This is a genomic window from Burkholderia sp. Ax-1719 (genome assembly GCF_011753055.1).
Taxonomy (GTDB): Bacteria; Pseudomonadota; Gammaproteobacteria; order Burkholderiales; family Burkholderiaceae; genus Paraburkholderia.
The window spans coordinates 113793-229135 of the sequence record NZ_VWWJ01000006.1; the positions used below are offsets into that span (position 1 = coordinate 113793).

Annotated in this window: 98 protein-coding genes, 2 tRNA genes and 1 pseudogene (2 of these 101 cut by a window edge); 55 read left to right on the top strand and 46 right to left on the bottom strand. The window is 64.3% G+C overall.

The window, feature by feature from the left end; all coding sequences use genetic code 11:
- The 3 genes from phoU to phoR form a co-directional block, all read left to right on the top strand.
- Positions 1-656: the 3' portion of a phosphate signaling complex protein PhoU gene (gene phoU, locus F3J17_RS13925; RefSeq protein WP_167059141.1), read on the top strand. It extends 49 nt beyond the left edge of the window; the window shows 656 of its 705 coding nt (coding positions 50-705); its start codon lies off the left edge, out of view; it ends in the stop codon at positions 654-656.
- A gap of 124 nt (positions 657-780) precedes the next feature.
- Complete coding sequence (gene phoB / locus F3J17_RS13930; protein WP_027817258.1) at positions 781-1482, top strand: phosphate regulon transcriptional regulator PhoB; 702 nt, start codon at positions 781-783, stop codon at positions 1480-1482.
- Positions 1483-1617: 135 nt separating this feature from the next.
- The gene (phoR, locus tag F3J17_RS13935; protein ID WP_167059144.1) at positions 1618-2931 is read left to right on the top strand and encodes a phosphate regulon sensor histidine kinase PhoR; all 1314 of its coding nucleotides are present in this window, start codon (positions 1618-1620) and stop codon (positions 2929-2931) included.
- A 96-nt stretch (positions 2932-3027) separates the two neighbouring features.
- Here phoR and ppk1 read toward each other — a convergent pair whose 3' ends face one another.
- The gene (ppk1, locus tag F3J17_RS13940; RefSeq protein WP_167059147.1) at positions 3028-5091 is read right to left on the bottom strand and encodes a polyphosphate kinase 1; all 2064 of its coding nucleotides are present in this window, start codon (positions 5089-5091) and stop codon (positions 3028-3030) included.
- A gap of 280 nt (positions 5092-5371) precedes the next feature.
- Here ppk1 and ppx point away from each other — a divergent pair, with 280 nt between their 5' ends.
- Positions 5372-6919 (top strand): exopolyphosphatase, encoded by a 1548-nt coding sequence (gene ppx, locus F3J17_RS13945; protein ID WP_240160972.1) that lies wholly within the window; start codon positions 5372-5374, stop codon positions 6917-6919.
- Positions 6920-7023: 104 nt separating this feature from the next.
- Here the strand turns inward: ppx and F3J17_RS13950 are convergent, their stop codons facing one another.
- From F3J17_RS13950 to F3J17_RS13965, 4 genes are all read right to left on the bottom strand, one after another.
- The gene (locus tag F3J17_RS13950) at positions 7024-7842 is read right to left on the bottom strand and encodes a GNAT family N-acyltransferase (RefSeq protein ID WP_167059153.1); all 819 of its coding nucleotides are present in this window, start codon (positions 7840-7842) and stop codon (positions 7024-7026) included.
- Between the two features lie 234 nt (positions 7843-8076).
- Complete coding sequence (gene sixA / locus F3J17_RS13955; protein WP_167059156.1) at positions 8077-8556, bottom strand: phosphohistidine phosphatase SixA; 480 nt, start codon at positions 8554-8556, stop codon at positions 8077-8079.
- A gap of 101 nt (positions 8557-8657) precedes the next feature.
- Positions 8658-10280, bottom strand: coding sequence for an NAD(P)/FAD-dependent oxidoreductase (locus F3J17_RS13960; protein WP_167059159.1), 1623 nt, complete (start codon positions 10278-10280; stop codon positions 8658-8660).
- A 261-nt stretch (positions 10281-10541) separates the two neighbouring features.
- Positions 10542-10618: transfer RNA gene (locus F3J17_RS13965), tRNA-Pro, on the bottom strand.
- Positions 10619-10865: 247 nt separating this feature from the next.
- On the opposite strand from F3J17_RS13965, the gene imuA reads away from it, so the two are divergent.
- From imuA to F3J17_RS13980, 3 genes are read left to right on the top strand one after another with little or no spacing between them, the layout of a single operon-like run.
- Complete coding sequence (gene imuA, locus F3J17_RS13970) at positions 10866-11687, top strand: translesion DNA synthesis-associated protein ImuA (protein ID WP_167059162.1); 822 nt, start codon at positions 10866-10868, stop codon at positions 11685-11687.
- A complete protein-coding gene (locus F3J17_RS13975; RefSeq protein WP_167059164.1) occupies positions 11608-13233 on the top strand; it encodes a DNA polymerase Y family protein in 1626 nt (541 codons plus the stop codon). Before imuA ends, F3J17_RS13975 begins: the two co-directional genes overlap by 80 nt.
- 15 nt (positions 13234-13248) lie before the next feature.
- A complete protein-coding gene (locus F3J17_RS13980; RefSeq protein WP_167059167.1) occupies positions 13249-16704 on the top strand; it encodes an error-prone DNA polymerase in 3456 nt (1151 codons plus the stop codon).
- Between the two features lie 48 nt (positions 16705-16752).
- On the opposite strand, the gene F3J17_RS13985 is transcribed toward F3J17_RS13980, so the two are convergent.
- Both F3J17_RS13985 and F3J17_RS13990 read right to left on the bottom strand, forming a co-directional pair.
- Positions 16753-17679, bottom strand: a complete 927-nt coding sequence (locus F3J17_RS13985; protein ID WP_167059170.1) for an SDR family oxidoreductase — start codon at positions 17677-17679, stop codon at positions 16753-16755.
- A gap of 15 nt (positions 17680-17694) precedes the next feature.
- The gene (locus tag F3J17_RS13990) at positions 17695-17898 is read right to left on the bottom strand and encodes a cation transporter (protein WP_167059173.1); all 204 of its coding nucleotides are present in this window, start codon (positions 17896-17898) and stop codon (positions 17695-17697) included.
- A 144-nt stretch (positions 17899-18042) separates the two neighbouring features.
- Between F3J17_RS13990 and cueR the strand changes: the two genes are divergently transcribed.
- The 3 genes from cueR to F3J17_RS14005 all read left to right on the top strand — a co-directional run bounded on the left by cueR (position 18043) and on the right by F3J17_RS14005 (position 19505).
- The gene (gene cueR, locus F3J17_RS13995) at positions 18043-18459 is read left to right on the top strand and encodes a Cu(I)-responsive transcriptional regulator (protein ID WP_167059176.1); all 417 of its coding nucleotides are present in this window, start codon (positions 18043-18045) and stop codon (positions 18457-18459) included.
- Positions 18460-18771: 312 nt separating this feature from the next.
- The gene (locus tag F3J17_RS14000; RefSeq protein ID WP_167059179.1) at positions 18772-18918 is read left to right on the top strand and encodes a DUF3563 family protein; all 147 of its coding nucleotides are present in this window, start codon (positions 18772-18774) and stop codon (positions 18916-18918) included.
- Positions 18919-19205: 287 nt separating this feature from the next.
- On the top strand, positions 19206-19505 hold the full coding sequence (locus F3J17_RS14005) for a hypothetical protein (protein WP_240160973.1): 300 nt from the start codon (positions 19206-19208) through the stop codon (positions 19503-19505).
- A 6-nt stretch (positions 19506-19511) separates the two neighbouring features.
- Here the strand turns inward: F3J17_RS14005 and rlmJ are convergent, their stop codons facing one another.
- Both rlmJ and F3J17_RS14015 read right to left on the bottom strand, forming a co-directional pair.
- Positions 19512-20357 carry a 23S rRNA (adenine(2030)-N(6))-methyltransferase RlmJ gene (gene rlmJ, locus F3J17_RS14010; RefSeq protein WP_167059185.1) on the bottom strand — a complete coding sequence of 282 codons (846 nt, stop codon included), beginning with the start codon at positions 20355-20357 and terminating at the stop codon, positions 19512-19514.
- A 172-nt stretch (positions 20358-20529) separates the two neighbouring features.
- A complete protein-coding gene (locus F3J17_RS14015; RefSeq protein ID WP_167059188.1) occupies positions 20530-21501 on the bottom strand; it encodes an aldo/keto reductase in 972 nt (323 codons plus the stop codon).
- 299 nt (positions 21502-21800) lie between these two features.
- Between F3J17_RS14015 and F3J17_RS14020 the strand changes: the two genes are divergently transcribed.
- Both F3J17_RS14020 and F3J17_RS14025 read left to right on the top strand, forming a co-directional pair.
- Positions 21801-22604, top strand: a complete 804-nt coding sequence (locus F3J17_RS14020; RefSeq protein ID WP_167059191.1) for a 3-hydroxybutyrate dehydrogenase — start codon at positions 21801-21803, stop codon at positions 22602-22604.
- Between the two features lie 15 nt (positions 22605-22619).
- The gene (locus F3J17_RS14025; RefSeq protein WP_240160974.1) at positions 22620-23972 is read left to right on the top strand and encodes a patatin-like phospholipase family protein; all 1353 of its coding nucleotides are present in this window, start codon (positions 22620-22622) and stop codon (positions 23970-23972) included.
- A 92-nt stretch (positions 23973-24064) separates the two neighbouring features.
- Here F3J17_RS14025 and F3J17_RS14030 read toward each other — a convergent pair whose 3' ends face one another.
- Positions 24065-25264, bottom strand: a complete 1200-nt coding sequence (locus F3J17_RS14030; RefSeq protein WP_167059194.1) for an amino acid aminotransferase — start codon at positions 25262-25264, stop codon at positions 24065-24067.
- 365 nt (positions 25265-25629) lie between these two features.
- On the opposite strand from F3J17_RS14030, the gene uvrB reads away from it, so the two are divergent.
- From uvrB to F3J17_RS14060, 6 genes are all read left to right on the top strand, one after another.
- Positions 25630-27711, top strand: a complete 2082-nt coding sequence (uvrB, locus tag F3J17_RS14035) for an excinuclease ABC subunit UvrB (protein WP_167059197.1) — start codon at positions 25630-25632, stop codon at positions 27709-27711.
- 346 nt (positions 27712-28057) lie between these two features.
- The gene (locus tag F3J17_RS14040) at positions 28058-28606 is read left to right on the top strand and encodes an iron transporter (RefSeq protein WP_167059200.1); all 549 of its coding nucleotides are present in this window, start codon (positions 28058-28060) and stop codon (positions 28604-28606) included.
- Positions 28607-28704: 98 nt separating this feature from the next.
- The gene (locus tag F3J17_RS14045; RefSeq protein ID WP_167059203.1) at positions 28705-29037 is read left to right on the top strand and encodes a cupredoxin domain-containing protein; all 333 of its coding nucleotides are present in this window, start codon (positions 28705-28707) and stop codon (positions 29035-29037) included.
- A 41-nt stretch (positions 29038-29078) separates the two neighbouring features.
- On the top strand, positions 29079-29924 hold the full coding sequence (locus tag F3J17_RS14050) for an FTR1 family protein (RefSeq protein WP_167059206.1): 846 nt from the start codon (positions 29079-29081) through the stop codon (positions 29922-29924).
- A 26-nt stretch (positions 29925-29950) separates the two neighbouring features.
- The gene (locus tag F3J17_RS14055; RefSeq protein WP_167059717.1) at positions 29951-31345 is read left to right on the top strand and encodes a 4Fe-4S binding protein; all 1395 of its coding nucleotides are present in this window, start codon (positions 29951-29953) and stop codon (positions 31343-31345) included.
- 129 nt (positions 31346-31474) lie between these two features.
- On the top strand, positions 31475-31885 hold the full coding sequence (locus F3J17_RS14060) for a heme-binding protein (RefSeq protein ID WP_167059209.1): 411 nt from the start codon (positions 31475-31477) through the stop codon (positions 31883-31885).
- Positions 31886-32278: 393 nt separating this feature from the next.
- On the opposite strand, the gene F3J17_RS14065 is transcribed toward F3J17_RS14060, so the two are convergent.
- From F3J17_RS14065 to F3J17_RS14080, 4 genes are all read right to left on the bottom strand, one after another.
- Entirely contained in the window at positions 32279-32542 is a 264-nt protein-coding gene (locus tag F3J17_RS14065) for a hemin uptake protein HemP (RefSeq protein WP_167059212.1), read from the bottom strand.
- A gap of 194 nt (positions 32543-32736) precedes the next feature.
- A complete protein-coding gene (locus tag F3J17_RS14070; RefSeq protein WP_167059215.1) occupies positions 32737-33222 on the bottom strand; it encodes an SRPBCC family protein in 486 nt (161 codons plus the stop codon).
- A gap of 35 nt (positions 33223-33257) precedes the next feature.
- Complete coding sequence (locus F3J17_RS14075) at positions 33258-33668, bottom strand: OsmC family protein (RefSeq protein WP_167059218.1); 411 nt, start codon at positions 33666-33668, stop codon at positions 33258-33260.
- Positions 33669-33798: 130 nt separating this feature from the next.
- Positions 33799-34680, bottom strand: a complete 882-nt coding sequence (locus F3J17_RS14080; protein WP_167059220.1) for a pirin family protein — start codon at positions 34678-34680, stop codon at positions 33799-33801.
- Positions 34681-34802: 122 nt separating this feature from the next.
- Between F3J17_RS14080 and F3J17_RS14085 the strand changes: the two genes are divergently transcribed.
- Positions 34803-35831 (top strand): LysR family transcriptional regulator, encoded by a 1029-nt coding sequence (locus tag F3J17_RS14085; RefSeq protein ID WP_167059223.1) that lies wholly within the window; start codon positions 34803-34805, stop codon positions 35829-35831.
- 462 nt (positions 35832-36293) lie between these two features.
- On the opposite strand, the gene F3J17_RS14090 is transcribed toward F3J17_RS14085, so the two are convergent.
- The 9 genes from F3J17_RS14090 to F3J17_RS14130 all read right to left on the bottom strand — a co-directional run bounded on the left by F3J17_RS14090 (position 36294) and on the right by F3J17_RS14130 (position 44160).
- A complete protein-coding gene (locus F3J17_RS14090) occupies positions 36294-36713 on the bottom strand; it encodes a biopolymer transporter ExbD (protein ID WP_167059226.1) in 420 nt (139 codons plus the stop codon).
- Positions 36714-36731: 18 nt separating this feature from the next.
- Positions 36732-37475: a MotA/TolQ/ExbB proton channel family protein gene (locus tag F3J17_RS14095; RefSeq protein WP_167059229.1), complete on the bottom strand. Its 744-nt coding sequence runs from the start codon at positions 37473-37475 to the stop codon at positions 36732-36734.
- Positions 37476-37561: 86 nt separating this feature from the next.
- Complete coding sequence (locus F3J17_RS14100) at positions 37562-38293, bottom strand: energy transducer TonB (RefSeq protein WP_167059232.1); 732 nt, start codon at positions 38291-38293, stop codon at positions 37562-37564.
- Positions 38294-38555: 262 nt separating this feature from the next.
- Complete coding sequence (locus tag F3J17_RS14105) at positions 38556-38816, bottom strand: (2Fe-2S)-binding protein (RefSeq protein WP_103706062.1); 261 nt, start codon at positions 38814-38816, stop codon at positions 38556-38558.
- A gap of 272 nt (positions 38817-39088) precedes the next feature.
- Positions 39089-39934, bottom strand: a complete 846-nt coding sequence (gene murI, locus F3J17_RS14110; protein WP_167059235.1) for a glutamate racemase — start codon at positions 39932-39934, stop codon at positions 39089-39091.
- Between the two features lie 143 nt (positions 39935-40077).
- A complete protein-coding gene (gene bfr / locus F3J17_RS14115; RefSeq protein ID WP_167059238.1) occupies positions 40078-40557 on the bottom strand; it encodes a bacterioferritin in 480 nt (159 codons plus the stop codon).
- 252 nt (positions 40558-40809) lie between these two features.
- Entirely contained in the window at positions 40810-42333 is a 1524-nt protein-coding gene (locus F3J17_RS14120; RefSeq protein ID WP_167059241.1) for a fumarate hydratase, read from the bottom strand.
- 104 nt (positions 42334-42437) lie between these two features.
- On the bottom strand, positions 42438-43055 hold the full coding sequence (locus F3J17_RS14125) for a TIGR00645 family protein (RefSeq protein WP_167059244.1): 618 nt from the start codon (positions 43053-43055) through the stop codon (positions 42438-42440).
- 211 nt (positions 43056-43266) lie between these two features.
- On the bottom strand, positions 43267-44160 hold the full coding sequence (locus F3J17_RS14130) for a DMT family transporter (RefSeq protein WP_167059247.1): 894 nt from the start codon (positions 44158-44160) through the stop codon (positions 43267-43269).
- A gap of 287 nt (positions 44161-44447) precedes the next feature.
- On the opposite strand from F3J17_RS14130, the gene acs reads away from it, so the two are divergent.
- The 5 genes from acs to F3J17_RS14155 all read left to right on the top strand — a co-directional run bounded on the left by acs (position 44448) and on the right by F3J17_RS14155 (position 49773).
- Entirely contained in the window at positions 44448-46430 is a 1983-nt protein-coding gene (acs, locus tag F3J17_RS14135) for an acetate--CoA ligase (RefSeq protein ID WP_167059250.1), read from the top strand.
- 108 nt (positions 46431-46538) lie between these two features.
- Positions 46539-46904 carry a DUF4212 domain-containing protein gene (locus tag F3J17_RS14140; protein WP_167059253.1) on the top strand — a complete coding sequence of 122 codons (366 nt, stop codon included), beginning with the start codon at positions 46539-46541 and terminating at the stop codon, positions 46902-46904.
- Complete coding sequence (locus F3J17_RS14145; RefSeq protein ID WP_167059256.1) at positions 46901-48919, top strand: sodium:solute symporter family protein; 2019 nt, start codon at positions 46901-46903, stop codon at positions 48917-48919. Before F3J17_RS14140 ends, F3J17_RS14145 begins: the two co-directional genes overlap by 4 nt.
- A 127-nt stretch (positions 48920-49046) precedes the next feature.
- Positions 49047-49622, top strand: coding sequence for a YebB family permuted papain-like enzyme (locus tag F3J17_RS14150; RefSeq protein ID WP_167059259.1), 576 nt, complete (start codon positions 49047-49049; stop codon positions 49620-49622).
- A 60-nt stretch (positions 49623-49682) separates the two neighbouring features.
- Positions 49683-49773: transfer RNA gene (locus F3J17_RS14155), tRNA-Ser, on the top strand.
- Positions 49774-49872: 99 nt separating this feature from the next.
- On the opposite strand, the gene F3J17_RS36585 is transcribed toward F3J17_RS14155, so the two are convergent.
- On the bottom strand, positions 49873-52572 hold the full coding sequence (locus tag F3J17_RS36585; RefSeq protein ID WP_345891190.1) for a LuxR C-terminal-related transcriptional regulator: 2700 nt from the start codon (positions 52570-52572) through the stop codon (positions 49873-49875).
- A 334-nt stretch (positions 52573-52906) separates the two neighbouring features.
- Between F3J17_RS36585 and F3J17_RS14165 the strand changes: the two genes are divergently transcribed.
- Positions 52907-54088 (top strand): porin, encoded by a 1182-nt coding sequence (locus tag F3J17_RS14165; RefSeq protein WP_167059262.1) that lies wholly within the window; start codon positions 52907-52909, stop codon positions 54086-54088.
- A gap of 80 nt (positions 54089-54168) precedes the next feature.
- On the opposite strand, the gene F3J17_RS14170 is transcribed toward F3J17_RS14165, so the two are convergent.
- Positions 54169-54585 (bottom strand): HIT family protein, encoded by a 417-nt coding sequence (locus tag F3J17_RS14170; RefSeq protein WP_167059265.1) that lies wholly within the window; start codon positions 54583-54585, stop codon positions 54169-54171.
- Positions 54586-54822: 237 nt separating this feature from the next.
- On the opposite strand from F3J17_RS14170, the gene cfa reads away from it, so the two are divergent.
- Positions 54823-55983: a cyclopropane fatty acyl phospholipid synthase gene (cfa, locus tag F3J17_RS14175; protein WP_167059269.1), complete on the top strand. Its 1161-nt coding sequence runs from the start codon at positions 54823-54825 to the stop codon at positions 55981-55983.
- A 74-nt stretch (positions 55984-56057) separates the two neighbouring features.
- Here the strand turns inward: cfa and crcB are convergent, their stop codons facing one another.
- From crcB to F3J17_RS14200, 5 genes are all read right to left on the bottom strand, one after another.
- Positions 56058-56438: a fluoride efflux transporter CrcB gene (crcB, locus tag F3J17_RS14180; protein ID WP_167059272.1), complete on the bottom strand. Its 381-nt coding sequence runs from the start codon at positions 56436-56438 to the stop codon at positions 56058-56060.
- A gap of 130 nt (positions 56439-56568) precedes the next feature.
- Entirely contained in the window at positions 56569-57327 is a 759-nt protein-coding gene (locus F3J17_RS14185; RefSeq protein WP_167059274.1) for an SDR family oxidoreductase, read from the bottom strand.
- Between the two features lie 134 nt (positions 57328-57461).
- Positions 57462-58901 (bottom strand): phenylacetaldehyde dehydrogenase StyD, encoded by a 1440-nt coding sequence (gene styD, locus F3J17_RS14190; RefSeq protein ID WP_275692906.1) that lies wholly within the window; start codon positions 58899-58901, stop codon positions 57462-57464.
- Positions 58902-58964: 63 nt separating this feature from the next.
- Positions 58965-59924: a hypothetical protein gene (locus F3J17_RS14195; protein ID WP_167059280.1), complete on the bottom strand. Its 960-nt coding sequence runs from the start codon at positions 59922-59924 to the stop codon at positions 58965-58967.
- A 9-nt stretch (positions 59925-59933) separates the two neighbouring features.
- Positions 59934-61913: a primary-amine oxidase gene (locus F3J17_RS14200; RefSeq protein ID WP_167059283.1), complete on the bottom strand. Its 1980-nt coding sequence runs from the start codon at positions 61911-61913 to the stop codon at positions 59934-59936.
- 250 nt (positions 61914-62163) lie between these two features.
- Between F3J17_RS14200 and F3J17_RS14205 the strand changes: the two genes are divergently transcribed.
- The 9 genes and pseudogenes from F3J17_RS14205 to F3J17_RS14245 all read left to right on the top strand — a co-directional run.
- Entirely contained in the window at positions 62164-63165 is a 1002-nt protein-coding gene (locus tag F3J17_RS14205) for an AraC family transcriptional regulator (protein ID WP_167059286.1), read from the top strand.
- 297 nt (positions 63166-63462) lie between these two features.
- Complete coding sequence (locus F3J17_RS14210) at positions 63463-64923, top strand: APC family permease (protein ID WP_167059293.1); 1461 nt, start codon at positions 63463-63465, stop codon at positions 64921-64923.
- Between the two features lie 137 nt (positions 64924-65060).
- Positions 65061-66281, top strand: a complete 1221-nt coding sequence (locus F3J17_RS14215) for a porin (RefSeq protein ID WP_167059298.1) — start codon at positions 65061-65063, stop codon at positions 66279-66281.
- A gap of 176 nt (positions 66282-66457) precedes the next feature.
- Positions 66458-67201, top strand: coding sequence for a (Fe-S)-binding protein (locus F3J17_RS14220; RefSeq protein WP_167059301.1), 744 nt, complete (start codon positions 66458-66460; stop codon positions 67199-67201).
- Positions 67198-68634 carry a lactate utilization protein B gene (locus F3J17_RS14225; protein WP_167059304.1) on the top strand — a complete coding sequence of 479 codons (1437 nt, stop codon included), beginning with the start codon at positions 67198-67200 and terminating at the stop codon, positions 68632-68634. Before F3J17_RS14220 ends, F3J17_RS14225 begins: the two co-directional genes overlap by 4 nt.
- Positions 68621-69208 carry an LUD domain-containing protein gene (locus F3J17_RS14230; protein ID WP_167059307.1) on the top strand — a complete coding sequence of 196 codons (588 nt, stop codon included), beginning with the start codon at positions 68621-68623 and terminating at the stop codon, positions 69206-69208. Before F3J17_RS14225 ends, F3J17_RS14230 begins: the two co-directional genes overlap by 14 nt.
- A gap of 102 nt (positions 69209-69310) precedes the next feature.
- Positions 69311-71545 (top strand): cation:proton antiporter, encoded by a 2235-nt coding sequence (locus F3J17_RS14235; RefSeq protein WP_167059314.1) that lies wholly within the window; start codon positions 69311-69313, stop codon positions 71543-71545.
- Between the two features lie 2 nt (positions 71546-71547).
- Complete coding sequence (locus tag F3J17_RS14240) at positions 71548-72357, top strand: hypothetical protein (RefSeq protein ID WP_167059317.1); 810 nt, start codon at positions 71548-71550, stop codon at positions 72355-72357.
- Positions 72358-72396: 39 nt separating this feature from the next.
- Positions 72397-72630, top strand: a pseudogene (locus F3J17_RS14245) (hypothetical protein); the annotation flags it as partial.
- Between the two features lie 329 nt (positions 72631-72959).
- Here F3J17_RS14245 and F3J17_RS14250 read toward each other — a convergent pair.
- Entirely contained in the window at positions 72960-74447 is a 1488-nt protein-coding gene (locus F3J17_RS14250) for an NYN domain-containing protein (RefSeq protein WP_167059320.1), read from the bottom strand.
- 340 nt (positions 74448-74787) lie between these two features.
- Here F3J17_RS14250 and F3J17_RS14255 point away from each other — a divergent pair, with 340 nt between their 5' ends.
- Both F3J17_RS14255 and F3J17_RS14260 read left to right on the top strand, forming a co-directional pair.
- Positions 74788-76083, top strand: a complete 1296-nt coding sequence (locus F3J17_RS14255; RefSeq protein ID WP_167059323.1) for an alkaline phosphatase family protein — start codon at positions 74788-74790, stop codon at positions 76081-76083.
- Between the two features lie 26 nt (positions 76084-76109).
- A complete protein-coding gene (locus tag F3J17_RS14260) occupies positions 76110-77477 on the top strand; it encodes a cytochrome c peroxidase (protein WP_167059325.1) in 1368 nt (455 codons plus the stop codon).
- On the opposite strand, the gene F3J17_RS14265 is transcribed toward F3J17_RS14260, so the two are convergent.
- Positions 77478-78344, bottom strand: coding sequence for an IclR family transcriptional regulator (locus F3J17_RS14265; RefSeq protein WP_167059328.1), 867 nt, complete (start codon positions 78342-78344; stop codon positions 77478-77480).
- Between the two features lie 128 nt (positions 78345-78472).
- On the opposite strand from F3J17_RS14265, the gene F3J17_RS14270 reads away from it, so the two are divergent.
- Positions 78473-80830, top strand: a complete 2358-nt coding sequence (locus F3J17_RS14270) for a cytochrome P450/oxidoreductase (RefSeq protein WP_167059331.1) — start codon at positions 78473-78475, stop codon at positions 80828-80830.
- 115 nt (positions 80831-80945) lie between these two features.
- A complete protein-coding gene (locus F3J17_RS14275; protein WP_167059334.1) occupies positions 80946-82316 on the top strand; it encodes an MFS transporter in 1371 nt (456 codons plus the stop codon).
- On the opposite strand, the gene F3J17_RS14280 is transcribed toward F3J17_RS14275, so the two are convergent.
- The gene (locus F3J17_RS14280; protein ID WP_167059337.1) at positions 82313-83389 is read right to left on the bottom strand and encodes a zinc ribbon domain-containing protein; all 1077 of its coding nucleotides are present in this window, start codon (positions 83387-83389) and stop codon (positions 82313-82315) included. The genes F3J17_RS14275 and F3J17_RS14280 overlap by 4 nt on opposite strands.
- Before the next feature lie 183 nt (positions 83390-83572).
- Here F3J17_RS14280 and wecB point away from each other — a divergent pair, with 183 nt between their 5' ends.
- The gene (wecB, locus tag F3J17_RS14285) at positions 83573-84808 is read left to right on the top strand and encodes a UDP-N-acetylglucosamine 2-epimerase (non-hydrolyzing) (RefSeq protein ID WP_205194786.1); all 1236 of its coding nucleotides are present in this window, start codon (positions 83573-83575) and stop codon (positions 84806-84808) included.
- Positions 84809-84879: 71 nt separating this feature from the next.
- Positions 84880-85692 carry a hypothetical protein gene (locus F3J17_RS14290; protein WP_205194799.1) on the top strand — a complete coding sequence of 271 codons (813 nt, stop codon included), beginning with the start codon at positions 84880-84882 and terminating at the stop codon, positions 85690-85692.
- A gap of 12 nt (positions 85693-85704) precedes the next feature.
- Here the strand turns inward: F3J17_RS14290 and F3J17_RS14295 are convergent, their stop codons facing one another.
- Positions 85705-86331, bottom strand: a complete 627-nt coding sequence (locus F3J17_RS14295) for a LysE/ArgO family amino acid transporter (protein ID WP_167059340.1) — start codon at positions 86329-86331, stop codon at positions 85705-85707.
- 89 nt (positions 86332-86420) lie between these two features.
- Between F3J17_RS14295 and F3J17_RS14300 the strand changes: the two genes are divergently transcribed.
- Positions 86421-87332 (top strand): LysR family transcriptional regulator ArgP, encoded by a 912-nt coding sequence (locus tag F3J17_RS14300; RefSeq protein WP_167059343.1) that lies wholly within the window; start codon positions 86421-86423, stop codon positions 87330-87332.
- 825 nt (positions 87333-88157) lie between these two features.
- On the top strand, positions 88158-88631 hold the full coding sequence (locus F3J17_RS14305; protein WP_084162778.1) for a DUF3331 domain-containing protein: 474 nt from the start codon (positions 88158-88160) through the stop codon (positions 88629-88631).
- A 454-nt stretch (positions 88632-89085) separates the two neighbouring features.
- Here the strand turns inward: F3J17_RS14305 and F3J17_RS14310 are convergent, their stop codons facing one another.
- Together F3J17_RS14310 and F3J17_RS14315 are read right to left on the bottom strand one after the other, a co-directional pair.
- On the bottom strand, positions 89086-90360 hold the full coding sequence (locus tag F3J17_RS14310; RefSeq protein ID WP_167059345.1) for an MFS transporter: 1275 nt from the start codon (positions 90358-90360) through the stop codon (positions 89086-89088).
- Complete coding sequence (locus F3J17_RS14315) at positions 90357-91334, bottom strand: PRC-barrel domain-containing protein (RefSeq protein WP_167059348.1); 978 nt, start codon at positions 91332-91334, stop codon at positions 90357-90359. Before F3J17_RS14315 ends, F3J17_RS14310 begins: the two co-directional genes overlap by 4 nt.
- Before the next feature lie 526 nt (positions 91335-91860).
- Here F3J17_RS14315 and F3J17_RS14320 point away from each other — a divergent pair.
- Complete coding sequence (locus F3J17_RS14320; protein ID WP_167059351.1) at positions 91861-93282, top strand: NCS2 family permease; 1422 nt, start codon at positions 91861-91863, stop codon at positions 93280-93282.
- A 149-nt stretch (positions 93283-93431) separates the two neighbouring features.
- Here F3J17_RS14320 and F3J17_RS14325 read toward each other — a convergent pair whose 3' ends face one another.
- A complete protein-coding gene (locus F3J17_RS14325; protein ID WP_167059354.1) occupies positions 93432-93812 on the bottom strand; it encodes a hypothetical protein in 381 nt (126 codons plus the stop codon).
- A gap of 83 nt (positions 93813-93895) precedes the next feature.
- On the opposite strand from F3J17_RS14325, the gene F3J17_RS36590 reads away from it, so the two are divergent.
- The 3 genes from F3J17_RS36590 to F3J17_RS14340 all read left to right on the top strand — a co-directional run bounded on the left by F3J17_RS36590 (position 93896) and on the right by F3J17_RS14340 (position 95532).
- A complete protein-coding gene (locus tag F3J17_RS36590) occupies positions 93896-94384 on the top strand; it encodes a metalloregulator ArsR/SmtB family transcription factor (RefSeq protein WP_167059357.1) in 489 nt (162 codons plus the stop codon).
- Positions 94330-94722, top strand: a complete 393-nt coding sequence (locus tag F3J17_RS14335; protein ID WP_345891197.1) for an SRPBCC family protein — start codon at positions 94330-94332, stop codon at positions 94720-94722. The genes F3J17_RS36590 and F3J17_RS14335 overlap by 55 nt, the downstream gene beginning before the upstream one ends.
- 63 nt (positions 94723-94785) lie before the next feature.
- Positions 94786-95532, top strand: coding sequence for a thioredoxin family protein (locus F3J17_RS14340; protein ID WP_167059732.1), 747 nt, complete (start codon positions 94786-94788; stop codon positions 95530-95532).
- 76 nt (positions 95533-95608) lie between these two features.
- On the opposite strand, the gene F3J17_RS14345 is transcribed toward F3J17_RS14340, so the two are convergent.
- On the bottom strand, positions 95609-95791 hold the full coding sequence (locus tag F3J17_RS14345; protein ID WP_027821027.1) for a hypothetical protein: 183 nt from the start codon (positions 95789-95791) through the stop codon (positions 95609-95611).
- Positions 95792-95940: 149 nt separating this feature from the next.
- A complete protein-coding gene (locus tag F3J17_RS14350) occupies positions 95941-96840 on the bottom strand; it encodes an NAD-dependent epimerase/dehydratase family protein (RefSeq protein WP_167059360.1) in 900 nt (299 codons plus the stop codon).
- A gap of 105 nt (positions 96841-96945) precedes the next feature.
- Here F3J17_RS14350 and F3J17_RS14355 point away from each other — a divergent pair, with 105 nt between their 5' ends.
- The 4 genes from F3J17_RS14355 to F3J17_RS14370 all read left to right on the top strand — a co-directional run bounded on the left by F3J17_RS14355 (position 96946) and on the right by F3J17_RS14370 (position 101169).
- Positions 96946-97881 carry a LysR substrate-binding domain-containing protein gene (locus F3J17_RS14355; protein ID WP_167059362.1) on the top strand — a complete coding sequence of 312 codons (936 nt, stop codon included), beginning with the start codon at positions 96946-96948 and terminating at the stop codon, positions 97879-97881.
- A gap of 120 nt (positions 97882-98001) precedes the next feature.
- Positions 98002-99528: a histidine ammonia-lyase gene (gene hutH / locus F3J17_RS14360; protein ID WP_345891198.1), complete on the top strand. Its 1527-nt coding sequence runs from the start codon at positions 98002-98004 to the stop codon at positions 99526-99528.
- A gap of 45 nt (positions 99529-99573) precedes the next feature.
- The gene (gene hutC, locus F3J17_RS14365; RefSeq protein ID WP_167059368.1) at positions 99574-100269 is read left to right on the top strand and encodes a histidine utilization repressor; all 696 of its coding nucleotides are present in this window, start codon (positions 99574-99576) and stop codon (positions 100267-100269) included.
- Between the two features lie 234 nt (positions 100270-100503).
- Entirely contained in the window at positions 100504-101169 is a 666-nt protein-coding gene (locus tag F3J17_RS14370; RefSeq protein ID WP_167059371.1) for a hypothetical protein, read from the top strand.
- Between the two features lie 27 nt (positions 101170-101196).
- On the opposite strand, the gene F3J17_RS14375 is transcribed toward F3J17_RS14370, so the two are convergent.
- Entirely contained in the window at positions 101197-102075 is an 879-nt protein-coding gene (locus F3J17_RS14375) for a LysR substrate-binding domain-containing protein (RefSeq protein ID WP_167059374.1), read from the bottom strand.
- Between the two features lie 153 nt (positions 102076-102228).
- Here F3J17_RS14375 and F3J17_RS14380 point away from each other — a divergent pair, with 153 nt between their 5' ends.
- Together F3J17_RS14380 and F3J17_RS14385 are read left to right on the top strand one after the other, a co-directional pair.
- Positions 102229-103491 (top strand): aminotransferase class I/II-fold pyridoxal phosphate-dependent enzyme, encoded by a 1263-nt coding sequence (locus tag F3J17_RS14380; RefSeq protein ID WP_167059377.1) that lies wholly within the window; start codon positions 102229-102231, stop codon positions 103489-103491.
- A 133-nt stretch (positions 103492-103624) separates the two neighbouring features.
- Positions 103625-105499 carry a DUF3857 domain-containing protein gene (locus F3J17_RS14385; protein WP_167059735.1) on the top strand — a complete coding sequence of 625 codons (1875 nt, stop codon included), beginning with the start codon at positions 103625-103627 and terminating at the stop codon, positions 105497-105499.
- Positions 105500-105509: 10 nt separating this feature from the next.
- Here the strand turns inward: F3J17_RS14385 and F3J17_RS14390 are convergent, their stop codons facing one another.
- From F3J17_RS14390 to glgC, 5 genes are all read right to left on the bottom strand, one after another.
- A complete protein-coding gene (locus tag F3J17_RS14390; protein WP_167059380.1) occupies positions 105510-106712 on the bottom strand; it encodes a branched-chain amino acid ABC transporter substrate-binding protein in 1203 nt (400 codons plus the stop codon).
- 238 nt (positions 106713-106950) lie between these two features.
- On the bottom strand, positions 106951-107412 hold the full coding sequence (locus F3J17_RS14395) for a hypothetical protein (RefSeq protein ID WP_167059383.1): 462 nt from the start codon (positions 107410-107412) through the stop codon (positions 106951-106953).
- A gap of 190 nt (positions 107413-107602) precedes the next feature.
- A complete protein-coding gene (pdxY, locus tag F3J17_RS14400; protein WP_167059386.1) occupies positions 107603-108484 on the bottom strand; it encodes a pyridoxal kinase PdxY in 882 nt (293 codons plus the stop codon).
- A 200-nt stretch (positions 108485-108684) separates the two neighbouring features.
- Positions 108685-110163 (bottom strand): glycogen synthase GlgA, encoded by a 1479-nt coding sequence (gene glgA, locus F3J17_RS14405; RefSeq protein WP_167059389.1) that lies wholly within the window; start codon positions 110161-110163, stop codon positions 108685-108687.
- Between the two features lie 102 nt (positions 110164-110265).
- Positions 110266-111537 (bottom strand): glucose-1-phosphate adenylyltransferase, encoded by a 1272-nt coding sequence (gene glgC / locus F3J17_RS14410; RefSeq protein WP_167059392.1) that lies wholly within the window; start codon positions 111535-111537, stop codon positions 110266-110268.
- A 321-nt stretch (positions 111538-111858) separates the two neighbouring features.
- Between glgC and F3J17_RS14415 the strand changes: the two genes are divergently transcribed.
- Positions 111859-112953 (top strand): alpha/beta hydrolase, encoded by a 1095-nt coding sequence (locus tag F3J17_RS14415; RefSeq protein ID WP_167059395.1) that lies wholly within the window; start codon positions 111859-111861, stop codon positions 112951-112953.
- Between the two features lie 99 nt (positions 112954-113052).
- Here F3J17_RS14415 and F3J17_RS14420 read toward each other — a convergent pair whose 3' ends face one another.
- Positions 113053-114048 carry an LLM class flavin-dependent oxidoreductase gene (locus F3J17_RS14420; protein ID WP_167059737.1) on the bottom strand — a complete coding sequence of 332 codons (996 nt, stop codon included), beginning with the start codon at positions 114046-114048 and terminating at the stop codon, positions 113053-113055.
- A 776-nt stretch (positions 114049-114824) separates the two neighbouring features.
- Here F3J17_RS14420 and hpnI point away from each other — a divergent pair.
- Positions 114825-115343, top strand: the 5' portion of a protein-coding gene (gene hpnI, locus F3J17_RS14425; RefSeq protein ID WP_167059398.1) for a bacteriohopanetetrol glucosamine biosynthesis glycosyltransferase HpnI. 798 nt of this gene lie beyond the right edge of the window; the window shows 519 of its 1317 coding nt (coding positions 1-519); its start codon is at positions 114825-114827; the stop codon falls past the right edge of the window.

Below are 115343 nucleotides of genomic sequence, written 5' to 3' on the forward strand. Positions count from 1 at the left end.
TTTCGTCGAAGGTTCTGGAAATGGGCGGCCTCGTGGAATCGCAGATCATCACGGCGATGCAGGCCCTGAACGAGTTCGACGGCGAAGCCGCCGAGCGCGTGATCGCCGCCGAAGACCGCCTGAACACGATGGAAGTCGAGATCGACGAAGAGTGCAGCAACATCATCGCGCGCCGTCAGCCGGCTGCGCGCGACCTGCGCCTCGTGCTCGCGATTTCGAAGACCATCACGAACCTCGAACGCGCCGGCGACGAAGCTGAAAAGATCGCCAAGCGCACCAAGCGCCTGATGGAAGACGGCAACTCGCGTGCGGTCAATATCGCCGAGATCAAGGTCTCGGGCGAAATGGCCGTGTCGATCCTGCGCCGTGCGCTCGACGCGTTCGCGCGTCTGGACACGGTGGCCGCCGCGCAGATCGTGCGCGACGACAAGGCCATCGACGAGGAATTCCGCGCCTTCGTGCGCAAGCTGGTGAGCTACATGATGGAAGACCCGCGCACGATTTCGGCGGGCCTCGACTATCTGTTCATCGCCAAGGCGATCGAGCGCATCGGCGACCACGCGAAGAACATCGCCGAATTCATCATCTACATCGTCAAGGGCACCGACGTGCGACACAAGTCGCGCGACGCGCTCGAACGCGAAGCACTCAGCTAAGTGAAACGCCGGGGTGGTGGGAAAAGGCGCTTTTGAAGCGCTTTTTCTCGCCCGGTTCTGAAATCGATACCGCCCCGACATTTTCGTAATCCGTATCAACAGGTCTTAAGGTCAAGAGGTGCCGATGCCTAGCAGCATTCTCGTCATCGAAGATGAGCCCGCTATTTCCGAGCTGATCTCGGTGAACCTGCAGCACGCAGGTCATTGCCCGATCCGCGCCTACAACGCGGAGCAGGCGCAGAATCTGATCAGCGACGTGCTGCCCGATCTCATCCTGCTCGACTGGATGCTGCCGGGTAAATCGGGCGTGAATTTCGCGCGCGATCTGCGTAACAACGAGCGCACGAAGCACATTCCGATCATCATGCTGACCGCCCGCGGCGACGAGCAGGACAAGGTGCTCGGCCTCGAAATCGGCGCCGACGACTACGTCACCAAGCCGTTCTCGCCGAAGGAACTGATGGCGCGCATCAAGGCGGTGCTGCGCCGCCGCGCGCCGCAGCTCACCGAAGACGTGGTGGCGATCAACGGTCTCAAGCTCGATCCGGCTACGCACCGTGTGGCGGCTCACGCGGAAGGTTCGGAGATCAAGCTGGACCTCGGCCCGACCGAGTTCCGCCTGCTGCACTTCTTCATGACGCACCCGGAGCGCGTGCACAGCCGTACGCAACTGCTCGATCAGGTGTGGGGCGATCACGTGTTCGTGGAAGAGCGCACCGTGGACGTGCATATCAAGCGTCTGCGCGCCGCGCTCAAGCCGGCAGGGTGCGATGCTATGATCGAAACGGTGCGCGGCAGCGGTTATCGTCTCGCGAAGAGCGCCTGAGCGCGTTTGCCGTACTTGCCGCTTTTGTCTTGAGCTGATTTACCGCAGTCAAACGTCGGCGCTGTGCGAGATGCAGCGCCGGCGCTCCGAATCCGCAGCGCCCCGGTACGGACTGTCACTCTCTTCGATCGCAACATGAACATCATCTGGGCGCGCGCCCTCGTATCGATCGTGCTGCTCGCGCTCGTTTGCACGGGCGTCGGCGCGTTTGTCGGCGTCAAATTCGGGCTGGCCCTCGCCGTGGTGGCGCTGGTCGGCCAAATGGTTTTCAGCACCTTCCACAAGCAGCGTCTGTGGCGTCTGCTCGATGCGCCCGTGTACGGCGAAGTGCCGAGCGCGCCCGGCGTGTGGGGCGAAATCTACTACCGTCTGCACAAGCTCGCGAAGCGCTGGCATGCTCAGGTGCGCCAGGTCGAGCAACAGCATTCGCGTTTCATCCAGGCGATCCAGGCGTCGCCCAACGGCGTGGCCATGCTCGACGATCACGATCAGATCGAGTGGTGCAACGCCATCTCCGAAGTGCATTTCGGCCTCGATGCCAAACGCGATCTGCGTCAGCACATCACCCATCTCGTGCGTCAGCCCGATTTCGTGCGTTATCTGAATTCGCACGATTACAAGGACATGCTGATCATGCGCGGCATGGGCGCGAAGCGCCAGAACGTGCTGTCCGTGCAGGTGTTTCCGTACGGCGATAACCGCAAGCTGGTGCTCTCGCAGGACATCACCGAACTCGAACGCACGGATGCAATGCGCCGCGACTTCGTCGCCAATGTCTCGCACGAGCTGAAGACGCCGCTCACGGTGCTCTCGGGCTTCCTGGAGACCATGCGCGAGCTGCCGCTCTCGGAAGAGGAGCGCATGCGCTACTTCGATCTGATGGAGCAGCAGGCTTCGCGCATGCGCCACATCGTCACCGATCTGCTGGTGCTGGCCAAGCTCGAAGGCGAGGCGCGCCTGCCGGGCGACCAGATCATCGACATGCGTGCGGTGCTCGGCCATGTGCGCGAGGATGCGGAAAGCCTTTCGGGCGGTCATCACATCGTCTCCGCCGATTTCGACGATGGCCTGAGCGTGACGGGTTCGGAAACCGAAGTCTTGAGCGCGCTGGGCAATCTCGCGACCAATGCGGTGCGCTATACGCCCGAGGGCGGCCGCGTGCAGTTGTCGTGGCGTCTCGAAAGCGGCAATGCGGTGTTCTCGGTGACGGACAGCGGCTATGGCATTCCAGCAAGCGACATTCCGCGTCTCACGGAGCGTTTCTATCGCGTCGATCGTAGCCGTTCGCGCGATACGGGCGGCACGGGTCTGGGGCTGGCGATCGTCAAGCATGTGCTGCAACGTCACGATGCGGCGCTCGAAGTGAAGAGCGAGGAAGGGCGGGGCAGTACCTTCACGGTGCGCTTCCCGGCCGCACGCACGACGCGGCGGCAACCTACGCCAGCCTGAGTTTCACCGCATAAAAAAGCCGCTTCGTCTTGATGACTGAAGCGGCTTTTTTGCATCCAGCGCCCTTGAAAACAGGCGCTGGATAGCGAGACAACGTCAAGGGCAGAACTTCGCCAGCAGGCTCATCTGCGCATTGCGGATCGCCTTGCCCGCACGACGGCGCTTGTAGTGGCCGTCGCTCTGCATGAGCCAAGCCGCTTGGTTGTCGCCAAGGAAGCACGACAGACCTTCGGCGATCACGCGGCGCTTGAGGCGTCGATCGTGGATCGGGAACGCCACTTCGACGCGGCGGAACAGGTTGCGGTCCATCCAGTCGGCGCTCGACAGATAGACGTCTTCCTTGCCGCCCGCATAGAAGTAGTAGATGCGATGGTGTTCGAGGAAACGCCCCACGATCGAGCGCACCGTGATGTTCTCCGACAGCCCCGGCACACCCGGTTGCAGCGAACACACGCCGCGCACGATCAGATCGATCTTCACGCCCGCCTGCGACGCTTCGTACAACTCGTCGATCACCGTCGGTTCGAGCAGCGCGTTCATCTTCGCGACGATGCGCGCCTTCTTGCCTTCGCGCGCGGCCTGGGCTTCAGCGCGAATCGCTTCGACGAGCTTCGGATGCAGCGTGAACGGCGACTGCCACAGTTCGTTCAACTGCAGTTCGCCGCCGATGCCGGTGAGCTGCTGGAACACGTGGTGCACGTCCTCGCACATCTTCGGCTCGGACGTCATGAGGCCGAAGTCGGTGTAGAGGCGCGCGGTGCGCGGGTGATAGTTGCCGGTGCCCAGGTGGACATAGCGGCGCAACTGCATGCGGCCGTTCACGGGCGTGCGGCGCACGATCAGCATCATCTTGGCGTGGCACTTGTGGCCCACTACGCCATAGACCACATGCGCGCCCACCGCTTCGAGCTGCGAGGCCCAGTTGATGTTGGTTTCTTCGTCGAAACGCGCAAGCAGTTCGACCACCACCGTGACTTCCTTGCCATTGCGCGCGGCCTGCATGAGCGCGTCCATCAGCGGCGAGTCGGTGCCGGTGCGGTAGATGGTCTGCTTGATGGCGACCACGTTCGGATCGTTGGCGGCCTGCAGCAGCAGTTCCAGCACCGGCTGGAAGCTTTCGTACGGATGATGGAGCAGGACGTCGCCCTGATCGATCACGTCGAACATGCTGCTGTTCGCGGCGATGCGCTGCGGAATCGCCGGTACGTGCGGCACGAACTTCAGATCCGGACGATCGACCATCTCGGGCAACTGCATCAGACGCACGAGATTCACGGGGCCATCGACGTAATAGCAGTCCTTTTCGTCCAGACCGCTTTCGTCGAGCAGACGTCGCACCAGATGCACCGGCGTTTCCGCCGACACTTCCAGGCGCACCGCATTGCCCAGATGGCGCGCGGGCAGTTCGCCCTGCAGTGCCACGCGCAGGTTGGTGATTTCGTCTTCGTCGACGAACAGTTCGCTGTTACGCGTAATGCGGAACTGGTTGCAACTGCGCACCACGAGACTCGGGAACAGTTCGCCCACGAAGCGTTGCAGGAGCGAGCCGAGCAAGACGAAACCATGCTGGAAGCCCGACAGTTCCTGCGGCATCCGAACGAGACGCGGCAGCGCGCGCGGCGCCTGCACGATGCCCATCACGGCCTGACGTCCGAAGGCATCCTTACCTTCGAGTTCGACCACGAAGTTCAGGCTCTTGTTGAGCACGCGCGGGAACGGATGCGCGGGATCGAGCCCGATCGGCGTGAGCACGGGCAGCAGTTCGTCGAGGAAGTACTGGCGCGCCCAGTGGGTTTGCGCTTCGTTCCAGGCATCGGTGCCGTGGAAGTAGATGCCTTCCTGTTCGAGCGCCGGCAGCACGGTGTCGTGCAGCATGCGGTACTGGCGATGCACGAGACGTTGTGCGCGTTCGACCACGAGGTCGTACACGTGCTGCAGCGACATGCCGTCGGGCGAGAGCGCGCCCGGGTTGTCGCGCATCTGTTCCTGAAGCCCGGCCATGCGGACTTCGAAGAATTCGTCGAGGTTGCTACTGGTAATGCAGATGAAGCGCAAGCGCTCCAGCAAGGGAACGGATGGGTCGGCGGCCTGTGCGAGCACACGCTCGTTGAATCCCAGAATGCCCAGTTCGCGGTTAAGGAGTGGATAGCGGATGGACATTGGTATTGAAAGCGGAATTTCAGGGGATGATTCGAACGGACGCTCGGAAATTCTCACAGTAATGTGACTTTATTGTGACATTGAGTGTGTCATAAATTTTACGCTGCATTTTCACGCATCCGACACCTTGCGAAGTAAAGATGCACAGTGGGTCAAGGCGTCCTCAAAAGGCGTTCCTTGCCTTTCACTGACGATAACCTTCGCGAGGAGCGCCATGGGGAAGTCGGGTACGCTTAAAATGGCATATTTGGATAATGCGGCCGCCGCTCAGAGAGCCAGGATGGCCGCGTTCGCACGCATGGAGCCCGCACCCTCGATGGTCACCAATCCGCAACTGCTTGCCGCCGTCGATCTCGGTTCGAACAGCTTTCGTCTGATCGTCGGCCGGGTCGAGGAAACCGACGCCGGCAGCCAGATCTATCCGGTCGACGCCCTGCGCGAACCCGTGCGACTCGCCGCGGGTCTCTCGAAGGACAAGATGCTCGACCGCGCCTCGCAGGTGCGCGGCTGGGACGCGCTCAAGCGCTTCGGCGAACGTCTGCGCGACTTCCACCCGGATCACGTGCGCGCCGTCGCCACCAACACGCTGCGCGTGGCCAAGAACGCCCGCGAATTCCTTGGCGAGGCGGAAAAGGCGCTCGGCTTCCCGATCGAAGTGATCGCGGGCCGCGAAGAAGCGCGTCTGATTTATGCGGGCGCAGCACATTCGGTGCCCGCGAGCGCCGGCAAGCGCTTCGTGGTGGATATCGGCGGCGGCTCGACCGAGTTCATCATCGGTTCGCACTACACGCCGATCCGCATGGAAAGCCTCTACATCGGCTGCGTGAGTCATAGCCGCCAGTTCTTCCCGGCCGGCAACGTCGACGAATACACCATGCGTCAGGCCGAACTGGCCGCGTCGCGCGAAATCCAGATCATTTCCGCCGACTATCGCAAGACCGGCTGGGATCAGGCGATTGGCTCGTCGGGTACGGCGCGCGCGTTGGCCGAACTGGTCGAGGCGAACGGCTTCAACGATCCAGGTATCACGCATGGCATCTCGCGCGGCGGGCTCGAACGTCTGAAGCGCGCGCTCATCAAGGCCGAGAACGTCAATCGTCTGAAGCTGGTCGCGCTCAAGCCCGACCGCATTCCGGTGCTGGCGGGCGGTCTGTCGATCATGATCGCGGTGTTCGAGGAACTGGGCATCGACTACGTCGACACCACCGACGGCGCACTGCGTCTGGGCGTGCTGTACGACCTGCTGGGCCGCTCGCAGCACGAAGACATGCGTACGGTCACGGTGGAGGGCTTCATGCGCCGCTATGGCGTGGATCGCGCCCAGGCGGGCCGTATCGGCGAACTGGCCATGAACTTCTACGACCAGTTCGAGGAAGCTGACGCCGAGCGTCGCGAAGAAAACCGCATGTTCCTGGGCTGGGCGGCGTCGCTGCACGAGATCGGCTTGTCGATTTCGCATAGCGCGTATCACAAGCACTCGGCGTATATCGCCAGCAACGCCGACATGCCGGGCTTCTCGCGCACCGATCAGGCGCGTCTGGCGGCGCTGGTGCTGGGCCACGTGGGCAAGCTCGGCAAGCTTTCGCAGACGCGTGACGTGGAGTGGCCGCTGCTGTTCTGCCTGCGTCTGGCCGCGCTGCTGAGCCGCCGTCGCGCCGATGTCGGCCTGCCGAAGATCACCGTGGTGCAGGAGCACAACGGCTACGAAGTCATCCTGCCGAACGCGTGGGTGCAGAACAATCCGCTCACCGACTACAACCTCGTCCAGGAAGCGGCGGAGTGGGGCAAGATCGGCATTCCGTATCGCGTGGTGTATTCGGACGAATAAGCGGATCTGCGTTGAGCATGTGATCCAGAAACGACAATGCCCGGCCTGAGCGCCGGGCATTGTGCTTTTGAGGCCTGCGTCGATGTCCAGGCCTCCGATGCGGCTTAACGGCCCGCTGCGTCGCCCAGGAAGTGGCGCGCGTAACGTTCGTTGATGTCCGAGAGGCGGAACAGCGTGAGGAAGTCGGCGGTATTGAAATCGGGATCCCAGGCCGGTGCGCCGCAAATCTTCGCGCCCAGACGCAGATAACCCTTGATGAGCGGCGGCGGCACGGCCGGTGCGCCCGTGCGCAGTTCTTCGACCGGCAGCGGCGTGTGCGGGAAGGCGCGGTACTCGGGGTCCGTCAGCGCGTCCGCGCCCATCGAGACGTACAGGTTGGCTGCGTAGTGGCCGCCGTCGACCATTGCCACGCTTGCGCAGCCGAGCATCGTCTCGTAGCCGTTGTGCTTCATGTAGGCGCCCAGACCGCCCCACAGCGACATGATGACCGAGCCGCTGCGGTAGTCAGGGTGCACGCACGAGCGGCCCACCTCGACCATCTTCGGGCGCAGATGCGCCAGACGCGACACGTCGAATTCGCTTTCCGCGTACAGGCGGCCGATGCGCGTCGCCTGGTGCGGCGGCAGCACGCGATAGGTGCCGACGACCTTGAGCGTGTCGAGGTCGCGCACCAGCAGGTGATCGCAGTAGTTGTCGAAGACGTCGACGTCGAGGCCGGCCGGGCCCGACAGACGTGCGCCCATTTCCTCGGCGAACACGCGGTAGCGCAGACGCTGCGCCTCGCGCAGTTCTTCGTCGGTGCGAGCCCAGGTCACCTGCAACCGGTGCTGCGCGGTGACCGTCTCTTCGGCACGCGGCAGACTCCGGGTCGACTCGAAACTGCTCAAGGCGAACGGCAGGGAGGGCGTCGGCAGATCTCGCATGGGGCGTCCTGTCAAAGGTAAAGGAACTTTCCCGGCAATTTAGTAAGCCGGGGTTACGGTTCCATGAAAACGCAATGACGATTCGATGACGCGCTGTAAGCCAGCCAGGGCCAGAGCGTGGCCCTGTGCCGCCTCAGGCTTGCTGGGCGGGCGTGTGAGGGGCGAGGAGGGGGAGCGGCAGAGCGCCGCGGCAGACGCGGCGCTGGGTGTTGGCGCAATGCGACGCGGGTCGCTTCAGACGAGATCGGGCGTGATGGCGGCCATCAGGACGGCTTCGCCGTCGCCATTGCGCTCGCGGCTCTTGATCCAGTAGACGCCCGACTTCTTGACGGCCCAACTGCGGCGCACGCTGCCGTCGCTGTTCGTTTCGTTGCCCAGCAGCGTGGCCAGCACCTCGCCAAGCGTCGGCTGATGGCCGACCACCACCACGGTCGAGGCGATGCCCTCGGGCCAGCCAGCGGCCTCCAGAATGGCTTCGACGCTGGCGTTGGGGGCGATCTCGCGCACCACGCGGTATTGATCGGTGAGCGCTTCGGCCGTCTGCATGGTGCGCGCGGCGGGGCTCGCCAGGATCACGGCGTCTTCCGGCAGGCGCGTGCGCAGCCAGCGCGCCACGTTCTGGGCCTGCTTGCGCCCGCGCGTGGTGAGCTGGCGGGCGAGATCGCTCGCGGCGATCTCTTCGGCTTCGGCGTGGCGCCAGAGGATGAGGTTCATTAGCGGCTCTCCTGGGGGGATGGCGTCATTGTAGGAGGAGGGTAAGGCCGGGCAGTGTCAGGCATTCCCTCGGTCCCTGCGTTCCCCTCGTTGCGCACGGATCAGGCCGCGCCGCCCGACACCATGTCGAGCGCCACCGCCTGCGCCACCTCGATGCCGTCGATCGCCGCCGAATAAATCCCGCCCGCATAGCCCGCGCCTTCGCCCGCCGGATACAGCCCCTCGACGTTCATGCTCTGGTAGTTGTCCTTGCGGCGGATGCGCAGCGGCGACGACGTGCGCGTCTCCACGCCCGTCAGCACGGCGTCGTTCATGGCGAAGCCGGCGATCTTCTTGTCAAGTTGCGGCAGCGCCTCGCGGATCGCTTCGATCACGTAGTCGGGCAGCGCCGTGCTCAGATCGGTGGGCGTCACGCCCGGCTTGTACGATGGCACCACGGAGCCCAGCGACGTCGACGGCCGTCCGGCGATGAAGTCGCCCACCAGCTGGCCCGGCGCCTGGTAATTGCTGCCGCCGAGTTCGAACGCACGCTCCTCCCACTTGCGCTGGAACGCGATGCCCGCGAGCGGGCCGCCCGGATAATCCTCCGGCGTGATGCCGACGACGATGCCCGCGTTCGCGTTGCGTTCGGCGCGCGAGTACTGGCTCATGCCGTTGGTGACCACGCGGCCGGGTTCCGACGTCGCCGCGACCACCGTGCCGCCCGGGCACATGCAGAAGCTGTAGACCGCGCGGCCGTTGTTGGCGTGGTGCACGACCTTGTAGTCGGCCGCGCCCAGTTCCTTGTGGCCCGCGAACTTGCCGAAGCGGCTGCGATCGATCACGCCCTGCGGATGCTCGATCCGGAAGCCCAGCGAGAACGGCTTCGCTTCCATGAACACGCCGCGGTCGTGCAGCATCTGGAACGTGTCGCGCGCGCTGTGGCCCACAGCCAGCACGACGTGATCGCACGGCAGCGTCTCGCCATTCGAGAGCTGGAGCGCGCGCACCTTGCCGTTTTCGATCTCGATATCTTCGACGCGGGTTTCGAAACGCACTTCGCCGCCCAGCTCGTGGATGGTGGCGCGCATCTTTTCGACCATGCTCACCAGACGGAACGTGCCGATGTGCGGACGGCTCAGGAACAGGATGTCTTCCGGCGCGCCGGCCTTGACGAACTCGTCGAGCACCTTGCGGCCGTAGTGGTGCGGATCCTTGATCTGGCTGTAGAGCTTGCCGTCCGAGAAAGTGCCCGCGCCGCCTTCGCCGAACTGCACGTTCGATTCCGGGTTCAGCACGGATTTACGCCACAGACCGAAGGTGTCTTTGGTGCGCTCGCGCACGGCCTTGCCGCGTTCGAGAATGATCGGCTTGAAACCCATCTGCGCGAGGATCAGCCCGGCGAACAGGCCGCACGGCCCCATGCCGATCACTACCGGACGCGGGCGCGTCGAATGTTCCGGCGCCTTCGCGACGAAGCGGTAGGTCATGTCCGGCGTCGGTCCGCAGTGCGGCTTGCCGGCGATCTGCTTGAGCACCTTCGCCTCGTCCTGAACCTCGATATCGACGATATAGGTCAGCTTGATATCCGAGCGCTTGCGGGCGTCGTGCGCACGGCGAAAGACGGTGTAGCGGATGAGCGCGTCTTTCGCTACGCCGAGGTCCGCAAGGCGTCCCCGAATCGCGGCTTCAAGTTCGCTTTCGGCGTGGTCGAGGGGGAGTTTGACTTCGGATAGACGTAACATGGGTGCCAGGGTGCGGTCGCCACGGGAATCGTGGCCGATCTGTATTTTATAAGCTCGTCGGCTTTCCAAATCGAACGAAGCCGGACGACGAAAACGCGAGCGCTTGCTTGAGCGTTGCTTGAGCCGTGCTTGGCGGGAAGCAGCCGAGGGACGCTGCATTTCCGCGTTTCTCCGGGCGAGGCCCGAGGTTTCAATAGCGACCGGGCGGGAGAAAATGAAAAAGGGGCTACAGGCCAATGGCGTGTAACCCCTCGGTATTGCTGGTCGGAGCGATAGGATTCGAACCTACGACCCTCTGATCCCAAATCAGATGCGCTACCAGGCTGCGCTACGCTCCGACGAATCGTGGATTGTATCGTCCCTTCGTCCGTCTCGTCAAATGGGTTTGAATCCGCGCCATAGATTTTCACCAGACTTCGGATCTTTCCCTGAACAGTCCCTGAAAAACCTCCTTCCAGAAACCATCTCAAATACTGTATAAATATACAGGTCGACGACGCCGCGCGAGGCGTCGTCCCCACGTCCTCGTCATGCCCCATCCAGCGTCGGGCAGGGCGTCCTGTTTTCTTTTTTCAGAGCGCGATCATGGCAGCAGCACTCCAGCTAGCGGCGACACATTTGCCGCCCCGGCTGCAAAGCCGGATCTGGCAGGGTAATCAGCTCGGCGGCACGGGCATGCGCACGGTGTCGAGCGGCCATGCCGCGCTCGATGCGCTGCTGCCCGGCGCGGGCTGGCCGTCGGGCAGTCTGACCGAGCTGCTGGTGGAGCAGGGCGGCATCGGCGAGATGCGTCTGGTTGCGCCCGCGCTGCGCGCGCTCACCGCGCAGGGGCAGCATGTGCTGCTGGTCGCGCCACCGTGGCGGCCCTATGCGTGCGCACTCGAAGCGTGGGGGATCGCGCTCGATCGCCTCGTCTGGATTCGCGCGGCGGAGGACGAAGCGCCGTGGGCCGCCGAGCAGGCGCTCAAGCAGGACGGCATCGGCGCAGTGCTGCTGTGGCAGCCGAAGGCGCGCGCCGACGCGCTGCGCCGTCTGCAGGTCGCCGCACAGGATTCGCAGGCGCTGGCCTTTCTGGTGCGAGCGCCCGCGGCGCGCAGCCAGTCGTCGCCCGCGCCGCTGCGCATGGTCTGCACGCCGGTGCCGCCGCCCGAAGCGGATACGCGTCTGAATCGCCGTGAATGGATGCAGCACACCGGTGTCTGCGTCGATATTTTCAAGCGCCGCGGGCCGCCGCCCGCCCAGCCACTCGTCGTCACTTTGCCGCTGCAGGAGTCGGTGCTGCCCCAGCCGGGCGCAGCGCCGGTCATGCCGTGGCCCGGGGTCAATCATGCTGTGGATCGCCGTCACCTTGCCGTTGTTGCCGCTGGAGGCCGTCAGGCCGCCGCTTCCGTCGCCCGGGTCGTGTGAGCACGAGGCGCTGGCTGCAGGACAAAGCGACGAAAGCGCGCCCGAACGCTGCTACGCGCTCGCCGATCACGCGCGCATCGTGATCGCCGATCGCGACGCGTTTCGCCTGGGCGTGCATCCCGGCGCCACGCGCGCACATGCGCTCGCGCTGGCGCCGGGCCTCGTGCTGCTCGAACCCGATGCGACGCGCGAGACGCGCACGTTCGAGGCGCTCGCGCTCGCGCTGCTCGCCTATACGCCGCGGGTGTCGCTGGCGCAGTCCCATACGCTGTTGCTCGAAGTGGGCTCCGGCTTGCGCCTGTTCGGCGGTGTGCGCGCGCTGCTCGCCAAGGTCGCGGCCACGGTGGCCGACTGCGGCCACGCCGCGCGCATCGCCTGTGCGCCGACCGCGTGGGGCGCGTGGACGCTCGCGCAGGCGCATGCAAGCGCGGGCGCGCACACCGCGCGGCGCTTTCACGTGCTCAAGGACAGCACGCTCGCGCGTGCGCTCGACGCCTTGCCGGTTACGCTCGCGCCGTTCGCCGCGCAGCACGAGCACGCGCTCACGCAGATTGGCTGCGCGACGCTCGGCGATCTGCGGCGCTTGCCGCGTGACGGCATCGTGCGGCGTTTCGGCGATGGCGTGCTCGCGTGGCTCGCGCAGGCGCGCGGCGAGACGCCCGATCCGCGTGCGTGGTTCACCGCGCCGCCATCGTTTCATGCCGCGCTCGAATTGCAGGCGCGGGTGGAAAGCGCCGACGCGCTGCTGTTCGCCGCGCGCCGTCTGGTGATGCAGCTGGCGGGCTGGCTCGCCGTGCAGCATGGCGCGTTGAGCGGCTTCGAACTGCGGCTGGAGCACGAGCTGGCGTCGCGCCATGCGTCGCGCACGTCGAGTCTGCGGCTCACGTGGGCCGCGCCTTCGCGCGACGCCGACCATCTGCTGTGGCTGCTGCGCGAAAAGCTCAACCAGACCGAGTTGATTGCGCCCGTGATCGGCCTCGCGCTGGTCGCCGATCAGGTGAGCGAGTACGCGCCGCCCACCGACACGCTGTTCCCGTCGCCCGAGGCGTCGGATGCGTCGCTGGCGCAGCTGTTCGAGCGCATCGGCGCGCGCATCGGCGAGCAGAACGTGTTGCAGCTGTTCGTCGAGGACGATCATCGGCCCGAGCATGCGATGTCGGCGCGAACTTATCGGTCACCTGCGCGTGCGCCCGCGCGCCGCCAGGCTCAGCGCAAATCGCGCAAGTCGAACGTGCAGGCCGCAGCGCCGGACGACAGCGCGCCGGTGCAGAGCGCCTTCGATCTGCCCGAGGTGCCGCTGCCGACGCAGCCGCGTCCCGCGTGGCTGCTCGAAAAGCCGCTCAAGCTGGCCACGCGCGACGACCGGCCGGTTTATCGGCGTCCGCTCAAGACGCTCACGCGCACCGAGCGTATCGAGGCGGGCTGGTGGGACGGCGAGGGCGTCGGGCGCGACTACTACGTGGCCGCCGACGATCAAGGCCGCATGTTCTGGCTCTACCGCGAGCGCATCGGCGGCCAGTGGTATCTGCAAGGCTTGTTTGGCTGATTTTCACAACGCGTCATGTCTAATCGTGGAGCGGGCGCATCGTTGCCCGCGCAACCTTCATCGTCATCGCCATCACCGGCACAGTTGCCGGAGTATGCGGAACTGCACTGCCTGACCAATTTCACGTTCCTGCGCGGCGCGTCGCGCCCGAACGAACTGGTCGAGCAGGCGATCCAGCACGGCTACAGCGCGCTCGCCATCACCGATGAATGCTCGTTCGCGGGCGTCGTGCGCGCCTGGAGCGCGCTCAGGGATTTCGACGAGGCGCGCCGCAAGGCCCACGAAGCCGCCGCGCGCGCCACGCCCTTCGTTCCTTCGCTGCAACTGCTGATCGGCAGCGAACTGAATCTCGTCGATGAAAGCGGGGGCAGCGATGAAAGCGGCGGCGAACCGTTCTGCACGCTCGTTGCGATCGCGATGAATCGCGAGGGCTACGGCAACCTCTGCGAGCTGATCACGCTCGCGCGTTCGCGGGCGGACAAAGGCCACTACCGCCTGCATCCAGCCGACTTCACCGATCCGCAAGCCGATAGCACCCATCTGCGCCATCTGCGCGACTGCGTGCTGCTGCTGGTGCCGCAGCGCACCGCCACGCTTGCGCAGACGCTTCGTGCCGCGCACTGGCTCGCGGGCTTCGCGAGCGGACGCGCGTGGCTCGCGCTCGAACTCTGGCAGACCGGCGGCGACGATACGCAGATCGAAGTGCTGCGCCACGTTTCGCAGGAAAGCGGCTTGCCGCTCGTCGCGGCGGGCGGCGTGCTGATGCATGCGCGTTCGCGCAAGCCTTTGCAGGACACGCTGAGCGCGGTGCGCATCGGCAAGCCGCTGGCGTCGTGCGGCCGGGCGCTGGAACCGAATGCGGAACGTCATCTGCGCTCGCGCGTGCGCCTGAGCGCGCTCTATCCGCGCGATACGCTCGATGCGACGCTGGAGGTCGCGCGCCGCTGCACCTTCGACCTGGGCGAGCTGGCCTACGAATATCCCGAAGAACTGGTCCCTGCCGACGAAACGCCCGCCACCTGGCTGCGCAAACTGGTGATGCAGGGCGCGGCCGAGCGCTGGCCCGATGGCATGACGCCCAAACGCGAAAGCCAGATCGAGCAGGAACTCGGGCTGATCGCCGAACTGCAATACGAAAAGTATTTTCTGACCGTGCACGACATCGTGCGCTTCGCGCGCGAGCAGAACATTCTTTGCCAGGGACGCGGCTCGGCGGCGAATTCGGTCGTGTGTTTCTGCCTCAAAATCACCGAAATCGATCCGGTGCGCATGAACATGCTGGTCGCGCGTTTTCTGTCGCGGGCGCGCAATGAGCCGCCGGACATTGACGTCGATTTCGAGCATCAGCGTCGCGAAGAAGTCATCCAGTACATCTATCGCAAATACGGCACGCGTCGCGCCGCGCTCGCGGCCACGCTCATCACCTATCGCTCGCGCAGTGCGTTGCGCGATGTGGGCAAGGCGCTCGGGCTCGACAACACGCTGGTCGAAAAACTCTCGGGCGCGCATCAGTGGTGGGACGGTCCCGATTCGATTGCGCATCATCTGCAGGAAGCGGGGTTCTCGCCCGATTCGCCCGTCACGCAGCAACTGATCCGCCTCACGCGCGAGCTGCGCGGCTTTCCGCGCCATCTCTCGCAGCACGTGGGCGGCTTCGTGATCGCGCGCGACAAGCTCTCGCGGCTCGTGCCGATCGAGAACGCGGCCATGAAAGACCGCTACGTGATCGAGTGGGACAAGGACGATATCGACGCGCTGCGTCTGCTCAAGGTGGACGTGCTGGCGCTCGGCATGCTTTCGGCGATCCGGCGCTCGCTCGAATTCGTGGCGCTGCGGCGCGGGCTGCCGCAGTTCGGCGTGAAGGACATTCCCATCGAGGATCCGGCGGTCTACACGATGTGCAGCCACGCGGATACGGTCGGCGTATTCCAGATCGAATCGCGCGCGCAGCAGAGCATGTTGCCGCGCCTGCGCCCGCGCACCTATTACGACCTCGTGATCCAGGTGGCGATCGTGCGGCCCGGGCCGATCCAGGGTGACATGGTGCATCCGTATCTCAAGCGCCGGCATGGCGAGGAGCGCGTGGAGTACGCCAAGGACGAACTGCGGCCGGTGCTCGAACGCACGCTGGGCGTGCCGATCTTCCAGGAGCAGGTGATGCATCTGGCGATGGTCGCCGCCGACTATTCCGGCGAGGAAGCCGACAAGCTGCGCCGCGCGATGGCGGCGTGGCGGCGCGACGGCAATCTGAAGCCGTATCAGGACGATTTGACCCAACGCATGGTGCACAAGGGATATTCGAAGGAATTCGCCGACCGCATCTGCAAGCAGATCGAAGGTTTCGGCGATTACGGCTTTCCGGAAAGCCATGCGGCCAGTTTCGCGCTGCTCGTCTACACGAGTTCGTGGCTCAAGCGCTACGAGCCTGCGGCGTTTCTGGCGGGGCTCCTCAACAGTCAGCCGCTGGGCTTCTATTCGCCGTCGCAACTCGTGCAGGATGCGAAGCGCCACGGTGTGCCGGTGCGCGCGCCCGATATCGGGATCAGCGCGTGGGAATCCGTGCTGGAGGCGCGCGGCAAACCGGGCGTGCGTCTGGACGACGACACCGCGCGCGTACGCCGCACGCGGGTCGCGCATTACCGTGCGCGTCTGCAGGCCGCCGTGGCGCGTCGCGGCGTGCCGCGTCTGGGCGAGCTGATGCGCCGTCATCGATGTATCGAACGTCTGCGCGCCGCGCAGGCGCCCGAGCATTACGGCAGCGGCGGCCCGGCGGTGCGGCTGGGTTTTAGCCTCATCAAGGGCTTTTCGGAAGACGCCGCGCGGCGCGTGATCGCGGCCCGCGCGCAGGCGCCATTCGCCGATGTCGATGACCTCGCGCGCCGCGCCGCGCTCACGCGCCGCGAACTGGAAGCGCTGGCGGGAGCCAACGCGCTCGCGAGCATCGCGGGCCACCGGCGCGAGGCGTGGTGGGCCGTGACCGCGCAGCATGCGGTGCCCGCGCTACTGCGCGATGCGCCCGTGGCCGAGGCGCGCATCGACTTGCCGCGCGCGTCCGAAGGCGCGGAAATCGTCGCCGATTACGCGAGCCTGCGTCTCACGCTCAATCGCCATCCGCTCGAACTGCTGCGCGAGGGGCTGGCGAAGCAGCGTTTTCTCAGCGCGGCGCAACTGGCGCTGTGCCGCCACGGCAAGCCTGCGCGCGTGTGCGGCATCGTCACGGTGCGGCAGCGGCCCGGCACGGCCAAAGGCACCATCTTCGTGTCGCTTGAGGACGAAACCGGCTCGGTCAATGTGATCGTGCATGCGGCGCTGGTGGAGAAGCAGCGCAAGGAATTGCTGGGCGCGTCGCTGCTGGCGGTGGCGGGCGTGGTGCAGCGCGAAGGCGAGGTGGTGCATCTGGTGGCGAAGCGGCTGGAGGACCATAGCCGTTTGCTCGGACGTCTGGCGACGCAGAGCCGCGATTTTCATTAAGCGTGGGGAAGGGCGCGCGGCGTTGAGTTTGCCGCGCGCCAGAAAGCCTTATGCCTGCGGATGCTCCGCCTCGAACGCATCGAGCACGGCGCGAATGCCCCCATCGAACGGCGTGCGGCGGCCGATGCCCAACGCTTCCAGCCGTCCCGAATCGAGATGGCAGTCGCGCGGACGCGGCGTGGCGTCGGCGGGCTTGGTCTGCGCGATCAGGTTCGCGTCGATGCCGAGCGCACGCGCGATGCGCAGCGCGATCTCGTACTTGGTCATCGGCTCGTCGCCGGACCATTGCGCGAGGCCGCGCACGGCGTCACCATCGGCGCAGCGCGTGAGCAGTTCGCGGATCACGAACGCCACGTCCGGCGTGAAGGTGGGGTAGCGCGTGGCCCACGCGTCCATCACCGCGCCCACATGCCCGGTTTGCGCGGACGCGCGGATCGCAGGCACGAGGCTCGTCACCGCCGATTCCTGCCAGGCGACGATCGGCCCGTAGAGCAGCGGCAGACGCAGCACGAGGGCGTTATCGGTGGCGTCGAGCAGCGCGCGCTCGCCTTCGAGCTTGCTGTGGCCGTAGGCGTTGAGCGGATTCGGCGTGGACTCGGGCAGATAGGGCGGAGTGCTGCCGTCGAACACGTAGTCGGTGGAAATCGACAGCACCCACGCATTGCGTGCTTTTACTGCCTTCGCCGCCGCCGCGAAGTGGCGCACGGCGTCGACGTTGAGTGCGCGCGCCGCAGCGGGATCGTGCTCGCAGACATCGGGACGGCGCTCGGCGGCGGCGATCACGATGGCGTCAGGCGCTTCGCGTGCCACGAAATCACTGACCGCGCGCGCATCGCGCACATCGAGCGCAACCTGCTGCGGACCCACGCGACTGAAGGCCGTCTGCACGACCTGCCAGCCGGTTTGCGTCTGAAGCTCACGCACGAGCGCGCGACCGAGCAAGCCGGACGCGCCGATGATGGCGACCTTGAACATGGCGCGCGCCTCGCGTCAGGCGGAAGTGGCCGTGACGGTGTAGCCGGCATCGTCGATGGCGGCCTTGAGCACATCGGCGCTCTGGTTCGATTCGACGCTCACGCGGCCCGCGGCCAGATCGATCTGGACCTTCGCGGCGGCGTCCTGCTCGTGGATCGCGCGCGTGACGGCGCCGACGCAGTGCTGGCAGCTCATGCCTTCGACGTTGAACTGGATCATGGTGAATTCCTTTTGACTGAGAACGGTGGAAAAAGCGTCGCCCGATTATGCCAGCGGTGTTCCGGCTGACCGGGCGAGGCGGCTGGACCTTCCCATAGTGGGAAGGTGTAGGATCAAAAAATCGGCAAATTGCAGGAGAGCAGCATGAATATCGGCGAAGCGGCGCGCGCCTCGGGCGTGACGGCAAAAATGATCCGCTACTACGAGAGCGTGGACCTGATTGCGCCCAAGGCGCGCACGGAGGCGGGCTACCGCGTCTACGGGATGGAGGAGGTCCACGCGCTGCGCTTTATCCGACAGGCGCGGCGGCTGGGCTTTCTCGTCGACGATATCCGCCGGCTGCTGGCGCTGTGGCACGACCGCTCGCGCGCCAGCGCCGAAGTGAAGGCCATCGCGCTCGAACATGTGGCCGAGCTCGACCAGCGTATCGCCGAACTCACGCAGATGCGCGACACGCTGCGTCATCTTGCGGCGCATTGTCACGGCGACGACCGTCCGGACTGCCCAATCATCGAAGGCCTCGCCGACCCGGACACGGTTGCACACGTCGCTAATGCTTGAGGTTGCGCAATTTTTCGGCAAAAGGTGCAACCCTGTCGCGCAGGAGATCGCAACTTTTGCGTTTTCCTGCACAATGTTGGTGCGTAATTCTGCAGGATTTGCAAACTCCGCAAGAGTTGTCCTAAAAATCTGCCGATAAATCATGATGTTGCCCGATATCCGTCATGCACCATTCCAGATTGGAATGCACTGTATGCGAGCAATTCACTGGAAAAATCAGGTGCAACCGCTATAATGCGGGTTATCCCTTACGAGGGTAATCCCTGATGCAAATCCACCGGGGATACTTCCCGATCCTTGGAGAACACCATCATGTTTGCGTACTTCCTCGAAAAGCTGAGCACCTGGTTCGAAACTGCTGAACGTCGCCGCCGCGAAAACTACCTCGCCTCGTCGGCCGACATCGTGCAACTCGAACAGCGTATCCGCTCGCTCGAATCGAACGGCTACTCGCTGTAAGCAGTTTCCCGCAGTTTCCCGCAGTCACCGGCCCGCGCCACACGGCGCAAAAGGCCGCCGACTTGCCGCAAGCCCCGCATCTGGCGGGGCTTTGTTTTTTCTGCTCCGAACTTCTGCATACCTTGCAGTCTGAACCTTGCCACCACGGTAAGGTAAAGTCCTTTTTGCAATTGGCCGACAACACGTAGGTAGGCGCGATCAGCACGACCGCGCGTGTCGCGAATTCACTCCGGGGGCTTTACATGGCGTCAGACCGCTTTTTCCGACCAACGCTAGCCGCTGCCCTGATGAGCGCCGCCGTGGCGCTCGCGAGCGCAGGCGTGCACGCGGCGGGCAAGCCGTTGATTCTGGATACGGAAACGGGGATCAACGATGGGCAATCGGGCACGGTGCTGCAGACCGCGCCGCTCTCGCATCAGCCGATGGTGCAGATGCAGCAGTTGCCCACGCTTGAAGGGACGGGCGCGAACGGCTCGCAGCCGATCATCGTCGCGCCTTATGTGGAAGTGCCGGGCGGCGGCGGACGGCCACCCCGTCCGCGCTCCACGCAGCAGTATTCGCCGCAGCAGTACGTGCCGCAGCAATAAAGACGTTCAATCGCCGCGCGATTCGATCTTGAACTGCGCGCCGTCGTCGATGCCGAGCGTCTTCACGAGGAACGGCATGGTTTCCTTGAGCGACTGCGAAAGCGTGTACGGCGGGTTCAGGATGAACATGCCGCTTCCATACAGCCCGAAGCCGTCCTTGGGCGGATGGCTGACCGACAGCGAAACGTGCAGCCAGTTCTTTTCCTGCAGACGCTTGAGCTGGTCCGGGAAGCGCTGCGACTCGGGGCGCGTCACCTGCGGATACCAGACCGCATACGTGCCGGTGGCGAAACGCTCCAGACTTTCTTCCAGACATTTGATCGTGCGCGAATAGTCGCGCTTGTCCTCGAACGACGGATCGATCAGCACCAGCGCGCGGCGCGGCGGCGGGGGCAGCAGCGCCTTGATGCCGTCGAAACCATCACCCGGATAGATCATCACGCGGCGGCCCGCATCGCGAAAACGATGGCGCAGCACGTCGATCTCGGTGCTATGCAGCTCGAACAGGCGCATGCGGTCCTGCTCGCGCATCAGACGCCACGCCAGATACGGCGAGCCGGGGTAGAAGCGCAGATCGCCGTCCGGATTGAGCGCCGCCACTTCGTCGACATATTCCGTGAGCATCGCGGGCAGATCCGTGCGGCCCCACAGCTTGCCGATGCCGGTGTCGAATTCGGCGTTCTTGGTGGCGTAGCCTTCGCGCAGTGCGTAGGCGCCCGCGCCCGCGTGGGTGTCGATATACCAGTACGCCTTGTCCTTCTTGCCGAGATAGTTCAGCAATTGCACGGCGACGGCGTGCTTGAGGACATCGGCGTGATTGCCGGCGTGAAAGGCGTGACGGTAGCTCAGCATGATGGGGCCAAAGGCAAGCTCGGGCGGCAGCGATTCCGTGTGGAGTCGCGCAGACCGATGGCAGGTGAGACGGATCGGCGGCGCTTCGTGCGCCGCCGGAGAAAGGCCGCGTATTGTACAGGTGCGTACAGGTGCGGTGGCTCGTCACCACCGCAAGCCTGAGCGCAAGCGCTCAATCGTAGGCTTCGCCGACAATCGCCTCGATCTTCTCTTTCACTTCCGGCGTGATCTTTTCCGCCACGTCGCGCGCCTTCATGTTTTCGCCGATCTGTTCCACGCGCGATGCGCCGGTGATGACCGTGCTCACGTTCGGATTCTTCAGAATCCACGCCAGCGCGAGCTGCCCGACGGTGCAGTCCAGTTCCTTGGCGAAATCCGCGAGCTTGCCGACGATGGCGTTTTTATCGGCGTCCGTGACCTGTTTGCGCAGCCAGTCGTAGCCCTGCAGTTGCGCGCGGCTGTCGGCGGGCACGCCGCCGCGATACTTGCCGGTGAGCAGCCCCGAAGCGAGCGGGCTCCACGTCGTCAGGCCCAGGCCGATATCTTCGTAAAGACGTCGATACTCGTCTTCCACGCGCCGACGGTGGAACAGGTTGTACTGCGGCTGCTCCATCACGGGCTTGTGCAGATGATGGCGTTCGGCGATTTCCCACGCGGCGCGGATTTCGTCCGCGCTCCATTCCGAGGTGCCCCAGTAGAGCGCCTTGCCGCGCGTGATCATGTCGCTCATCGCCCAGACGGTTTCCTCGACCGGCGTGTTCGGGTCGGGACGATGGCAGAACACCAGATCGACGTAATCGAGCTGCAGGCGCTTGAGCGAATGGTCGATGGCGTCCAGCAGATATTTGCGGCTGAGCGTGTGGTACTGGTTGGGCGCTTCGTTCAAACCCCAGAAGAACTTGGTGGACACCACGTAGCTCACGCGCGGCCAGGCGAGTTCCTTGAGCGCCTGACCCATGATTTCTTCCGACTGGCCGCCTGCGTAGACTTCGGCGTTATCGAAGAAGTTGACGCCCGCGTCGCGCGCCGCAGCAAGCGATTCGCGCGCGAGATTGCGGTCGACCTGATTGCCGTACGTGACCCACGAACCGATGGACAGTTCGCTGACTTGCAGGCCCGAGCGGCCCAGTCGCCGATAGTTCATGAACGTCTCCTTTGCTTGATGCTGCCGATGTGCAGCCAATATCCCGCCGATAGAGCAGGCAAGTTAGCACGATCCGCGAGCGGGCGCAGAAGGCTTGCGCCGCGCTGCGGCAGGCGTGCATCGGTAGTGCGAAGGCGGCCTGCCAGCTTCACGCGCGTGTCAGGCGGCTTCATGCACAATAGCGCGGTTGATCGCGGCGCAACATTCAGCCGGATGGCATAGGTCGAATGGCTGATTTGACGGCGAATGCGCGTCGAGGTCTCATCCTGTCCACTGTGTCCATTTTCTGGAGGTGCTCGATGTCGTCTCTCTCACTGAATTCGAAGCTCGATGGCAAGGTCGCGGTTGTTACCGGTGCAGCCAGCGGCATCGGCAAGCAGATCGCGCTCACGCTCGCCCAGGCGGGCGCCGCCGTCGCCATTGCCGACCTGAACCAGAGCGGCGCTGACGCCGTGGCCGAAGAGATCAAGGCTGCGGGCGGCAAGGCCATCGGCGTCGCCATGGACGTGACGAGCGAAGAGGCCGTCAACGACGGCATCGACAAGGTCGCCGCCACCTTCGGTTCGATCGACATCCTCGTGTCGAACGCCGGCATCCAGATCGTGAATCCAATCGAAAACTATTCGTTTGCCGACTGGAAGAAAATGCAGGCGATTCACGTCGATGGCGCGTTTCTCACGACCAAGGCCGCGCTCAAGTACATGTACAAGGACGATCGCGGCGGCGTGGTGATCTACATGGGCTCGGTGCATTCGCATGAAGCGTCGCCGCTGAAGTCGGCTTATGTCACGGCCAAGCATGGTCTGCTGGGTCTTGCGCGCGTGCTGGCCAAGGAAGGCGGCAAGCACAACGTGCGCTCGCATGTGGTGTGTCCGGGCTTCGTGCGCACGCCGCTGGTGGACAAGCAGATCCCGGAACAGGCCAAGGAACTCGGCATTTCCGAAGAGGAAGTGATCAAGAAGGTCATGCTCGGCGGCACGGTGGACGGCGTGTTCACCACGGTCGAAGACGTCGCGCAGACGGTGCTGTTCCTGTCGGCGTTCCCGAGTGCGGCGCTCACGGGGCAATCGTTCGTCGTCAGCCACGGCTGGTTCATGCAGTAACGCGGAGGCCCGGTCATGGCGCAGCGCAAGAAAGGGCAGGTCGAAGGGCAGTTCCAATCGAGCGCGGTCGGCGAAGAGGCCGGCGCGCATACCGGGGCGGGTACGCAGCCGCCGCAGGCCAGCGACGAGCGGGCGCAACAAGAAGCACGGGACCAGGCACATCACGCGGCGCAAGCCCACGCGCGCACCTCGCGCTGCAGCAGCGACTCGGCGCAATGGGAAACCGTCGCGCTCACGCTGCAGGGTGGCGGCGCGCTGGGCGCGTATCAGGCGGGCGTCTACGAAGGCCTGTTCGAGGCCGGCGTGGCGCCCAACTGGATCGCGGGCATTTCGATTGGCGCGCTCAATACGGCGCTGATCGCGGGCAATGCGCCCGAGCATCGCGTGGCGCGCCTGCGCGAGTTCTGGGAGACGATCTGTCAGCCGGCCTGGAGTCCGCCGTTGCCGGCGTTTCTCGAACACGCGCTGTTCAACGCGGGCGACGCCATCCGCAAGACCTTCACGGCGTTCCAGGCGGCGGGTGCGGTAGTCGAAGGACAGAAGGGCTTTTTCACGCCGCGCTTTCCGCCGCCGCTGCCCAATGCGTCGGGGCAGCCCGGCAAGGCGAGCTATTACGACACCACGCCGCTCAAGGCCACGCTCGAACGCCTTTGCGATTTCGACCGCATCAATTCGGGCGAGGTGCGCGTCTCGCTGGGCGCGGTGAACGTGGGCACGGGCAACTTCGTGTACTTCGACAACACCACCACGAAGCTGCGTCCCGAGCATTTCATCGCCTCGGGCGCACTGCCGCCGGGTTTCGCGGCGGTGGAGATCGACGGCGAGTATTACTGGGATGGCGGCCTGATGTCGAATACGCCGCTTTATGAGGTGATCCAGACCACGCCGCGGCGCGATACGCTCGCATTCCAGGTCGATCTGTGGAGCGCGCGCGGCCCGGTGCCCGACAACATCACCGACGTCCAGGGCCGCATGAAGGACATCCAGTATTCAAGCCGCACGCGTCTGGTGACCGACATGCTGCAACGCTCGCAGCGTTTCCGGCATGTGCTGCGCGAAGTGCTGGACCGCGTGGCGCCCGAGCATCGGCAGGACAAGTGGGTGGAGCTGGCGGACGAACTGTCGTGCTCGAAGAAGTACAACGTGATCCATCTGATCTATCGGCAGAAGGAGTACGAGGGGCATTTCAAGGACTTCCAGTTCGGCACCAGCACGATGCGCGAGCACTGGGCTAGCGGTCTACAGGATATTCGCGCGACGCTGGAGCAGCCTGGCTGGCTGGAAAAGCCGGAAAACGACTCGGGCTTTGTCACGCACGATATCCATCGCGATACGCGCGGTCCCGGCAAGGGGCCGCGCCAGGCCTAAAAAAGCCTGAGCGCCAAAGCAAAAGGCGTCCGTTCTCTCGAACGGACGCCTTTTTTATCGCTACGTCGGCGCCTGGCCGACGCGGTCGATAATTACTTCAGCACGGCAGCGACAGCCGATGCGACTGCATCCAGGTTGCGCGTGTTCAGCGCAGCCACGCAGATGCGGCCCGTGCTCACGGCGTAGATGCCGAACTCTTCGCGCAGGCGGTCGACTTGCGGCGCCGTCAGGCCCGAGTACGAGAACATGCCGCGTTGCACGTTGATGAAGCTGAAGTCGCGGTCGACGCCGGCTGCGCCCAGGCGCTCGACGAGGCCCGTACGCATCGTGCGGATGCGGTTGCGCATTTCGCCGAGTTCCGCTTCCCACATGGCGCGCAGGTCGGCCGAGCCGAGCACCGCTGCGACCACCGAGCCGCCGTGCGTCGGCGGGTTAGAGTAGTTGGTGCGGATCACGCGCTTGAGCTGCGAGAGCACGCGCGACGATTCTTCCTTGCTGGCCGTGAGGATCGACAGCGCGCCGACGCGTTCGCCGTACAGCGAGAACGACTTCGAGAACGACGACGACACGAACACGTTGAGTTCCGATGCCGCGAACAGACGCACGACTTCGCCGTCTTCGGCGATGCCGTCGCCAAAGCCCTGGTAAGCGATGTCGAGGAACGGCACGAGTTCACGCGCCTTCACGACTTCGATCACCTGCTTCCACTGGTCGATCGTGAGGTCGACGCCGGTCGGGTTGTGGCAGCACGCGTGCAGCACGACGACCGTGCCCGCTGCGTAGCCGTTGAGCGCCGAGAGCATCGCCTCGAAGTTCACGCCGTTGGTTTGCGCGTCGTAGTACGGGTAGGCGACCACTTCGAAGCCTGCGCTTTCGAACAGCGCACGGTGGTTTTCCCAGCTCGGATCGCTGATCGCGACCTTGGCGGCCGGGTTCACGCGCTTGAGGAAGTCGGCGCCGATCTTCAGTGCGCCCGTGCCGCCGATGGCTTGCGCCGTGACGACGCGGCCAGCCGCGATCAGCGGCGAGTCGTCGCCGAGCAGCAGCTTTTGCACAGCGGCGTCATAGGCGGCGATGCCTTCGATGGGCAGGTAGCCACGCGGCAGACCGGCTTCCACGCGGGCCTTTTCCGCTTCGCGCACCGCGCGCAGCAGCGGAATCTTGCCTTCTTCGTTGGTGTACACGCCCACGCCGAGGTTCACCTTGGTCGCGCGTGCATCGGCGTTATAGGCTTCGTTCAGACCCAGGATCGGGTCGCGGGGGGCGAGTTCGACAGCGGAAAAGAGGGACATGATGGTTCGGCAAAAGTGAAGGGAGAAGCTCGGTGGTCCGCGCGCCGCGGGTGGTGCTGAGGACTTCTGGGTGCGCCCCGAGATGCGAGGGAGCGCGGGGCGGCCGGCCACGCAACGCGCTATTGTAACGAATCCTCAAGCTGGTTTTTCGCCGACTGCGACGCCAGCGGGGCTTTTGTCCCCAGCTTTTCGCTATATCTAAATGCAAAAAGTCCGTAGTTGGACTCTTGCAGCAACGGGCTGATCGCCCCATCTCGATAAGACGCAGCGGCCTCCCGGCCCCCCGCCGCACCGAAAGGCGCCTCGCGCCCGCCCGGTGGCGAAACGCTAGAATGTTTGTTTGCTCCGCGCACAGGATGTCATCCATGTCCGACCACACCGTCGCCGACGCGCCCGCGCTCGACGAGTCGAAGTTCGTCCACTACGACGGCTCGCCGTTCCAGCTTTACCAGCCGTATCTGCCGGCCGGCGACCAGCCGACCGCAATCGAGACGCTCGTCGAGGGCGTGGAAGACGGTTTGTCGTTCCAGACGCTGCTGGGCGTGACGGGTTCGGGCAAGACCTTCACGATGGCCAACACCATCGCGCGGCTGGGCCGCCCGGCCATCGTGTTCGCGCCGAACAAGACGCTGGCCGCGCAGCTTTACGCCGAATTCCGCGAATTCTTCCCGCGCAATGCCGTCGAGTACTTCGTTTCGTACTACGACTACTACCAGCCGGAAGCGTACGTGCCGCAGCGCGATCTGTTCATCGAGAAAGATTCGTCGATCAACGAGCACATCGAGCAGATGCGGCTGTCGGCCACCAAGAGCCTGATGGAGCGCCGCGACGTGGTGATCGTGGCGACCGTTTCGGCGATCTACGGTATCGGCAATCCGTCCGAGTATCACCAGATGATTCTGACGCTGCGTCAGGGCGACAAGCTCGGCCAGCGCGACATCATCGCGCGCCTGATTGCGATGCAGTACAACCGCAACGAGCAGGATTTCCAGCGCGGCACCTTCCGCGTGCGCGGCGACACCATCGACATTTTCCCGGCCGAGCACGCCGAAATGGCCGTGCGCGTCGAGCTGTTCGACGACGAGGTGGAAACGCTGCAACTGTTTGATCCGCTCACGGGCCGCGTGCGCCAGAAGATTCCGCGCTTCACGGTTTATCCGTCGTCGCACTATGTGACGCCGCGCGAAACGGTGCTGCGCGCAGTGGAAACCATCAAGACCGAATTGCGCGACCGGCTGGAGTTTTTCCATTCCGAAGGCAAGCTGGTGGAGGCGCAACGGCTGGAGCAGCGCACCCGCTTCGACCTGGAAATGCTCGCTGAACTGGGCTTCTGCAAGGGCATCGAGAACTATTCGCGGCACTTTTCGGGCGCGCTGCCGGGCGAGCCGCCGCCGACGCTGGTCGACTACCTGCCTAGCGACGCGATGATGTTCCTCGACGAATCGCACGTGCTGATCGGCCAGTTCAACGGCATGTATAACGGCGACCGCGCGCGTAAGGAAAATCTGGTCGATTACGGCTTCCGGCTGCCTTCGGCGCTCGATAACCGGCCGCTCAAGTTCAATGAGTTCGAGCGCAAGATGCGCCAGGTGGTGTTTGTCTCCGCCACGCCCGCCGACTACGAGAAAAAGGTGACGGGCCAGATCGCCGAGCAGGTGGTGCGCCCGACGGGTCTGGTCGACCCGACCATCGAGGTGCGCCCGGCGTCGACGCAGGTGGACGACGTGCTCGGTGAAATCAACGCGCGTGTGGAAGTGGGCGAGCGCGTGCTGGTGACGACGCTCACCAAACGCATGGCCGAACAGCTCACCGAGTTCCTCGCCGATCACGGCGTGAAGGTGCGCTATCTGCATAGCGATATCGACACGGTCGAGCGCGTGGAGATCATCCGCGATCTGCGTCTGGGCACCTTCGACGTGCTGGTGGGCATCAACCTGCTGCGCGAAGGTCTGGATATTCCCGAAGTCTCGCTGGTGGCGATTCTCGATTCGGACAAGGAAGGCTTCCTGCGCGCCGAGCGCTCGCTGATCCAGACCATCGGACGCGCCGCGCGTAACGTGAACGGCAAGGCGATCCTGTACGGCGACCGCATCACGGATTCGATGCGCCGTGCCATCGACGAAACCGAGCGCCGCCGCGCCAAGCAGATGGCCTTCAACGAGGAGCACGGCATCGTGCCGCGCGGCGTGGTCAAGCGCATCAAGGACATCATCGACGGCGTCTACAACGTCGACGATGCGCGCGCCGAACTGCGCGAGGAGCAGGAGCGCGCGCGCTTCGAGGATATGTCCGAGAAGCAGATCGCCAAGGAAATCAAGAAGCTCGAAAAGCAGATGATGGACTACGCGAAGAACCTCGAATTCGAAAAGGCCGCGCAGACGCGCGACCAGCTGGCGACGCTGCGTCAGCGCGTGTTCGGGGCCAACGTGGGCGATCATCCGGTCTGATACTCCGGCCTGATGGTCGATAGGCATCAGCGACGCAAAGCAGGGCGCGCGGTTTATCACCGTCTGCGCCCTTTTTTATTTCCAACGTTGCTGGCGCAGTCGCGCGATCTTTCTATTCAGCACGCACTGAAAAATATTCGATAGCCTGCCGTAAGCCGCTGTTAACCTGGCGCTGCTAAAACCCTGCTGCAAAGGGGTTTTCCTTTCATGTCAATTTGTTCCCCATCGGCTTCAGTGTTAAACTTCGCCATTATTGAGAATTGTTCGCATTAACATTTTCAGGTTGATGTGCTTCGATACACTCGATCATTCGGTTGTACCTCTCATAAAAAAATCAGGAGTTTCGATGCGGATCCAAACTTTCGTGCGCGGCGCTGCCGTCATCGCGGCTGCGGCTGCGGCCTTCTCGGTCCAGGCGGCTGAGTACCCGATCGGCAAGCAGCAGATCCAGGGTGGCATGGAAATCGGCGCGGTCTATCTGCAGCCGATCACCATGGAACCGGAAGGCATGATGCGCAAGGCGTCGGATTCCGACATCCACCTGGAAACGGATATCCACGCGGTCAAGAACAACCCGACCGGTTTCGCGGAAGGCGACTGGATGCCGTACCTGCAGGTGCACTACGAGCTGACCAAGCCGGGTTCGAGCTACGTGCAAAAGGGCGACCTGATGCCGATGGTCGCTAACGACGGTCCGCACTATGGCGACAACGTCAAGCTGGCAGGCCCGGGCAAGTATCACCTCAAGATGATCGTCGAGGCGCCGATGCAGATGGGCCACAACGCGTTCGGCCGTCACGTCGACAAGGAAACCGGCGTGGGCCCGTGGTTCAAGCCCATCACGCTCGAATACGATTTCCCGTTCGCGGGCATCGGCAAGAAGGGCGGCTACTAAGCCGGCTGAATAAGCGCGCTGCGCGAGCCTGAGGCCGCGCGGCGCGTGTGGTTGCACCAGACGTGCATCAAGCGAACACCAGGAAGCGGATAAGACAGATGACTGGATTGCGGAAGTTTGCGGTGCTGTTGGCGATGTCGTGTGCGGCAGCGCTCGCGCACGCCGAGGATCTGCCGACGTTCAAGCTCGAAATGACGGACGGCAAGCTCAATCCCGCGCGCATCGAAGTGCCGGCGGGCAAGCGCGTCAAGATCGAGGTGCGCAACACCGGCAAGGGCGCGGCGGAGTTCGAGAGCGTGCAGCTGCGCAAGGAAAAAGTGCTGGCGCCGGGCGCGGATTCGTTCGTGGTGATCGCGCCGCTCGATCCGGGCGAGTACAAGTTTTTCGACGATTTCCACCAGCAGGCGCAGGGCGTGATCGTCGCGAAGTAAAAAAACGCGGCCGGCGGATGCCCGGCGGCAGGAGGTGTGGAATGGGTCAGGTATTGTTCATCGTCTGGCGCGAGAGCGTGGAAGCGCTGCTCGTGGTCGGTATTCTGTATGCGTGGCTGAAGAACGGCGACGCCAACGCGCGTCGCGGTCTGCCGTATCTGTGGGCGGGCGTGGGGCTGGGCATTCTGTCGGCGTGCGCGCTGGGCGCGGCGCTGGTCGGCTTTACGGAAGTGCTGTCGGGTGACGCCCAGGACTACTTCCAGACCGCCATGGTGCTGGTGGCCTGCGTGCTGATCGTGCAGATGGTGCTGTGGATGAAGCAGCATGGCCGCACGCTCAAGCGCGAGATGGAAGAGTCGCTGGAAAAGACCACGCGCGATGCCAACTGGTGGGGCATCACGGTGCTGGTGGCGCTGGCCATCGCTCGTGAAGGCAGCGAGACGGTGATCTTCCTGTACGGCCTTGGTTTCGGCCAGTCGGGCCATGTCGATGCGAGCCAGTACGTGGCCGTGCTGCTGGGCCTGGGCCTTGCGTTCCTGACGTTCTATTTCCTGCAGCTGGGCGGCAAGGTGTTCTCGTGGCGCCTCTTTTTCCGCGTCACCGAAATCATGCTGCTGTTCCTCGGCGCGGGTCTGTTCCAGACCGGCGTGGACAAGCTGATCGACAAGGAAATCCTGCCGACCATCGTCGACCAGGTGTGGAATTCGTCGGCGATCCTCGACGATTCGAGCACCTTTGGTTCGCTGGTGGCGACGCTCACGGGTTATCGCGCCCACCCGGCGCTGATGAACCTGATCGCTTACGCGGTCTACTGGCTGGTGGTGTGGTTCCTCGCGCGCCGCGCGAGCGGACGTCACGCCGCCGTGGCGAAGAGGAAGGCAGCATGAGTTGTGCATCGGCCCAGCCGCCCGGGATGCGGCGGCAGGGCAGGCTGGCCCAGGCGGGCCAATGGATGCAACGGCACGGCGCGATCATTCGCGGCGTGCAGTGGGTCGTGGTCGCGGTCTATGCGTTCCTGATTCTGGTGCCCGCGGTCATGCCGCTGCCCGACGACACCTCGCACCTCTGGAACAACCTGACGCTCGCCGCGCAGTTCGTGTTCTGGGGCATCTGGTGGCCGTTCGTGCTGCTTTCGATGGTGATGCTCGGGCGCGTGTGGTGCGGCGTGCTCTGCCCCGAAGGCGCGCTCACCGAATTCGCCAGCAAGTTCGGGCGCGGCTGGGCGATTCCGCGCTGGATGCGCTGGGGTGGCTGGCCATTCGTGGCCTTTGGCCTCACCACCATCTACGGCCAGATGGTGAGCGTCTACCAATATCCCAAGGCGGTGTTGCTGGTGCTGGGCGGATCGACGCTCGGTGCGATGGTGATCGGTTTCCTGTACGGGCGCGAGAAACGCGTCTGGTGTAAATATCTCTGCCCCGTGAACGGGGTTTTTGCGCTTCTGGCGCGTCTCGCGCCGTTCCGTTTCAAGGTCGACGAAGACGCGTGGCGCAACTCGTACACGCATGGCGAGCACGGCGGACATCGCGTGATTCCCGTCAATTGTGCGCCGCTGGTGCCGCTGCGCAATATGAAGGGCGCCGCGCAATGCCATATGTGCGGCCGTTGCAGCGGTCACCGCGATGCGATTGCGCTGACGTGGCGCTCGCCCGCCGAAGAAGTGGTCGAACTGGGCGACAGCCAGGCCAACGGCTGGGATACCGCGCTGATTCTGTACGGACTGCTTGGCATTGCCATCGGCGCGTTCCATTGGACCGGGTCGCCGTGGTTTATCGGCATGAAGCAATGGCTGGCGGGCTGGTTGATCGACCGCGATATCACCTGGCCGCTCGACACCAATGCGCCGTGGTTCCTGCTCACGCATTATCCCGAGCAGAACGACGTGTTCTCGTGGCTCGATGGCACGATGATCGTTGGCTATATCGTCGCGACGGGGCTGGTTTACGGCACGGCGCTGTTCGCGATTCTCGCGGCGTCGACGGCCACGCTTGGGCGCTTCGAAATGCGCCGTCTGCATCACTTCGCGCAATCGCTGATTCCGCTGGCGGGCGCGGGCGTGTTCCTCGGTTTGTCGGCGACGACGCTCTCGCTGCTGCGCGCCGAACACGTGCCGCTCGACTGGGCCACGGAAGTGCGCATCGCGATTCTCGTCATCACGAATCTGTGGAGCGCGTGGCTGGCGTGGCGCGTGACGGGACGCTATAGCACGCGCTTCTGGCAGCGCGCGCTGGCGATGGTGGGCTTTGCGCTCGCGCTCGCCGTGGTGGATAGCGCGTGGTGGCTCATGTTCTGGGGCTGGACGCGCTGAGCATTTTTCCTGCGCCGCTGATATAGGCGGTATACGCCGCATTGGGGCGTCGCGGCCCAGGTGTGGGTGCTACTCTCAAGAAACCGGGTTGACGTTCGTCGCCCGGTTTTTGACTTTCTGGAGACACCCATGCGAACGCGAGCAGTACTGACCGACGAAGATGTGATCCGCGTAGCCGACGCAGCCGTCGCGCACGCCCGCGCGAAAGAATGGAACGTGACGATTGCGATCGTCGACGATGGCGGCCATCTGCTGTATCTCCGCCGCCTCGACGGCGCGCCGCCCATCAGCGCCGAGATGGCGCCCGGCAAGGCGCGCACCGCTGCGCTGGGACGTCGCGAAAGCAAGGTGTACGAAGAAGCGATCCGCCAGGGCCGCACGGCGTTCCTGAGCGCACCGCTCACGGCGATGCTCGAAGGCGGTGTGCCCATCGTCGTGAAGGGGGATGTGATCGGCGCGGTCGGCGTGTCGGGCGTGAAATCCGAGCAGGACGCGATGATCGCGCAGGCCGGCATTGCAGCGCTTGGTGGGCTCGATTAACCGCTTCGATTCACGAAAGGGTTTACGAGGAGGGGGAGGTCGCGGTTATAATCGCGCCTCGGTATCGCTGATTCACATGCGCATAGACGCGTTGAATCACATAAATGCGAACCGCCGCTGCCTTCCCCATGCAGCAAAAGCAACGACCTTGAAAAGCAAAAGCCGCGGACTGTGCCGCGGCTCTCGCCAGGACGGCTACGCTTCGCGCGCCGCTCCCGATGTTACAGGTGAGAACAAAAAAATGGCTTGGCTTGCTGTGACGGCCGGCTTGAAGCTTGAAGGATGTGTGCACGAAGGGGTCTAGATCTCGCGTGCAAGCCGTCGTTGCTGGCTACTGCCCAACGCCTCTCGATGGAGGCGGTCCCCACAATACTCGGTACTACTGCTCGAACCTCACTTGGTGAGAATCAGCTTGCCCAATCGCGTGGCGCGCAGCTGATATGTCTCGCCGTTGTGCAGGATGCTCACGTGGCTGCGGCCTTGAAGCAGGGCCGTGCTGTCCAGCGAGCGCTCGCTGCTTGCGGGCGTGCTGCTTGCCGTTTCGGTGCTGGTACGCGTGACAGCGGCGGGTGCGATGGCCTTCGGGGCTCGCGAGCCGGTCAACGCGGAGCCCGAGCGGCGCAGGCTAAGTGTTGCTGAGCGGTTGAATTCAGTCATGAACGTGACGGTCTGTCTGTGTCTCGATTCGATGAGTGAATTCTAAATGATAATTGTTCTTATTTTCAATTGCGATAAATTCATCGGAATCGGCAAGCGATAGCTTTATGCCGATTGCACGCGCATATCCCTGAAAAAACAACGCCCGGCGCGAGGCCGGGCGTGCTGGTGCGATCAACCAGGGGGAAAAAAATTCAGTGCAGCGGTGCTTCCGGCTCGCCCGGACCCTGCACGAACTGGCGGATCAGACGCACGGTGTCGATGTCCGATTCGCGATAGGCCGATTTCACGATCTCCGAGGTCTCGTGCTCCTCGCCGGAATCGGCGGTCGGCAGGGTGGTGCTGTATTCGAAGCGCAGAAATAGCTGCTGCGCGTCCGGCTCCTCGATCGTCATGGTGAGCGAGCCGCCTACATACTCGGCGGTCGCCATGATGTCGTAGCGCACGCTCTGGTTGACGTTGAGCGTGACGCGGTCGCGCACGGTGGCGTGACCGTAATGCAGTTCGCGCTCAAGCGTTGCACCTTCGCGCGTGAGGATCGTGCAGCTGTCGAGGCCGAGCACGAAAAGCTGCGGCTGTTCGGCGCGCAGCACGAGGCCCTCCCAGAGCTGCTCGCGCGTCATCGGCTGCACGAGCGGATTCGTCGGGTCGTTGATCTGGATGAGGTGTTCGAAATTCAAGGCGACGGCTTCCTGTGATGTCCGTCCACGTGCTTTCAGGCGGCGACGAGGCCCGAGCGGATGTGGATCGTGTTCGTGAGGACCTTGTGGACCGGGCAGGCATTGGCGATCTGCAGCAGACGCTCGCGCTGCTCGTCCGAAAGCGGGCCTTCGAGGGCGATCTGACGATCGATCGTGGTGCCTTCGCTGCCGGTTTGCATCGAGAGCTTCACGCGCACACCTTCCAGCGGCCACTCTTTGCGCTGCGCATACATCTTCAGCGTGATCGACGTGCAGGCGCCGAGGCTCGACAGCAGCAGCGAAAACGGCGATGGGCCGCGATCGCCGCCACCGAGCGAGGCCGGTTCGTCGGCGATCCACGTGTGAGTGCCATCGTCGAACTGGACCTGATAGTTCGTCGAGCCAATATGAGCGGTGACGTAAGGAGTAACTTCCGGTTCGGACATGCGCGCCTCGCGGACGGAACGGTTGAATGGAATCCGCCGCACACTGGACGCGAGGCCCGGTGCGCGACGTGTAAAACCTTATTGTGACAAAAAGCGGCGCAGGCTGTGGGTTAGCGTCGGCTCGCGCGCCTCAGTGCGAGATCCGCCCCATGCGTCCGGCCTGATAGTCCAGCACGGCCTGGCGGATCTCGTGTTCGGTGTTCATCACGAACGGGCCGTAGCGCACCACTGGCTCGTTGAGCGGCAGCCCGCCGATCAACAGCACTTCCACCGGTTCGGTCGCATCGGCGGGCGCGGCGATCGTCACGGTTTCGCCGTCGCCGGCAAACGCCACCATCTGCTGCGCGCCGATGGCCTCGCCCTCAGAGCCATAGCGGGCCGTACCCGCAATACCGTACGCAAACACATTCCACGCCGACGGCACCTGCTGCTCCACCCGCGCGCCGGGCGCGAGCGTGAAGTGCAGATACAGGATGGGCGTGCGCGTTTCGATGGCCGCCTTCGCGCCCAGCGATTCGCCCGCGATCACCTTGACCGTGGCGAGACCATCGGCCGAACGTCCTTGCGGAATGCCCGCGTGCGGCATCTCCTGGTAACGCGGCGCGATCATCTTGTCCGTCGCGGGCAGATTCACCCACAGCTGAAGACCGTGCATGCGGCCGCCGGTGCGCGTGAATTCGGGGTCAGGCATTTCGCTATGGATGACGCCGGCACCGGCGGTCATCCACTGCACGTCGCCGGGATTGAGCGTGCCCGAATGGCCCGCCGAATCCTTGTGGCCGAAGCGGCCCGCAAGCATGTACGTAACGGTTTCGAAGCCGCGATGCGGGTGATCGGGCGCGCCTTTGGCCGCGCCGGGCGCGTAGTCGATGGGGCCCATCTCATCGAGCAGCAGGAACGGATCGAAATCCATCAGCTGACGGGTGGGGAAGGGGCGATGGACGACGAACCCACCGCCCTCGGTAGTGCGAACGGCGGGAAAAACGTGGGCGATCGAGCGGACGGCCGGCATGGATATCACCTCGGAAAAATGGGAATTGCGCGATATGCGAAACAAACCGCTATTATAGGTAGCCGATTTGGCCTGTTTGACCGCCTGATCGCAATGGATTGTCCCATCGCTGGAACGACGACATGAAAATCGATTCGCACAACCTGAACGACCTGATGTACTTTTCGCAGGTCGTGGAACACGGCGGATTCTCGGCGGCCGAGCGCGTGCTTGGCATTTCCAAGTCGCGGCTGTCGCGCCGAGTGAGCGAGCTGGAGGCGTCGCTGGGCGTGCGCCTGCTGCAGCGCTCCACGCGCAAGCTCGCGCTCACCGAGGCAGGCGAGCTGTTCTACCAGCACTGCCGCGGGATGCTCGCGGAGGCGCAGGCTGCCGTGAACGTGGTGCAGTCGCTGCGCTCGTCGCCACGCGGCACGGTGCGCGTGAGCGTGCCGGTCACGCTCTCGCAGACCATCTTTTCGCAGATCATTCCCGAATTCATGCATCGCTACCCCGAAGTGCGGGTGGTGATGCGCGTGACCAATCGCGTGATCGACTTGTTCGAGGATTCGGTGGATATTGCGCTGCGGGTGCGTTCCGAGCCGCCGCAGAACGCCAATATCGTGGTGCGCCCGCTATGGCGCACGGAACAGATGCTGGTGGGTGCGCCCAGCCTGCTCGCGCAGAACGCGCCGCCGCTTACACCCGACGATCTGGCGCGTTTCGAGACGCTCGATACGCCCACGGGCGACGGGCGACACGTATTCCACCTGATCGCGCCGGACGGCACGCGCCATTCGCACGAACACGAGCCGCGCCTCATCAGCGCCGATCTCACCACGATCCGCGAAGCCGCGCTGCAAGGGCTGGGGATCGCCGCCATGCCGGAGATGATGTACGGCGCTGCGCTGCGCTCGGGCAAGCTCTCGCCGGTGATGCCGGGCTGGACGCTGCCGGTGCCGCAGCTTTATGCGGTATTCCTCTCGCGCCAGGGCATGGTTCCCGCCGTACGCGCATTCGTCGATTACCTCGTGGAAGTGCTGGATGCAGACAAAAACCTGCATCAGGAATGCCCGCTCAAAAGCGATATCGACGCGCTGATCGCAAAGAACGGTATCGAAGCGAAGCAGACGGCGCTGCGCACGAAAGCTGCCAGCAATATCGAAACGGCTTGAGCGCCGCAGGCTTGCGAACCTGCACGCGCGTGCGCTTGTATGAAGACTTTTTATACTTGTGCGACGTGTTTGCTTTTTGGCATTTAAGCGCGGCCGGCAATCGTTACTTTCAATGGCCGAAGTCTTGTAGCGGGGCAGCGAGAGGCATATATTGAAGTCCTCTCGCCAAGCACCGGTCTTGTGCGGGAATTGATGGCCGCTATCATAGCGAGCCTTCAGGGCCGAAAGCGCAGTCCGTGTCGACCACGGCAGTCGCATGTGCCGACGTGAACCGAGCGATTGTCGGGGAGTGTCGCCACCGCCCGAATGCGCCGCGTGCGCTCGAAAAAAGGCCTTCATCCGACGATGAAGGCCTTTTACTTTGCGCGTCGATAATTCGGCATCCGAATGAATGGCGCGCAAAAGAAAACGCGCGACACAACGTGCCGCGCGTTCCATGTGTTGCTTAAAGCAAAGCGTGTCTTACTTGTGCGCCGGATCGGTCACAAAGCCAAGCTTGGTGAGGCCGCCGCTCTGCGCAGCCGACATCACCTGCGCCACCTTCTCGTACTGAACCTTGCGGTCCGCGTTCAGGTGCAGTTCCGGCTGCGGTTCCTGCTGGGCGGCCGCCGCGATCTTCGCGGTGAGCTGCTCGTCGGTCACGGCATTGCCGTCCCACAGCACCGAACCGTCCGCTTCGATCGACACATTGATCTGCGCGGGCTTGGTGTCTTCCTTCTGGCTGCTCGCATGCGGCAGGTCGATTTTCACGGCGTGACGGATCACGGGGATCGTCACCATGAAAACGATCAGGAGAACCAACATGACGTCGACGAGCGGCGTCATGTTGATTTCATTCATGAGGCCATCGTCATCGTCGCTGGCAAAAGGGCTCATCGCCATGTTGCTTGTCTCCGCGAATTAATGGCTGCGTGCGGCGACGCGCAGGTTGCCGGCGTTACCGCCGTTGCCACCCTTGGACGTCGACGACAGACGTGCGCCCGTCACGAAGAAGGCGTGCAGGCCGTGCGCGAAGCGGTTGAGCTTCGTCACGATGGCCTTGTTGGAGCGCGTGAGCGCGTTGTAGCCGAGCACCGCCGGAATCGCCACGAACAGACCGAAGGCCGTCATGATGAGCGCTTCGCCGACCGGACCCGCGACCGCGTCGATCGAGGTCTGGCCTGATGCGCCAATCGCGAGCAGGGCGTGATAGATGCCCCACACCGTACCGAACAGGCCGACGAACGGCGCGGTCGAACCGATCGACGCGAGGATCGCGAGACCCGATTGCATCTTCGCAACCGACTCGTCCATCGTGTCCTTCAGGCAGCGCGTGACCCAGTCCGACACGTCCATGCGGTCATGCAGATGCGGTTGCGTCTGGTGATGGTGATCGGCGGCTTCCTGGCCCGAAAGCGCGAGGGCGAGGAACGGATTGTCTTCGCGCGTGCCGCTGCCGAGCTTCTTCACGCCATCGGCGAGATCGTCCGAATGCCAGAACTGCTGTTCGGCGTTCTTCGTGAGGCGCTTGAGGCGCGCCACGTTCCAGCCCTTCACGACGATCACGCACCACGACAGCACCGACATGATGAACAGTGCCAGCGCGATGCCGCGCGTCACGAAATCCCCTTGCGCCCAGACGTGGGCGATACCGTAGTTCTGCATGCTTTTTCCTTTAATTCAATTCATCAAAACAGTGTGATTCTCATTCAGACGCGCTGCGCTGGCAGCGCGACCGACAGCCGCGCGCATCAATCGTGCAGGCTGAAATCGAACGGTTGCGTGTAAGCGGCGCGCACCGGCTGGCCGTCCTCCAGGTACGGCTTGCAGGAACTGCTGCGCATGGCGTCCATCGCGGCGTCATCGAGGCGGCTGTAGCCGCTGGACTTACGCAGCTCGATGTTTTCGATCTTGCCGGTGAGGCCCACCACGAAGTGCACCATCGCCGTGCCGGTCTCGCCGCGGCGCTTCGAGAGCGTCGGGTAATCCGGTTCGACGATGCGGCAATCGAGGTGCGAGACATTCTTGGGCGCGGATAGCGCCATCACGGGCTTGGCCGGCGCGGGTGCGGCCGCTTGTGGCGGCGGTGCGGCGGGCGCGGGCGGCGAAGGATCGGCCGGTGCGGGCGTTTCGATTGCGTGCTGCGACGGCGCGGCGGCGACGGGCAGCGGCGGCGTGGGCGTCGGCTTCACCTTCGGCTGGGCCTTGGGCTTTTCGCGCTTGATGGGCACCGGCTTGGGCGGCGGCGGGGTCGGCGTGGACTGGATCGCGGCCGGCGCGGCGACTGGCTCGGGCTTGAGCAGTTCGGCCGTGATGGCTTGCGATTGGAGTGCGATGGGCTGCGCGTCGTCGTGATGCGTGAGCACGACGGCGATGAGCGCGACGTGCAGCGCAAGAACGATCGCCGTCGCGGTTACGACACGGCGATTCGTGCGTAAGGCGGGGAAGGTCAGCGCGTTGGCGGTGGTTTGAGAAGCCTGCATGTTAGCGTGGCCGCCCTGTATTCGACGGCGCAAAAGGCAGACAACGCGTCGCTACGGGCAGCTTTATGGGCGAAAGATCAACAGCGAGATGCACACGGTGGTCACAAATCCGATCAGCAATTCCATCCCGTCCTCCAGAAAAGGGTGCGAGCGGTAGCTGGCTGGTCGTGAAACTGGCTTGCTGTCGGCGATAAAGCGCTCGGTTATCTGAGCGTTGTTGCGGTGCGCGTCTCAGCAGGCTTGAGGCGCGCGCCACGGGAAATCAGGCGGCCTTGCGCTCGTAGAACGTCAGGGGTACGACGTGCGGTACGGCCACAACCGGGTGAGCGTGGTGATGCGTTACGCCACAACGGCTTGCACAAACACCGCTTTGCGCCATCACGTCGCGAACAGATTCTTCGCACTTGCCGCAGCAGGTCGCCACGCCGAGCTCGAATTGCAGCTCGTCGAAAGAGTCCATGCCCTCAGCAATCGAGGCACGGATCGTACGGTCGGAGACGGACTTGCACACACAGACAATCATGATGGAGCGCAATAGAGAGAGTTAATGCGAATTATTATCATTATGTTTGGCTCGTTTGGCAAGCACCTGGAACACATGCAGCCGGAATTTTTGTAACAAAACCGGATGCTTAGCAGGGATTTTGCTCTGGATCAGACGAACGACGGATGGGGCGCAGATCGGGGCGGGATCGCTCAGGCAGGCGGCAAGCGGCCTTCAGCAGGGGCCAGAAGGCAAAGCGATGAGAGCGGAAAGAGGGGCGGAACGATGCGCAGAAAGTGGCGCTGTTGTATTCAGGCGGCGTTGGATTCGAGTTCGCGGGTGCGGCGCGAGGGAATCTGCACGCGATCGACCGGCGCTTCGAGGTTGAGCAGCGCGGCTGCGAGCGCGCGCAGGTGCGCGCCGTCGCTGGTCGAGCAGAAACGCACGTCGGCAGGCAAGGCTTCGGTGGTCGGGGCCGACGCGCGCAGACCGTGCTGGTCGAGCACGCGTTCGAGTTGGCGCGCAATCGCCACGCTGGTATCCACGAGCGTCATGCGATCGCCGACGATGGAGCGGATCGCGGCGTCCAGAAACGGATAGTGCGTGCAGCCCAAAACCAGCGTATCCGCGCCCGCGTCGAGCATCGGCTCAACGTAGCCGCGCAGCAGCGCGACCAGTTCCGGCGAATCGATGTCGCAGCGTTCGACTGCTTCCACGAGGCCGTGGCCGGGCTGGCAGAGCACGCGCAGATCGTCGGCGTGACGTTCGACGAGCGCCTGGAAGCGCGCGCTGCGCAGCGTCACCTGGGTGGCGAGCACGCCGGCCACGCGCGACTTCGATTGCTGCGCCGCTGGTTTCACGCCCGGTTCCACGCCGACGAGCGGGATCGGCAGGCGCGTGCGCACGAACTCGATCGACTGCGCCGTGGCCGTGTTGCAGGCCACCACCAGCGCCTTCGCGCCCTGTGCCACCAGCCATTCGCCGATGGCGAGGGTGCGGTCGGCGATAAAGTCGTCGTCGCGCTGGCCATAGGGCGCATAGCGCGAGTCCGCCACGTAGACGATCCGCTCGGCCGGCAGCAGCGCGCGCACGGCGCGCAGCACCGACAGGCCGCCCAGCCCCGAATCGAAGATACCGATAGGAGCGGCGTTAGACATTGCCTGTTGGGAAGCCGGAGAGTTCACGTGAATCGGGAAAAGAGAGGAAGACGCAAACAGGGCGTCGATGTTGCGAGGGCCGCACCCACAAGCGCGGATGCGGCCCTTTGGCAGTCAGCTCAAAGCCAGCGCCAGGAACAAGCTCAGGATTCTACCGAACCCATCATGGTCTGCTGATAATTCTGGAGGCCGACCTTGCCGATCAGATCGATCTGCGTTTCGAGCCAGTCGATGTGCTCTTCGGTGTCGTCGAGAATCTTCGTGAAGATTTCGCGCGAAACGAAATCACGCACCGATTCGCAATACGCGATGGCTTCCTTGCAGGTGCCCTGGGAGATGTACTCGAGCTTCAGATCGCATTCGAGCACTTCCTGGGTTTCTTCGCCGATCAGGAGTTTGTGCAGGTCCTGCAGATTCGGCAGGCCGTCGAGCATGAAAATACGTTCGATCAGCCAGTCGGCGTGACGCATTTCGCCAATCGACTCGTCATATTCGTGCTTGCCCAGTTTTTCGAGGCCCCAATGCTTGTACATACGGGCGTGCAGGAAATACTGGTTAATCGCGGTCAGCTCGTTCTTGAGCTGCGCATTGAGATATTCGATGACTTTTTTATCGCCTTGCATAGTTTTTCCTTCCTTGTGGGGCGTGCAGGTTTTAACACTAGTTCGAAACAATAAACGCTCAATACGCAAAAGCCAAGGCGCAATCTTCGATAAATTGCGGCAATTTAGTGAATTTGCGGCGTGCTGAGAATTAGTCTCAGTACGCTTCGCGTTACTCCAAAAAAAACCGGGGCGCGAGGCCCCGGTTTTTATATCGGCGAATGAACGGCTGGCCGATTATCTCGCATCAAGATGAATCTCATCCGGCGAATATCAGGCGGTGGCGACCGGAATCTTACCGATCTTTGCCTGCCATTCCGCCGGACCCGTCTTATGCACCGAGGTGCCCGACGAATCGACCGCGACCGTCACCGGCATATCCTGAACGTCGAATTCGTAGATGGCTTCCATGCCCAGGTCTTCGAACGCCACGACCTTCGAGCCGCGGATCGCCTTCGACACGAGGTACGCCGCGCCGCCCACGGCCATCAGGTACGCCGCCTTGTGCTTCTTGATGGCGTCGATCGCGACCGGGCCGCGCTCGGCCTTGCCGACCATCGAGATCAGGCCGGTCTGCGAGAGCATCAGGTCGGTGAACTTGTCCATGCGGGTGGCGGTGGTGGGGCCTGCCGGGCCAACCACTTCGTCGCGCACCGGATCGACCGGGCCAACGTAATAGATCACGCGGTTCTTGAAGTCGACCGGCAGCTTTTCGCCCTTGGCGAGCATGTCGGCGATGCGCTTGTGCGCGGCGTCGCGGCCCGTGAGCATCTTGCCCGACAGCAGCAGCGTCTGGCCCGGCGTCCACGAAGCGACTTCTTCCGGCGTAAGCGTGTTCAGGTCGACGCGCTTGCTGGTTTCCGTGTTCGGTTCCCAGTTGACCTTCGGCCATGCGTCGAGCGACGGCGCTTCCAGCTTCGCCGGGCCCGAGCCGTCCAGCACGAAGTGTGCGTGGCGCGTGGCGGCGCAGTTCGGGATCATCGCGACGGGCTTGGAAGCCGCGTGCGTAGGCGCTGCGTGGATCTTCACGTCGAGGACCGTGGCGAGGCCGCCCAGACCCTGCGCGCCGATACCGAGCGCGTTGACCTTTTCGTGCAGTTCGACGCGCAGCTCTTCGATCCAGTCCTTCGGACCGCGCTTGATGATGTCCTGAATGTCGATGGACTCCATCAGCGATTCCTTCGCCATCAGCATCGCCTTTTCAGCGGTGCCGCCGATGCCAATGCCGAGCATGCCCGGCGGGCACCAGCCTGCGCCCATCGTCGGCACGGTCTTGAGCACCCAGTCGACGATCGAGTCGGACGGGTTGAGCATGACGAACTTCGACTTGTTTTCCGAGCCGCCGCCCTTGGCCGCGACCTGAACATCCACCTTGTCGCCCGGCACGATCTCGTAATGGATCACGGCCGGCGTGTTGTCCTTGGTGTTCTTGCGACCGCCTTCGGGCGGCGACACGATCGATGCGCGCAGGACGTTGTCCGGGTTCAGATAACCGCGGCGCACGCCTTCGTTGATCATGTCGGTGACGCCCATCGTAGCGCCGTCCCAACGCACGTCCATGCCGACCTTCACGAAGATCGTGACGATGCCGGTGTCCTGGCAGATCGGGCGGCGGCCTTCGGCGCACATGCGGCTGTTGGTGAGGATCTGCGCGATCGCGTCCTTCGCGGCCGGGCTTTCCTCCAGCTCATAGGCGCGACCCAGCGCCTCGATGTAGTCCTGCGGATGGTAGTAGCTGATGTACTGGAGCGAATCCGCAACGCTCTGGATCAGGTCTTCCTGCTTGATGACGGTCATGGCTAGCTTCTATGGGGACGGGGTGATTCGAATCGTGGAATTTTTTGTTCTGACCTGCCGCTTTAGTTGCGGCTTCGGGCGCGGCTTTTTTGCGCGGTCGTTCTTCAGTCTGTTTCTGCAACCTCGCGCACCGGCGCGGGATGGCGCGCGGCGAGATCGTGATAATGCTCGGGATGCGTATGCGTGGTGAGGCGATCGATCCACGCCATCACCAGTGCGGACAGCAGGAAGGCGATGTGAATGGCCACTTGCCAGATCACGGTGCGTTCCGAAACGGCGTCCGGATTGATGAAGGTCTTCAGCAGATGAATCGACGAAATGCTGATCAGCGCCATCGCGAGCTTGACCTTCAGCACGCCGGCGTTGACGTGATCGAGCCATTCGGGCTCGTCGGGATGGCCTTCGAGGCCCATGCGGGAAACAAAGGTTTCGTAGCCGCCGACGATCACCATGATGAGCAGATTGGAGATCATCACCACGTCGATCAGACCGAGCACGGCCAGCATGATGCTGGTTTCGTCGAGCGACATCGCGTGGGTGACGAGGTGCCAGACTTCCTTGATGAAGAGCACGCAGTAGACCGTCTGGCCGACGATCAAACCCAGGTAGAGCGGCACCTGGAGCCAGCGGCTCATGAAGATGATGCTGGGCAGCACGCCCATGCGGCGACGGTAAGGAGCGGCAGACTTCGCGGCGGACGACTTGGGGCGTGCGGCGGACATGGGCGTTTCACGTAGGGCGGAAATCGGGCGGGGTCCACGCGGCGCGGGGCGCGCCGCGCCGAGTCACAGAGGGCTCGCGCCGTTCGCGCCGCAGCTCCGCAGGGGCCGGGCGGGCGCTATTGTAACGCGTTGGCGCGACACTTCGCCGCGATGCGGGCAGCATTCTTTCAGGGTCATTACATTGGCGCGCGGGAGGCGTGCGGCTGGCGGATCACGACGCAACGGGCGGCAGGCGCTTCGTCTTGACACTTGCAAGCGCGATCCCGGCGATCACGCAGGCAAGCGCCACACCATGCGCGGGCGTGGGTCGCTCACCCAGAAACACCATGCCGTAGACCGCGGCGGCCACCGGCAGCACGGCCGTGAACACGCCCGCGATGCTGCCCGGCACATGCCGGATGCCCATCATCCACAGCACGAACGAGAACACGCTGGCCGACAGCCCGTACCACAGCACGAGACCCCAGATGCCCGCTGGCACGCTCGCGTAATCGAACGAGAACGCGCCGGATAGCCCCACGGGCAGCATCAGCAGAAAGCCGAACAGATGTGTGTACGCGCAGATTTCGAGCGGCGCGAGCGTCTGCGTCAGACGGCGCGAAAGAATCACATAGAGCGATTCGCAGCAGACCGCGCCCAGCACCATCAGATTGCCGGTGAACGAACCGGGATTGGCGGCGCTGGCATCGGCATGCGCGAGATTGATGACGGCGATGCCGACGATGGCGAGCGCAATCGACGCGAAGGCGCGCGCATCGGGGCGCTCGCGCAGAAATAGCCACGAGAACAGCGCGACCACGGCGGGAATCGTGCTGGTAATGACGCCCGCGGCGACGGCGCTGGTGCGATGCACGCCGCCGAGCATCAGCAGCGTAAACCCGAATGTACCGAAGAGCGCCTGCAGGAACAGATTGAGCCATTCCCCGCGCTTCACGCGGCGCATGCGGGCGAGTCGCAGCAGGGGCCAGAGCACCGCAAGGGCGATCACGAAGCGCAGCAGCGCGAACAGCTCGACGGGCAAAAATGCAACGATCGTTTTGCCGATGCCGACATTGCTGCCCACGAGCAGCATGGCGGCGACGAGAAAAAGTGAATGACGGTTCAAGCTGGAATCCTGGCGCTCAGATCAGTTAGCATTCTAAATGGACGTTTAAGAGGTCGCTATCGCAACACGGGCTGGGCTGTCATCGGCCGGCCTCGTAAGTAGCGGGTAAGTTGCTTTGCGTAACCTTGAGTGGATGGACTGGCGCGCGAGTCCATAGCTTCACAGAATCGTCGTCCGCGCCTGGGCTGAAGAGGGCGCGGCGGCACATAGGAGACGGCGCGCGCAGGCATCGAAGATGCGGCGCGCGTCCACGAGTTTGACGTTTCATCTTCACCAAGGGGTTGTCGATGTCTGCGATTGAATCGGTTCTTCAGGAACATCGTGTATTTGCGCCGTCCGCGCAAACGGTGGCGAACGCAACGGTGTCCGGCATGGACGCCTACAAGGCGCTCGTCGCCGAAGCCGAAAGCGATTACGAAGGTTTCTGGGCGCGCCTCGCTCGCGAAACGCTGACCTGGCAAAAGCCCTTCACCAAGGTGCTCGACGAGTCCAAAGCGCCGTTCTACACCTGGTTCGAAGACGGCGAACTCAACGCCTCGTACAACAGCCTCGACCGCCACGTCGAAGCCGGCAATGGCGAGCGCGTCGCCATCGTCTTCGAAGCCGACGACGGCAGCGTCACCAACGTCACCTACCAGGATCTGCTCTCGCGCGTCTCGCGCTTCGCCAATGCGCTCAAGAAGCGCGGCGTGAAGAAGGGCGACCGCGTGGTCATCTACATGCCGATGTCGGTGGAAGGCGTGGTGGCGATGCAGGCCTGCGCGCGCATCGGCGCGACGCATTCGGTGGTGTTCGGCGGCTTCTCGTCGAAGTCGCTCAACGAACGCATGGTGGACGTGGGCGCAGTCGCGCTCATTACCGCCGACGAGCAGATGCGCGGCGGCAAGGCGCTGCCGCTGAAGAATATCGCCGATGAAGCCATCGCCATGGGCGGCTGCGACGCAGTCAAGACCGTGTTCGTCTACAAGCGCACGGGCGGCAAGGTGGCGTGGCACGAAGGCCGCGACCTGTGGATGAACGAAGTCGCCGCAGCGGAAAGCGACACCTGCGCGCCGGAACCGGTGGGCGCGGAACATCCGCTCTTCATCCTCTATACCTCGGGATCGACGGGCAAACCGAAGGGCGTGCAGCACAGCACGGGCGGCTATCTGCTGTGGGCCGCGCAGACCATGAAGTGGACCTTCGACTACAAGCCCGACGACGTGTTCTGGTGTACCGCCGATATCGGCTGGATCACGGGTCATAGCTACATCGCCTACGGGCCGCTGACGATTGGCGCGACCCAGGTGGTGTTCGAAGGCGTGCCCACCTTTCCGAACGCGGGTCGCTTCTGGGACATGATCCAGAAGCACAAGGTCACGCTGTTCTACACCGCGCCCACGGCGATCCGCTCGCTCATCAAGGCGTCGGAAGCCGATGCGAAGGTGCATCCGAAGAGCTACGACCTCTCTTCGCTGCGCATTCTCGGCACGGTCGGCGAGCCGATCAACCCGGAAGCCTGGATCTGGTATTACGAGAACGTGGGCGGCAAGCGCTGCCCGATCGTCGATACGTGGTGGCAGACCGAAACCGGCGGCCACATGATCACGCCGCTGCCGGGCGCGACGCCGCTGGTGCCGGGTTCGTGCACGCTGCCGCTGCCGGGCATCATGGCGGCCATCGTCGACGAAACCGGCCAGGACGTGCCGAACGGGCAGGGCGGCATTCTGGTGGTCAAGCGCCCGTGGCCCGCGATGATCCGCAACGTGTGGGGCCAGCCGGAGCGCTACAAGTCGGGCTACTTCCCCGAGGAACTCGGCGGCAAGCTGTATCTGGCCGGTGACGGCAGCGTGCGCGACAAGGAAAGCGGCTACTTCACCATCATGGGCCGTATCGACGACGTGCTAAACGTCTCGGGTCACCGCCTGGGCACGATGGAAATCGAATCGGCGCTGGTGGCGAACCCGCTGGTGGCCGAAGCCGCCGTGGTGGGCCGCCCGGACGACACGACCGGCGAAGCCGTGGTGGCCTTCGTGGTGCTCAAGGCCAACCGCCCGCAAGGCGACGACGCCGTGAAGCTCGCCAATGACCTGCGCGCGTGGGTCGGCAAGGAAATCGGGCCGATCGCCAAGCCCAAGGACATCCGCTTCGGCGAGAACCTGCCGAAGACGCGTTCGGGCAAGATCATGCGCCGTCTGCTGCGCTCGCTCGCGAAGGGCGAGGCGATCACGCAGGATGTGTCGACGCTGGAGAACCCGGCGATTCTCGATCAGCTCGGCGAATCGCTTTAAGTCTTTCACTCGCGCAGGAACTCGACGCCGCGCCTCGCGCGGCGTTTTTATTTCCGCCCTCGCATTCCTCCCAATTGCCGCGCCAGCGCCTTTTTGCTACACAGGCGCATGGCCGCGCCACACACCCAACCGCCGAACAACTTCAATCCCGTGCCCGAACCGCCGCCGGTCAGCAAGGCAATGGCGCTCGCGCATCGGCGCTACTGGAGCTTTAACCTCGCGCTGATCGGCGTGCTGATGACAATCGGCTTCGCGGTCTCGTTCATCGCGCCGCTCTTCGCGCGTACGCTCGACAACGTGCGCTTCGCCGGCTTCAGCCTGCCGTTCTACATCGGCGCACAAGGGGCGATTCTGGTCTACGTGGCGCTGGTGGCCATCTATATCGTGCTGATGCAGCGCGCCGACCGCGAATTGCAGGCCGCGCGCGAAGCCGAAGACGCGATCCGCGACGCTCGCCAGGCGCCGCCGCCATGAAGCTCGCGCATCGGCTGATTCGCTCCTACGCGCTCTATACGCTCGGCTTTCTCGGCTTCGTCTACGTGATGTGGCGCATCGAACGCGTCACCGGCCCCGGCATGTGGATCGGCTACGTATTCCTGTTCGTGCCGATTGCCGTGTACGCCGTGATCGGGCTGCTCTCGCGCACTTCGGACCTCGTCGAATACTACGTGGCGGGACGGCGCGTGCCCTCGGTGTTCAACGGCATGGCGACGGCGGCGGACTGGCTTTCGGCGGCCTCGTTCATCGGCCTGGCGGGTTCGCTGTACGCCAGCGGCTACGACGGCCTGGCCTATCTGATGGGCTGGACCGGCGGCTATTGCCTCGTGGCCTTTCTGCTCGCGCCTTACGTGCGCAAGCTCGCGCGCTACACCATCGCGGATTTTCTCGGCACGCGCTTCTCCAGCAACCTCGTGCGCGCGCTGGCTGTGCTCGCGACGATCCTCTGCTCGTTCGTCTACCTCGTCGCGCAGATTCAGGGCGTGGGGCTGATCGCCGTGCGCTTTATCGGCGTGGACTTTGCGATCGGCATTTTTTGCGGGCTGGCGGGCATTCTCGTGTGCTCGTTTCTGGGCGGCATGCGCGCGGTCACCTGGACCCAGGTGGCGCAGTACATCATCCTGATCGCGGCGATCCTGATACCGGTTTCGTTGATCGCGCATCGGGATGGGCTGGGCTGGGTGCCGCAACTCGATTACGGCAAGACCATGCAGCGCGTGGAAACGCTCGAACACGACGTGCGCGACGCGAGCGCCGAAGCGAATGTGCGCGACGAATATCGCCACCGCGCGGCGCTCTGGCAATCGCGGCTGGACGCCTTGCCGCAGTCGTATGTGGAGGAGAAGACGCGCCTCGTCGATACGCTCGCGGATTTGCGCCGCCACAACGGGCCGCTGCGCGATATCGACTCGCTGGAGCGGGAAATCGCGCATTTCCCGCGCGACGCGGAGGCCGCGCGCGCGGCGTGGACCCAGCAGCGCGACGATCTGCTCGCGCGCGCCACGCCGCCCGTGCCGATGCACGAACCATTCCCCGCCGAAAGCGACGACGCGCGACGCATCCACGAGCGCAATTTCCTGTCGCTGCTGCTGTGTCTGTCGCTGGGCACGGCGAGCCTGCCGCACATCCTCACGCGCTACAACACGACGACTTCGGTGGCGTCGGCGCGGCGCTCGGTGGGCTGGACGCTGTTCTTCGTCGCGCTGTTTTATCTGACGGTGCCGGTGCTGGCGGTGCTGATCAAGTTCGAGATTCTTTCGCACCTGGTCGGCCAGCACTTCGACGACCTGCCGCATTGGGTCATGCAGTGGCGGCGCATCGAGCCTTATATGATCGGCATCAGCGACGTGAACAGCGACGGCATTGTGCACTGGGGCGATATCCAGATGCAGCCCGATATGGTGGTGCTGGCCGCGCCGGAGATTGCGGGGCTGCCTTATGTGATGTCGGGGCTGATCGCATCGGGTGCGCTTGCGGCGGCGCTGTCTACTGCGGATGGTTTGCTGCTGACGATTTCGAATGTGCTGTCGCACGACGTGTATTACCACATGGTCGATCCGAATGCGTCGAGCCAGCGGCGCGTGACGATGTCGAAGATTCTGCTGCTGGGCGTGGCTTTGTTTGCTTCCTGGGTGGCCTCGCTCAACGCGGGGAATATCCTGTTTCTGGTGGGCGCGGCGTTCTCGCTGGCGGCATCGAGTTTATTTCCGGTGCTGGTGCTGGGCGTGTTCTGGAAACGCACGACGCGGCTGGGTGCGGTGGCGGGCATGGTGGCGGGGCTGGCCGTGTGCGTCTATTACATCGTGTCGACGTATCCGTTCTTTACGCAACTCACCGGATTCGAAGGCGCGAGGTGGTGGGGAATCGAGCCGATCAGTTCGGGCGTGTTTGGCGTGCCGGCGGGGTTTCTGGTGGCGATTCTCGTGAGTCTGGTCGATCGCAAACCGGACGAATACACGGTCGCGCTGGTGGACTATATTCGGCATCCTTAGCGTTGTGCTGCGGTATCGGGAATTGATGCTTCGGGGCGTAGTTTGTTGAGCTGATTGATCGGAACGGGCTGACGCCGGTTGTGGCAGGCAAGAATGCGTTCATCGCAACCCGACTGGAGATTGCTCGATGAATGCCGCTGCGCTGATCGAAGTAGGCGACCTGATTTTTATCCGCGTCACGGCGAGGCCTTTTCTTGAAGTATCGGCGGCTACCGGGTGCTGGAGCAATCACGTTGGGATCGTGGTCGATACCTCCGGGTCCGAACCGATCGTCGCCGAAAGCACCTTTCCTTTCTCACGCTATACGACCTTGCGGCGCTTCGTGAGGCGTTCCGAGGCGGCGCGCTTTGCCGTGTGCCGGCTTGCGGGCGGTGCGATGAAGTCGCGGCACGAGGCCATCCGCCGCGCGGCGCAAAGGCGCATGGGCGTGTTCTATGACACCGGCTTCAATCTGCGATCGTCGCGGCAATTCTGTTCGAGGTTCGTGCGAGAAGTGCTGGCCGAGGCGCTGGGTGTCGAAATCGGCTGCGTACAGACCTTCGACGAGCTGTACGCGCGGCAGCCGCAAGCCGGGCTGACGTTCTGGAAGCTGTGGTTCTTCGGCCGGATTCCGTGGGCGCGGGAGACGGTTACGCCGGCAAGTTTGCTGGAGAGTTCGTTGGTTCGGCTGGTTGGGGAGGGAGGCTGTACGGCGGGGCGTTGAGGCGGGTTGGTGCGCCGATTTCCCGTTCCGCCAGAAGCCTGCTATAATTCGCGTCCCGCAGGAGAGATGGATGAGCGGTTTAAGTCGCACGCCTGGAAAGCGTGTATAGGTTAATAACCTATCCGGGGTTCGAATCCCCGTCTCTCCGCCACCGAATACATTAGAAGCCCCGCAGAAGCCCCGCACAATCACGCAGATTGGCGGGGCTTCTGGTTTTTTGGGCCATCGCCCGCGCGCTTGACTCGCGCCATCACCCAATCACCCCCAACGCCCGCCCAATCGCCACTGCCTGGGTGCGGTTCTGCGCGCCGAGTTTCGCGTTGATCTTGCGCAGATGCGCCTTCACAGTCAGCTCCGAAACGAACAGCTTCTCGGCGATCACGCGGTTGCGGTGTCCCGCGGACAGCATGCGCAGCACGTCCAGTTCGCGCGCACTGAGCGTATGGGCCGCGACGGCCGGTGCGCACGAAGCGGGCGCCTCGGCCTTCTCCAGCAATTGCGCGACAAATTCCGGCGCCACGCCCGCCGCTCGCATCGCCTGCGCGCCACGCGCCGCCCATGCGCCCACCAGCGCGAGCAGTGCGGGGTCTTCGTCGAGAAATGCCCGCACGAAGCCCTCATGACTCGCCATACGCAGCGCCTGCGCAAGTTCGTCAAGCGCCGCATGCGCAAGACCACGTCCATTCACCGCAAGGCACAGCAGGATCCGCAGTTTGAGCGCGCGCCAATAGCGTTGCTGCGCGAGCGCCGCGTCCAGCGCAGTGCGCAACCCCGCTTCCGCCTCTGCGTAGCGATGCCGCGCGATATCGAGCCGCGCGCGCACCACCACCGGACAATCGATTTCGGTGGCATGCCACGCATAGCCCGTGCGTGCCCACTCGCCATCCAGTTCGGCGACGTCCAGCGCCTGCATGGCGGCCTCAAACCGTCCCTCCAGCGTCGCAACGCGCGCGCGCTCCAGCCACGCCGCGCTGACACTGCGCCCGGACTCGATCACGCGCCCGCTCTGCTCAAGCTCGGCAAGCAGCCGCAGCCATTGATCGACATCGCCCGCGAGCCACGCTGCACGCGCACTCAGCACATGCGTGGCGATCAGCGCATCGGTGGTGCCGGCGCTGCGGGCCCGAGGCAAGGTGTTGGCCAGCAGGCGTCGCATGGCGTCGAGTTCGTTGCGTTCGTAAAGCGCAAGCGCACGCGCGGCGTCCACGCTGGTATAGCCGCCGGCGATGCCTTCGCTTCCCGCCGCGCCCGCGCCGCGTTGATCGGCGCGCGCACCTGCAAGCGCGGTATCGAGCCGCGCGAGCGCGGTGCCAAGCCGTCCCTGGAGCAGATCGATGATGCCTTCGATCGTTTCGGCCATCGTGCGCATCACGGCAAACGGATGATCGCGCGTGCGACCGAGCGCGCGTGAAAGCACGCCGCGCGCCTCGTCATAGCGCTGCACGCAGACGTAGCTGAACGCCAGCGCATTGCACAGCGTGTAGCCCGCAAACGTCGCGCGGTCGGGCAACTCCGCAAGCAGCGACGCGCCCGTGGCGATGCAGGCGTCCATCTGGCCCGTGAGCGCGTGCAGCACCGCGCGCAGCACCTGGGCTTCAAGCGCCGCATTGCCATCGCCGACGAGCGTTTGCGTTGCGCGCATCGCATCGCCGTAGCGTCGGTTGAGCAGCAGCACCCACGCGTAAGTCAGGCCCACTTCCGGTTGCGCGGCGATGAGGTTCGCATCGATACGCTCCAGCCAGCCCATCATCAAGCGGATGCGTCCCGCACCCATCAAGGTGCGCGCATGACGCGCGATTTCCGCGAGCGCGCGCTGCGGCTGCCCTGCGTCGAGCAGATGGTCGATGGCGGGCACCGGCCGCTTCGCCGCCAGATACCACTGCGCGGCAAGCGTGTGCATATCGGCTTCGCGCTGCGGTTGGGCGGCGCGCAGGCGATGCCGCAAAAAGCTCGCAAAGAGCCGGTGATAGCGATACACCGTGCGCTCGTCGTCGAGCGGCACGAGAAAGAGATTGGCCCGTTCGAGTTCGTCGAGCCGTTGCCGCGCATCGCCGCGGCCGGTGAGCGCGTCGCCAAGCGCCGCCGGGAAGTGCGGCAGCACGCTGGTATCAAGCAGAAAGTCGCGGCACGCCTCACTCTGTCGCGCGAGAACTTCTTCGGCGAAGTAATCGGCGAGTGCCGGATGCGCGCCGGAAAACGCGTCGATGAACGCGCCCGGATCTGGATGCGCGCGCAACGATAGCGTCGCAAGATAGAGCGCCGTTGCCCAGCCTTCAGTGCAGCGATGTAGCGCGGCCAGATTCGTGGTGTCCAGCGCCAGCCCGCATTTTTCGCGGACGTATTCACTGGCTTCTGCAAGCGTAAAGCGCAGCGCCGCCGTCTGGATATCGAGCAGCGCACCGCGCGCCCGCAGGCCGCCGACGCCAAGCTCGGGCGTCGCGCGCGTGGCGACGATCAGCATCGTGCCGGGCGGCATCGCATCGATGAGCGTCTGTACGAAGGCCAGCACGCTCGCGCTGCGGATCACGTCGAAGTCGTCGAACAGGATCGCAAGCGGGCGATCGTGGGCCGCGATGTACTCGATGATTGCGTCGGCGCTCGGGGTTGGGCGTGGGCCGGGCAGGGCGGCGTCCAGATGCAACAGGAAGCGGTCGAGATCGTTGTCCGCGGCGTCGAGACGCAGCCAGATCGCGTCGATGCTTTCAGCGCGGCACTGCGCAGCGTATTGCTGCATCAGCGTGGTTTTGCCATAGCCGGGCGCCGCGCGCATCAACACGACCCGCACCGCCTGCGAGGCATGGGCCGTCGCGAGGGTGTCGAGTAGCGCGCTGCGCGGTAATTGCGTCGGACTGCCGGCGGGCGGCGTCAGTCGGGAGGCGACGATGCCGCGTGCGGCGTGCTGTCTGGGGTGCGCCCGGCTGCTCGTGGCCGGGGCGTCGGCGATATTCACTGGCTTGCTTCCCTGTGTCCGGCTTTGATTGCGCGAACAACGACTTCATTCGCGCAACGTCTCCTGCGATCGCTCTAAAAAGGGCGGCATCTGCTTTTGCGGCGCTTTTCGCGTGATCACTTTCATTCGATTGTTTCATATGCCGTTCGCATTCGCGTAGTCCTTTCGAACGATTCGCACGGCTGCAACAGCTAAAGCAAGCAAAAGCCACCTAAATAAAACTCTGCACTCTTGCAAAGCTATGAAGAATTGATTCGTTCACCGCACGGCGTGCGTTTCGTATCGTTGCCTGCCTGAATCCAACACCCTCTCGCATACGCTACGGAGTTCACCTATGAAACGCCTCTCGCCCCGCGCCAGTTCTTTCGCCATCGCTGCCGCGCTTGCTTCAGCGACAGCCGGCGTGCATGCCCAGAGCAGCGTGACGCTCTACGGGATCGTCGATGCGGGTATCGCCGTGGTTCACAATGCGCAGAATGCGAGCGGCCAGAATCAGAGCACGCTGTTCAAATTCAGCAGCGGCAATCTTTCGGGCAGCCGTTGGGGACTGCGCGGCAGCGAAGATCTGGGCAATGGTCTCGCCGCGATTTTCCAGCTGGAAAATGGCTTTAATGTGGGCACGGGCGTGGCGGGACAGGGGCAGCGCGAATTCGGGCGCAAGGCGATTGTGGGTCTCGCGAGCAATACGTGGGGCACGCTTACGCTCGGGCGGCAGTACGATCCGCTCGTCGATCTGGTTCAGCCGCTCACGCAGGACGGTCCGTTTGGGGGCGTATTCGGCACGCCCGGCGATCTCGACAATTACGACAACAGCCTGCGTGTGAGCAATTCGCTCAAATATACGAGCCCGCTGATTTCAGGCCTGCAATTCGAGGCCCTTTACGGTCTGGGCGGCGTGGCGGGCGCAACCGGCAGCGGCCAGACCTATAGCTTTGGCGCGGGTTATACGAATGGGCCGCTCGCGCTTGCGGCGGGTTACTTCTACACCAACGGCGGCAACACGGTCACGAACGGCGTGCGCTCGTGGACCAGCAGCTCGGACAGTCTTTTCAATACCGTCATCAATCAGGGCTTCGCGAGCGCGAACTCGATCCAGATTGTGCGCGCGGGCGGTAGTTATGCGCTTGGCGCAGTCACGCTCGGTCTTGCGTATTCGAATACGCAATATGGCAGCGATGGCTTTTCCACCTTCCATCAAACCGCGAAATTCAATAACGGATCGGCGTTCGTGAATTACCAGTTCAACCCCGCGTTGCGCGCGGGCGTGGGCTATAACTACACGTCGCTTACGGGCCCGGCATCGGCGCATTACAACCAGGTGAATATTGGCGGCGATTACGCATTGTCGAAACGCACGGAAGTGTATGCGCTGGCGGGCTGGCAAAAGGCCAGTGGCCATACGCTGAATGCGAAGGGCGCGGCGGTCGATGCACAGGCATCGATTGGCGATTTTGGCGTGAATTCGGGAACGGATACGCAGGCGCTAGCCGTGGTCGGCATCCGTCACAAATTCTGATGGGATAAAACCTGGCGGCGGGAAGAAGCGCGCGAAATGCATTCGCGCGCTTTTTTATTTTGCTGCGTTTATAGGCCGATTTACAGCGCGGCGCGAATGCGTTGCGCAACGGCTTCCAGTTCCGCCTTATCCGCCATATCGCGCGCGTGCATGCGCAACTCTTCGCCCTTGCGGCGCGGAATCAGGTGGAAATGCACGTGCGGCACGGTCTGTCCCGCTGCCGCGCCATTGAATTGCGCAATCGTCAGACCGTCGGGCTTGAGCGCGCTGCGCAGCGCCACGGCCATTTTCTGCACCATCGCCATTGCGGCGGTCACCGCTTCGGGCGACAGCTCATAAATTTCTTCCGCGCCTTCTTTCGGCAGCACCAGCACGTGGCCTTCGGATTGAGGCATCACGTCCATGATCGCGACGGCGGCGTCGTTCTCGCAGAGTTTGATGGAGGGAATTTCGCCGCGCAGCAGCTTGGCGAAGATGTTGTTGTCGTCGTAGGTCATGAAATCCTCGGGTCGGGATAGTCGTGATGATCGCGCCTGCGCGCTGCGCCGCTGGTAACGCGCATAAAAAGGGCGCGGTTTGAGAGCGAAGCCTGGCAAGCCCTGCAACCGCAGCGCCTGATTATCGCCGAGAGCGGCGGGGGCTTGTCTGTGTTCCTGCACGTTTTTTGAAGCGGGTGCATCATAGAGGCTCTCGCAGCGCGCGCGACGACGAATGTCTGATACGGAGCAACACGTATGGCAACGACCGATCTCGAAGCAGCCCATTCCGCCCGCGAGGCCACTGGCTCAGGGGCCTGGCGGTTCGCGTCCCAACTATTGGCGCGCGCGGATGTGATTTTCAATGGCCCGCGACCGTGGGACATGCAGATTCACGATCCCCAGGTGCCCGAGCGCGTGCTGGCGCTAGGCAATCTGGGGCTGGGCGAAGCCTATATGGACGACCAGTGGGACTGCGAGCAGCTCGACGAATTCTTTGCGCATGTTCTGCGCGCCCATATAGATGACCAGATCGATCCGTCGCGTCTGGTATTTCACGCGCTCAAGGCGCGCCTCATGAATCGCCAGACCGTGCGTCGCGCGTGGAAGGTCGGTCAGCAGCACTACGATATCGGCAACGCTTTTTATGAGGCGATGCTCGACAAACACATGGCTTATACCTGTGGCTATTGGGGCGGCGGGGCGAAAAACCTGGACGAGGCGCAGGAAGCCAAGCTCGATATGATCTGCAGAAAGCTGGGATTGAAACCCGGCATGCGTCTGCTCGATATTGGCTGCGGCTGGGGCAGTCTGATGAAATTCGCCGCAGAGCATTATGGTGTTTCATGCGTCGGCGTGACGATTTCGAAGGAGCAGGCCGCATTCGGTGCGGCGCGTTGCGAAGGCTTGCCGGTGGAGTTTCGGCTGCAGGATTACCGGCTGCTCGACGAAAAGTTCGACCGTGTCGCGAGCGTGGGTATGTTCGAACACGTCGGCCCAAAGAATTACCGCACGTATATGGAAGTGGCGCATCGCTGCCTCGACGACGACGGTCTCTTCCTGCTGCATACGATCGGCAAGAATCGCCGCGACACCACGCCCGATCCCTGGATCGACAAATACATTTTCCCGAACGGTGAATTACCGACCATCGGTCAGGTTGCGGATGCCTCGGGCGGTCTTTTTGTGACCGAAGATCTGCATAATTTCGGCGCCGATTACGATCGTACCTTGATGGCGTGGCACGCGAATTTCGAAGCCGCCTGGCCGCGTTTCGAAGCGGAAATGGGGCATCGTTTTTATCGCATGTGGCGTTACTATCTGCTTTCTTGCGCTGGTGCATTTCGCGCGCGCGATATTCAATTGTGGCAATTCGTTTTGTCGAAAAACGGCTTGCCGGGCGGTTATCGTCGGCCCTGAATAAGCGGCCGATTGATCTGGCCGATAAAAAAGGCTGCGAGCATTGCGCCGCAGCCTTTTTTATCGAATGCAGATCAGCGCATCACGGCAGCCACGGTCGCGATACCCAGTATCGTCATCAGCACGGAAGCGCACACATGAATGGCGATTTCGCCCGCGGCCCAACCGAGGCGCCCATTCTGCAAATGGGCGACCACTTCGGCGGAAAACGTGGAAAACGTCGACAGGCCGCCCATGCATCCGGTAATGACGAACAGGCGCCATTGCGGCGAGACGTCCGGCAGACGTGCGAACGCGGCGAGCGCGACGCCGATGATATAGCCCGCGATGATATTGGACGCCAGCGTGCCGAGCGGCAGCGAAGGGAACAAGGCGTTCAGCCGCAGGCCGAGCACCCAGCGCAGCAGCGAGCCGAGTGCGCCGCCGATGCCGACGGCGAGGATGGACAGATACATGATCGGGAGACGTTGTAGGCGCAATGAAGGCCGGACCGCCATGGCGACATCGCCATGTAACGGCCCGAATTCGACTCCCGAGTTTAGCACCCTGTTTTGTGGGTAGCGGGGTGCGACGGCGAACTGAGGATCAGGCCAGTCCGCCATTGGCGCGCAGCGTCTGACCGTCCACCCAGCCGCTGTCCGGTCCCGCGAGAAACGACACTACCGAAGCAATATCTTCAGGCTGACCCAGGCGCTCCAGCGGAGGCAGGCTGGCGAAGTGGCGGATCTGTTCCTCGGTTTTGCCTTCGAGGAACAGGGCCGTGGCGACCGGTCCCGGCGCGACCGCGTTGACCGTGATGCCGCGCCCGCGCAATTCCCTGGCGAACACGCGCGTGAGCGCTTCGACCGCGCCCTTGGTGGCGGTGTAGATCCCGTAACCCGGCAGATTGAGCGCAAGCACCGTCGTCGAAAAGTTGATCACGCGGCCGCCATTCGCGAGTTTCGTGGCGGCCTCGCGCATCGTGTTGAGCGTGCCGCGCACGTTGATGTCGAACATTTCGTCGTACAGCGCGTCGGTGGAATCGGCGATGGTGGACAGCTTCATCACGCCCGCATTGTTGACCAGCACCGTTGGCTGGCCGAGTTGTTCAAGCGTGGCGTCGAACAGATGACGCACGTCGGCGGCCTTCGCGATATTGGCTTTCACGGCGATCGCGCGGCCGCCTTCCGCCCTGATCTGCGCGACCAATGCTTCGGCCTCCTGTGTGCTGGAGGCGTAATTGACGACGACGGCGTGGCCGTCGCGAGCCAGGCGCAGCGCAACTGCCGCGCCAATGCCGCGCGAAGCGCCGGTGACAATGGCGACGCCGCGCGCCGTGGGATGGGTTTGAGTCGAGTCAGTCATGATCGTGCTCCGTTCGGATGGGGAAGAAGTGAAGCGTGAACGGGCTCGATCATGAGGGAAATCGCGCCCCCGATCATCGTGCGGGGGCGAGCTTCATTATTCCATTTCGATTAACAATGCCTCAGAATCGGAATTCAGTAAGCGATGCAGACCGATTTTGTCTCAGTGTACGAGTCGATGATGGCGCGGCCGTGCTCGCGGCCAATGCCCGAAGCCTTGAAGCCGCCGAAGGGCAGTGCCGGATCGACCATGTTGTGCGTGTTGACCCAGACCGTGCCGGCTTCGATGGCGTCCACCACGCGCAGCGCACGATCGAGCTGGTTGGTCCACACGCTTGCGCCCAGACCGTATTCCGATGCGTTGGCCGCAGCAATGGCCTCTTCGACATCGTCATAAGGCATGGCCACCAGCACCGGCCCGAACACTTCTTCGCGCACCACCGTGAGCGGCTTGTTGGCCGCGTTGGCGATCACGGTTGGCTCGACAAAGAAGCCTTCGCGATTGCCATTGCCGCCGCCCGCGAGGATCTCGCCGCCTTCGGTGCGGCCTTGCGCGATCATGCCCGCAACCTTGTCGCGATGGCGCGCGGAAACGAGCGGGCCCATTTGCGTGGCCGCATCGAAACCGGAGCCGAGCACCGTATTGCGCGCGACCTGAGCGATGCCTTCGACGATGTCGTCGAAGCGCGCGCGCGGCACATAAAGCCGCGAACCCGCCGTGCAAACCTGGCCGTGATTGAAGAAAATCGCGCCCGCCGCGCCCTCGATTGCGCGTTGCGGATCGCAGTCGTCGAGCACGATCACCGGGCTCTTGCCGCCGAGTTCCAGCGAGACGCGCTTGAGATCGTCGGCGCACTGACGACCGATGATGCGGCCCACTTCCGTCGAGCCCGTGAAGGTGACCTTATCGACGCCTGGATGGCGCACCAGCGCGGCGCCTGCGGTTTCGCCCTGTCCCGTGACCACGTTGAACACGCCTGGCGGAAAACCGGCTTCATGCGCGAGTTCGGCGAGGCGGATTGCGGTGAGCGGCGTTTCCTCGGCGGGCTTGAGCACGACGGTGCAGCCGCAGGCGAGCGCGGGCGCGATTTTCCACACCGCCATCAGCAGCGGAAAATTCCACGGCACGATGGCGGCCACCACGCCTGCGGGCACACGGCGCGTCGACGCGTTGTAGCGCACGCCCGGCGGAAACGCGAGCGAGAGATCGACCGTGCTGCCTTCGATCTTGGTCGCCCAGCCCGCCATATAGCGCAGCCACTGCACGCTGCCGCCCACTTCGAGCATTTTCGAAAAGCCGAGCAGCTTGCCCTGATTGAGGGTTTCAAGCGCGGCAAGTTCGTCGCCGTTGCGCTCGACGAGATCGGCGAGCTTGAGCAACAGATGTTCGCGCGCAGCGGGCGGCATGCGTCGCCAGGAATCGGCAGCGAAGGCACGGCGCGCTGCCTGCACGGCGGCATCGATATCGGCATTGCTGGCGTCGGGCACCTGGGCGATCTCGGCGCCCGTGGCTGGATTGAACACGGCGAAGCTGCGGTTGTCGGCGCTCGCGCAGAAGCGGCCATCGACGAACATCTGCGTGCGGATCGTATGCGTGAAGTCCTGGCGGTCCATTGCGTCTCCTGATTGGATGAGTGGCTAGCGGAAGTCGATTCCGCTGGATGGGGTGGAGCTAAAGTAACGGCTGATCGAATGACGATTCGGGCGCGTCATCTGTGCCGATGCACACATGAGATTGAGCACGGCAGCACCCAGAAAAAGGCTGTAAAAGCCCTGACCGAAGCCCCACGAGGTGGTGGAAAATGCCGCGCCCACGAGCATGCCGAAGTGATGCGCGACGCCCGCGCAGCCGCCTGGCGCCGTGTGATGCGCGTCATGTTGCGCGTCGTAGTGCGTGTGAGTGCGCAACAGCGTAGGTAACGTGAGCGCATCGAGCACGGCGAACGCCGGGGCGGCATAAAGCGACCACGGCGCGAGTGTGTCGAGCGTCAATGCCGCGAGCAACGCGCCCCGTAACGAAAAGAGCCATACCAGCGCGTGACGGCGCTCGATACGTTGCAGGCACGCACCCGCGCCAATCGCCACGCCAAGCGAAAGAAACAGGTGCGTGAGCGAGAACGGCCCCGCACCGCACAGCGCGAAAATCTGGAAACGTGCAAGCACGCCGCTGGACATGCCGGCGAGCAATGCCGCGCCGATCAGCGCGCCTTTTCCGGGCCGAATGAATCTAACTGCGCGGATAGATGGAAGGATGAAAGATAAGCTATCCGAATCAAGTCGACGGGCTACGATTAACAGCACGATACCTGCGAACACCAGCGCAAACATATCTTGCGTCACGCCGGAGCGCGCCTGTGTCGCAGCGAAGCTCATCGCCCCCGTCGTGATCACGAGCGCGGCGGCGCAGGGCAACGTCGCCCGAGCGCCAAAGCGGCGCGCGAATAGCGGCGGCAGTAACGCCATCGCCACTAAGGCGATGGCGCTCGCGGCGAATGCGGTGGCGCTCGCGCCAGCCTGCATCGCACCCAGCATGATGCCTGCCGCCAACGCTACCGCGCCGCCCGTTACCGCGCACCAGATGGCAGCCGCGCGCCACATGATATGCGCTTACTTCTTGCTGCCGCAGCACGACGGCGCGGTATCCGGCGCACCGTCCTGCACGCTGTGCGGGTCGCGCCCGCCCGGCAGATCCATCGCGGGATTACCGTAGAAGAAGTTATTCGGCTTGAGCATGAAGCCGGCGTATTCCACGGGCATCACCGGGAAATCCTCGGGCTTGCAGACATGCGTATGGCCGAAGCTGTGCCACAGCACGATATCTTCGTTCTCCACGTTGCGGTTGGCTTCGATATAACGCGGCAGACCGTCGCCGCCCGCGTGCTGGTTCGGATAGTCGCCGCTGGCGTAGCGTTGCGTCGTGTCGTACGGCGTGACCCACACATGACGCGTCGCGAAGCCGCCGCGCTGACGCACCTTCGAATCAGGATCGGCCAGCATCAGCGGCGAATCGTTGATGATGAGCTTGTAGCCAGGGTTCGCGCCCACGCGGTTTTTCACATTCGGATTGACGACCTTCCAGAAGCGGCCGGTTTGACCGTTAGCGTTGCGGGCGGCTTCCTGCTCGGTTTTGAGCACGCGTTTGGTGGTGTCGAACACATTGCCGTAGGGGTTGTCGCCGCCCATCGGACGCGGCACGAACTCGTGCTCCGTGACCGAGTTCTTTTCGCCGTCGACCATCATATGCAGACGCGCGTTGAAGAAGTGCTGATGCGTCGGACCGCCGAGATTCTCGGTCACCATGCCGCCCCACGGATACGTATCGCCGTCCGCCACCGCCGACGTCTGGATGATGCCCGTGAGCTTGCATTCGAGCTGGATCGTGCCGTCCTGATAGAAGTACCAGTAAAAGCCGTAGTCGTAATTGCCGACGGTGGCGAAGAACGAAATTACGAGGCGGCGCGAGCGGCGCATTTCGAACACGCCGGTGCGGAATTCATAGTGCTTCCAGAGCGTGCCGTAATCTTCTTCGTGCAGGCACACGGCATTCTTCATCGTGAAGCTGTTGCCGAAATCGTCGGCGGATGGAATGTCGAAATAGCGGATCGTGCCCAGGCAATCGCAGCCCAGTTCGAGCTGGTTGGCGAGCTTGCCCAGACCGTATTCACCCGCATCGAATGCGCTTTTCCAGTAGTGGTTCGTGGTGGGATCGGAGTAGGGCACGCACATCTCCGTCACGCTGGCGCGGTAGACGATGGGGCGCGGCGCGCTCTTGCCGTCGTCCCAGGTGATCTGGTGCAGCACGAGCCCTTCGCGCGGCGTGAAGCCCACGCGGAATGTCCAGTTCTGCCAGGCAACCTGCCAGCCGTCGATAGTGAAGCTCGGACCTTTGGGCTGGCTGATCGACAGCGGCTTGACCGTGTCGCGCGGTTGGCCGAGGCTCGGCGTGTCGTAGTTATGCTTGGCCCGGGGAACGGGAATGATGCGGCCGTCATCGACGAGCTCGATCACCTTTTGTTCGAGCAGATCGACCACCGCCACCACGCCTTCGATCGGATGCGCGTAGCCGTTGTCGGTCGGGTTTTCCCGGTAGTAGCTCACGCAGCGCACGAGACGGCGGCCGCCTTCGCTTGGGCGGTCGAAGGCGCCCGCCGAAAACGGATCGACCTGCACGTTGAGGAGATCGGCGTCGGTCAGGCCGCGTTTTTTCACGGCTTCGCGCCACGCGAGGTCTTCCTTGACGATGCGCTCGGCGTTGATGAAATCCTCGATCATCACGGGCGGCTGGCCGAACGGTGCGCTTTGCAGCGCGAGCGCCTTACGCGTTTGCACTTTCTTTTCGCGCAGATCGACCACGAATTCGATCGTCTGGCTGCGCGTGCGGTCGATGGCGATCACGAAGGCGCGACGCGAAAAATACTCACCCTGTTGCCACGCCAGCACCTCGGCCTTGGGTGGTTCCTGCAATTCGGTCACGGGAAAGCGCCCATATTCGTCGAGCTGCTCGGCGGCCTTCACGATGTCACAGGCGAGCTGCATTTCAGCGAGGCTCAGCGGGTCGAGCGGATGCGAATTCGGATTCGTGTTCATAAGCATTTCGTAAGGATGACGTGGGACCGCAAACGATGCGATGAAGCGGCAGGCCCGTGGCCTCGTGGGGCGTGAAATCGGGGGCGATGTCGTGCAGCAATCGTAAAAACGCCATATTTTTTTCGCGCTTGCAAAACGCGCCAAAGGGGCGATAGAGTGCGCCAGAGACAGAGCGAACGAACAAACGAGAAGCGGCCGCTGCCAATGCCGACGCGCATTGAGACAAACCTGCGGCCCCACGGAGAGAGACATGAAAAGAGTCCCTGTCAGCAACGGCTTTCCGATGATCCGGGGCGCCGTGATGGGCCCGATCGTGCGGGCGCTGGACGCCGCCGGAGCGGACTGCGACGCGCTGCTGGCCGAGTTCGGACTGAGCCGCCGGCAGCTTTCCGATCCCTATGAAATCGTGCCGCTCGGGCGCTATGTGGGCGCATTCGAGCGCGCAGCGCAGGTGCTCGACGAACCTTGCCTGGGGCTGCGCCTGGGCAACGAATTGCAGCTCACCGAAATGGGGCCGGCAGGTCTCGTGTTCATGTCGTCGCCCACGCTGGGCTCGGCGATCCGCAAGTTCACCGATGCGCTTGCCTCGTGGCAAAGCGGCACGCTCGTGGATCTCGTACGCGACAACGCGTGGCCGATGTGGAGCTATCGCGTGGCGCACGCGTCGATCTGGCCGCGCCGCCAGGATGCCGAATACAGCATGAGCGCGATGTGCCACATGATCCGGCAGGTGTATGGCGCTTCGTGGATGCCGGTGGAAGTGCACTTCGAACACGCTGCGCCCGCCGACATCAAGCCCTATATGCGCATCTTTCGCGTGCCGGTGCGCTTCCAGCAGCCTGAAAATGGCGTAGTGCTGCATCCGCACGATCTCGACGCGCCGCTCAAGAGCGCCGACACGCAATTGGCGCGCATGATGGAGCGCCACGCCACCGACCTCATCAAACGCGATACCGTGCCGCACGATCTCGTCGATCAGGTGCGCGATCTGGTGACGCGACGGCTCGCGCGCGAAAAACTCGTGGTGGCCGATATCGCGCGCGATCTGGGCCTGTCCAACCGCTCGCTGCAACGCCATCTAACCGAAGCCGGGACGTCCGTACGCGAAATCATTCGCGAGGAGCGCCAGCGCAGCGTGGCCGTGCTGCGCGAGCAGGACGGCATGACCAACGCCGCCGTCGCCCGCGCAGTGGGCTACGCGGACGCCACGGTGCTCTGGCGCGCGACGCGCAATTGGGGCAGGGCGGATTAATTTTCGGCGTAAGGCTTTTGTTTGTTTCACGGCCTGTTTGCGATTAAAAATCCATTCGTCATCCGAATCAATTTGCGCGCCAGAATTGCGTTAAGTAAAAACCCGCAGTCGCATTGGCGCACTTTATCGAAAATTTGGCGCGATCAGCCAGGTCGCTCAATTTTTTAGCTGCCTACCATGCGCTCCAATCGAATCTCGAAATGGCTTAAGCGAGATCCGGTCCCCAGAGCGCCTGAGGCACGCGGTTCTTCATCGTGTCGCGCGGCGCAATCAGAACAGACACCAGCAGAGGCATCGATGAACGAACCGTATTCAAGCGCCGGACTTGTCGGCGACGCCGAGGCAGACCGCGCGGCCGTCCCGCAGCGCAGCCTGCTCGGCCTGTGGCAAATCGTGTTTCTCGTGATCTCGGCGGCGGCGCCGCTCACCGGCATGCTGGGCGCCGTGCCGCCCGCCATCAGTCTGGGCAATGGCGCGGGCATTCCTGGCGCCTTTGTCATCGCAGGCGTCGTGCTGCTCGTGTTCAGCGTCGGCTTCGCGTCGATGAGCCGTCATATCGTGCGCGCCGGCGCGTTTTACGCCTATATCACCGCAGGATTCGGGCGGCCGCTGGGCATGGCGGGCGCGCTGGTCGCGCTGCTTTCGTACACCTGCATCCAGATCGCCCTCTACGGCCTTTTCGGGTTTTTCTGCACCGTCGTGCTCGGGCCGTTGCTGCATAGCGCGATGCCGTGGTACGCCTACTCGTTCGCCTGCATCGTCATCGTGCAGATCACGGGCCTGCGCGGCATCGACCTCAACAGCCGCCTGCTGGGCGTGCTGATGTGCCTCGAAATGGGCATTCTGCTGGTGCTGTCGATTGCGATCGTGATTCACCACGGCGGCCCGGATGGCCTCACGCTCGCGCCGTTCTCGCCGCAGCATGTGTTCAGCGGACATATGGGCATCGCGGTGATGTTCGCGCTGGCATCCTTTATCGGCTTCGAGGCCACGGCGATTTACGGCAAGGAATGCCGCGACCCGAAGGTGACGGTGCCGCGCGCAACCTATGTGTCGGTCACGCTGATCCTGGTGTTCTTCGCCTTCGTCACGTGGACCATCGTGTGCGCATATGGCCTGAAGGATGTGGCCGATGTGGCCACCAAACAGCCCGGCGACTTCTGGTTCATCCAGTCCAGCAAATATCTGGGCGGCGCGATGACCACGACGATGAGCTTCCTGCTGCTTTCCAGCATCTTCGCGAGCCTGCTGTCGTTCCATAACACGATCGTGCGTTACATCCACGCGCTGTCGGTTGAAGGCATCCTGCCGAAAAAGCTCGACCGTCTGCATGCGAAGTATGCTTCGCCGTATCTCGCCAGCTACCTGCAGACGCTCACGGTGGCGGTCCCGGTGGCGCTCTACGTGGTCGCGGGCGCGGACCCGTTCAACATCGTGTTTAGCTGCACTTCGGCGCTCGGCACGATCGGCATTGTGATGCTGCAGGCCGTCACGAGTTTTTCGGTGGCGTCGTACTTCCGCGCCACGAAGAAGGACACGCGCCTCTGGCACGCACTCCTTGCGCCAGTTCTCGGCGGGATCGGGCTGCTGTGGATCGGCTTCGTGCTGATCGGCAATCTCGACGCGTTGAGCGGCTCGGATAGCGCAATCGTGCGTTCGTTCCCGTGGATCGTGCTGGCCGTGGCGGTCGCAGGTATCACGCTGGGCTTCGTGCTCAAGCGCCACCGCCCGGACGTCTACGCACGCTTCGGCCAGTAAGGCGGATTGATTCGACGGCTCACGCCGTCTGATTGAATCAATACGTAATCCTATTTAAAAAGAAGTCCCATAGCGGACGACGCGCGTGCATCGATTCGCGCGTCGCTCCCTCACACTTCAAAACGACAGACAACGACATGGCAGATCAATTCGTCAAGCGCACGGCGCTGGCGCTGGCTTCGTGCGCGCTCGCGACGCTCACCGCAGGCGCGCACGCGCAGTCCTCCGTGACGCTCTACGGCACCGTGGACGCGGGCCTCGTTTATTCGACCAATCAGCAGACTACGCATGCGGACGGCCACACCGACGGTCATTCGAACTGGCAACTGGCCGGCGGCAATCTGGTGCCGTCGCGCTGGGGCTTGATGGGCAGCGAGGATATCGGCGGCGGCACCACGGTGAATTTCACGCTGGAAAACAGCATCTTTACGCAGAACGGCGCGCTGCTGCAAAGCGGCACGCTCTTCAATCGCAACGCGTGGGTCGGCGTGGCGAACGGAACCTATGGCGCGATCACACTGGGCCGCCAATACGATCCGTTCTCGGACTATATGGGCGCGTATGCATCGAGTAATAACTGGGCGACGCTCTACGGCTCGCATTTCGGCGACGTCGACAATCTCAACGAAGCGTTCAATTTCAACAATTCGATCAAATACATCAGCCCGAGTTTTGGCGGCTTCACCGTGGGCGGACTGTTTAGCCTCGGCGGCGTAGCGGGCAATTTCTCGCAGAATCGCGGCTGGTCGCTCGCCGCCAATTACGCGAACGGACCGCTCGCGCTTTCGGCGGGCTATCTGCAATTGCACAATCCGATGCAGGCCGCGCTGGGCGGGGAGAGCGCCTATATCGGCGATCTGAGTTGCGCCAATACTGACGCCTCGTATTGCGAATTGCAGAATGCGCAAAAGGTCGATATCTGGGGCGCGGGCGGCTCGTACGCTTTCGACAAGATCACGGTCGCGCTGAGCTATACCCATACGCGGTATTCGCAAAGCCAGTATTTTGCGAGCACGGCGCAACCGCAGGGTGTGAATATCTCCTTCGATATCGCTGAACTCAATACGATGTGGCAATACTCGCCCGCACTGCAATTCGGTTTTGCGTATATCTTCAATGATGCGCACCCGAGCGATGGTTCATCTACCCGCATCCACCAGATCAATCTGGGCACGGTGTACAACCTTTCCAAACGCACCGCGCTTTATGCGGTCGCAATTGGCCAGAAGTCGTCGGGCGCTGGGCTGGGTATCGATGCGTCGGGCGGCACGCGCAATCTCGCGCAAATCCCCAATCTGGTGAATTCGGATACCGACAAACAACTGGCGGTGATCGCGGGCATCCGCCACAACTTTTAGGCGAGCAGAGGAAGGCGGGGCGGCGCAGGGCAGATCACGGCAGGGCGCGCTCGCTGCACTGCGGCACGGCTCGGGGGAGGCCGTGCCGCCCAGCCCCCGGATCAGCGCACCGCTTAAGCGCTTGCGGCGCGGAACGGCGCTAGAATGGTCCGGTCCGCTTTCCGCACGAGCCCCGCATGAAAGTCGCCCTGTTCGTCCCGTGTTTCATCGACGCGTTTTATCCCGAAGTCGGAATTGCCACGCTGGAATTGCTCGAGCGGCTGGGCTGCGAGGTGGACTACCCGCTCGACCAGACCTGCTGTGGCCAGCCGATGGCCAACAGCGGCGCACAGGCCGAAGCGGCGGGAGCGGAGCGCGTATTCGCGCGCGCCTTCGCGGGTTATGACTACATCGTCGGGCCATCGGCGAGCTGTGTGAATCACGTGCGGGATCATTTGACCGCGATCGAGCAGACCGACGAGGTGCGCCGCGTGCGCGCCAATACCTATGAACTGGTGGAATTTCTGCACGACATCCTGGGCGTGCGCGAATTCCCGTGGGCCGAATTTCCCTGGCGCGTGGGTCTGCACAACAGTTGCAGTGCATTGCGCCATCTGCACGAAGCCTCGATTTCCGAAGTCGCGGGCACGCCGTTTTCCAAGCCGCTCGCTTTGCTGCGCAGCGTAAAAGGCATCGAATTCGTGCAGCCCAAGCGTCCCGATGAATGCTGCGGTTTTGGCGGCACCTTTGCCGTCACGGAAGAAGCCGTCTCGGTACGCATGGGCCAGGACAAGATCGTCGATCATGTGAGCGCGGGCGCGCAATACATCGTGTCGGGCGACATGTCGTGCCTGATGCATCAGCAAGGCTGCGCGGAGCGAATGAAAGCCGATGTGCGCTTCATTCATATCGCGCAGGTCCTCAACGGAGCACGCGAATGAGCACGCCGGAGAAAACTTCGAAGCGCGTCGAACACGCGAAACTCGCGGGCAGTTTTCTGGCGCACCCGGAACATGTCGATTTCCACGACAAACGGCTCTGGGATTTGCGCATGAAACGCGACGCCCAGGCGCACGCGATTGCTGAATGGGAAACGCTGCGCGAACTGGCCTCCGCGATCAAGGCGCACACGCTTTCGCATCTCGCCGATTATCTCGACCAGTTCTCGCGCGCAGCGGAAGCGAACGGCGTGAAAGTCCATTGGGCCGATTCAGCGGGCGAACACAACGAGACGGTCTATCGCATTCTCAGCGAACGCGGCATTACCGCGCTCGTCAAAAGCAAATCGATGCTCACCGACGAATGCGAAATGCGTCCGTATCTGGAGCAGCGCGGCATCGCCGTGATGGAAACCGATTTGGGCGAGCGCATCCAGCAACTCGATGGCGAGCCGCCCAGTCATATCGTCGTGCCCGCCGTGCATAAATTGCGCGACGACGTGGCCGAAGTTTTCGGCCGCACCATCGGCACCGATCCCGCGAACAACGACATTCACTATCTCGCGCATAGCCAGCGTATGAATACGCGTCCGTGGTTCGTGCGCGAAAAGACCGGCGGCATGACGGGCTGCAATTTTGCGGTGGCGGAAACGGGTACCGTCGTGGTCTGCACCAACGAAGGCAACGCCGATCTCTCCGCCAACGTGCCGCCCGTGCATATCGTTTCGATGGGCATCGAAAAGCTGATTCCACGCCTTTCCGATCTGGGCGTGTTTATCCGCATGCTGTCGCGCAGTGCGCTCGGCTCGCCGATCACGCAATACACCTCTCATTTCCGCGCGCCGCGAGAGGGCGCAGAACTGCATTTCGTGCTGGTGGATAACGGGCGCAGCGCGCGGCTGGCCATGCCGGACTTCTGGTATTCGCTCAAATGCATCCGCTGCGGCGCGTGTATGAATACCTGTCCGGTGTATCGGCGCAGCGGCGGCCTTTCTTATGGCAGTACCTACGCCGGTCCGATTGGCGCGATTATCAATCCGACTTTCGATTTAAAGCGTTTTAGCGCGTTGCCATTCGCTTCGACGCTCAATGGCAGTTGCACAAATGTCTGCCCTGTGAAGATCAATATTCACGAGCAGATTTACCAATGGCGCGAGGTGATCGCCGCGCAGCATGCGGTGCCATTCGTGAAGCAGGAGGTGCTGAAGATGGCGGGGCGATTGCTGGCCAGTCCGAGGCTGTATCGAACGGCGGTGTCATCGCTCGATGGCGCGCTGCGGCGTTTGCCTAATTTTGTGCTCTATAACCCGCTCAATATCTGGGGCAAGCAACGCAGTTTGCCGCAAGCGCCGGGCGCGACGTTTCATGCGTGGTATCGCAAGAACCGCAAACGCAACGGCAGTGGCGGCCAGGGAGGTAGCGATGGCAACGCGTGAAGCGTTCCTTGCGCGCGTGCGGGCTGCGCAGCCTGCGCCGCAGGCGCTCCCCGAGGTACCGCTGTTCGACGCGCCGCCGGGCGAGTTGCGACCGCGCTTCGCGGCCGCGCTGGCGCTGATGGGCGGCAAGGAAATCGAAGCCGCTTCCGGCGAGACGGTGCTGGCCGCGATACGCGAGCGACTGGGTCCGTCAGTGTCGATCGCGTCGGCAGCGCCCGAGGTGCCGGGCACGCGTGCCATCGCCGCGACTACGCCGCCCGCCTCGCTGGAGAATGTCGACGTGGGCGTGGTACGCGCGCGCTTTGGCGTAGCGGAAACCGGCTCGGTGTGGTTGAGCGAGCGCGAGTACATCGTCAATGCGCTTGGCTATCTGGTGCAGCATCTTTACGTGTTGCTCGATCCTGCCGCGCTGGTTGCCGGTTTGCAGGATGCTTACCGTCGCGATGACTTTCGCGACGCGCGCTACGCGGCGCTGGTCACAGGTCCGTCCGCGACAGCCGATATCGAAGGCGTCCTGATTCAGGGCGCGCAAGGCGTGAAATCGCTGACGGTGGTGTGGCTGCCTGCGCGCTGAGGGCGCGCGCAATCAGCAGGTGCCGCGACCCAGGCCGATCATCACAAGAATCGAAGGATACCTACGCATCGAACGGGAAACCACAGGAAACCACGGGAAACGATGGTCATCCATATTCTTCTCTTGAGCGGTTTTCTGCTGGCGAGCATCGCGCTGGTGCAAGCCGTCAGCCTGCGCTTCGCGCTGTCCGAATCGGTGTTGCTGGCCGCGTGGGGCTTTGCACTCGGCGGCATCTATCTCGTGAGCGGCGAGGCGTGGCCACATCTGGCCGCGAGCGTTGTCACGCCCGCGCTCGCGCCGCGCCTGCCGCCCGAAGCGTATCTCTGGATTTTTCTGCCGCTCCTGCTGTTTCAGGCGGCGCTCAGCGTGAACGTGCGTGAAATGCTCGGCGACGCCGCGCCTATTTTGCTGCTCGCCGTGGTGGCCGTTTTCGTCGCGACCGCGATGGTGGGCGGCGCAATTCGCCTGACCGGACTGGGCCCGCTCTCGGACGGCTTGCTGCTGGGCGCGATGATCGCCACGACTGATCCGTCCGCTGTGCTCGCCGTGTTCCGCGAGGTAGGCGCGCCCGCGCGCCTCGTGCGTCTCGTCGAAGGCGAAAGCCTGTTGAACGATGCCGCGGCGATCGCCATCGCCAGCGTGCTGATTGCCGCAATCACCGGCGACGCCGCAGCGGCCACCGGCACGGCCGCGTTGCGGACGTTGGGTGTTCAGTTGATTGGGGGGCTGGTGGTCGGCGGCCTTGCGGGCCGCGCCTTTGCGTATCTGCTACCGGCGCTGGGCGGAGAGGGCAAGGCTGAAATCTCGCTGAGTTTCGCTTTGCCGTATCCGCTGTATCTGTTCGCCGATCAGGTCCTGCATGTCTCGGGCGTGGTGTCGGTCGTGGCGGCCGGGCTCGTCATCAGCGGTCTCGGGCGCACGCGCCTGTCACCCGTCAACTGGTTGCATTTGCAACTGATCTGGGAGCAGGTGGCGGCAATGGCCGGCGCGGCGATCTTTTTGCTCGCCGCCATGCAGATTCCCGCGACGCTGCGTGACGCGCATCTGATCGATCTGATCGCGCTCGCCGTGGTGGTGGTCGTGGCGTTTGTCGCGCGCCTCGTGGTGGCGTTTGGCATGCTGCCGCTCCTGAGCCGCCTGAAGCTCACCGAGCCCGTGAGCGCCGCATACAAACTCGTGATCGCGTGGGGCGGCCTGCGTGGGGCGGTGACGCTGGTGCTCGCAATGGGTCTTGCGCAAAACGAGGCGCTGCCCGAAAGCACGCGCCGCTTCGTGGCGATACTCGCCACCGGCTTCGTGCTGGTGAGCCTGATCGTCAATGGTTCGTCGCTCAAACTGCTGATCCGCAGGCTCAAGCTCGATCTGCTCTCGCCGCAGGAAGAAGCGATCCAGCAGCAAGCCGTGCAATTGTCGTCGATTCGTGTGTCGCAGCAGGTGCATGCGGCGGCGCGAACGTTTCGTATTCCCGATGAAATTGCGCACGAAGCCTGTGCCACGTTTCGCCGCAGCATCGACATGACCGCAACGGCCTTCGATATCGAAGCGGCGCTGTCCGAGCGCGAGCGGCTTGCCATCGGCCTCGTTACGCTCGCGGCGAAGGAGCGCGATCTGATTCCGCAGTACGGCAGCGGCATCGTGACGATCCGCAACCTCGACGCGATGACGCGCAATACCGATGCGATGATCGAGGCGGCGCGCGAGAGTGGGCGCATCGGCTATCAGCGCGCGGCGGCAAAAATTCTTGCCGATACGCCGGAGCTGCGCGTCGCGCGTTTTATCGCGCGCTGGCTGCGCATACGGCAACCGTACTCCGACGCGCTGGCCGATCGCTTCGAACTCCTGATGTGTCGGCGCGTGGTGCTGCACGAACTGATTGCGTTCGCCGATACGAGTCTCACGCCCCTGCTGGGCGAGCGGCTGGCGAAGCTGCTAGGCACGATTCTGCGAGGCCGCATTGCAAAGGCCGAAGGTGGCCTGGACGATGTGCGCAGTTGCTTTGGCCACGGCGCAGATGTGCTGGAACAGCGCATGATGCTGCTCTACGCGCTGCGCGAAGGGCGCGCGCGCGTGGTGGCGATGTACGAGGATCGCTCGATTTCCAAGGAGATTTACGACTCGATCCGCCGGGAACTGGACGTGGCGTGGAAGCGCGCCGTGCCACGCGCGCATCCCGGCGTGCTGTTGCCGGGCGAGGCGGGGCACATGGCCACGCAGAAGCCGCCCATGCCCGCGCCGCAGCCGCCCGCCAATGAAGTGCCGGACGCCACGGCAACCTCCGCCGATATGGCGGAGAACCCGGCGGACGGTCCAGCGGACGACCCGCACAGGAGCGCCTGAGCATGATGGAGATCGGCATGGCCTCGCTGGTGTTCGTGCTGCTGCTCGGCGGCACGGGGCTAGGCATTTTGCTGCGGCCGTTGTTGCCGGAAGAGCATCGCAAGCACGAGACGGTGCAGCTCGTGCAACTGGTGCTGGGGATGCTCGTGACGTTCGCGGCGCTGGTGCTGAGCCTGCTCACGGCGTCGGCCAAGAGCAGCTACGACAACGCCACCAACGACATGCGCGCCTATGCGGCCGACCTGATCCAGCTCGACGCGCGCCTGCGCGACTATGGCCCGGATGCCGACGCCGCACGGGCGGCGCTGCGCAGTTACACGGCGGCGGCGATCGCCTCGACCTGGCCGCAGGAGCGCGCGCCCGAGGGCAGCTATCCCCATGTGCCGGGAGCGAACGACGGCGAACTCGAAAGCGTGCCACTGGGCGCGCTGCTCAATTCGGTCGGGCGCGATATCGGCAGTTTCACGCCGCGCGACCGCTATCAGAGCGCATTGGCCACGCGGCTGGGCGATGTATTCGGCCGCGTGCGCGACACGCGCTGGCGTCTGATCGAGGAGGCGCACAGCACGCTTTCGCGGCCCTTCTTCGTGATGCTCACGCTCTGGCTCATGCTGATCTTTCTGAGCTTCGGCCTGATCGCGCCGCATAACGCGCTGGCGCTGGTGATGATCGGGCTGGGCGCGGTATCGATTTCCTCGTCAATTTACGTGATCGTCGATCTCGACACGCCGTTTACCGGGCAGATCGTGATTCCCAGCGATTCGATGCGCGATGCGCTCGTGCATATGAATCAGCCCGCCGACGTGCGCTAGACTCGCGCCTGATCTAGAGGACGAACAAGGAGGTGCCCGATGCATCGCAAGACACTCAACGCGTCGCGGCTTCAGGACGAAGTGAAGCGCCGACTGCAGCGCTTGCAGGAAGTGGTCGAGGATGGCGTGAAGATCGTCGTGCCGCGCCCGCAGGCGCAGGACCCCGATCGCACCGGCTGCAACTGGACGATGCGCCATTTCGGCAATGCGGCGGGTTTTGAAGCGGCTATCGCGGGTGTGCTCGCCCAGGTGCAGCGCGAGTACAACCTTGCTGCCGCGGAAGCGGGCGAGGAGGGGGGCGAGCGCGAAGAGGGTGGCGAGGGTGGAGAGGGTGGAGCGGAGCCGCCGGCGCGTGCGGGCGATCCATTCGGCGGCACGCATAAGTCCGCGAGCGCGAATCCGTTCGGCGCATCCACACCCAGGGCAAAGACAAATCCCTTCGGCGGCGATGCGCCCGCGAAAGCGGGCGATCCGTTCGGCGCTTTCGACGCGTCCAGCGACCAGGACGCGAAAGAAGAAACGCCGGGCAAGCGCCCGGCGAATCCGTTTGGTGACTGACTGATCGGCGGGCGTGGCGTCAGGCCACGCATGCCCCGCGACGATCAGCTTTCTTCTGCCGTCTTGCGCGGGCGACGCGGGCGAGCCGGCGTTTTTCTTGCCGCTTTCTTCTTCGGCGCGTCGGCTACCGTTTCGGGCGTAGCTTCGGCAACCGGTTCTGGCTGGGCCGCTACCTCGACGTCGAACGGGGCTGCATCAGCCTGAGCGACATCCTTCGCGGGCTTCGCAGCCTTTTTTCGCGCGGGGCTCTTGCGTGCAGCCGTCTTGCGCGCGCGGCGTGCCGGCGCGGCAGTCTCGAACAGCGGCAGGGCGGACTCGTGCGAGAGCGGTTGCGGCTCCTCGTCGATGAAGAGATCGTCATGCAATTGCGCCGAATGCGCGTGAGCCGCCTCGGTTTCCTGCAACGACTCGATATCGAAGATTTCCTGCGTCTGCACGACTTCCTGCGATTCGTGCGATTCCTGCGCTTCGTGTGCTGCCTCGTGCTTCGACTCCTGCTGCGGCTGGCGTGCTTCGCGCGCGCCATCCTTCGCATTGCCGCGGCCATTGCGGCGGCCCTTGCGGCGCGAGCGCGTATCGTCCTGACGCGGCGCGGCGGTGTCTTCCGCAACCGGCGTGGCGACGGCTTCAGGCGCGCTTGCCGCGCTGGTCGCGACATCGGCGGCCACGCTCTCGGGTTGGCTCGTGCGCGTCACGAACGTGCCGGATTTGTCGTCGCGGCCCACTTCCAGCAGCCCGCGCGCCTGCGCTTCTTCCAGCAGGTTGCCGAAGGCGCGGAAGCCGTAGCGCGCCTCGTTGAAATCGGGGCGGCGGCGCTTGATCGCGCTCTTGAGCACCGAGGCCCAGATCTTGCCGCTGTCGCCACGCTCGTAGCCGAGGGCATCGAGCGTTTCCACCACCATCGTGATCGCCTTGAGCTTGCGTTCCTCGCCGCGGTCTTCGGCGCTGTCGCCCTTTTGCTGGCGCTCGTCGCCGTCCTTGCGTTTGGCGTTCGCGTTGCTGTCGCCGCGACCCTTGCCACGCGCCTGCTGTTCGCGGCCCGATTCACGCCCGAGTTCGCGCACCAGATCGTCGTAGAAGATGAATTCGTCGCAGTTCGCCACCAGCAGATCGGAGGTCGAATGCCGCACGCCCACGCCGATCACTTTCTTCGCGTTTTCGCGCAGCTTGGAGACGAGCGGGGAGAAGTCGGAGTCGCCGCTCACGATCACGAAAGTGTCGACGTGCGATTTGGTGTAGCAGAGGTCGAGCGCGTCCACCACGAGGCGGATGTCGGCGGAGTTCTTGCCGGACTGACGCACGTGTGGAATTTCGATGAGTTCGAAACTCGCTTCGTGCATCGACGCCTTGAAGCCCTTGTAGCGCTCCCAGTCGCAATAGGCCTTCTTCACGACGATGCTGCCCTTGAGCAGCAGCCGCTCGAGTACGGGCTTGATATCGAAGCGGTCGATCTTCGCGTCGCGCACGCCGAGCGCGACGTTTTCGAAGTCGCAGAAGACCGCCATGCTGACGTTTTCTTGAGGGGAGGCCATGTGATTCGATTGTTCCATCTACGGTACGAATTCACATGATAGCCGGTCGCGCGGAGCCCGGCCGTGTTTCATCCATGAACTGACAGGGGGCGCAGGGTGGCAGGACGATGTCAGACCGACCGGTTGGTTGCGTGCGCAAGCATAGTTCGTTCGAACGATATGGCGGGTATACGGGCGAAACGACCGTATTTTTCACGGATCCGTCACAGACGCTGCCTAAGCTTGCGCGGCCCATTCATGGTGCATGGCAGGCGTTTCGAATGGGCGAAAAAAATATCGACTTGAAAGTCGAAAACGACGAACAACCCCGATAACGATTCGACAAAAACAGAGGATACCCATGGCAGTTCGCTTCACCGGCAGGATCGGCGCCAGTTTCGCCGCAATCTTCGCCGCGCTCCTGTGCGCGCTTTTCGTGAGCGCATGCGGCTCGAGCGTCAACTCCACGACCGCGGGAACGACCCAGCAGATCAAGCACGTTTTCATCATCACGCTTGAAAACGAGAACTACACCACGACGTTCAGCTCGACCACCAAGGCGCCGTATCTGGCCAACACGCTCACGGCGCAGGGCGCGCTGGTGCAGCAGTACTACGGCACGGGCCACGTGAGCCTGGACAACTATATTTCGATGATCAGCGGCCAGTCGCCCACGCTGCAGACCGACAACGACTGCACCACCTACGAGGACTTCAACCTCACGGGCATGACGTCGGACGGCCAAGCCACCGGCACGGGCTGCGTGTATCCCGCAAGCGTGAAGACCATCGCCGACCAGCTAAAGGCCGCGAACCTCACGTGGAAGGGCTACGAAGGCGACATGGGCAACGACCCGGCGCGCGAAGCCGCGACCTGCGGCCACCCGACGCTGGGCACCACCGACCTGACCAACACCCAGGAAGCCCCGAACGCGACCACGCCCGCAGGCGACTCGTATGCGACGCGTCACAATCCGTTCATGTACTTCCACTCGATCATCGATTCGCCGGACTGCCAGGCGAACGTGGTCAACCTGAACAACCTGACGACGGACCTCCAGCAGGTTGCGACGACGGCGAACTTCAACCTGATCACGCCGAGCACCTGCGACGACGGCCACGATTCGCCGTGCGCGAATGGCGCAACGGGCGGTCTGGTGTCGGCTGACGCCTTCCTGCAGAAGTGGGTGCCCATCATCACGGCATCGCCCGCGTTCAAGCAGGACGGTCTGCTGATCATCAACTTCGACGAAAGCAGCTACGCGTCGGTGACGATGCCGAGCACCAGCGAAGTGGACTTCACGTTCTCGGGCGACACCTGCTGCAGCCAGCAGGAAGGCCCGAACCTGGGCACGTTCCCGCAATCGTCGGCGATGGGCACGGTGCCGGCCGCGTACCTCACGAAGCTGGGCATGACGGTGCCGGCAGGCCTCACGGGCAACATCAACCTCGTGCTGGCGAAGACCAGCTACGGCGGCGACCGCACCGGCGCCGTGATGATCTCGAAGTTCATCAAGCCGGGTACGGTGTCGACGGTGGGCTACAACCACTATTCGATGCTCAAGAGCATCGAGGACATGTTTGGCCTCGGCCACCTGGGCTACGCAGGTCAGGCGGGCCTCACGGGCTTCGGCAAGGACATCTTCACGAATCTCTAAGCCGATAACCACCGAAAGCCAAGCTGATGACTGTTTTCCACGCAAGTCTGGCGGCGCGTCGCGCCGTCACGACTGCGCTGGCCGCCGGCGCTACCGCGCTGGCGGCTTTTGTCGCACCGGGCATCGGTGCGGCGCAAGCGCAGTCTCATGCCGCAGCAAGCGCGGCAACCCCCGCAACCACCGCAACCGCTTCAGGCGCCACGCAACTCAGCGACACCGCCGCGCTCGGCAAGCTCATCTTCAACGATCCCGCGCTGTCCGCCTCGGGCCGCATGTCGTGCGCGAGCTGCCATAGCGCGGCGCACGCGTATGGACCGCCCAATGGCCTCGCCGCGCAGTTCGGCGGACCGGACTTACGCACGCAAGGCACGCGCGCCGTGCCGACGCTGGGTTACGTGCTCAACCGCACGCCCGTCTGGACGCATGTGCAGGCGGCCAGCGTGTTCGAGCGCCTGACCGATGCCGATAGCCCGCCCGCCGGCGGCTTCGCATGGGACGGCCGCTTCAACAGCCTGCACGACCAGGCGCTGTTCCCGCTGTTCAGCGCGAACGAAATGGCCAACCGCGATCCCGCCGACGTAGCCGCGAAGCTCTCGCGCGCACCGTACGCAGCGCGATTCAAGCAGGTCTTCGGCGAAACGATTTTTGCTTCGAACGACACCGCGCTGCGTCAGGCGATGATGGCGGTGGAGCGCTACGAACTGGAAGACCCGAGCTTCCATCCGTACACGAGCAAATTCGACGCTTATCTCGACGGCAAGGCGCAGCTGAGCGCAAGCGAAATGCGCGGCAAGAAGCTCTTCGACGATCCGAACAGCGGCAATTGCGCGTCCTGCCATATCGACCAGGTGGGCGCGAACGGCGCGCATCCGCTCTTTACGGACTTCCAGTTCGAGGCGCTGGGCGTGCCGCGCAATCCCGAACTGCGCGCGAACCGCGATCCCCACTATTACGATGAAGGCCTGTGCGGCCCGGTGCGCACCGACAAGCTCAGCAACAAGAGCTACTGCGGCCTATTCAAGACGCCCACGCTGCGCAATACGGCCACGCGCCAGGTGTTCTTCCACAACGGACGCTTTCACACCTTGCGCGACGCGCTGCGCTTCTATGTGGAGCGCGATACCGCGCCGCAGAAGTGGTATTCGAAGGACGCACACGGCCATGTCGTGAAGTTCGACGATCTGCCGGCGACGGTGCGCGATAACGTCGACGTGCTGGACGAACCGCTCACGCGCAAGGCAGGCGGCAAGCCCGCCTGGAATGCGCGCGATATCGACGATGTGATCGCCTTCCTGAAGACACTCGACGACGGCTATCTGCCAAAGCAGCCGCAGCCGCAGCCTCAGGCGGGTAAGCCGTTCGTGAAGGTCAGTGCGCCAGCCGGGCGTTCCTGATCAGGCCGCAGGCGCAACGTAGCCGAGCAAGGCACTCGCAGCAAGCGCTTCGTTGCGTACAGACCGGCCGATCGCGCCCTCGGGCGACGGGTCGAAACCCCCCGTCGCGCCGAGCGCCGTGAGCACGGCGCAAATCTTGCCGCTGTAATCGAAGAGCGGGGCGGAGACCGCGCTAATCCCTTTTAGATAGGTATCCTTGATACTGACGCAGCCTTGCGCCTGTGCCTGCGCCTGCACGTCGCGGCGCAGTGCGCCAACAGGATCGTGCGCGTCGCGCGCTTCCAGCAGCGCGCGCAGATCGGGCGCGGCGTGCGCGAAGTCTTCCCGCGCCATCTCCAGCGTGCGGCGGTCGTCCAGCAGGCCGAGAAACGTGCGGCCCGTCGACGACCAGAGCAGCGACATCACCGACCCGACGCGCGCATTCACCGTCACCGGCAGGCCCGATTCCTCGAAGCGCACGATGGTCGGCCCCTTGTTGCCCATCACCGCGACGAAGGACGTCACTTCGAGCAATTCGCGCAGCCGCGCGAGCGCGGGCTCGGCCACGCGGACCGGATCGGCCTGACGCATCGCGGCCACGCCAATCATCATCGCTTCGGTGCCCAGCCGGTATTGCTGCGTGGCGCTGTCCTGCGCAACCAGGCCTTCTTCGATCAGGCTCACCAGATAACGGTGCACCTTAGCCGGGCTTTCGCCTACCTGCGCGGCCAGACCCGACAGACTCGCGCGGCCGCCCATGCGCGCCAGCCCCTTGAGTACGGCCATGCCGGTCTGCGCGGACTGCACGCGTTGACGTCGTTCGCGCGGGGTGACCGCGATTCCGGATCCGGACGTTTCGGAAACTGTCCCTGATATCTCTTTTTTCATATGGCGATTCTAGAGGCGCGACCACGTTGCCCGCGTGACCGTATGTTTCGAGGTTAACCACTATCTCTGAATTACGCAATGCGTACTAGAGTTACGCAAATCGAAAATGCAATGCAGGAGACGGTGGCATGAGCGCAACGACTTCCCAACCCACGGCGGCGGGGCGCTGTCCTTTTCCGCATTCTTTGCCCGCTTCGGCAGAGGCGGCATCGGCGGCGCAGGCGCGCTGCCCGGTCAGCGCGAACGCGGCGGCCTTCGATCCGTTCAGCGACGGCTATCAGCAGGATCCGCCCGAATACGTGCGCTGGGCGCGCGAGCAGGAGCCGGTGTTCTATAGCCCGCAACTGGGCTACTGGGTCGTCACGCGCTACGACGACATCAAGGCCGTGTTCCGCGACAACCTCACGTTCTCGCCTTCCATTGCGCTCGAAAAGATCACGCCCACCGGCCCGGAGGCCAATGCGGTGCTGGCGTCCTACGGCTACGCGATGAACCGCACGCTGGTCAACGAAGACGAGCCCGCGCATATGCCGCGGCGGCGCGTGTTGATGGAGCCGTTCACGCCGGAACATCTCAAGCACCACGAACCGATGGTGCGCCGCCTCACACGCGAGTACGTCGACCGTTTCATCGACGATGGGCGCGCCGATCTGGTCGACCAGATGCTGTGGGAAGTGCCGCTCACCGTCGCGCTGCATTTTCTCGGCGTGCCTGAAGAGGACATGGATCTGCTGCGCCAGTATTCGATCGCGCACACGGTCAATACGTGGGGGCGTCCGCGTCCGGAGGAGCAGGTGGCCGTGGCCCACGCCGTGGGCAACTTCTGGCAGTTCGCGGGCAAGGTGCTCGACAAGATGCGCGAGAATCCCGACGGCCCCGGCTGGATGCAGTACGGCATTCGCAAGCAGAAGACCCATCCCGAGGTGGTCACGGATTCGTATCTGCATTCGATGATGATGGCCGGCATCGTCGCCGCGCACGAAACCACGGCCAACGCCACCGCCAACGCAATGAAGCTGCTGCTCCAGCATCCGCACGCGTGGCGCGAGATGTGCGACGATCCCAGCCTGATTCCCAATGCGGTGGAGGAGTGCCTGCGCCACAACGGCTCGGTGGCCGCGTGGCGGCGTCTTGCCACCAGGGACGTGTGCATTGGCGGCATCGATATTCCGGCGGGCGCGAAGCTGCTGATCGTGACGTCCTCGGCGAATCACGACGAGCGCCATTTCGCCGATGCCGATCTGTTCGATATCCGTCGCGACAATGCCAGCGATCACGTCACGTTCGGCTATGGATCGCATCAGTGCATGGGCAAGAACCTTGCGCGCATGGAGATGCAGATCTTCCTTGAGGAATTCACGCGCCGCTTGCCGCATATGCGTCTGGCCGATCAGACTTTCAGCTACGTACCGAATACATCGTTTCGGGGTCCGGAGCATCTTTGGGTGGAGTGGGATGTCAGCCGCAATCCCGAGCGCGCGCAGCCCGCGTTGCTCCAGGCGCAAGTGCCGGTGCGCATCGGCGAGCCGTCTGCGCACGCGTTGAGCCGACCGGTGGTGGTCGAGCGCGTTGAAGCGGCGGCAGACGGCATCGTGCGCCTGCGTCTGGTGCCGCCCGCGGGCGGCGCGCTGCCGCGCTGGGCGCCGGGCGCGCACATCGACGTAGAGTGCGGCGAAACGGGGCTGTCGCGCCAATACTCGCTGTGCGGCGATCCCGCCGATGCCGGCGCATTCGAAATCGCCGTGCTGCGCGAAACGCCAAGCCGCGGCGGTTCCGCGTGGATGCACGACACGCTGCGCGCAGGCATGCGCCTGAAAATCCGCGGTCCGCGCAATCATTTTCGCCTCGACGAAGAAGGGCGGCGCGCAATCTTTATCGCGGGCGGCATCGGCATTACGCCGGTCAGCGCGATGGCGCGCCGTGCGCGTGAACTTGGCATCGATTACGAACTGCATTACAGCGGCCGCTCGCGCACGAGCATGGCGTTTATCGACGAACTCGCTCGACTGCATGGCGCGCGTCTGCACCTGCACATTTCCGAAGAGGGCACGCGTCACGACTTCGGCGCGCTGCAAGTGGATGCACATACGCGCGTTTATGCGTGCGGTCCGGCACGTATGCTCGACGCCTTGCAAACGGCCAGCGCCGTGTGGCCCGAAGATGCATTGCGCGTGGAGCACTTCGCGGCGAGCGTCGGCAAGCTCGATCCCGCCAACGAACACGCTTTCGAAGTCGAACTCAAGGATTCAGGGCTGGTGCTCAGCGTCGCGCCGGACCAGACCGTGCTCGACGCGCTGCGCCGCGCCAATATCGACGTGCAGAGCGATTGCGAAGAGGGCTTGTGCGGCTCGTGCGAAGTGCGCGTGCTGGCGGGAGACGTCGATCATCGCGACGTGGTGCTCACGCGTGCCGAGCGCGAGACGCAGTCGCGCATGATGACGTGCTGCTCGCGGGCGAAGGGTGCACGTCTGGTGCTGGAACTGTAGCGGGACCGGCAACCGGCGCATGTTGCGTATTGGAACGTTATCGGAACGTTCTTGGAACCCTGTTGGAACCATAAAAAACGATAAAAACCCGATTCATATCGGTTTGGAGCGAGGCATGAGCAGAAACGTGGAAGTGACGGCCGCCATCGACGCGAGCCGCTTTGGGCCGTACCAGTTGCTGGTCGTGGCGCTGTGCGCGCTATGCCTCGTGATGGACGGCTTCGACGTCCAGGCGATGGGTTATGTCGCGCCGGTGGTGATCCACGAGTGGGGCATCGCGAAGGAAACGCTCGCGCCGGTCTTCGGTGCGGGGTTGTTCGGCATGCTGGTCGGCTCGCTCACGTTCAGCACGGTCGCCGACAAGATCGGCCGACGCCCGGTGCTGATCGGCGCGACGCTGTTCTTTTCGGCCTGCATGATTGCGACGGGCTTTGCGCACTCGATCGGCGAACTGGTGTTCTGGCGGTTCGTGGCAGGGCTGGGCCTGGGCTGCATCATGCCGAACGCGATGGCGCTGGCGGGCGAGTACAGCCCGCGCCGCATCCGCGTGACGCTGATGATGATCGTCTCGTGCGGCTTCACGCTGGGCGGCGTGGTGGGCGGCCTCATCACCGCCGCGCTGATTCCGGCCTTTGGCTGGCGCGCGGTGTTTTTCGTGGGCGGCGCGATTCCGTTCGCGATGGGCGTGCTGATGTGGGTGGCATTGCCCGAGTCGATCCAGTTCCTGCTGTATCGCCGCAATGCGGCTGCCGACGCAACGAGTCAGCGCGTGCGCCGTCAGCTGGCGCGTGTTGCACCTGAGTTGCCGCTGCCCGCCGACGCCGTGTTCACGAGCAGCGAAACGCGTGCGCGCGGCGTGCCTTTCGTCGAGTTGTTCAAGGAAGGCCGCGCGCGCGTGACCGTGCTGCTGTGGATCGTGAATTTCGCCAACCTGCTCGATATGTATTTCCTCTCGAACTGGCTGCCGACCGTGATCCGCGAGGCGGGCTATTCGACCCAGACCGCCGTGCTCGCCGGCACGGTCCTGTGGGGCGGCGGGGTGATCGGCACGTTGCTGCTGGGCCGTCTGATCGACCTCGCGGGCTTTACACGTGTGCTTGCCACCACCTTTGTGATCGCCATCGCGGCCACGGCGGCGATCGGCAATCCGGCCGTGATGGTCTCGGTGGCGGCGATGTTTCTTGCCATTTTCCTCACCGGCTTTTCGATCATCGGCGGACAGCCCGCGCTCAACGCGCTCGCCGCGACCTACTATCCGACCGCGCTGCGCTCGACGGGCATCGGCTGGAGCCTGGGCATCGGGCGGATCGGCTCGGTGGTGGGACCGGTGCTGGGCGGCGCGCTGATGCATCTGCACTGGTCGTCGGCGTCGCTGTTCGCGGCGGCCGCTGTGCCGGCCTGTGTGTCGCTCGCGGCGATCGTGGCGATTCATCGCGCGAAGGTGGGGACGACGGGCACGGCAGAAGCGGTGCAGGCGACGCATTAATCCTTGTTGCCGGCGACCTCGTCGTCGGCACGCTTGACGTGCGTGCCGCATTGATTGCAGAACGGAAAGAACGCGAAGTTACGCGCGCCGCAGCCGCAGACTTCGAATAGCCGCAGCCCGCAATGAATGCAGAAGGAAACCTGCTCGCCACCCAGGTTCCAGGGCTTGTCGCATGAAGGGCAGAGCTTCTTCTGATACGCGCTGATGGCCTTCTCGTAAGCCACGGAGCGCGCGCGTTCACTCTGGCTTTGCTGCATCTCCGCGCGCTTGCGTTCAACGTAGCGCTGGAACGCGCGCAGCATGTAGAGCCCAGCGAACACCGTGAGCGCAATGCCCACGAGTACGCGCACATAGCCGCCAAAATCCGGCAGATACGGCACCAGCTCCACAAAAAACGCACTGAGCGCAAACAGGCCGAAGCCGTAAATAAAAGGCCAATAGCGGCTCTTGCGATGCTTCACGAACAGCCACACCGCGATGAGCAGAACCGGCAGCGTGAGCGCGAGACGCCAGCCGAATACCGTAAGTTCGTAGCGCTTTTCCGCGGCGGTGTAGCGCGCGTCGGCGTCGGCCTGAAGGCGGCCAAGCTGGGCGTTGATTGATTCGCTCTGCGAATCGAGCTTGCGTTGCTGGTCGGCGAGCGCATCGCGTTGATGCTGCCAGTTCAGCGCGTTCGCCTGCAGGAGGTCGAGCTTGCGGGTGCGCGAAAGCAGTTCGACGTCGTTGCGGTTGTCGCCGGTGGCGCTGCGTGTAGCGAGCCAGTTGCGCAGGCTTTCCTGCGCGTCGTGGTATTCGGTGGTGGCGCGATCGTAGCCTAGCGAGAGCGTCTGCGCTTTTTCGCCAAGCGCGCCGCGCTGCCGCTCGATCTCGCGCAATTGCGCATCGAGCGGCGCGCTCGCATTCGTATCGACGAATTGCGCGGCTGCGGGCGGCCCACCGTGCGGTACGAACATGAGATCGCGGATCACGAGGCTGCCCAGCATGTCGAGAAAGCCGGCAAACACGATGGCGATGATCCACGAAGCGATCTGCAACAGGCGGGCGGGCCGCGAGTAAGCCTGACTGGTCGTCATGGGCGATATCTGCAAGGGCGCAATGAGACGCGGTAGATTGCCTGAGCGTCGCTGGGCCGTGGTTGAGGGAAACCGCACGATCATTGCAGTCCATTTTACGGGGCTAAACGGGAGAGGCACGGCAATTGCGCAGGCGCGGGGCTGTGTTTATTCACGTTGCATGGCTGGCCTTACGCGCCTGCCATGCCAGAACCCAACCCGACTGCCTGGAACGGAAGCCTGCCCGTGCGAATCCTGTCGATCTTTGGAACGCGGCCCGAAGCCATCAAAATGGCGCCGCTCGTGAAATGCCTCGAAGCCGAACCCGGCGTGGAGTCCATCGTCTGCGTGACCGGCCAGCATCAGAGCATGCTCGATCAGGTGCTCGAACTGTTCGACATTGCGCCCGCGCATCACCTGGGCGCGATGACGGCGAACCAGTCGCTCAACGGTCTGGCCGCGCGTCTATTTGCAGGCGTCGACGCCGTGCTTGCCGAGGTGCGGCCCGAGCGCGTGCTCGTGCATGGCGACACCGCCACCAGCATGGCGGGCGCGCTCGCCGCGTTCCACCGGCGCATTCCGGTGGGCCATGTCGAAGCGGGCTTGCGCACCGGTAATCTGTTCGAGCCGTGGCCCGAGGAAACCAACCGGCGCGTGGTCGATGTCGTCAGCGATCTGCTGTTCGCGCCGACGGCAAGCGCCATGGCCAATCTCGAAGCGGAGGCGCTGATGGGGCGTGTGATCGTGACCGGCAATACGGTGATCGACGCGCTGCGGCTCATGTGCGCGCGTCTGGATCGCGATGCGGCATTGCGTGCGCAGATCGACGCGCGTTTTCCATGGCTCGAACCTGAAGGCGAAGGCAGACCGCTGCTGCTCGTGACGGGGCATCGGCGCGAGAGCTTTGGCGCGGGCTTTGAGCATATCTGCGCGGCGCTCTCGGAACTGGCCGCGAGCGGCAAGATGCAGATCGTCTATCCGGTGCATCTGAATCCGAATGTGCGCGGGCCGGTGCTGGCCGCACTCGGCGACGCGCCCAATGTGCATCTGACCGATCCGCTCGACTATCCGTCGTTCGTGCGGCTGATGCAGCGTGCTGCGGTCGTGTTGACCGACTCGGGCGGCGTGCAGGAGGAGGCGCCTGCGCTCGGCAAACCGGTGCTCGTGATGCGCGACGTGACCGAGCGTCCCGAAGCACTCGCGGCCGGCACCGTGAAGCTGGTCGGCACGCATCGCGAGGCGATCCGGCGCGCGGTGCTGGAACTGGTCGAGGACGACACCGCGCGCAAGGCGTGGGCGCGCCGCGTGAATCCGTATGGCGACGGCGAGGCGTCGGCGCGTATCGTCGCGGCGCTGATGGGCCGGCCCGTCACGCCGTTCGCAAGCGCCGCGCTGCCGGGGTATCGGCATCCGGCGATGGCGCAGCGTAGCGCGGCATAACGGGCGCAGCGATGCAGACGGCGAAGCGGGCAGCGCTGATTGCGGCGGGCGTGCTGGCGATGTTCGCGTGCATGGGCACGCAGGCGCAGGCCGCGACTGAGGACAAGCGCGCGCCGCCGCTCGCGCAGGGCGTGGTCTGGCAGCCCGACAACGCGCATCTGGACCCGCGCGGCGACTGGCAGCGGCTTGGCGTGCGCGATCTGCTGGTGCAGTGGACCGCCGTCGACGATGTGGCCTTCTTGCCGGGAACGAGCCTGAACGCGCCGCGCGTGCCGGACTGGACGCGCATTGCGGGGGAGCCGTGGGCGCGCGACGTGATCGTCGGCCTCGCGGGTTACGCCGACGAAAAGAAAGCGCGCGCGAATCTCGACGAACTGGTCGAGCGTTCTCTCAAGCTGGCCGATGCGCGGCCGCCCGTGCATGTGGAGGGCTGGTACTTTCCGGTCGAAGTCGATCCGGGCTGGACCGACGCCGCGCGCATGGCGCCCCTGCTCGAACGTCTGCCGCATCCGCTGTGGATCAGCGTCTACGACACGCGCAATATCGGCGGCGCGGCGCTGGCGAAATGGCTGGACGGCTGGCTGCCGCGCGACGTCGGCGTGTTCCTGCAGGACGGCAACGGCGTCTATGCGCGCGATCCGGCGACGGCGCGCGCCTATGCGGATGCACTCGCGGCGCGGCTCGGCAGGAAGCGCGTGCGCATCATCGCGGAAGCCTTCCGGCCGAAGCCCGGCGGCGGCTTTCGCGCCGCCACGCCTGCGGAACTCGCGCCGCAACTTCAGGCGTATCGCGGCTATCGCGTGTATCTGTTCGACGGGCCGCACTATCTGTCGCCAGAACTGGTGGACGGGTTGCTGGCGATCCAGCGTGCGCAGCAGCAGTGATTCAGTCTGCGATCAGCGCAGTTGCGTAAAGGCGATCAACAGCACCATCGAACCGATTGCGCCATCCAGCACGCGCCAGGCAGCCGCGCGTTTGAAGAGCGGCGCAAGGGCGCGCGCGCCATAACCCAGGCCGATAAACCACACCGCGCTCACACACATCGCGCCGATCGCAAACGCCAGGCGTGCGCCTTCCGGTTCACGTGCGCCGGCCGTGCCGATCAGCAAAAACGTGTCGAGGTAGACGTGCGGATTGAGCCACGTAAAGGCCAGCGTCATCAGCATGATCGGCCAGGCGCGCTGTTCGGGCGCGTGCTGCGCCTGCGCGCTTTCGGCCGCATCCATCACGGCGTGCGAGGGCTTGACCGCACGGCGCAGCGCGCCGATGCCGAACCACACCAGCCACGCGAGGCCTGCATAGAGCACCAGGTGCACGAAGGTCGGATAGCGTTCGACGAGCGCGGACGCGCCGCCCACGCCCGCGCCGATCAGGATGAAATCGGACAGCGCGCACAGCAGCACGATCTTGCCGATATGCGAGCGCAGGATGCCCTGGCGCAGTACGAAAGCGTTCTGCGCGCCGATGGTGACGATGAGCGAGGCGCACAGTGCGGCGCCGTGAGAAAAAGCGAGCCAGTTCATGATTGGACATTGCGGGGGAACGGCGCTAGTCTGCCGCCGTGAGCCGATTAAGCAAAGCTCATTTTCTTAAGGCGGATTAAGGAACGCTAATGCTCGACTATGCGCTGCTCGACGCGCTTGCCGCCGTGGTGCGCCACGGCTCGTTCGATCGCGCCGCGGGCGCGCTCAATGTCACGCCTTCGGCGGTCTCGCAACGCGTGAAACTGCTGGAGGAGCGGGTGGGCGCGGTGCTCGTCAAACGCGGCCAGCCCTGCGTGGCGACGGCGGCGGGTGCGCTGCTGTGCCGGCATACCGAGCGCGTGCAACTGCTCGAAGCCGAACTGGGCGGTGGTATGCCGACGGTGGCGGGCGGCCTGGAGGTGTCGTCGCGGCCCACCTTGCGCGTGGCCGTCAACGACGACAGCGTGGGCACCTGGTTTATCGACGCGGTCGCGCCGTTTTGCGTCGAGCGCGGCATCCTGCTCGATCTCGTGATAGACGATCAGGATCACACGGCGCAGCGCATGCGCGACGGCAGCGTGCAGGGCGCGGTGACGACCCAGGCCGAACCGGTGCAGGGCTGCCGCTCCACGCGTCTTGGCCGCATGCGCTACCTCGCGGTGTGCTCGCCCGAATTCTTCGCGCGCTATTTCGCGCAGGGCGTGGGGCGCGAGTCGCTGCGCCGCGCGCCCTGTGTGGAGTTCAACCCGAAGGACCAGTTGCAAAAGCGCTTCGTGCGCAGGATCACGCGCGCGCAGGTGGATGCGCCGCTGCACTGGATTCCGCATGTCGCGGGTTTTCTGCGCTGCTGCGTGAGCGGGCTTGGCTGGGGCATGTGTCCGGAGCGCATGATCGCGCCGCATCTCGCGCGCGGCGAGCTCGTTGAATTGACGCCGGGGCGGGCGCTCGATGTCGAGCTTTACTGGCAGAGCTGGCGGCTCTCGATTGGCTGGCTCGACGACTTCGGCACGATGCTGCGGCAGCGCGCGGCCGACTATCTCGATCAGGGACGCGGCGCGTAAATCGATCTGCAAAGGCGGCGCTGGCAGCGCCTCGTGCGCTGCCGCCGTCTTCATGTCATACGCATGACTTTAGCCGCCTTTCATACCGTCTTTAGCCGCCAATTGAATTGTTGTTATCCATGCAGGTAATCGCGGCGACGCGATTAAAAGCCAACGATGGCTATTGACGTGTTGCCAGTTCATGTGATTCGATCCATTGCCGCGTGACAATACGACTAAAGTGCAATTGAATTTTGATTAACGATTCATGAAATAGAAGCGTGTCTCACAATTGACTCCGATGGCGCCGGCAGCGCTTCATGCGACAATTCCCCGCGCGTTGTCGCGAAGCAGCCGGTGTGAAATTTTCCGGTTGACTGTGACATAAGCCTGTAATGCGTTTCATTGATCGGACGACATGCCGTGCGCCGCAAAGGTGCAACCCTTCGTGCCGGTGGACACCGTGAAAAGCCCGCTGGGCGTGCTTCAGCGGGGCATTGAGGCCTACGTATGCGGTCTCGCGTGCAAGCCGTTCTTTGCGCTCAATAGTCTTGCTAATGCATTCCGAAGGTCTGCATAAGATCGTGCTATCCGGTTATTTTTTCCTGTGTGCAATGTTAAACATCAAAAAATCGGCAAAAAAGTGCGAATGTAAAGAAACCACTATTGCTATCCTGCAATCCCGATTGAAAGCCCATGTCTGGCTTTTTGTCCGGGTTTGAGATATATCGTGTGAAAATTCAGTTTTTTCTGTGGAGTGCCAGAATCGCACGCTATAATCCCGACGTGGCAGAGTGCTTATTCGACCGGCATATTTGAATCGTTTCCACGTGCACGAGGTGCATTATGACGAAATTAGATACCGGCAGCGCATGGCAACAAACCATTGATCTTCTGACCGCAGCCTCGGAGCCGCTTGGCCCGGACGGCGAGCCCGAGGTCATCAGGAGCTGCAAACCGGTACCCATCACACGCAGCGCATCGGAAGCGGCCAATCGGCGCCGTGCCACCGTGCGGTCGTGGGATGCGCAAGGCATCACCTTGATCCGGCGTCATGATCCGGACAGCATCACCGTTTGTTGGAGCGACGCGACCTATGGCCGCTACTCCGACCAGTTGTGGCGGGTTTGCACCGCGCGTCGCAGCGCAGTGTGCGCGTTGACCGGCGAGAAGATCCGTCGGGGCGACGCGGTATTCCGCCCGAGCCCGAATCGCCGTCATCGTCCGGCCAATGCCGACGCGATGATTCTCGCGAGCAAGCTCGACGCGTTCCCGAGCGGCGTGGTCGCTGCGCGTCTCGATGAGGCGCTGGCCGCTTAAGTTCGTTATGTGAAGATCGGCGCGGGGCTGCATGGGCTCCACCGCACGGTCCGCGTCATGCGGGCTCTCGTTGCACAGCCGTACCTTCCAGCATCTCCTGTAGTGAAATCAGTGATTCGTCGGGGCGTCTTGAACGCCTGGCGGGCGCGGGTTTCGCTGCGGGCGACTGCGCATTGGCATTCGCGCTTCCTCCAGCGCCAGCGGGCCTCACGCGAGGTCGCGCATCGGCACATCCATCGTTGTCGTTTTGTCTGCGGATTCACGCGGATTCGCACTTAGGGCGATTCTGTCGATGCCGTCATCGCGTGGGTATCGACGTTCAAGCGACATTTAAGCGACGCTAAACACCCAACGATGTTTCTTTGACCCAAAGAGAGCGGGGCGCCACTGCCGCGCCCGCTTGGGCGGCGGCGGTGGCGCCCCGGTGGGCGTCGTGAGAACGATGAGCCTGGCGTCAGGCCATTTTGTCGCTAGCGGTTTCCTCTTCGATCGCGTCGCGCGTTTCCGGCATCACGAGCCACACCATCAGCACGGCCGCCGCGCCCGCCGAGGCGAGGCCGAGGAAGCTCACGGTATTGCCGAAGTGATCGGCGATAAAGCCCGCGAGTGCCGTCGACAGCGTCGCGCCAATCCCGGCCGACAGCCCGAAGAGCCCAATACACAGGTTGTAGCGTCCCTTGCCGCCCGCCACGTCGGCGGCGATCAGCGGCAGCATCACGCCAAACACGGCCGCCGACAGACCGTCGAGCATCTGCACCGGCACAAGAAAGTACGGATTGCCGACCGCAGCGAACAGCAGCGCGCGCAGCGGCAAGGCGCTGAAGCCGAGGATCAGCACCGGACGGCGGCCCCAGGCCTGAGCGGTGCGGCCTACCCACGGCGACATCAGCGCGACGATAGCCTGCGGCACGATGATGCAGGCAGCAATCACCAACTGCACGTTATCGCCCATGCCCGCGGTCACTTCACCGGCGGCGAGGTTCAGCATCGCCGCATTCGAGAGGTGGAACAGGATCACGCAGGCCGCGAAGGTCAGCATGCGGCGGTCGCGCAGCAGATCGAAGATCGTTTCGCGGCTGCCGTCGGCTTCCGTCGCCGGGCCTTTTGCGGCTTTAAGTGGCTTCGGAGCGGGTTTGGGTGCATTCGCGTGCTTGTCATACTCGATCATCGCGAGCGCCACCAGCGCGGGCAGCGCGAGCGCCGCCGTCAGCCAGAACACCGCGCGCGGCGAAACATATTCGCCGCACAGGCCCATCAGACCCGCCGCGACCGCGCTGCCGATCGAAGCCCAGCGCGCATTGCGCCCGAGCCGGTCGCCCAGATTCTGGCGGCCGACCAGTGCGAGCGCGAGCGCCGCCATGGCCGGCACCAGCATACAGCTGGCGAAGCCGTGGAACACTTCGGCGGCCATCACCGGCACGACCGTCGGGCTGACGGCCAGCAGCATCGCCGAAATGATGATCGCGATGATCGCCCAGGCGGCCGCGGCCTTTTTGTTCTTGAGCGCGTCGACCGCCGCGCCGCCCGGCACCTGGCTGACCATCGCGCTGATCGTGCCCACCGAAAGCGCCAGGCCGATCTCGCCCTGGGTCCACTTGTGCGAAGCCAGATACGAGGCGATGAACGGACCGAAGCCGGTCTGCACGTTCGCCACGAAGAAGTTCAGCCAGTCGAGCGCGCGTACGCTTCGCAGGCTGGGTGTGAGTTGCGTCGTGGTGCCTGTCGTCATTGGGCACCGCGCGCGGAAGCTGCGGGCGCGGCCGGATTAGCCGCCGCGGCTGCGGGGTTCGGACTCACGGCGTGCACCGGCTGGTCATTCTGGTAGGCCGGCGAGGCGTCGAGCTGCTGGTCGCTCATTTCGAGCTGCGCTTCGAGCGCATTGTTCTTCGTGACGAAGTGCAGCGCCGACCAGTCGGCGGCAATGGTGCGGCGTTTCTCCAGCAGATCGCTCACGTCGAGCACCACCGCGAGCGGCGCGGCGCTGCCGTCGATCAGCACGTCCACCACGCGGCCCACTTTCGCGCCGTTCGGGCGCTCGACGGTGGTGTCGAGCATCGGCAGACGCGTCGGGCTGGCTTCGGGCGCGCCCGCCTGTGCGCCGCCGGCCTTGGGCCGGTCGGGGATCTGCAACTGCGCGGGGGTGAGCGCGAGCGTGATGGCGGGCGTCTTCGGCTGCACGTTGATGCGCACGGCGCTCCACGGGAAATTCGCCTTGCGGTCGCCCACGCCCATGAAGCCTTGCAGATTCACGACCACTTCCTGCGGCTTGCCGCCAGGACCGGCGACCATGTCGACGGCGCGGCCCACCACCTTGCCGTCGGGCTTCTGCACTTCGCTGTCGAGCAGCGTGCGGAAGCTGCCGCGCTCGATGGTGCGGGTCTGCACGAGCGGAGCGGGCGGCGGCGCGACGGGCGCGCTCGCGGGCGTGGGCGGCGGCGGCACGACGCGATGCGGTTTGCGCGGCGCCGGACGCGGCTTGCGCGGCGCGGGTCTGGTATTGGTGCCGGTGTCGCTGGCGGCTTCGGGCGCGGACGCCTCTTCCGGCTCGCTGGCGGGCATCTCGGGCTCGCTCGCGGCGACAGGCGGTTCCGGCTCGGGCGGCGGAGGCGAGCGGAACAGCGAACAACCCGACAATGCCAGTAGCACCAGCAAGGTCAGGACCGACGTAAGGGATACAGCAGGACGTGCGAAACCGCCTCTCATCTACAGAAACTCCAGGAGCGGCCGGCGCGGGGCGCGCGGCGGGGAAAAACCGGGTCGTGAGAGTTTAACCCGCATGGGTCGGTAATTCGCCTTAAACGGTCGTTAATCTGCTGACAAAAGCCTTCTCGGCTTTTTCCTGATAATCCCGCTAATGAAGGCGCGCAATGCGCCCGGATTATTTCCCGATCCGCGATAGCCGGATGCGTTGCGCCTGTCGCAAGCCGCGCGCCCGATATCCCGGCCAATGCGGCACGGGGTATACGCGAAGCCCGGCGGCCCGCTGCGCCTTGCATTGGGCGATATAAGCATCGCGGCATGACCTCAATGCGATTCCCGCGATGGGAGCGTATGACGCCTTGGCCTAACCTTCGAACCTGTCAAAAGATGTCAAAAAATAGACATGCGCCCCAAGAGCGCATCTGGCTGTGCGTCGACACCCACAAGTCAAACCTAAGAGACGAACCTGATGACGGGCCCCAAGGTGATGCGGGACCGTTTCAGCATGCTGATAAAGGAGGCACTCACCATGATGGAACCCCACGCACAGCCTTTGCCCGACGCGGCAATCATTGCTGATCCAGCCCTGCGGGACAGCGAGGTCGATGAAACCTTCGCTGAAGCGAGCGGCTTTCTCGACCGTTATTTCGGCATCATCCAGCGCGGCAGTTCGGTGCGCCAGGAATGCATTGCCGGCGTCACCACCTTCCTTGCGATGGTGTATTCCGTGTTCGTCGTGCCGGGCATGCTCGGCAAGGCGGGCTTCGACACCAGCGCCGTGTTCGTGGCCGTGTGTCTGACCACCGCATTCGGCTCGCTGCTGATGGGACTGTGGGCGCGCCTGCCGATCGCCATTGGCTGCGCGATCTCGCTGACCGCCTTCACGGCCTTCGGCCTCGTGCTGGGCAAGGGCCTCAAGCCTGAAGTCGCGCTGGGCGCGGTGTTCCTGATGGGTATCGTGTTCACGGCGATCTCCGTGACCGGCGTGCGCTCGTGGATCCTGCGCAATCTGCCGCACGGCATCGCGCATGGCACGGGCATTGGCATCGGGCTCTTTCTGCTGCTGATCGCGGCCAACGACGTGGGCCTCGTGGTCAAGAATCCGGGCGCGGGCCTGCCGGTGTCGCTGGGCCATATCACCTCGTTGCCGGTGATCATGTCGGTGGTGGGGCTGGCCGCGATCTTCGGACTCGTGCGCCGTCGCGTGCCGGGTTCGATCCTGATCGTGATCGTGGCGATTTCGGCGCTCGGTCTCGCGCTCGATCCGGCTGTGCAGTTTCATGGCGTGTTCGCCTGGCCGTCGCTCTCCGCGCCGGGTCATGCTTCACTGATCGGCGCGATGGACATCAAGGGCGCGCTCTCGCTCGCCGTGCTGCCTAGCGTGCTCGCACTCGTCATGACCGCTGTGTTCGACGCCACCGGCACGATTCGCGCCGTGGCGGGCCAGGCCGGTCAACTCGACGATAAAGGCCGCATCATCAACGGCGGCCGCGCGCTGACGGCGGATTCGGTCAGCTCGATTTTCTCGGGCTTCTTTGGCGGCGCACCGGCGGCGGCTTATATCGAATCAGCAGTGGGCGTGGCGGCGGGCGCGAAGACGGGTCTTGCCGCAGCGCTGGTGGGCGTGCTGTTCCTCGCCGTAATGTTCTTCGCGCCGCTCACGGGTCTGGTGCCGTCGTACGCCACCGCGCCCGCGCTGATGTACGTGGGCCTGATGATGCTGTCGAGCGTCGCGCGTCTGGATATGGACGATATGGTGGATTCGATGGCGGGCCTCGTGTGCGCCGTGTTCATCGTGCTGACCGCCAACATCGTCACGGGCATCATGCTGGGTTTCTCGACGCTCGTGATCGGCCGCATCGTCAGTGGCGAATTCAAGAAGCTCAACATCGGCACGGTCATCATCGCCGTGGTGCTCGCGGCGTTCTACCTGGGCGGCTGGGCCATCTGATGCGCTGTCATCCTGATTGACATCGATGGTCCCGCCATCGGCAAGACGGAACGCCTGGCGGCCCGTCCTGCCGGCTTCACGGCCCGCGTCCGCTTCTGGCGGCGCGGGCCGTGCGGCATTCTGGACGCCGGATTGCCTCAACGGTTGGCCTATTGCGGCAGGATGCTTTTGCGGCTGCGTTTGCGCGGTGTGGGCTCGACGCCCACACGCGGATCGCGCGCGAGCACCAGCGCCACCAGCGCTTCGGCGGTGTCTTCGAAGGCCGCATCGTCCTGCGGCACGTACAGCCATTTGCCGAGCACGGGATGCGGACGCAGCGCGGGGAATTCGCCGGTCAGCGCCTCCTGACGATCGCGCGAAGTGGCCACCAGCAAGCCGTTGAACGGCTTCGCGCGGTCCGCGGCGATCAGGCAGAGCAGGCCGTCCACATAAGCGGCGTCGCAGCCGAACATCGGCTTGCGCACGTAGGTGGCTTCGCGCTCAAGGGCGTCGAAGATCCAGAGCAGCGAATTGCGGATTTTGGACGGCATGGTGCGCTTCAAAAGGATGGGCGGGCAACCCTCATTCTAGTGGCGAGCTTGACATCGTCGCCTGCCGACCTATGCTTAACCGCATGGTTAAGTATGAAGACGACGCGCTGAACCGCACCTTTGCGGCGCTGGCGGACCCCACCCGGCGAGCCTTGCTCGCGCGCCTCGCGCAGCAGGAGGTGCTATCCGTGAGCGCGCTCGCGCAGCCCTTTGCGATTTCGCTACCCGCGGTCATGAAGCACCTGGATGTGCTTGCCGAGGCCGGACTCGTCACGCGCGAAAAAACCGGGCGCACGGTGGCGTGCCGTCTCGCTGCCGGGCCGATGGAGGACGCGATGCAATGGCTCGCGCACTATGAGCGCTTCTGGAATGGCGCGCTCGATCGTCTGGCCGCATTCGTGGAGGAGGACGCATGTCAACCCACACCCCAGCCGAAGCCGATGCCGGAAGCAGCGGCGCAGGTCGCGCAGGCGCCGCTATCAGTCCCGATGCCCCCAGCCTCATCCTCCGGCGTCGTATCAACGCGAGCGCCGCGAAGGTCTACGCGGCATGGACGCAAGCCGCGCAACTGATGCGCTGGATGCACCCGCTCGACACCCTCTGCCTGCATGCCGAGGCGGACGTGCGCGTGGGCGGGCGCTTTCGCGTGCTGATGCGCTCGCCCGACGGCGAGGAGCACGACGTGAGCGGCACGTATCTGGAGGTGGTGCCGGAATCGAAGCTCGTTTTCACGTGGGCATGGCGCAGCACGCCGGAGCGTGAATCGCGCGTGAGCGTGACGCTGCGCGCCGACGGCGGCACCACGGAACTGATGCTGCGCCACGAACGTTTCTTCGACGAAGCGGCGCGCGATTCGCACCGCGAAGGCTGGTCGAGCGCGCTCGATCATCTGGTGGAGCTGTTCGAGTGACGGCATTCGCCTGAGCCGGATCTGCCGGATTAGCCGATGCAAACCCGCAAGGAGGAAGACATGATGGAACCGCACAAGATCGTTTCGGAGGCCGAATGGATGACGGCGCGCGAGGCGCTGCTCGCGGAAGAACGCGCCTTCACGCATGCACGCGACGCGCTGGTGGCCAAACGCATGGCGCTGCCGTGGGTGAAGGTGGAAAAGCGCTACACCTTCGAGACGCCCCAGGGAGAGCGCACGCTCGCACAGCTATTCGGGCCGCGCAGCCAGTTGCTCACTTACCACTTCATGCTGGGACCGGATTGGGAAGAGGGCTGCCCCGGTTGCTCGTTTATCTCCGATCACATCGACGGCATGCTGGTGCATCTGGAGCATCACGACGTGACTTACGTGGCGGTCTCGCGCGCGCCGCTCGCAAAGATCGAAGCCTTTAAAAAGCGCATGGGCTGGCATTTTCCGTGGGTGTCGTCGTTCGGCAGCGACTTCAACTTCGATTACCGCGTCTCGTTCAGCGAGGCTGACAAGGCGCGCGGCAAAGCGGTCTACAACTACGTGGAGCAGGAATACATGAGCGACGAATTGCCCGGCATCAGCGCGTTTTATCGCGATGAAAACGGCAACGTCTATCACACGTATTCGGCGTATGCGCGTGGCGTGGAGATGGCGCTGGGCACCTATGCGATGCTCGAATTCACGCCGAAGGGACGCAACGAAAAGCAGAACATGGGCGAATGGATGCGCCACCATGACCGCTATGAGGACGCCCCGCAACAGCACGCGTGCTGCTCGCACGAGCAGAAGCCTTCATAGGGAAAAACGCAGGACAGGATGGCGAAAGCCGCTGGAAAGCGATTGTAAGTACAACGAAGCCGCGCGCCTTCGTGCCTCAGAGGGACATTTCGAAAGCGGGGCGTAGCAGGACTTCGATCGCCATCACGATCAGTCCCATCGCGGCAGCGGCGAGCGTCAGCGTGCCATATTCGTCGTAGCGCGCGTCATAGAGGCACGCGACCACGAACAGAATGGCGAGCAGATTGGTCAGCCAGTCGAAGTTCAGCGCGAGAAGCATCGGCGTATCCGGAGGCCGGGCAGAAAATCGCGCCGGCAGATAGTGCAAACCGGCGCGATTTTATCGGATCGACCTTACGGATACGCAACAATACTGTGTTGCCGGCCACGTATTTTTGCGGTGGCCTGCAAACGGGCTTGTATTCCGCCTTAACCGACCGGCATCTCGTCACGGATCCAGTCCGTTACCGAGGTACGCTTCGGTGTCCATCCCAGCAGCTTGCGCGCGCGCTCGCCGCGCACGCGGCTGTTCGAGCCCAGACCATACGAAGCCATTTCATAGCCCCATTCCTCGATAGCCTGTTCGAGCGGCCAGTCCTGCGGCGCGCCCAGCCCCATCTTCTGCGCGAGCGCGGCGGTCATGGTGCGGAAATCCGCTTCGCCGCTTTCGACGAAATAGAACGTGCCCGCAGGGGTTTTCTCAAGCGCCAGACGGTAAAGCTCGGCGACATCGTCGACGTGGACGTTCGACCAGATGTTCAGTCCGCGTCCGACATGACGCATCACGCCGCTCTTCTGCGCCTGACGGATGAGCCGCGGCAACTGCACGCTGGCCGCGCCCGGCACCGCACCCACGCCGTAAATCAGCGTGTTGCAGAGCACCGCGCTCTTCACGCCGCGCTGCGCGCCGGCCAGCACGAGATCGTCGATGGCTACGCGCGCCGCCTTGTCGGGCGTCGGGGCGGGCAGGGCGTCTTCGTAGTAGATCCTGTCGGTGGCTTCGCCGCCCGAAACATCGCCGACGATGCTCGAACCGCTCGTATGCAGCAACGTCTTGCCCGAGCCTTCGAGCGCCTCAAGCAGCGCTTCGACCGCGCCGCGATGGTCGCTGCTGGCGGCGTTGATGACGGCGTCGGCGGCGCGCGCTTCGCGCATCAGCACTTCGCGATCGTCGAGGTCGCCCGCGACCGGTGCGATGCCAAGCGCTTCGAGATCGGCGAACTGTTCCTGGCGGCGCACGAGGCCGCGCACTTCATGGCCCGCACGCGCCAGATGCGCGGCAATCGTGCCGCCGATAAAGCCGCCTGCGCCTGTGACGAATACTTTCATGGGTTGTTCCTTGAGTCCGTGATTCAGTACGGAAGCCAGTATCGGGGCATTTGGGTCTTGCAAAAACCGTGTTAGTCTCAAATGAATCTTGACTGCGGATCAACAATGAAAACCTCGACCGACGAATTGCTCGTATTCGTCACCGTGATCGATGCGGGGTCGATCACCGCCGCCGCCGAAAAACTTCAGCAGACCGTGTCCGGCGTGAGCCGTGCGCTCACGCGCCTCGAAAAGCAACTGGGCGTGGCGCTGATTCTGCGCACCACGCGCCGCCTGCAATTGACCGAGGAGGGCGAGCTCTTTCTCGAACGCGCGCGCGCCATTCTCGCTGCGATGGAAGATGCCGAAGAGGCGGTGACGCGCCATCGCGAACAGCCGTCCGGGCGTCTGCGCGTGGATGCGGCCACGCCGTTCATGCTTCACTGCATCGTGCCGCATATGACGGCGTTTGCCGCGCGCTATCCGGATATCCAGCTCGAACTCACGAGTAACGAGCGCATCGTCGATCTGCTGGAGCAGCGCGTGGATATCGCGATTCGCATCGGTGCGCTGCAGGATTCGACATTGCATGCGCGCTCGCTTGGCGTGAGCCGCCGCCGCGTGGTGGCGAGTCCCGCGTATCTCAAGGCGCAGGGCACGCCGCGCACGCTGGAGGCGTTGCGCGCGCATCGGCTGATCGGCTTTACCGCGCCTGCGCAACTGAACCGCTGGCCGCTGCGTCTGCAACCCGCGCCTTCGGGAGAGGAAACACAGGGCGCACTCTTCGGCGACGACGCCAACGAAGGTCTCGCGATCCAGCCCGCGCTCGCGGCGTCGAGCGGCGAGACCATCCGTCAGCTTGCGCTGGGCGACGCGGGCATTGCCTGCCTGTCCGATTTCATGACCGCCGCCGACCGCGCGGCGGGCCGCCTCGTGACCCTCCTCGACGACGCACTGCTCGCCGAGCGCCAGCCAATCCACGCGGTCTACTACCGCAGCGCCGCGCTGGCCGCGCGCGTGCAGTGCTTTCTGGCGTTCATCGCCGGGCGCCTGGAGCCATAGCGGACCGGCGCGCGCAGAGCGCAAGCTAGTGGATAGTCCCAGGTCGGCGGAAGGGGGAGGGAGGTTGTCTATACAGGCGCGCCAGGCTAGACTGCCCGTCACTTGTATAGACAGGATTCGATCATGCTCCTTACGCCCGGCCATCTGACCCTGCCGCAACTGCGCCAAATCGCTCGCGAGTCGGTCAAACTCGAACTCGACCCCGCAAGCTTTGCCGCGATCGACGCGGGCGCGCGCGCCGTCGCCGAAATCACGGCCAAGGGCGAGCCCGCCTACGGCATCAACACGGGCTTCGGCCGCCTCGCCAGCACGCATATCCCGACCGACCAGCTCGAACTGCTGCAGCGCAATCTGGTGCTTTCGCACGCAGTGGGCGTGGGCGAGCCGATGTCGCGTCCGGTCGTTCGTCTGCTGATGGCGCTCAAGCTTTCCAGCCTTGGCCGCGGCCACTCGGGCATCCGCCGCGAAGTGATGGATGCGCTGATCACCCTGTTCAACGCCGACGTCCTGCCGCTGATTCCCGTGAAGGGTTCGGTGGGCGCTTCCGGCGATCTTTCGCCGCTCGCGCATATGTCGGCGGTGCTGCTCGGCATCGGCGAAGTGTTCATCCGTGGTGAGCGCGCCAGCGCCGAAGCGGGTCTGGCTATCGCCGGTCTCAAGCCGCTCACGCTGCAAGCGAAGGAAGGTCTCGCGCTGCTCAACGGCACGCAGGCCTCCACGGCGCTCGCGCTCTACAACATGTTCGCGATCGAAGACCTGTACCGCACGGCGCTGGTGTCGGGCGCGCTCTGCGTGGACGCGGCGGCCGGTTCGGTGAAGCCCTTCGATGCGCGCATCCACGAACTGCGCGGTCATCGCGGCCAGATCGAGGCGGCGGCGGCGTATCGCGCGCTGCTCGAAGGCTCGGCGATCAACCTGTCGCATCAGGATTGCGACAAGGTGCAGGACCCGTACTCGCTGCGCTGCCAGCCGCAGGTGATGGGCGCATGTCTGGACCAGATGCGCCATGCCGCCAATGTGCTGCTGATCGAAGCCAACGCCGTGTCGGACAATCCGCTGATCTTCCCGGAAACGCACGAAGTGCTCTCGGGCGGCAATTTCCACGCCGAACCGGTCGCTTTCGCCGCCGACAATCTCGCGCTGGCCGCCGCTGAAATCGGCGCACTCGCCGAGCGCCGCATCGCACTCCTGATCGATGCGACGCTGTCGGGCCTGCCGCCGTTCCTCGTCAAGGATGGCGGCGTGAACTCGGGCTTCATGATCGCGCACGTGACGGCTGCAGCGCTGGCTTCGGAAAACAAGACGCTGGCGCATCCGGCTTCGGTGGATTCGCTGCCCACTTCGGCAAACCAGGAAGACCACGTGTCGATGGCGACCTTCGCCGCGCGCAAGCTCGCCGATATCGCCGACAACACCGCCAACATCCTCTCGATCGAACTGCTGGCCGCGGCCCAGGGCGTGGATCTGCGCGCGCCGCACGCCACCAGCCCGGCATTGCATCACGTGATGCAGGCGGTGCGCAGCGAAGTGCCGCACTACGATCTGGACCGCTACTTCGCGCCCGATATCGCGGCGATGACGCAGCTTGTGCAGAACGGCACGATCGCGGCGCACAGCCCGTTCTCGTTCGAGTCGGAAGCGCGTTAAGCGCGGCAGGCGCGGGCTTTGTGAGGAGCTCGCGCCGAATTCACGATGAACGCACCCGCATACCAGGGCATCAAGGACTTCATCCTCGCGCGCATTCATGCGGGCGAGTGGGGCGAGGGCGACCAGGTGCCGTCGGAGAACGAACTGGCGCGCGATTTCAAGGTCGCGCGCATGACCGTGAACCGCGCGCTGCGCGAGCTGACCGCCGAACAGGTGCTCACGCGCGTGCAGGGCGCGGGCACCTTTGTCGCGCGTCCGAAGTACGAATCGACGCTGGTGGCGATCCGCAGTATCTCCGACGAAATCCTCGCGCGCGGTCACGCCTATCGCGCGCAGGTGCTGGAAATCGGCGCGATCGACGCCGACGATGCACTCGCCGACGAAATGGGCCTGCGCGCAGGCGCAACGCTGTTCCGTTCGCGCGTGCTGCACTTCGAGAACGACGAACCCGTGCAGCTGGAAGAACGCTGGGTCAATCCCGCGCTCGCGCCCGACTACACGCAGCAGGATTTCACCCAGACCACGCCAAACCAGTACCTCGTGCGCGTCGCGCCTTTGCAGCGCGTGGAGTACCGCATCGAGGCGCTCGCACCCGAAGACGACACACGCGCGCATCTGGCGATGAAGGCCGCCGAGCCTTGCCTCGTGCTGCATCGCCGCACGTGGTCGCGCCAGGCGGTGGCATCAGTGGCCAATCTCTGGCATCCGGGCAGCCGGTATCGCTTCACCGGGCACTTCTGACCCGCGACGGGTTATCACGCAGTCCGAAGCATTATCGGGCAGCGAAGTCACCATCTAACGTTTCGACCCCGCTTTAAAGCGGTTGAAAACGCATTGCTCTCATTTTCCTTTCGGTTGTGACCGATTGTGACGCAGCTATCGAACTGCGGCACGCGGGTTGCATCATGCCTTGCGATGCAGCTAACCTTGAGGAATTGGCCAGGCAAGATTGGCCCAGAAGGGAGGACCTGAGCGATGGAAGACTCCGGAGCAGCGCTCATGCCCGTGTGGCGCGCGAATCTCGCGATGCTCACCCGCGAAGTGGGCGCGGTCACGCGTCTCGCGCGGATGATGACGTTTTCCGAGAGCTATATGAAGCTGATCGTGTCCGGACGGCGCGATTTCAGCGCGGAGTTCGTGCGCGGCGTGGAGGCCGTGACGGGCCTGCCCGAAGGCTGGATGGACGAGCGCCACGAGGCGGCCGAGGTGCCACCGCAGGCGCGCGCCGCCATCGCCGACGAAGCGCCGCACGCGCGCTTTCGCGGTACGGCGCACCCGGTGCGCAAGGCGCCGGTGCTGCGCGCCGAGCCGATTTTCGGCCAGCGCGCGGGCAACCGGGCCGAGGTCCCCGGCGGGACTCAAGCAGGCGCGGCAAAGCGCCCGGCGGGCACGCGCAAGATCCGCGATCTGGCTGCGCAGGATGTGCGCAAGCTCGAACGCCATCTGAGCATGCTGCCGGTGGAGCCTGGCGCGTTGCGTGCGCGCATCGAGGACGTCATCGCGCAGGCCGAGACCGACGAACACGTGCGCGCCGATCTCGAAGGCCGACTGGAGCAGATCGAGAAGCATCGCGAGTTGCTGCTGCGCCACGTGTCGCGCCTCTACGCGCTGCTCACGCGCACGGGTGACGAAGAACCCTGAAGCGGGCGTGCGCGCTTTCACACGCGCTTAAACGCGCAGTTCCGCGAGAATCTGCTCGGCGAGAAAGTCGCAGGGCGGCCGGTTCGAGCGCGCGCTGCGCGCGAGCACCACTTCAAGCTCCGGCAATTCGGGCAGGCCGTGCTGGCGGCCGAGCGTCACGAAGGTTTCGGGCACGGCGCAGCGTGCAAGCGGCGCGACCGCGAGACCCGCCGCCACCATGCTGCACAGACCCATCAGGCTCGGGCTTTCGTATGAAGTGCGATAGGTGATGCGCTCGCGTTCGAGCGCTTCGATGGCGTTTTCGCGCGCCACGCTGCCCGCGCTAAAGAGCGCGATCGGTAACGGACGCTCGCGCCAGATTTCCCGGCCAATCGCCGCGCTCACGCCTGCGGGCGGCCCGGCCCATACCATCGGCTCGAAACGGATAAATTCGCCTGCCAGCCCGCCGGAACCCGTCGTGCTGGTCACGCAGGCCAGATCGATCTTGTTCTCGCGCACCAGCGGCGCGAGTGCGCTGCTGGGCAGCCCCACCACCTGGATTTCCACCTTCGGCCAGTTCGCCGAGAACTTGCGCAGCACCGGCGGCAGCAGCGACGACGCGTAATCGTCGGGCATGCCGATCGACACGCGGCCCTTGACTTCGGGATGCGCCAGCGAGGCCCACGCCTCGTCGCGCAGTGCCAGCATGCGACGCGCATAGCCAATCAGCGTGTGGCCGTCGGGCGTGGGTGTGACGTTGCGCGGCGCGCGGATAAAGAGCGGTTTGCCGATCGCCTCTTCGAGCGCACGGATCTGCATCGACACGGCCGCCTGCGAGCGATGCACGAGCGCCGCGCCACGCACGAAGCTGCCGGCGTCGGCCACGGCCACCACCATGGCGAGCACGTCGAGATCGAGGGTCTTCATGAACTTGGGCTGAAAAGCAGGTTGCTATCAGAAAATCTGATTGAAAAGTTCAATATAACGCGTTTGTCTGAAGATGGCGACGTCCGTATGCTGGCCTGTATCCGCTGCGATCGGATCCGATCACGCCACTGACCGCCCAAACCGGGGAACGCCATGTCGACAAGCCCGCCCGATGTTTTGAACTACGAACGATTCCGGCAACTGCAGATGCGTCTGGATCTTTCACGCGGCAAGCCCGCGCCCGAACAGCTCGATCTCTCGCAGGCCTTGATCGACGAGGCGGGGCAGGCGGGCTATCGCGCACGTGATGGCTTCGACTGCCGCAACTATGGCCTGTTGCTGGGACTGCCCGAGGCGCGCGAACTGGGCGGCGATTTGCTGGGCGCGCCGCCCGCGCAGGTGGTGGCGGCCGGCAACTCCAGTCTCGAACTGATGCACGATGCGCTGGCATTTGCCTTGCTGCACGGCGTGCCGCAAGGCAACGCTGGCGAACGCAGCGCCCCGTGGCGCGCGCAGGGCGACATCGCATTTCTTTGCCCCGCCCCGGGTTACGACCGGCACTTCGCAATCTGCGAGGCGTTGGGCGTTCGCATGATTGCCGTGCCGATGCGCGACGACGGGCCCGATATGGAGATCGTCGAATCGCTCGTGCGCGAGGACGCCTCGATCAAGGGCATGTGGTGCATGCCGCTCTACAGCAACCCAACGGGCGCGATCTACGCCGATGACGTGGTGCGCCGCCTCGCCGCCATGCCCACCGCCGCGCCGGACTTCCGCCTGTTCTGGGACGACGCCTACCGATTCCATCATCTGACCGATACGGCGCACGCGACGCTCGACGTGCTCGCGGCAAGCGCGGCGGCGGGCCATGCCGATCGGGTGCTGATGTTCGCCTCGCTGTCGAAGGTGACGATTGCGGGCGGCGGGATGGCCTGGCTGGCCGCGTCGCCGCGCAACGTGGCCTGGTGGCAGCGCTGCGCGTCGTTTCGCACGATCGGGCCGGACAAACTCAACCAGTTGCGGCACGTGCGCTACCTGCGCGACCGCGCGACGCTCGACGCACTGATGGCCCGCCATCGTGCGCTGCTGGCGCCAAAGTTCGCTGCCGTCGATGCGGTGTTGCGCGAACATCTCGCCAACGTGCGGGGCGTGCGCTGGAATGTGCCGCAAGGCGGCTATTTCATCAGCCTCTATGTGCCACCCGGCCATGCGCGGCGCACCGTCGAACTTGCGGCAGAGGCGGGGCTCGTGCTCACGCCCGCGGGCGCGGCGTTCCCTTATGGCGTCGATCCGCATGACAGCCATCTGCGGATCGCGCCGTCGTTTGCATCGCTGGACGAGGTGAGGCTGGCGGCGCAGGGGATCGCCGTGTCGTTGCTGCATTCGCTTGCGACCACCGAGGCGCTGGCGGGCTAAGGCAGCGGGGCGCCGGGCGGCAATGTGCTAAAACGGGGGCTCGCGCCATTGTCCGAACGAGGTTCCGGTGCCCCGATCGCTTTCAACGTCTTATGCCGTCTTCCGCCCGGCCTGCGCGCTTGCGTGTGCTGCGTTGTGTGCTGCGTTATTCGCGCTTGCGAGCGCCTGTGCGCACGCCCAGACGCCCATCGACGACGACGTGCCGCCCGCCACGCTCGAACGTGACGTCCACCTGTTCGTGATCCAGAAAGACGGCTCGGGCGAGGAGCACGACGATTCGACTATCCGGGCCAACACCACGGCGGGCGTCGATGCGGTTGCGCAGCGCTATGTCTGGTTCAATAAGGATATCGAATCGATTACTTCGCTCAGCGCGCAGACCATCGACCCTGACGGCAACGTGCACGAAGTGGGCGCAAGCAGCATCCGCGACGTGCAGGAGCCGCGCTCGGCGGGCGCGCCGACTTTCCAGGACGGCGTCCTGCGCACCGTCATTTTCCCAGGTGTGCAGCCGGGCGCGCGCGTGCGTCTGGTGTTCGACAAGCGGCGCGGTCACGCGCTGCAGGCGGGCACGTTTTCGTATTTCGTCGAGCCGCCGGGCGAACCGGTCGAGTTCCAGCGCCTGATCTTCGATCTGCCCGCCGACCTGCCGCTTTACGCCGATGCGCGCGGCTACGAAGCGCAACCGCCCGTCACCGAGAACGGCCGCACGCGCTATACCTTCGATTTCCGTCAGGGGCAGTTACCGCCGCTGGAAGCCGGGGCGGTGGCGCGTGTGAACTGGGGCGCGCGCCTGATGGTGACGACCGTGCCCGATTACGCCAGCTTTGCCGCGCGCTATCGCGAGGCCGCCGCGGACCCGAGCGCCACCGATCCCGCCATCGCTGCCTTCGCGCGCTCGCTCACGGCGGGCGTGACGGACCCGCGCGAGAAGGCCGCGCGCATCTACGACTGGATGCGCCTGAACATTCGCTACGTGGCGCTCTTTCTTGGCACGACGGCGGCCGCGCCGCATCGCGCGGTCGACATCCTGCGCGACCGCTACGGCGACTGCAAGGACCATGTCGCGCTCTTCACGGCGTTGCTGGCGGCCGTGGGCGTTCGCGCCGAGGGCGCGTTGCTCAACCTCGGGCCGGTCTATTCGCTGCCTTCGGTGCCGGGCTACGGCGAGGAGGCCATCAATCACGTGATCGCGTGGCTGCCCGATCTGGGCGTGTTCGCCGATACCTCGTCGGGCGGCGTGGCCTTCGGCTTTCTGCCTGCGGGCGTGATGGATCGCCCGGCGCTGCTCGTCGATGAAGGCGTGCTGGTGCGCACGCCCGCGACCCAGCCGCGCACGCGTTCGGCGCAACTCGACATCGACGTCGGCGAGGACGGCAATGCGTCGTATCGCTATCGCGTGGAGGAAGCGGGCGCGCTGGCCGAGACGGAGCGCAATACCTTTCGCCGTGCCACGCATCAGGGCGCGCAGCAGATCGCCGCGCAGCGCCTGCGGCAAACCGGCCTGGCAGGCACGGCGCGCCTGGGCACGAGCGCACTCGACGCGATGGGCGGCCCGTTCGCCGCCACCACCGAGGGCACGCTCGACCATGTGGTCTGGCCCGACGGCACCACGGCGCTGCCCGCCTTAAGCAGTCTGTCGGGCGGTATCACCACGCAGCTCGACAACTGGCTCGCGGTGCAAAAGCGCACGCAGCCGTGGGCCTGCATCAGCGGGGATTTCGAGGAGCACGCGCGCATCGCGCTGCCGGCATTCGCACGCGTGACCGATTTGCCGCGCGACGTGGTGGCGAGTGTGGCAAGTGCTGCAAGTGCCGCGCCGCTCGACTACAGCGCGCATTACGTATTCGATCGCGACACGCGCACGGTGGAGGTCACGCGCAAGCTGTCGGCGCATTTCGGGCGGCAGATGTGCACGCCGGAGGATTTCGCGCAGATGCACGAGGCCTTGCTGCGCATGCAGCGCGATGCGCACGCACAGATTGTCGTGCGCGCCAGGGTTCAATGACGAAGGCCGCTCAGCCGCCGCGCGTCGTCACCGGCACCCAGGCGCCTTGCTTGACCTGATAAAGCGTCGATGTGCCGTTCTTGAGCGCGCCGGTGTCGTCGAAGGCAATGTGGCCCGTCACGCCGTCGAAGGAGAGCGACTTGAGCGTGGCGCGAAACACATCGGGATTCGCCGACTTTGCCGCCGTCATCGCGTGAATCGCGGCCCAGGTCGCGTCATAGCTGAACGGCGCATAGGCCAGCACATCGGCGCCAAAGCGGCTCTTGAACTTCTGCGCGAAACGCGGGCCGTCGGGCAGTTGCGCCAGCGGCCGCCCGTATTCCCAGGCAAGCGCGCCGTCACCGGCCGGCCCCGCGAGCTGCACGAAATCGGGGATCGCCACGCCGCCGCCGCCCACGAACTGCGTGTTCATGCTGCGCGCCTTCATCTGTTTGACGAGCGCCGCGGCCTGGCGCGCGAGTCCGCCGAAGTAGAGCAGATCGGCGTCGGCGGCCTTGATGCGCGCGAGCTGCGGGCCAAAGTCGCCCGCTTCGATCGGCGCGAAGTCGCGCGCGACCACGTTGCCGCCGTGTTCCTTGACGGTGCGCTCGAACACGTCGGCTTCACCCTGGCCGAACGCGGTCCGGTCGTCGACGATGGCGATGCGCCGCGCCTTCACGACTTCGACCGCCCACGCGCCCGCGATGCCCGCGTTCTGCGCGTCGTTGGCGATCACCGTGAAGGTGTTGGCAAAGCCCTGCGAGGTAATGACGGGATTGGTCGCGGCCGGGTCGATCATCGGAATGCCGGCGCTTTCGTAAATACGCGAGGCCGGAATTGCCGTGCCCGAATTGAAGTGGCCGACCACGGCCGCCACGTTCTGGTTCGCGAGTTTCGCCGCGGCCTGCACGCCCAGGCGCGGGTCGGCGCGGTCGTCGATGGCGATCAGTTCGAAATGCGCGGTCTGCTCGCCGATCTTGATGCCCTGCGCGTTGGCGTCGTCCAGCGCGAGTTGCACGCCGTTCTGCAGGTCGTGGCCGTAATTCGCGTAGTCGCCGGAAAGCGGGGCGACGAAGCCGATGCGAACCGTGAGCGGGCCGGCTGCGCGCACGGTTGCGCCCGGCGCGGCGGCGAGGGCGCACGCGAGCGCGCCCGCGCATAGTGCGAAGAGCGCGACGCGGCGCTCGCGCGAAGGCGGGCGCGGATCGACGCTGGAAGTGTGGCGCGGTCTCATCGTGACTCCTGGCGCTGTGCGGGCGCGGCGGTGTTCTTGTTTATTACGGTTGCGCGAAGCTGTTGGGGCAGGGGCGCGCCATCATGGCGAAGCAGTCTTGCGGCGATGCGGCTGAATGTGCTGCTGGATTGGCGGTCGCTTTGGCGAGTGAGCGCGCCCGGCGGGCGTGAGCGCAATATAACAGGCTGGCGTGACGCCCGGCCGGGCCTGGGCTCCGCGGCCCCGACGGGCTGGCGGCCTAGTAGCCGGATTGCAGCGCGAGCAGCGTGTCGCGCAATTGCACCAGCGGCGCCATGGCGCCTTCGGTGGCCCAGCCTTCGAGATCGTCCAGTGCGCGGTTGCAGCCGTCGAGCACCACGTCCAGGTCCACCGGCACGCCGTTGGCCAGCGCAAAGCGGATGATCGCCTCGAAGCGTGCGCAGTCGTCGTCGCCATAGGCGATGTCGAGGTTGTCGGCGATGGTCTGGGCGATGTCGCTGCGCTCGCGGTCTTCGGCATCGACGAAATCGATGATGCCGCGCGCGACGTCGGGGGCGTGGTAGAGCGCGATATCGAGCCACTGGGCGGCGTCGAAATCAGCGTCATGGCTATGCTCTTCGAAATATTCGATCGCTTCCTGCTCGTGCGTTTCACCGCCATCGACGGCAAGGCACAGCTGCTCGAAATATTCTTCCTGTTCGCTACGGATGGAATCGGACATCGGTCAATCTCTTTACTGATCTGGCTTCAACTAAGACGGTAGGCGACGCGGCGCAGAACGCCGGACAAACGGCTGGCCGCGTGCACATGCGGATCGCATTATAGGATGCGCCGCGCCGGCTGGCCGTGGTTTGGCGTCGGTTAGGCGTCGGCTTAGCCACGTGCCCGCGCAAACGCCACCGTCGGAAAGCTCAGACCAGATCGACCGTCCAGGCGTCGAACCACTCGCGCGGGCGCGCGATCTGATCCTGCGCGGCGACGATTTCCAGCTCGTAGCGTCCCGCGTCATAGGTCGTCTTGACGACCGCATTGACGGCCGCAAGCGTATGTTCGAAGGCGCGTTTGAGCGTATCGCCAAGCATCAGGCGCGCGACGAAAATCGCGCTGGTGATGTCGCCCACGCCGACCGGCTGGCGCGCAAACGGGTAGAGCGGGCGTTGTGCCAGCCATGCTTCGCGCTCGGTGACCACCAGCATGTTGAAGGTGTCGGCGGGACTGTTGCGGTCGAGCAGATGCTTGACGAGGACGAGCCTGGGGCCGCGCGCGATCAGTTCGCGGCAGGCGTCGACGGCTTCCTCGGCGGTCTCCAGCTCCCGTCCGACGAGGCGCTGCAGTTCGCTGTGATTGGGCATCATCGCGTCGGCCACTTCGGGCATCTGCGTGACGAGAAAAGCCTGGATGCCGGGCTCGACGCGGCAACCCGCTGCGCCGCCCGTGGCGTTGAGCGTGCCCATCACCGGGTCGCAGAAATAGCGCGCCTGCGGGTTGGCGGCTTTCACGGCGCGTACCACGTCGATCACCGACTGCGCCTGCTCGGGCGTGCCGAGGTAGCCGGAGAGCACGGCGTCGCAACGCGGCAGCACGCCGATTGCGCCGATGCCTTCGACCAGTTCCACCATCTGCCCGGCGTCGATCGCGCTGCCGGTCCAGTGGCCGTATTGCGTGTGATTCGAGAACTGCACGGTGTTGAGCGGCCACACGTTCACGCCCAGACGGCGCATGGGAAACACGGCGGCGCTATTGCCCGCATGGCCGAACACGACGTGCGACTGGATGCTCAATACGTTTTTCATGGTCGTTTCGGTCTGCCTGGGATGAGGCCGTTTCGCTGTTCAACGGCGGGCGAGGGCGGGCTGACGCCCATACCGCCTGCTGCACGGCGTTTGTGCGCGTGCAGCAACGATAACCGAATTCATTGCGCCCGGTCGATGGGCGCGTGCGCGGAGTGTTGCGCGCATTGGACTTGTGGACTGGCCCGATGCGCGCGCGGCGCTCAGACCAGTTCGCGATAAAGCGCCATGTAGCGCTGCGCCGAAGCCGCCCAGCCGAAATCCTCGCGCATGCCGCGCGCGCGCGTTTCGCGCCAGTCGCGGCTGCGCCCGTACAAGGCGAAGGCGCGGCGGATCGCGGCCGTGAGCGCGTCGGGCTCGAAGCGCTCGAACACGAAGCCGGTGGCGGTGCCGTCGGCGAGATTTTCGAGCGAGGCGTCCGTGACCGTATCGGCGAGACCGCCTACGCGGTGCACGAGCGGCAGCGCGCCATAGGCGAGCGCGTAGAGCTGCGTGAGGCCGCAAGGTTCGAAGCGCGACGGCACCATCATGACGTCCGCGCCCGCGACGATCTCGTGCGCGAGCGTTTCGTCGAAGCCCAGTTCGACCGCCACGGACTCGGGATGCTGACGCGCCGCGCGCGCGAAGCCTTGTTCGAGACTCGCGTCGCCGGTGCCGAGCACGACCAGTTGGCCGCCGCGCGAGACGATGTCGGGCAGCGCCGCGAGCAGCAGATCGAGACCTTTCTGCTCGGTCAGACGGCTCACCACGCCAAAGATCGGCGCATCGTGTTTCTGGGTGAGATTGAAGCGCTGCTGCAGCGCCGCCTTGCAGCGCAGCTTGCCGCTCATGCGCGTGACCGAGTAACGCGCGGCGATGGCCTCGTCGCCGGCCGGGCTCCACACCTGGTAATCCACACCGTTGAGAATGCCGACGAGATCATGCGCGCGCCCCTTGAGCAGCGCTTCGAGACCGCCGCCCTGAGCGACCGTCTGGATCTCGCGCGCATAGGTCGGGCTGACGGTGGTGATCTTGTCGGCGTAAAAGAGGCCCGCTTTGAGAAACGACAACTGGCCGTAGAACTCGACGCCATGCATGTCGAAAAAGTCCGGCGGCAGGCCCAGTTCGCCGAATTGCTGGGCCGGGAAGATGCCCTGGTAGGCGAGGTTGTGGATCGTGAAGACGCTGCGCGCCGGTGGAGTGCCGGGTGTGCCTGTCGTGCCGCGTTCGCGCGCCGCCGCGCGCAGATACGCGCCCGCCAGACCCGCGTGCCAGTCGTGCGCGTGCACGATGTGCGGCGCCCAGTCGGGATCGAGATGCTGGGCAAGCTGCGCGGCCGCCCAGCCGAGCAGGGCGAAGCGCTGGGCGTTGTCGCCGTAGGGCACGTGCTCGTCGTCCAGATACGGGTTGCCGGGGCGGGCGTAGAAGGCGTCGGCGCGGATCATGTAGACCGGCAGATCGTTGCCGGGCAGTCGTCCCAGTTCGAGCGTGGCCTCGCCGGTGCCGAAGCTGCGCTCCAGCCGCGCGATCGGGCGCAGGTCGGTCAGGCCCGTCGCCACGCCCGCAAAGCCGGGCAGCAGCACGCGTGCGTCGGCGCCCAGTTCGATCAGGGCGGCGGGCAGGGCGGCCGTCACATCGGCGAGACCGCCGGTCTTGAGGAGGGGATAGAGTTCGCTGGCTACATGCAGGACGCGGATCGTCATCGGGCTGGAATCCTTTCGGGTTGCGCAGTCGTTACACGCGATTTCCGCGCGCAGGCGCGGGTTCAGCAGGTTTGAGCAAGCGCCATGCGCGGATCGTTCCGATCAAGCGCCCGGCCCGAGATTCGCCAGCGCCTCGCGCGTGACCAGCACGATGCCGTTTTCGGTGCGATAGAAGCGCTCGCCGTCGCGCTGCGGGTCTTCGCCGATCACCAGACCGTCCGGAATCACGCAGCCGCGATCCACCACCACCTTGCGCAAGCGGCAACTCGCGCCCACGACCACCTGCGGCAACAAGACTGCCTCGGCAATGTTGCAGAACGACTTCACGACCACATTCGTCGAGAGCACCGAGCGCGAAATCTGCGAACCCGAGATCACGCTGCCGCCGCACACGATCAGATTGGTGCCCGAACCCTGCAGGCCGTTGAGATCGCGCACGAACTTGGCGGGCGGCAACTGTTCCATATAGGTCCAGATCGGCCAGTGGCGGTCGTAGAGGTCGAGCGCGGGAATCGTCGATGCCAGATCGAGATTCGCGGACCAGTACGCGTCGATGGTGCCGACGTCGCGCCAGTAAGGCTCGGCGCTCGGATCGGACGACACGCACGACATGCTGAACGGATGCGCGATCGCATGGCCGTCGCTGACCACGCGCGGAATGATGTCCTTGCCGAAGTCGTGATCGGTGCCGCTGCGCGCGATGTTTTCTTCGAGCAGGTGGATCAGGTACTCGGTATCGAATACATAGATGCCCATGCTGGCGAGCGCGATGTCGGGATGGCCGGGCATGGCGGGCGGATCGTCGGGCTTCTCCACGAAACCGGTCACGCGGCGCGATTCATCCACGGCCATCACGCCGAAGGCGCGCGCTTCCATGCGCGGCACCTCGATGCAGCCCACGGTGCAGTCCGCGCCGCTGGCGGCGTGGTCCGCCACCATGCGCGTGTAGTCCATCTTGTAGATGTGGTCGCCGGCCAGCACCACGACATACTTCGGCGAAATCGACCGGATGATGTCGATGTTCTGGTAGACGGCGTCGGCGGTGCCGCGATACCAGTGCGCGCCTTCCACGCGCTGCTGCGCGGGCCAGAGGTCGAGGAACTCGTTGAACTCGCCGCGCAGAAAACCCCAGCCGCGCTGCAAATGGCGCAGCAGCGAATGCGCCTTGTACTGCGTGACCACGGCGATGCGCCGTATGCCGGAGTTCAGGCAGTTCGAGAGCGCGAAATCGATGATGCGGTATTTGCCGCCGAAATGAACCGCGGGCTTCACGCGCTTGTTCGTGAGGGGACCGAGGCGCGTGCCGCGCCCGCCCGCGAGGACGATGGCGAGCGTGGTGCGCTGCAGATCGTTGAGGCTTGCCGGAGTTTCCATGGTCGTCTCCTTGTTGTGCTGTGCCCCCGGTGAAGCTGGCGTCGTGCCGTACTGCGTCGTTTTTATGACCGCGCTTTGAATGTTCTAGCACCGAAAACGGCGTTGCGCGAATCGATCGCGCATGGCGGAATCGGCGTGGAGTCGCGCGCAGTGGGCGGAGAAAAGTGGAAGCAAACGGCTTGCCCGCTGCGTACCTCAAGGGCTGTTGCCACCGCCGACGCGCCTGGCGCAGGCCCGCTAGAATCGCTGGCGGTTAGCGCGAACCCCGATGCACCGATCCGGCGCTCGCGCAGCCGCGTCCCTGGAACTTCGACACTGCCCATGCCACCGATCCGCAAGTTTTTCGCCTTCGCCGCCTGCTGCGCCGCCGCATTGAGTCTCGTTGCCTGCGCGGGCGCGCCTTCCGCGCCTGCCAGCATCGCCGCCTCTAACGCTTCGAACGCTTCGAACGCTTCGAACGCCGACGGCCCGGCCTACGGTCCGGAGCTGCAAGGCTTCGACTATCCGCATCCGGTGCACGATTTCAGCTTTGCCTCGCAAGGCAAGACGCTGCACATGGCCTATATGGACATACAACCGCAGCAGCCCAATGGCCGCACGGCGGTTCTGCTGCACGGCAAGAATTTTTGCGCGGCCACCTGGGGCGACACCATCACGCGCCTGGTGGCCGCGGGCTACCGTGTGATCGCGCCTGACCAGATCGGCTTTTGCAAGTCGAGCAAGCCTGCCGCGTACCAGTTCACCTTCCAGCAACTCGCGCGCAACACGCACGCATTGCTGGCGTCGCTGGGCATCGAGCGCGCGACGATCATCGGCCATTCGACCGGCGGCATGCTCGCGGTGCGCTATGGCCTGATGTATCCGCGCGAAACCGAGCAACTGGTGCTGGTGAACCCCATCGGCCTCGAAGACTGGAAGGCGAAGGGCGTGCCTTCGCTGTCGGTGGACGACTGGTATGCGCGCGAACTGAAGACGAGCGCCGACGGCATCCGCCGCTACGAACAGACGACGTATTACGCGGATACCTGGAGCACGCGCTACGAGCCGTGGGTGCAGATGCTGGCGGGCATGTATCGCGGGCCGGGGAAGGCACAGGTGGCGTGGGATTCGGCGCTGCTGTATGACATGATCTACACGCAGCCCGTGGTCTATGAATTCGGCCAGTTGAGCATGCCGACGCTGCTCTTGATCGGCCAGAAGGACACGACGGCGATCGGCAAGGATGCCGCGTCGCCCGAAGTGCGGGCGAAGATTGGCCACTATCCGGAGCTCGGGCGTGCGGCCGCGAAGGCGATTCCGCATGCGACGCTGGTGGAGTTTCCCGATGCCGGTCACGCGCCGCAGATGCAGGATCCGGAGGCGTTTCATGCGGCCTTGCTCAAGGGCCTGGCGGCGTTGCCGCAGCAATCGCACTGACGCCTTTGGCTTGATTTAGGCTAGAGCCAGAAAGCGAAGCGGGCGCATCCGTTCAAGGATGCGCCCGCTTTTTTACGTCTTAGGCCTTCAAACGAAGCCTCATCGCGCGGCGGCCATCTCGTCGCGCACCTCGGCGGTGATCTCGAACGATCGCAGGCGTTTCGCGTGGTCGTGGATCATCGCGGTGACGATCAGTTCGTCGGCGTTGGTCTGTTCGAGCACGGATTCGAGGCCCGCGCGCACGGTCTCGCGATCGCCGATCACCGAGCACGCCAGCGAATGCGCCACGCCCGCAAGCTCGAACTCGTTGGCCGCGATCTGCTCGACGGGCGGCGGCAACTGACCCGGCGTGCCGCGCCGCAAATTAACGAACTGCTGTTGTAGCGAGGTGAAGAGAAAGCGCGCTTCCTCGTTGCTTTCGGCGGCGAACACGTTCACGCCCACCATCGCGTGCGGTTTCGCGAGCGTCGCGGACGGACGGAACTGCGAGCGGTAGACGCGCAGCGCGGTGAGCAGATGGTCGGGCGCGAAGTGCGACGCAAAGGCGAAGGGCAGGCCCATCGCCGCGGCCAGTTGCGCGCCGAACAGGCTCGAACCGAGGATATAGATCGGCACGTTCAGACCCGCGCCCGGCACCGCGCGCACGCGCTGGCCTTCGACGGGCTCGCCGAACAGGCGCTGCAGTTCCGCGACATCGTCGGGGAAGGCTTCGGCGCTGGCCTGCAGATCGCGGCGCAACGCGCGCGCCGTGGTCTGGTCGGTGCCGGGCGCGCGCCCGAGGCCAAGATCGATGCGGCCCGGATAGAGCGCTTCGAGCGTGCCGAACTGCTCGGCGATCAGCAGCGGTGCGTGATTGGGCAGCATGATGCCGCCCGAGCCCACGCGGATTGTCTTCGTGCCGCCCGCCACATAGCCGATCACCACCGACGTGGCGGCGCTGGCGATGCCGGTCATGTTGTGATGCTCGGCGAGCCAGTAGCGCTGGTAGCCCCAGCGCTCGGCGTGCTGGGCGAGGTCGAGCGTGTTGCGCAGCGCCGCGCCGGCGTTCGAGCCGGCGGCCACGGGCGAGAGATCGAGGACGGAGAAAGGGGGCAGACGGGGCGTCATGGGGTGTTCCGGTGTGCTTCGGTCATGGTGGGGCGCTGCGCGCAAGAGCCCGACGTTTCGATCGTCGGGAACCCGCTGCAAGGCAGACGCAAGCTGGCGGCCATTGTGCCAAAGCACATCCGATCGCGCTGACGACGCTCGGGAACCCATACCCCCGGCGTGGTTTCCGTTTATGGAGAGGCAATGGAGATTCGATTTAGTCGAAATGGATTATCTGGACTGAATCGTAATTATTCTTGTTTAATTACCTCCGCGTCATCTTTAATTCAAAATTGTTAAAGAATGGTTGCGATATGCTTACTGATTTTTTTCAATTCATAAAATCCTGGAAGCAGCCTGTGACTGGCGTGAAATGATTTTGAGCATTGCTATTCTGAGAAGCATTTTTGCGTGGAGTGTGGAAGCGGCTTTCGAGTCTTGCTGCTACAATTTTTTGCGCTGAATCAGGGCGGGAGCAGGGCGCTTCTGTCAAATTTTCAGAATTCTCTTAATCAAATTGTCAATTTGATTTGCGCCGCATCAAAGCGAAGTGACCTCATTTAAGGCGTTGCTAGCTGTCTATATGCGGCGCAGATACGATACCCGTCTGATTTTTTTATGAAATTCTGGGCAGGACAAATGGTCCGAGGCGAAATGCGCGATCAGGCCAATATGCAGCACGATGCGCGGCATATGGGTTATGCAATTGCAGGGCATCCTGCAAACGCGCGCGCGCCTCGTGCATTGTGCGGCATCGTGCAGCGCCGCAAACGGGGCGCCCGGGCATGACGACATCGCTTTATTCCCTTTCGCCGTTCGCCTGGTGGCTGCTGGCGGCCCTATGCGGCGCGGCCACCTTCTACGCCATCAGCGCGGCGCTGACCATGCCGCGTTTCGGTTCCGCCGCGCAGGTGCGTGAGGCGGCCCGGCTCGCCCGCGTGCGCACGCCGCTGGCGGTCAGCGTGCTCAAGCCGCTGTGCGGCGCGGAGCCGCGCCTCTACGAAAACCTGGCAACGTTCTGCGAGCAGCATCACCCGCGTTATCAACTGATCTTTGGCGTGTCGTCGCCCAAGGACCCGGCGATCGCGGTGGTGCAGCGCCTGCAGGCCGCGTATCCCGGCCACGATATCGAACTCGTGGTGGACGCCCGCGTGCACGGCAGCAACCTCAAGGTCAGCAACCTCATGAACATGGCCGATCATGCGCGCCATGACGTGCTGATCGTCGCCGACAGCGACATCGCCGTGGAGCCCGATTACCTGGAGATCGTCACGGCGCCGCTGGCCGACCCGGCCGTGGGCGTC

Bases quoted from the DNA above. Each gene is read 5' to 3' on its own strand.
- bfr (WP_167059238.1), bottom strand. From the start codon at position 40,557: ATGCAAGGCGATAAAAAAGTCATCGAATATCTCAATGCGCAGCTCAAG.
- F3J17_RS14165 (WP_167059262.1), top strand. From the start codon at position 52,907: ATGAAACGCCTCTCGCCCCGCGCCAGTTCTTTCGCCATCGCTGCCGCG.
- F3J17_RS14355 (WP_167059362.1), top strand. From the start codon at position 96,946: ATGAAAACCTCGACCGACGAATTGCTCGTATTCGTCACCGTGATCGAT.
- wecB (WP_205194786.1), top strand. From the start codon at position 83,573: ATGCCAGAACCCAACCCGACTGCCTGGAACGGAAGCCTGCCCGTGCGA.
- F3J17_RS14255 (WP_167059323.1), top strand. From the start codon at position 74,788: ATGGCAGTTCGCTTCACCGGCAGGATCGGCGCCAGTTTCGCCGCAATC.
- F3J17_RS14100 (WP_167059232.1), bottom strand. From the start codon at position 38,293: ATGCAGGCTTCTCAAACCACCGCCAACGCGCTGACCTTCCCCGCCTTA.
- F3J17_RS36590 (WP_167059357.1), top strand. From the start codon at position 93,896: ATGGTTAAGTATGAAGACGACGCGCTGAACCGCACCTTTGCGGCGCTG.
- F3J17_RS14050 (WP_167059206.1), top strand. From the start codon at position 29,079: ATGGGTCAGGTATTGTTCATCGTCTGGCGCGAGAGCGTGGAAGCGCTG.
- F3J17_RS14200 (WP_167059283.1), bottom strand. From the start codon at position 61,913: ATGAACACGAATCCGAATTCGCATCCGCTCGACCCGCTGAGCCTCGCT.
- F3J17_RS14030 (WP_167059194.1), bottom strand. From the start codon at position 25,264: ATGTCCCTCTTTTCCGCTGTCGAACTCGCCCCCCGCGACCCGATCCTG.
- F3J17_RS14395 (WP_167059383.1), bottom strand. From the start codon at position 107,412: ATGTCCGATTCCATCCGTAGCGAACAGGAAGAATATTTCGAGCAGCTG.
- F3J17_RS14000 (WP_167059179.1), top strand. From the start codon at position 18,772: ATGTTTGCGTACTTCCTCGAAAAGCTGAGCACCTGGTTCGAAACTGCT.
- F3J17_RS14005 (WP_240160973.1), top strand. From the start codon at position 19,206: ATGAGCGCCGCCGTGGCGCTCGCGAGCGCAGGCGTGCACGCGGCGGGC.
- F3J17_RS14315 (WP_167059348.1), bottom strand. From the start codon at position 91,334: ATGAGAGGCGGTTTCGCACGTCCTGCTGTATCCCTTACGTCGGTCCTG.
- F3J17_RS14325 (WP_167059354.1), bottom strand. From the start codon at position 93,812: ATGCCGTCCAAAATCCGCAATTCGCTGCTCTGGATCTTCGACGCCCTT.
- F3J17_RS14340 (WP_167059732.1), top strand. From the start codon at position 94,786: ATGGAACCGCACAAGATCGTTTCGGAGGCCGAATGGATGACGGCGCGC.
- ppx (WP_240160972.1), top strand. From the start codon at position 5,372: ATGGCCGCGTTCGCACGCATGGAGCCCGCACCCTCGATGGTCACCAAT.
- F3J17_RS14265 (WP_167059328.1), bottom strand. From the start codon at position 78,344: ATGAAAAAAGAGATATCAGGGACAGTTTCCGAAACGTCCGGATCCGGA.
- F3J17_RS13950 (WP_167059153.1), bottom strand. From the start codon at position 7,842: ATGCGAGATCTGCCGACGCCCTCCCTGCCGTTCGCCTTGAGCAGTTTC.
- F3J17_RS14320 (WP_167059351.1), top strand. From the start codon at position 91,861: ATGATGGAACCCCACGCACAGCCTTTGCCCGACGCGGCAATCATTGCT.
- F3J17_RS14380 (WP_167059377.1), top strand. From the start codon at position 102,229: ATGTCGACAAGCCCGCCCGATGTTTTGAACTACGAACGATTCCGGCAA.
- F3J17_RS13980 (WP_167059167.1), top strand. From the start codon at position 13,249: ATGTCTAATCGTGGAGCGGGCGCATCGTTGCCCGCGCAACCTTCATCG.
- F3J17_RS14250 (WP_167059320.1), bottom strand. From the start codon at position 74,447: ATGGCCTCCCCTCAAGAAAACGTCAGCATGGCGGTCTTCTGCGACTTC.
- F3J17_RS14150 (WP_167059259.1), top strand. From the start codon at position 49,047: ATGAATGCCGCTGCGCTGATCGAAGTAGGCGACCTGATTTTTATCCGC.
- phoB (WP_027817258.1), top strand. From the start codon at position 781: ATGCCTAGCAGCATTCTCGTCATCGAAGATGAGCCCGCTATTTCCGAG.
- F3J17_RS14225 (WP_167059304.1), top strand. From the start codon at position 67,198: ATGAGCACGCCGGAGAAAACTTCGAAGCGCGTCGAACACGCGAAACTC.
- F3J17_RS14345 (WP_027821027.1), bottom strand. From the start codon at position 95,791: ATGCTTCTCGCGCTGAACTTCGACTGGCTGACCAATCTGCTCGCCATT.
- F3J17_RS14095 (WP_167059229.1), bottom strand. From the start codon at position 37,475: ATGCAGAACTACGGTATCGCCCACGTCTGGGCGCAAGGGGATTTCGTG.
- pdxY (WP_167059386.1), bottom strand. From the start codon at position 108,484: ATGAAAAACGTATTGAGCATCCAGTCGCACGTCGTGTTCGGCCATGCG.
- F3J17_RS14280 (WP_167059337.1), bottom strand. From the start codon at position 83,389: ATGACGACCAGTCAGGCTTACTCGCGGCCCGCCCGCCTGTTGCAGATC.
- F3J17_RS14090 (WP_167059226.1), bottom strand. From the start codon at position 36,713: ATGGCGATGAGCCCTTTTGCCAGCGACGATGACGATGGCCTCATGAAT.
- F3J17_RS14140 (WP_167059253.1), top strand. From the start codon at position 46,539: ATGGCCGCGCCACACACCCAACCGCCGAACAACTTCAATCCCGTGCCC.
- cfa (WP_167059269.1), top strand. From the start codon at position 54,823: ATGGCAACGACCGATCTCGAAGCAGCCCATTCCGCCCGCGAGGCCACT.
- F3J17_RS14275 (WP_167059334.1), top strand. From the start codon at position 80,946: ATGAGCAGAAACGTGGAAGTGACGGCCGCCATCGACGCGAGCCGCTTT.
- F3J17_RS14025 (WP_240160974.1), top strand. From the start codon at position 22,620: ATGGCGCAGCGCAAGAAAGGGCAGGTCGAAGGGCAGTTCCAATCGAGC.
- F3J17_RS14120 (WP_167059241.1), bottom strand. From the start codon at position 42,333: ATGACCGTCATCAAGCAGGAAGACCTGATCCAGAGCGTTGCGGATTCG.
- F3J17_RS14085 (WP_167059223.1), top strand. From the start codon at position 34,803: ATGAAAATCGATTCGCACAACCTGAACGACCTGATGTACTTTTCGCAG.
- F3J17_RS14270 (WP_167059331.1), top strand. From the start codon at position 78,473: ATGAGCGCAACGACTTCCCAACCCACGGCGGCGGGGCGCTGTCCTTTT.
- F3J17_RS14415 (WP_167059395.1), top strand. From the start codon at position 111,859: ATGCCACCGATCCGCAAGTTTTTCGCCTTCGCCGCCTGCTGCGCCGCC.
- F3J17_RS14060 (WP_167059209.1), top strand. From the start codon at position 31,475: ATGCGAACGCGAGCAGTACTGACCGACGAAGATGTGATCCGCGTAGCC.
- F3J17_RS14375 (WP_167059374.1), bottom strand. From the start codon at position 102,075: ATGAAGACCCTCGATCTCGACGTGCTCGCCATGGTGGTGGCCGTGGCC.
- crcB (WP_167059272.1), bottom strand. From the start codon at position 56,438: ATGTATCTGTCCATCCTCGCCGTCGGCATCGGCGGCGCACTCGGCTCG.
- F3J17_RS14230 (WP_167059307.1), top strand. From the start codon at position 68,621: ATGGCAACGCGTGAAGCGTTCCTTGCGCGCGTGCGGGCTGCGCAGCCT.
- F3J17_RS14185 (WP_167059274.1), bottom strand. From the start codon at position 57,327: ATGACTGACTCGACTCAAACCCATCCCACGGCGCGCGGCGTCGCCATT.
- F3J17_RS14295 (WP_167059340.1), bottom strand. From the start codon at position 86,331: ATGAACTGGCTCGCTTTTTCTCACGGCGCCGCACTGTGCGCCTCGCTC.
- F3J17_RS14240 (WP_167059317.1), top strand. From the start codon at position 71,548: ATGATGGAGATCGGCATGGCCTCGCTGGTGTTCGTGCTGCTGCTCGGC.
- F3J17_RS14020 (WP_167059191.1), top strand. From the start codon at position 21,801: ATGTCGTCTCTCTCACTGAATTCGAAGCTCGATGGCAAGGTCGCGGTT.
- F3J17_RS14210 (WP_167059293.1), top strand. From the start codon at position 63,463: ATGAACGAACCGTATTCAAGCGCCGGACTTGTCGGCGACGCCGAGGCA.
- F3J17_RS14350 (WP_167059360.1), bottom strand. From the start codon at position 96,840: ATGAAAGTATTCGTCACAGGCGCAGGCGGCTTTATCGGCGGCACGATT.
- F3J17_RS14310 (WP_167059345.1), bottom strand. From the start codon at position 90,360: ATGACGACAGGCACCACGACGCAACTCACACCCAGCCTGCGAAGCGTA.
- acs (WP_167059250.1), top strand. From the start codon at position 44,448: ATGTCTGCGATTGAATCGGTTCTTCAGGAACATCGTGTATTTGCGCCG.
- F3J17_RS14300 (WP_167059343.1), top strand. From the start codon at position 86,421: ATGCTCGACTATGCGCTGCTCGACGCGCTTGCCGCCGTGGTGCGCCAC.
- F3J17_RS14170 (WP_167059265.1), bottom strand. From the start codon at position 54,585: ATGACCTACGACGACAACAACATCTTCGCCAAGCTGCTGCGCGGCGAA.
- F3J17_RS13985 (WP_167059170.1), bottom strand. From the start codon at position 17,679: ATGTTCAAGGTCGCCATCATCGGCGCGTCCGGCTTGCTCGGTCGCGCG.
- F3J17_RS14235 (WP_167059314.1), top strand. From the start codon at position 69,311: ATGGTCATCCATATTCTTCTCTTGAGCGGTTTTCTGCTGGCGAGCATC.
- murI (WP_167059235.1), bottom strand. From the start codon at position 39,934: ATGTCTAACGCCGCTCCTATCGGTATCTTCGATTCGGGGCTGGGCGGC.
- F3J17_RS14195 (WP_167059280.1), bottom strand. From the start codon at position 59,924: ATGTGGCGCGCGGCTGCCATCTGGTGCGCGGTAACGGGCGGCGCGGTA.
- F3J17_RS14065 (WP_167059212.1), bottom strand. From the start codon at position 32,542: ATGACTGAATTCAACCGCTCAGCAACACTTAGCCTGCGCCGCTCGGGC.
- F3J17_RS14075 (WP_167059218.1), bottom strand. From the start codon at position 33,668: ATGTCCGAACCGGAAGTTACTCCTTACGTCACCGCTCATATTGGCTCG.
- F3J17_RS14055 (WP_167059717.1), top strand. From the start codon at position 29,951: ATGCGGCGGCAGGGCAGGCTGGCCCAGGCGGGCCAATGGATGCAACGG.
- hutC (WP_167059368.1), top strand. From the start codon at position 99,574: ATGAACGCACCCGCATACCAGGGCATCAAGGACTTCATCCTCGCGCGC.
- imuA (WP_167059162.1), top strand. From the start codon at position 10,866: ATGGCAGCAGCACTCCAGCTAGCGGCGACACATTTGCCGCCCCGGCTG.
- phoR (WP_167059144.1), top strand. From the start codon at position 1,618: ATGAACATCATCTGGGCGCGCGCCCTCGTATCGATCGTGCTGCTCGCG.
- F3J17_RS14220 (WP_167059301.1), top strand. From the start codon at position 66,458: ATGAAAGTCGCCCTGTTCGTCCCGTGTTTCATCGACGCGTTTTATCCC.
- F3J17_RS14015 (WP_167059188.1), bottom strand. From the start codon at position 21,501: ATGAACTATCGGCGACTGGGCCGCTCGGGCCTGCAAGTCAGCGAACTG.
- F3J17_RS14260 (WP_167059325.1), top strand. From the start codon at position 76,110: ATGACTGTTTTCCACGCAAGTCTGGCGGCGCGTCGCGCCGTCACGACT.
- ppk1 (WP_167059147.1), bottom strand. From the start codon at position 5,091: ATGTCCATCCGCTATCCACTCCTTAACCGCGAACTGGGCATTCTGGGA.
- F3J17_RS14080 (WP_167059220.1), bottom strand. From the start codon at position 34,680: ATGCCGGCCGTCCGCTCGATCGCCCACGTTTTTCCCGCCGTTCGCACT.
- F3J17_RS14040 (WP_167059200.1), top strand. From the start codon at position 28,058: ATGCGGATCCAAACTTTCGTGCGCGGCGCTGCCGTCATCGCGGCTGCG.
- cueR (WP_167059176.1), top strand. From the start codon at position 18,043: ATGAATATCGGCGAAGCGGCGCGCGCCTCGGGCGTGACGGCAAAAATG.
- F3J17_RS14370 (WP_167059371.1), top strand. From the start codon at position 100,504: ATGGAAGACTCCGGAGCAGCGCTCATGCCCGTGTGGCGCGCGAATCTC.
- styD (WP_275692906.1), bottom strand. From the start codon at position 58,901: ATGTTCGTCGATGGCCGCTTCTGCGCGAGCGCCGACAACCGCAGCTTC.
- rlmJ (WP_167059185.1), bottom strand. From the start codon at position 20,357: ATGCTGAGCTACCGTCACGCCTTTCACGCCGGCAATCACGCCGATGTC.
- sixA (WP_167059156.1), bottom strand. From the start codon at position 8,556: ATGAACCTCATCCTCTGGCGCCACGCCGAAGCCGAAGAGATCGCCGCG.
- F3J17_RS14145 (WP_167059256.1), top strand. From the start codon at position 46,901: ATGAAGCTCGCGCATCGGCTGATTCGCTCCTACGCGCTCTATACGCTC.
- F3J17_RS14390 (WP_167059380.1), bottom strand. From the start codon at position 106,712: ATGAGACCGCGCCACACTTCCAGCGTCGATCCGCGCCCGCCTTCGCGC.
- F3J17_RS14105 (WP_103706062.1), bottom strand. From the start codon at position 38,816: ATGATTGTCTGTGTGTGCAAGTCCGTCTCCGACCGTACGATCCGTGCC.
- F3J17_RS14290 (WP_205194799.1), top strand. From the start codon at position 84,880: ATGGGCACGCAGGCGCAGGCCGCGACTGAGGACAAGCGCGCGCCGCCG.
- F3J17_RS14125 (WP_167059244.1), bottom strand. From the start codon at position 43,055: ATGTCCGCCGCACGCCCCAAGTCGTCCGCCGCGAAGTCTGCCGCTCCT.
- F3J17_RS14205 (WP_167059286.1), top strand. From the start codon at position 62,164: ATGAAAAGAGTCCCTGTCAGCAACGGCTTTCCGATGATCCGGGGCGCC.
- F3J17_RS14215 (WP_167059298.1), top strand. From the start codon at position 65,061: ATGGCAGATCAATTCGTCAAGCGCACGGCGCTGGCGCTGGCTTCGTGC.
- glgA (WP_167059389.1), bottom strand. From the start codon at position 110,163: ATGACGATCCGCGTCCTGCATGTAGCCAGCGAACTCTATCCCCTCCTC.
- uvrB (WP_167059197.1), top strand. From the start codon at position 25,630: ATGTCCGACCACACCGTCGCCGACGCGCCCGCGCTCGACGAGTCGAAG.
- F3J17_RS14305 (WP_084162778.1), top strand. From the start codon at position 88,158: ATGACGAAATTAGATACCGGCAGCGCATGGCAACAAACCATTGATCTT.
- F3J17_RS13990 (WP_167059173.1), bottom strand. From the start codon at position 17,898: ATGATCCAGTTCAACGTCGAAGGCATGAGCTGCCAGCACTGCGTCGGC.
- F3J17_RS14045 (WP_167059203.1), top strand. From the start codon at position 28,705: ATGACTGGATTGCGGAAGTTTGCGGTGCTGTTGGCGATGTCGTGTGCG.
- glgC (WP_167059392.1), bottom strand. From the start codon at position 111,537: ATGGAAACTCCGGCAAGCCTCAACGATCTGCAGCGCACCACGCTCGCC.
- F3J17_RS13975 (WP_167059164.1), top strand. From the start codon at position 11,608: ATGCTGTGGATCGCCGTCACCTTGCCGTTGTTGCCGCTGGAGGCCGTC.
- F3J17_RS13960 (WP_167059159.1), bottom strand. From the start codon at position 10,280: ATGTTACGTCTATCCGAAGTCAAACTCCCCCTCGACCACGCCGAAAGC.